This window comes from Paracoccus marinus, assembly GCF_007018965.1.
GTDB classification, from domain to species: Bacteria; Pseudomonadota; Alphaproteobacteria; order Rhodobacterales; family Rhodobacteraceae; genus Paracoccus; species Paracoccus marinus.
In genome coordinates, this window is sequence record NZ_VJYZ01000018.1 from 112002 (window position 1) to 225405 (window position 113404).

General features: G+C 69.8%; 103 protein-coding genes (2 of these 103 only partly in view). 66 read left to right on the top strand and 37 right to left on the bottom strand.

The annotated features are described in order from the left end of the window. The 5 genes from accC to tkt form a co-directional block, all read right to left on the bottom strand. On the bottom strand, positions 1-501 hold the 5' end (the start) of the coding sequence (accC, locus tag FNF32_RS09575; protein WP_131675174.1) for an acetyl-CoA carboxylase biotin carboxylase subunit. It extends 846 nt beyond the left edge of the window; only the first 501 of its 1347 coding nucleotides appear in the window; it begins with the start codon at positions 499-501; its stop codon lies beyond the left edge, outside the window. Position 502: 1 nt separating this feature from the next. Further along, a complete protein-coding gene (gene accB / locus FNF32_RS09580; protein ID WP_131675175.1) occupies positions 503-1033 on the bottom strand; it encodes an acetyl-CoA carboxylase biotin carboxyl carrier protein in 531 nt (176 codons plus the stop codon). A 72-nt stretch (positions 1034-1105) separates the two neighbouring features. Next, a complete protein-coding gene (locus FNF32_RS09585; RefSeq protein ID WP_131675176.1) occupies positions 1106-2083 on the bottom strand; it encodes a lysophospholipid acyltransferase family protein in 978 nt (325 codons plus the stop codon). Continuing rightward, complete coding sequence (locus FNF32_RS09590; protein WP_131675177.1) at positions 2083-3063, bottom strand: DMT family transporter; 981 nt, start codon at positions 3061-3063, stop codon at positions 2083-2085. The genes FNF32_RS09585 and FNF32_RS09590 overlap by 1 nt, the downstream gene beginning before the upstream one ends. Before the next feature lie 88 nt (positions 3064-3151). Next, complete coding sequence (tkt, locus tag FNF32_RS09595) at positions 3152-5173, bottom strand: transketolase (RefSeq protein ID WP_131675178.1); 2022 nt, start codon at positions 5171-5173, stop codon at positions 3152-3154. Between the two features lie 135 nt (positions 5174-5308). On the opposite strand from tkt, the gene FNF32_RS09600 reads away from it, so the two are divergent. Further along, positions 5309-7324, top strand: coding sequence for a tetratricopeptide repeat protein (locus tag FNF32_RS09600; RefSeq protein WP_131675179.1), 2016 nt, complete (start codon positions 5309-5311; stop codon positions 7322-7324). Here FNF32_RS09600 and FNF32_RS09605 read toward each other — a convergent pair. From FNF32_RS09605 to FNF32_RS09615, 3 genes are read right to left on the bottom strand one after another with little or no spacing between them, the layout of a single operon-like run. Then, positions 7300-8295, bottom strand: a complete 996-nt coding sequence (locus FNF32_RS09605) for a tyrosine recombinase (RefSeq protein ID WP_131675180.1) — start codon at positions 8293-8295, stop codon at positions 7300-7302. The genes FNF32_RS09600 and FNF32_RS09605 overlap by 25 nt on opposite strands. Then, the gene (locus FNF32_RS09610) at positions 8292-9980 is read right to left on the bottom strand and encodes a hypothetical protein (protein WP_143796616.1); all 1689 of its coding nucleotides are present in this window, start codon (positions 9978-9980) and stop codon (positions 8292-8294) included. The genes FNF32_RS09605 and FNF32_RS09610 overlap by 4 nt, the downstream gene beginning before the upstream one ends. Then, complete coding sequence (locus tag FNF32_RS09615; RefSeq protein ID WP_185961915.1) at positions 9967-10209, bottom strand: hypothetical protein; 243 nt, start codon at positions 10207-10209, stop codon at positions 9967-9969. The genes FNF32_RS09610 and FNF32_RS09615 overlap by 14 nt, the downstream gene beginning before the upstream one ends. A 219-nt stretch (positions 10210-10428) precedes the next feature. Between FNF32_RS09615 and FNF32_RS09620 the strand changes: the two genes are divergently transcribed. Together FNF32_RS09620 and aroB are read left to right on the top strand one after the other, a co-directional pair. Next, positions 10429-10965 carry a shikimate kinase gene (locus tag FNF32_RS09620; protein WP_131673240.1) on the top strand — a complete coding sequence of 179 codons (537 nt, stop codon included), beginning with the start codon at positions 10429-10431 and terminating at the stop codon, positions 10963-10965. Then, a complete protein-coding gene (gene aroB / locus FNF32_RS09625) occupies positions 10962-12068 on the top strand; it encodes a 3-dehydroquinate synthase (protein ID WP_131673239.1) in 1107 nt (368 codons plus the stop codon). The genes FNF32_RS09620 and aroB overlap by 4 nt, the downstream gene beginning before the upstream one ends. A 23-nt stretch (positions 12069-12091) precedes the next feature. Here the strand turns inward: aroB and FNF32_RS09630 are convergent, their stop codons facing one another. From FNF32_RS09630 to hisA, 3 genes are all read right to left on the bottom strand, one after another. Then, positions 12092-13738 carry a CTP synthase gene (locus FNF32_RS09630; protein ID WP_131673238.1) on the bottom strand — a complete coding sequence of 549 codons (1647 nt, stop codon included), beginning with the start codon at positions 13736-13738 and terminating at the stop codon, positions 12092-12094. A gap of 151 nt (positions 13739-13889) precedes the next feature. Further along, the gene (gene secG / locus FNF32_RS09635; protein WP_131673237.1) at positions 13890-14477 is read right to left on the bottom strand and encodes a preprotein translocase subunit SecG; all 588 of its coding nucleotides are present in this window, start codon (positions 14475-14477) and stop codon (positions 13890-13892) included. Between the two features lie 146 nt (positions 14478-14623). Then, the gene (gene hisA / locus FNF32_RS09640; protein WP_131673236.1) at positions 14624-15340 is read right to left on the bottom strand and encodes a 1-(5-phosphoribosyl)-5-[(5-phosphoribosylamino)methylideneamino]imidazole-4-carboxamide isomerase; all 717 of its coding nucleotides are present in this window, start codon (positions 15338-15340) and stop codon (positions 14624-14626) included. Between the two features lie 225 nt (positions 15341-15565). On the opposite strand from hisA, the gene FNF32_RS09645 reads away from it, so the two are divergent. Further along, positions 15566-15952 (top strand): DUF2147 domain-containing protein, encoded by a 387-nt coding sequence (locus FNF32_RS09645; protein WP_131673235.1) that lies wholly within the window; start codon positions 15566-15568, stop codon positions 15950-15952. Positions 15953-16010: 58 nt separating this feature from the next. On the opposite strand, the gene edd is transcribed toward FNF32_RS09645, so the two are convergent. Continuing rightward, positions 16011-17813 (bottom strand): phosphogluconate dehydratase, encoded by a 1803-nt coding sequence (gene edd / locus FNF32_RS09650; RefSeq protein ID WP_131673234.1) that lies wholly within the window; start codon positions 17811-17813, stop codon positions 16011-16013. 167 nt (positions 17814-17980) lie between these two features. Here edd and FNF32_RS09655 point away from each other — a divergent pair, with 167 nt between their 5' ends. The 4 genes from FNF32_RS09655 to FNF32_RS09670 all read left to right on the top strand — a co-directional run bounded on the left by FNF32_RS09655 (position 17981) and on the right by FNF32_RS09670 (position 21463). Next, positions 17981-19219 (top strand): hypothetical protein, encoded by a 1239-nt coding sequence (locus tag FNF32_RS09655; protein WP_131673233.1) that lies wholly within the window; start codon positions 17981-17983, stop codon positions 19217-19219. Between the two features lie 79 nt (positions 19220-19298). Continuing rightward, positions 19299-20591, top strand: a complete 1293-nt coding sequence (locus FNF32_RS09660) for an adenylosuccinate synthase (RefSeq protein ID WP_131673232.1) — start codon at positions 19299-19301, stop codon at positions 20589-20591. A gap of 9 nt (positions 20592-20600) precedes the next feature. Then, the gene (locus FNF32_RS09665) at positions 20601-20807 is read left to right on the top strand and encodes a DUF2842 domain-containing protein (RefSeq protein WP_131673231.1); all 207 of its coding nucleotides are present in this window, start codon (positions 20601-20603) and stop codon (positions 20805-20807) included. Further along, a complete protein-coding gene (locus tag FNF32_RS09670) occupies positions 20804-21463 on the top strand; it encodes a thiamine diphosphokinase (protein ID WP_246087766.1) in 660 nt (219 codons plus the stop codon). Before FNF32_RS09665 ends, FNF32_RS09670 begins: the two co-directional genes overlap by 4 nt. Before the next feature lie 53 nt (positions 21464-21516). On the opposite strand, the gene FNF32_RS09675 is transcribed toward FNF32_RS09670, so the two are convergent. From FNF32_RS09675 to FNF32_RS09690, 4 genes are all read right to left on the bottom strand, one after another. Next, a complete protein-coding gene (locus FNF32_RS09675; RefSeq protein WP_131673229.1) occupies positions 21517-22536 on the bottom strand; it encodes an ABC transporter permease in 1020 nt (339 codons plus the stop codon). Then, positions 22529-23536, bottom strand: a complete 1008-nt coding sequence (locus FNF32_RS09680; RefSeq protein WP_131673228.1) for an ABC transporter permease — start codon at positions 23534-23536, stop codon at positions 22529-22531. The genes FNF32_RS09675 and FNF32_RS09680 overlap by 8 nt, the downstream gene beginning before the upstream one ends. 104 nt (positions 23537-23640) lie before the next feature. After that, the gene (locus FNF32_RS09685; RefSeq protein ID WP_131673227.1) at positions 23641-25341 is read right to left on the bottom strand and encodes a peptide ABC transporter substrate-binding protein; all 1701 of its coding nucleotides are present in this window, start codon (positions 25339-25341) and stop codon (positions 23641-23643) included. 83 nt (positions 25342-25424) lie between these two features. Beyond that, entirely contained in the window at positions 25425-27128 is a 1704-nt protein-coding gene (locus FNF32_RS09690) for a peptide ABC transporter substrate-binding protein (RefSeq protein WP_131673226.1), read from the bottom strand. Positions 27129-27391: 263 nt separating this feature from the next. On the opposite strand from FNF32_RS09690, the gene FNF32_RS09695 reads away from it, so the two are divergent. The 4 genes from FNF32_RS09695 to FNF32_RS09710 all read left to right on the top strand — a co-directional run bounded on the left by FNF32_RS09695 (position 27392) and on the right by FNF32_RS09710 (position 32099). Continuing rightward, positions 27392-29233, top strand: a complete 1842-nt coding sequence (locus FNF32_RS09695; RefSeq protein WP_143796617.1) for an ABC transporter ATP-binding protein — start codon at positions 27392-27394, stop codon at positions 29231-29233. 19 nt (positions 29234-29252) lie between these two features. Then, positions 29253-30596, top strand: coding sequence for an NAD(P)/FAD-dependent oxidoreductase (locus FNF32_RS09700; RefSeq protein WP_131673224.1), 1344 nt, complete (start codon positions 29253-29255; stop codon positions 30594-30596). 52 nt (positions 30597-30648) lie between these two features. Next, entirely contained in the window at positions 30649-31815 is a 1167-nt protein-coding gene (locus tag FNF32_RS09705; protein WP_131673223.1) for a M20 aminoacylase family protein, read from the top strand. 77 nt (positions 31816-31892) lie between these two features. Continuing rightward, a complete protein-coding gene (locus tag FNF32_RS09710) occupies positions 31893-32099 on the top strand; it encodes a hypervirulence associated TUDOR domain-containing protein (protein WP_131673222.1) in 207 nt (68 codons plus the stop codon). Positions 32100-32130: 31 nt separating this feature from the next. On the opposite strand, the gene FNF32_RS09715 is transcribed toward FNF32_RS09710, so the two are convergent. The 5 genes from FNF32_RS09715 to FNF32_RS09735 form a co-directional block, all read right to left on the bottom strand. After that, the gene (locus FNF32_RS09715) at positions 32131-32964 is read right to left on the bottom strand and encodes a cyanophycinase (protein ID WP_131673221.1); all 834 of its coding nucleotides are present in this window, start codon (positions 32962-32964) and stop codon (positions 32131-32133) included. Positions 32965-33055: 91 nt separating this feature from the next. Then, complete coding sequence (gene lpdA / locus FNF32_RS09720) at positions 33056-34447, bottom strand: dihydrolipoyl dehydrogenase (RefSeq protein ID WP_131673220.1); 1392 nt, start codon at positions 34445-34447, stop codon at positions 33056-33058. Positions 34448-34511: 64 nt separating this feature from the next. Then, the gene (locus FNF32_RS09725; RefSeq protein ID WP_143796618.1) at positions 34512-36341 is read right to left on the bottom strand and encodes a DUF924 family protein; all 1830 of its coding nucleotides are present in this window, start codon (positions 36339-36341) and stop codon (positions 34512-34514) included. Then, complete coding sequence (queA, locus tag FNF32_RS09730; RefSeq protein ID WP_131673245.1) at positions 36335-37396, bottom strand: tRNA preQ1(34) S-adenosylmethionine ribosyltransferase-isomerase QueA; 1062 nt, start codon at positions 37394-37396, stop codon at positions 36335-36337. Before queA ends, FNF32_RS09725 begins: the two co-directional genes overlap by 7 nt. Positions 37397-37427: 31 nt before the next feature. Next, positions 37428-38129: an HAD-IA family hydrolase gene (locus FNF32_RS09735; RefSeq protein ID WP_131673219.1), complete on the bottom strand. Its 702-nt coding sequence runs from the start codon at positions 38127-38129 to the stop codon at positions 37428-37430. Between the two features lie 105 nt (positions 38130-38234). Here FNF32_RS09735 and glmU point away from each other — a divergent pair, with 105 nt between their 5' ends. From glmU to FNF32_RS09750, 3 genes are all read left to right on the top strand, one after another. Then, the gene (glmU, locus tag FNF32_RS09740; protein WP_131673218.1) at positions 38235-39605 is read left to right on the top strand and encodes a bifunctional UDP-N-acetylglucosamine diphosphorylase/glucosamine-1-phosphate N-acetyltransferase GlmU; all 1371 of its coding nucleotides are present in this window, start codon (positions 38235-38237) and stop codon (positions 39603-39605) included. Between the two features lies 1 nt (position 39606). Then, positions 39607-41424, top strand: a complete 1818-nt coding sequence (gene glmS / locus FNF32_RS09745) for a glutamine--fructose-6-phosphate transaminase (isomerizing) (protein WP_131673217.1) — start codon at positions 39607-39609, stop codon at positions 41422-41424. 106 nt (positions 41425-41530) lie between these two features. Beyond that, positions 41531-42136 (top strand): phosphatase PAP2 family protein, encoded by a 606-nt coding sequence (locus FNF32_RS09750; RefSeq protein ID WP_131673216.1) that lies wholly within the window; start codon positions 41531-41533, stop codon positions 42134-42136. Positions 42137-42205: 69 nt separating this feature from the next. On the opposite strand, the gene FNF32_RS09755 is transcribed toward FNF32_RS09750, so the two are convergent. After that, on the bottom strand, positions 42206-42670 hold the full coding sequence (locus FNF32_RS09755) for a hypothetical protein (RefSeq protein WP_131673215.1): 465 nt from the start codon (positions 42668-42670) through the stop codon (positions 42206-42208). A 132-nt stretch (positions 42671-42802) separates the two neighbouring features. Between FNF32_RS09755 and moaA the strand changes: the two genes are divergently transcribed. Then, positions 42803-43864 (top strand): GTP 3',8-cyclase MoaA, encoded by a 1062-nt coding sequence (moaA, locus tag FNF32_RS09760; protein WP_143796619.1) that lies wholly within the window; start codon positions 42803-42805, stop codon positions 43862-43864. Between the two features lie 7 nt (positions 43865-43871). Here the strand turns inward: moaA and FNF32_RS09765 are convergent, their stop codons facing one another. Further along, positions 43872-44222, bottom strand: a complete 351-nt coding sequence (locus FNF32_RS09765) for a GFA family protein (RefSeq protein ID WP_131673213.1) — start codon at positions 44220-44222, stop codon at positions 43872-43874. A 135-nt stretch (positions 44223-44357) separates the two neighbouring features. Between FNF32_RS09765 and uvrA the strand changes: the two genes are divergently transcribed. The 27 genes from uvrA to aroA all read left to right on the top strand — a co-directional run bounded on the left by uvrA (position 44358) and on the right by aroA (position 71499). Next, positions 44358-47252, top strand: a complete 2895-nt coding sequence (gene uvrA, locus FNF32_RS09770; protein WP_131673212.1) for an excinuclease ABC subunit UvrA — start codon at positions 44358-44360, stop codon at positions 47250-47252. Positions 47253-47643: 391 nt separating this feature from the next. Continuing rightward, positions 47644-48009: an NADH-quinone oxidoreductase subunit A gene (locus tag FNF32_RS09775; protein WP_131673211.1), complete on the top strand. Its 366-nt coding sequence runs from the start codon at positions 47644-47646 to the stop codon at positions 48007-48009. Between the two features lie 104 nt (positions 48010-48113). Further along, the gene (locus FNF32_RS09780; RefSeq protein ID WP_131673244.1) at positions 48114-48644 is read left to right on the top strand and encodes a NuoB/complex I 20 kDa subunit family protein; all 531 of its coding nucleotides are present in this window, start codon (positions 48114-48116) and stop codon (positions 48642-48644) included. 3 nt (positions 48645-48647) lie between these two features. Next, positions 48648-49295, top strand: a complete 648-nt coding sequence (locus FNF32_RS09785; protein WP_131673210.1) for an NADH-quinone oxidoreductase subunit C — start codon at positions 48648-48650, stop codon at positions 49293-49295. After that, a complete protein-coding gene (locus tag FNF32_RS09790) occupies positions 49295-50533 on the top strand; it encodes an NADH-quinone oxidoreductase subunit D (protein WP_131673209.1) in 1239 nt (412 codons plus the stop codon). Before FNF32_RS09785 ends, FNF32_RS09790 begins: the two co-directional genes overlap by 1 nt. Positions 50534-50570: 37 nt before the next feature. After that, on the top strand, positions 50571-51443 hold the full coding sequence (nuoE, locus tag FNF32_RS09795) for an NADH-quinone oxidoreductase subunit NuoE (protein WP_131673208.1): 873 nt from the start codon (positions 50571-50573) through the stop codon (positions 51441-51443). Then, positions 51440-52228: a hypothetical protein gene (locus tag FNF32_RS09800; protein WP_221930695.1), complete on the top strand. Its 789-nt coding sequence runs from the start codon at positions 51440-51442 to the stop codon at positions 52226-52228. The genes nuoE and FNF32_RS09800 overlap by 4 nt, the downstream gene beginning before the upstream one ends. Positions 52229-52260: 32 nt before the next feature. After that, positions 52261-52455 carry a DUF5337 domain-containing protein gene (locus FNF32_RS09805; protein ID WP_131673243.1) on the top strand — a complete coding sequence of 65 codons (195 nt, stop codon included), beginning with the start codon at positions 52261-52263 and terminating at the stop codon, positions 52453-52455. A gap of 13 nt (positions 52456-52468) precedes the next feature. Continuing rightward, entirely contained in the window at positions 52469-53764 is a 1296-nt protein-coding gene (gene nuoF / locus FNF32_RS09810; RefSeq protein ID WP_131673206.1) for an NADH-quinone oxidoreductase subunit NuoF, read from the top strand. Positions 53765-53888: 124 nt separating this feature from the next. Further along, positions 53889-54311 carry a DUF5333 domain-containing protein gene (locus FNF32_RS09815; RefSeq protein WP_131673205.1) on the top strand — a complete coding sequence of 141 codons (423 nt, stop codon included), beginning with the start codon at positions 53889-53891 and terminating at the stop codon, positions 54309-54311. Between the two features lie 8 nt (positions 54312-54319). Continuing rightward, the gene (locus FNF32_RS09820; RefSeq protein ID WP_131673204.1) at positions 54320-54568 is read left to right on the top strand and encodes a hypothetical protein; all 249 of its coding nucleotides are present in this window, start codon (positions 54320-54322) and stop codon (positions 54566-54568) included. A gap of 29 nt (positions 54569-54597) precedes the next feature. After that, positions 54598-56631, top strand: coding sequence for an NADH-quinone oxidoreductase subunit NuoG (gene nuoG / locus FNF32_RS09825; protein WP_131673203.1), 2034 nt, complete (start codon positions 54598-54600; stop codon positions 56629-56631). Between the two features lie 4 nt (positions 56632-56635). Beyond that, entirely contained in the window at positions 56636-57442 is an 807-nt protein-coding gene (locus FNF32_RS09830; RefSeq protein ID WP_131673202.1) for a hypothetical protein, read from the top strand. 18 nt (positions 57443-57460) lie between these two features. Continuing rightward, on the top strand, positions 57461-58525 hold the full coding sequence (nuoH, locus tag FNF32_RS09835) for an NADH-quinone oxidoreductase subunit NuoH (RefSeq protein WP_131673201.1): 1065 nt from the start codon (positions 57461-57463) through the stop codon (positions 58523-58525). 3 nt (positions 58526-58528) lie between these two features. Then, positions 58529-58726: a hypothetical protein gene (locus FNF32_RS09840; RefSeq protein ID WP_131673200.1), complete on the top strand. Its 198-nt coding sequence runs from the start codon at positions 58529-58531 to the stop codon at positions 58724-58726. 1 nt (position 58727) lies between these two features. Then, positions 58728-59219: an NADH-quinone oxidoreductase subunit NuoI gene (nuoI, locus tag FNF32_RS09845; protein ID WP_131673199.1), complete on the top strand. Its 492-nt coding sequence runs from the start codon at positions 58728-58730 to the stop codon at positions 59217-59219. Positions 59220-59285: 66 nt separating this feature from the next. Then, positions 59286-59693, top strand: a complete 408-nt coding sequence (locus tag FNF32_RS09850; protein WP_131673198.1) for a carboxymuconolactone decarboxylase family protein — start codon at positions 59286-59288, stop codon at positions 59691-59693. Then, a complete protein-coding gene (locus FNF32_RS09855) occupies positions 59690-60292 on the top strand; it encodes an NADH-quinone oxidoreductase subunit J (RefSeq protein WP_131673197.1) in 603 nt (200 codons plus the stop codon). The genes FNF32_RS09850 and FNF32_RS09855 overlap by 4 nt, the downstream gene beginning before the upstream one ends. 137 nt (positions 60293-60429) lie before the next feature. Continuing rightward, on the top strand, positions 60430-60735 hold the full coding sequence (gene nuoK / locus FNF32_RS09860; RefSeq protein ID WP_131673196.1) for an NADH-quinone oxidoreductase subunit NuoK: 306 nt from the start codon (positions 60430-60432) through the stop codon (positions 60733-60735). Between the two features lie 10 nt (positions 60736-60745). Beyond that, on the top strand, positions 60746-63025 hold the full coding sequence (gene nuoL / locus FNF32_RS09865; protein ID WP_131673195.1) for an NADH-quinone oxidoreductase subunit L: 2280 nt from the start codon (positions 60746-60748) through the stop codon (positions 63023-63025). 1 nt (position 63026) lies between these two features. Then, positions 63027-64574, top strand: coding sequence for an NADH-quinone oxidoreductase subunit M (locus tag FNF32_RS09870; protein ID WP_131673194.1), 1548 nt, complete (start codon positions 63027-63029; stop codon positions 64572-64574). A 12-nt stretch (positions 64575-64586) separates the two neighbouring features. After that, entirely contained in the window at positions 64587-66098 is a 1512-nt protein-coding gene (gene nuoN, locus FNF32_RS09875; RefSeq protein WP_131673193.1) for an NADH-quinone oxidoreductase subunit NuoN, read from the top strand. Beyond that, entirely contained in the window at positions 66091-66873 is a 783-nt protein-coding gene (locus tag FNF32_RS09880; protein WP_131673192.1) for a biotin--[acetyl-CoA-carboxylase] ligase, read from the top strand. Before nuoN ends, FNF32_RS09880 begins: the two co-directional genes overlap by 8 nt. A 1-nt stretch (position 66874) precedes the next feature. After that, positions 66875-67654, top strand: coding sequence for a type III pantothenate kinase (locus FNF32_RS09885; protein ID WP_131673191.1), 780 nt, complete (start codon positions 66875-66877; stop codon positions 67652-67654). Then, positions 67647-69320 carry a ribonuclease J gene (locus tag FNF32_RS09890; protein ID WP_131673190.1) on the top strand — a complete coding sequence of 558 codons (1674 nt, stop codon included), beginning with the start codon at positions 67647-67649 and terminating at the stop codon, positions 69318-69320. Before FNF32_RS09885 ends, FNF32_RS09890 begins: the two co-directional genes overlap by 8 nt. A gap of 60 nt (positions 69321-69380) precedes the next feature. Next, positions 69381-70076, top strand: a complete 696-nt coding sequence (gene trmB, locus FNF32_RS09895) for a tRNA (guanine(46)-N(7))-methyltransferase TrmB (RefSeq protein WP_131673189.1) — start codon at positions 69381-69383, stop codon at positions 70074-70076. A gap of 91 nt (positions 70077-70167) precedes the next feature. After that, entirely contained in the window at positions 70168-71499 is a 1332-nt protein-coding gene (gene aroA, locus FNF32_RS09900) for a 3-phosphoshikimate 1-carboxyvinyltransferase (protein ID WP_131673188.1), read from the top strand. Between the two features lie 25 nt (positions 71500-71524). On the opposite strand, the gene FNF32_RS09905 is transcribed toward aroA, so the two are convergent. Beyond that, positions 71525-73807, bottom strand: a complete 2283-nt coding sequence (locus FNF32_RS09905) for an NADP-dependent malic enzyme (RefSeq protein WP_131673187.1) — start codon at positions 73805-73807, stop codon at positions 71525-71527. Between the two features lie 122 nt (positions 73808-73929). Here FNF32_RS09905 and FNF32_RS09910 point away from each other — a divergent pair, with 122 nt between their 5' ends. The 3 genes from FNF32_RS09910 (at position 73930) to FNF32_RS09920 (ending at position 76280) form a co-directional block, all read left to right on the top strand. Beyond that, positions 73930-74331: a cytidine deaminase gene (locus FNF32_RS09910; protein WP_131673186.1), complete on the top strand. Its 402-nt coding sequence runs from the start codon at positions 73930-73932 to the stop codon at positions 74329-74331. 77 nt (positions 74332-74408) lie between these two features. Next, on the top strand, positions 74409-75047 hold the full coding sequence (gene upp, locus FNF32_RS09915) for a uracil phosphoribosyltransferase (RefSeq protein WP_131673185.1): 639 nt from the start codon (positions 74409-74411) through the stop codon (positions 75045-75047). Positions 75048-75146: 99 nt separating this feature from the next. Beyond that, positions 75147-76280 (top strand): SPOR domain-containing protein, encoded by a 1134-nt coding sequence (locus FNF32_RS09920; protein WP_185961916.1) that lies wholly within the window; start codon positions 75147-75149, stop codon positions 76278-76280. A gap of 145 nt (positions 76281-76425) precedes the next feature. On the opposite strand, the gene FNF32_RS09925 is transcribed toward FNF32_RS09920, so the two are convergent. The 3 genes from FNF32_RS09925 to FNF32_RS09935 all read right to left on the bottom strand — a co-directional run bounded on the left by FNF32_RS09925 (position 76426) and on the right by FNF32_RS09935 (position 79691). Beyond that, a complete protein-coding gene (locus FNF32_RS09925) occupies positions 76426-77463 on the bottom strand; it encodes a hypothetical protein (RefSeq protein ID WP_131673183.1) in 1038 nt (345 codons plus the stop codon). Positions 77464-77685: 222 nt separating this feature from the next. Further along, a complete protein-coding gene (gene rpoH / locus FNF32_RS09930) occupies positions 77686-78591 on the bottom strand; it encodes an RNA polymerase sigma factor RpoH (RefSeq protein WP_131673182.1) in 906 nt (301 codons plus the stop codon). Between the two features lie 65 nt (positions 78592-78656). Then, entirely contained in the window at positions 78657-79691 is a 1035-nt protein-coding gene (locus FNF32_RS09935) for an RluA family pseudouridine synthase (protein ID WP_131673181.1), read from the bottom strand. Here FNF32_RS09935 and FNF32_RS09940 point away from each other — a divergent pair. Then, positions 79690-79995 (top strand): DUF6476 family protein, encoded by a 306-nt coding sequence (locus FNF32_RS09940; protein WP_131673180.1) that lies wholly within the window; start codon positions 79690-79692, stop codon positions 79993-79995. The two genes, FNF32_RS09935 and FNF32_RS09940, sit on opposite strands and share 2 nt — an antisense overlap. 4 nt (positions 79996-79999) lie before the next feature. Here FNF32_RS09940 and FNF32_RS09945 read toward each other — a convergent pair whose 3' ends face one another. After that, the gene (locus FNF32_RS09945) at positions 80000-80263 is read right to left on the bottom strand and encodes an accessory factor UbiK family protein (protein ID WP_131673179.1); all 264 of its coding nucleotides are present in this window, start codon (positions 80261-80263) and stop codon (positions 80000-80002) included. A gap of 213 nt (positions 80264-80476) precedes the next feature. Here FNF32_RS09945 and lgt point away from each other — a divergent pair, with 213 nt between their 5' ends. The 3 genes from lgt to pgeF are packed head-to-tail and all read left to right on the top strand — an operon-like array spanning position 80477 to position 83164. Then, positions 80477-81361 carry a prolipoprotein diacylglyceryl transferase gene (lgt, locus tag FNF32_RS09950; protein WP_131673178.1) on the top strand — a complete coding sequence of 295 codons (885 nt, stop codon included), beginning with the start codon at positions 80477-80479 and terminating at the stop codon, positions 81359-81361. Continuing rightward, the gene (locus FNF32_RS09955) at positions 81358-82416 is read left to right on the top strand and encodes a class I SAM-dependent methyltransferase (RefSeq protein WP_131673177.1); all 1059 of its coding nucleotides are present in this window, start codon (positions 81358-81360) and stop codon (positions 82414-82416) included. The genes lgt and FNF32_RS09955 overlap by 4 nt, the downstream gene beginning before the upstream one ends. Then, complete coding sequence (pgeF, locus tag FNF32_RS09960; RefSeq protein WP_131673176.1) at positions 82400-83164, top strand: peptidoglycan editing factor PgeF; 765 nt, start codon at positions 82400-82402, stop codon at positions 83162-83164. Before FNF32_RS09955 ends, pgeF begins: the two co-directional genes overlap by 17 nt. Positions 83165-83182: 18 nt before the next feature. On the opposite strand, the gene FNF32_RS09965 is transcribed toward pgeF, so the two are convergent. Further along, entirely contained in the window at positions 83183-83683 is a 501-nt protein-coding gene (locus FNF32_RS09965) for an Lrp/AsnC family transcriptional regulator (protein ID WP_131673175.1), read from the bottom strand. A 154-nt stretch (positions 83684-83837) separates the two neighbouring features. On the opposite strand from FNF32_RS09965, the gene trxB reads away from it, so the two are divergent. The 4 genes from trxB (at position 83838) to FNF32_RS09985 (ending at position 88627) form a co-directional block, all read left to right on the top strand. Next, on the top strand, positions 83838-84839 hold the full coding sequence (gene trxB / locus FNF32_RS09970) for a thioredoxin-disulfide reductase (RefSeq protein ID WP_131673174.1): 1002 nt from the start codon (positions 83838-83840) through the stop codon (positions 84837-84839). A gap of 176 nt (positions 84840-85015) precedes the next feature. After that, a complete protein-coding gene (locus FNF32_RS09975; protein ID WP_131673173.1) occupies positions 85016-86725 on the top strand; it encodes a bifunctional sulfate adenylyltransferase/adenylylsulfate kinase in 1710 nt (569 codons plus the stop codon). Between the two features lie 163 nt (positions 86726-86888). Next, positions 86889-87677 carry a hypothetical protein gene (locus FNF32_RS09980; protein WP_246087767.1) on the top strand — a complete coding sequence of 263 codons (789 nt, stop codon included), beginning with the start codon at positions 86889-86891 and terminating at the stop codon, positions 87675-87677. After that, entirely contained in the window at positions 87644-88627 is a 984-nt protein-coding gene (locus FNF32_RS09985; protein ID WP_131673172.1) for a glycosyltransferase family 8 protein, read from the top strand. The genes FNF32_RS09980 and FNF32_RS09985 overlap by 34 nt, the downstream gene beginning before the upstream one ends. On the opposite strand, the gene FNF32_RS09990 is transcribed toward FNF32_RS09985, so the two are convergent. Together FNF32_RS09990 and FNF32_RS09995 are read right to left on the bottom strand one after the other, a co-directional pair. Beyond that, positions 88614-88841: a DUF1150 family protein gene (locus FNF32_RS09990; protein ID WP_131673171.1), complete on the bottom strand. Its 228-nt coding sequence runs from the start codon at positions 88839-88841 to the stop codon at positions 88614-88616. The two genes, FNF32_RS09985 and FNF32_RS09990, sit on opposite strands and share 14 nt — an antisense overlap. A 13-nt stretch (positions 88842-88854) precedes the next feature. Next, complete coding sequence (locus tag FNF32_RS09995) at positions 88855-89277, bottom strand: Hsp20 family protein (protein ID WP_131673170.1); 423 nt, start codon at positions 89275-89277, stop codon at positions 88855-88857. Between the two features lie 190 nt (positions 89278-89467). Here FNF32_RS09995 and FNF32_RS10000 point away from each other — a divergent pair, with 190 nt between their 5' ends. The 4 genes from FNF32_RS10000 to FNF32_RS10015 all read left to right on the top strand — a co-directional run bounded on the left by FNF32_RS10000 (position 89468) and on the right by FNF32_RS10015 (position 92985). Continuing rightward, positions 89468-89686, top strand: coding sequence for a YdcH family protein (locus FNF32_RS10000; RefSeq protein WP_131673169.1), 219 nt, complete (start codon positions 89468-89470; stop codon positions 89684-89686). Between the two features lie 91 nt (positions 89687-89777). Further along, positions 89778-90263 (top strand): 5-(carboxyamino)imidazole ribonucleotide mutase, encoded by a 486-nt coding sequence (gene purE, locus FNF32_RS10005; protein ID WP_131673168.1) that lies wholly within the window; start codon positions 89778-89780, stop codon positions 90261-90263. Beyond that, a complete protein-coding gene (locus FNF32_RS10010; protein WP_131673167.1) occupies positions 90256-91320 on the top strand; it encodes a 5-(carboxyamino)imidazole ribonucleotide synthase in 1065 nt (354 codons plus the stop codon). Before purE ends, FNF32_RS10010 begins: the two co-directional genes overlap by 8 nt. Before the next feature lie 66 nt (positions 91321-91386). Further along, entirely contained in the window at positions 91387-92985 is a 1599-nt protein-coding gene (locus tag FNF32_RS10015; RefSeq protein ID WP_131673166.1) for a calcium-binding protein, read from the top strand. Positions 92986-93017: 32 nt separating this feature from the next. Here FNF32_RS10015 and FNF32_RS10020 read toward each other — a convergent pair whose 3' ends face one another. Genes FNF32_RS10020 through FNF32_RS10030 form a run of 3 tightly spaced genes read right to left on the bottom strand, consistent with a single transcriptional unit; the run spans position 93018 to position 96519 of the window. Continuing rightward, on the bottom strand, positions 93018-94196 hold the full coding sequence (locus FNF32_RS10020) for a dipeptidase (protein WP_131673165.1): 1179 nt from the start codon (positions 94194-94196) through the stop codon (positions 93018-93020). Beyond that, complete coding sequence (locus FNF32_RS10025) at positions 94193-94702, bottom strand: GNAT family N-acetyltransferase (RefSeq protein WP_131673164.1); 510 nt, start codon at positions 94700-94702, stop codon at positions 94193-94195. Before FNF32_RS10025 ends, FNF32_RS10020 begins: the two co-directional genes overlap by 4 nt. Then, entirely contained in the window at positions 94699-96519 is a 1821-nt protein-coding gene (locus tag FNF32_RS10030; protein WP_131673163.1) for a M3 family oligoendopeptidase, read from the bottom strand. The genes FNF32_RS10025 and FNF32_RS10030 overlap by 4 nt, the downstream gene beginning before the upstream one ends. 224 nt (positions 96520-96743) lie before the next feature. Between FNF32_RS10030 and FNF32_RS10035 the strand changes: the two genes are divergently transcribed. Then, a complete protein-coding gene (locus FNF32_RS10035) occupies positions 96744-98045 on the top strand; it encodes an O-acetylhomoserine aminocarboxypropyltransferase/cysteine synthase family protein (RefSeq protein WP_131673162.1) in 1302 nt (433 codons plus the stop codon). 83 nt (positions 98046-98128) lie between these two features. On the opposite strand, the gene FNF32_RS10040 is transcribed toward FNF32_RS10035, so the two are convergent. Further along, on the bottom strand, positions 98129-99163 hold the full coding sequence (locus FNF32_RS10040) for an SIMPL domain-containing protein (protein WP_131673161.1): 1035 nt from the start codon (positions 99161-99163) through the stop codon (positions 98129-98131). A gap of 194 nt (positions 99164-99357) precedes the next feature. Here FNF32_RS10040 and FNF32_RS10045 point away from each other — a divergent pair, with 194 nt between their 5' ends. Further along, positions 99358-102975, top strand: a complete 3618-nt coding sequence (locus FNF32_RS10045) for a hypothetical protein (protein WP_143796620.1) — start codon at positions 99358-99360, stop codon at positions 102973-102975. 30 nt (positions 102976-103005) lie between these two features. On the opposite strand, the gene FNF32_RS10050 is transcribed toward FNF32_RS10045, so the two are convergent. Continuing rightward, the gene (locus tag FNF32_RS10050) at positions 103006-103671 is read right to left on the bottom strand and encodes a lysozyme family protein (RefSeq protein ID WP_131674723.1); all 666 of its coding nucleotides are present in this window, start codon (positions 103669-103671) and stop codon (positions 103006-103008) included. A gap of 178 nt (positions 103672-103849) precedes the next feature. Here FNF32_RS10050 and gatB point away from each other — a divergent pair, with 178 nt between their 5' ends. The 6 genes from gatB to FNF32_RS10080 all read left to right on the top strand — a co-directional run bounded on the left by gatB (position 103850) and on the right by FNF32_RS10080 (position 110640). Then, positions 103850-105364: an Asp-tRNA(Asn)/Glu-tRNA(Gln) amidotransferase subunit GatB gene (gatB, locus tag FNF32_RS10055; RefSeq protein WP_131674722.1), complete on the top strand. Its 1515-nt coding sequence runs from the start codon at positions 103850-103852 to the stop codon at positions 105362-105364. Positions 105365-105457: 93 nt separating this feature from the next. Continuing rightward, complete coding sequence (locus tag FNF32_RS15815; RefSeq protein WP_185961918.1) at positions 105458-106171, top strand: hypothetical protein; 714 nt, start codon at positions 105458-105460, stop codon at positions 106169-106171. Positions 106172-106286: 115 nt separating this feature from the next. After that, positions 106287-106583: an FtsB family cell division protein gene (locus FNF32_RS10065; RefSeq protein ID WP_131674721.1), complete on the top strand. Its 297-nt coding sequence runs from the start codon at positions 106287-106289 to the stop codon at positions 106581-106583. Between the two features lie 69 nt (positions 106584-106652). Then, positions 106653-107705, top strand: a complete 1053-nt coding sequence (gene pdhA, locus FNF32_RS10070; RefSeq protein WP_185961919.1) for a pyruvate dehydrogenase (acetyl-transferring) E1 component subunit alpha — start codon at positions 106653-106655, stop codon at positions 107703-107705. A gap of 13 nt (positions 107706-107718) precedes the next feature. After that, positions 107719-109170, top strand: a complete 1452-nt coding sequence (locus FNF32_RS10075) for a pyruvate dehydrogenase complex E1 component subunit beta (protein WP_131674720.1) — start codon at positions 107719-107721, stop codon at positions 109168-109170. 12 nt (positions 109171-109182) lie between these two features. Next, positions 109183-110640: a pyruvate dehydrogenase complex dihydrolipoamide acetyltransferase gene (locus tag FNF32_RS10080; RefSeq protein ID WP_131674719.1), complete on the top strand. Its 1458-nt coding sequence runs from the start codon at positions 109183-109185 to the stop codon at positions 110638-110640. A gap of 71 nt (positions 110641-110711) precedes the next feature. Here FNF32_RS10080 and FNF32_RS10085 read toward each other — a convergent pair whose 3' ends face one another. Beyond that, positions 110712-113404: the 3' portion of an efflux RND transporter permease subunit gene (locus tag FNF32_RS10085; protein WP_131674718.1), read on the bottom strand. 361 nt of this gene lie beyond the right edge of the window; only the last 2693 of its 3054 coding nucleotides appear in the window; its start codon lies beyond the right edge, outside the window — the gene reads right to left on this strand; the stop codon is at positions 110712-110714.

Genomic DNA, 113404 nt, shown 5'->3' on the forward strand with positions numbered 1-113404 from the left:
CCCGCGCCCGCCGCCGCCGGCGGTGGCCTTGATGATGACCGGATACCCGATCTCGGCCGCGACACGGCGGGCGGTTTCGACGTCGTTCACGCCGCCCTCGGACCCCGGCACGACCGGGATTCCCAGCTGCGCGGCGGTTTCCTTGGCGGTGATCTTGTCGCCCATGATGCGGATATGTTCCGCGCGCGGGCCGATGAAGGTCAGGCCGTGATCCTCGACCATCTGCACGAAGGTCGCGTTTTCGGACAGGAAGCCGTAGCCCGGATGGATCGCCTGCGCGCCCGTGATCTCGCAGGCCGAGATGATCGCGGGCATGGACAGGTAGGACGAGGCCGAGGGCGGCGGGCCGATGCAGACGGATTCGTCGGCCATGCGGACGTGCATAGCGTCGGTGTCGGCGGTGGAATGGACCGCGACCGAGGCGATCCCCATCTCGCGGCAGGCCCGGATGACGCGAAGCGCGATTTCGCCGCGGTTGGCGATCAGGATCTTGTCGAACATCTTATTCGATGACCATCAGCGGCGTGCCGAACTCGACCGGGGTGCCGTCCTCGACGAGGATGCGGCGCACCGTGCCCGCGCGGGGGGCGGGGATGTGGTTCATCGTCTTCATCGCCTCGACGATCAGCAGCGTGTCGCCTTCGGCGACCTGCTGGCCTTGGGTTACGAAGGGCGCGGCGCCGGGTTCGGCGGCAAGATAGACCGTGCCGACCATGGGCGAGGTCACGGCGCCTGCCAGCGCGGCCGGATCGCCGTTGCCGGCGGATGCGCCGCCCGCGGCGGAGGGACCGGCGGGCGCGGCCGCGCCGGGGATCGCTGTGGGCGCGGGGGCATAGGCGGGGGCGTAGCCGGGCGCCTGAGCCTGCATGACGACCTGCTGCGGGCCCTGTTTCGACAGCTGCACGGTCAGCCGGTCGCTCTCGCCGTATTCCCGCTCGACCGACAGCTCGGTCAGGTCGTTGCGGTTCAAGAGCTCGGCGAGGGCCTGGATGAAGGCCACGTCACCTTCGTGGTTCTGGTCTCTGTCGGTCATGCGGTCTCTGCCCTGTGCCGTACTGATATGTCGTTCTGACGTGCCGTTCTGACGTTGCGGCGATCGCGGCGGTTATAGACGGTTGTCGGGTTCAATGGAAACCGTTTCGGGGCCCGGCGCCGGCAGCGCCGGGTCGTCGCCGCGCATCCGCTTCTGCCGCCGGGGCTTCCAGCGCCGGTGAATCCAGAACCACTGGTCCATGTGCGCGCGTACGACCCGCTCGAGATCGTCGTTGAGCGCCTGCATCATCGCCTCGGGTCCGGCGGGGGCGACCGGCTCGCCCACCTGCACGGCGAAGCGCAGCCCGTCAGGCTGGCGGATCGCGGCGATCGGGATCAGCGCGGCATCGTAGCGCAGAGCGAGTTCGGCGGGCGTCAGCACCGTCTCGCTGGGCAGGCCGAAGAAGCTGAGCGTGCGCCCGTGCCGGTCGAACTGGTCGAACCCCAGGCACAGGATCCCGCCGCCGCGCAGAAACCGGATCATAGCCGACAGCCCCGCGCGCCCGCGCGGAAACAGCGGCTCGGCGATCGACTTCATCGCCGGGATGTAGTGGCGGTTGAAGGCGCGGTTGTTCATCGGCCGGTAAAGCCCGCCGACCGTCCAGCCCCGCGCGGAAAGCGCGGCGCGCGCGGCATCGTAGTTGCCGAAATGCGCGCAGGCGAGGATCACCGGCCGCCCCGCCGCGACCGCCTGTTCCAGCGCCGGCAGGCCGGGTCCGGTCAGCGGGTCGGCCGCGGCCACGCGGGCGGCGAAGTTGGTGCCGGAATAGATCTCCATGATCGAGCGGCCGGCGTTGTCGGGAACGGCATAGGTCAGGCGCCGCACCTCGGCCGGGTCCAGATCGGGGCGGGCGAGGGCGAGGTTCTCGCGGATGCGCGCGCGCCATCCGGCCAGGGGCGCGGCGAGATGGGCGAAGGCCCAGCCCATCGCGGGGATGCGGCGGCGATAGGGCAGCAGCCGCAGCACCCGGATCAGGCCGATGAAGGCGGCGCTGGTCAGGCGGTCGGACCACGGGACCGGCCGTTCGGGGGCGGCCGCGGCACGGGCCATCAGACGGCCGCCCCGTCGGTGCGCGCCGCCTCGATCCGGGCCAGCGTCGCCTCTGTCTCGCGGTGGGCGGCGCGGGCGGCCTGCGCCTCGCGCGCCCAGACGTACAGCCCGGCCGCGACGATGATGGCGGCGCCGACGAAGGTCCACAGGTCGGGCACCACGCCGAAGAACAGCCACCCCCACAGCCCCGCCCAGATCAGCCCGGTATAGCCGAACGGCGCGACCGCCGCCGCCTCGGCCAGCGAGAAGGCGCGGATCAGAAGCGCCTGCGCGGCGGTGCCGAACACGCCCATCGCCGCGAAGGCCCACAGGTCCCCCTGCTGGATCGGCTGCCACACGAAGGGCGCGACCAGCGACGCGCCGATGGTCGCGACGCCGGTGGACCACAGGATCGAGGTGGCGGTGCTGTCGCCCCGCACCATCCGGGTCATGACCGCGCCCGCCGCATAGCTGAACGCCCCGATCAGCGGCAGGACGGCGGCCGGGTGCAGGACGCCCGCGCCGGGGCGGATGATGATGAGCGCGCCCGCAAGCGCCACCGCGATCCCCATGATCCGGCGCAGGCCGATCCGTTCGCCCAGGAACAAGGCCGCGCCCAGGGTGATGAGGACCGGGTTGATGTCCATGATCGCCGTCGCCTCGGCCAGCCCGATGAACTGGATGGCGGTAAAGAAGCACGCGATCGACCCCAGCTGCGTCAGCCCCCGCCCGACCTGCAGAGCGGGCGAGCGCGACCGGATCACGCGCCCGAGCCGGGGCGCGAAGATCACGAGGACGATGGCGAGGTTCAGCGCCATCCGCGCCCAGATGATCTGCGCGGGGTGGTAGCTGCCGGTCAGGTGCTTGCCGGTCGCGTCCATCAGCGTGAACAGGAACACCGAGGCGAGCAGCAGAAGGATGCCGGTGGTCTGCGTCTGGCGCGGAGTGCGCGCGGCGGCCGCGTTGTCCGACGCGGCGGTGGAGCGGGACGGCGCGCGCATCAGCGGCCCCCGGCGCGCGAAGCGGCCTTGCCGGACGCTCCGCGGGGTATTTTTGGGGACAGAAGATGGATGCGCGCGCCCGGGGGGGTCACAGCAGGGCCTTGACCTTTGCCACCGTATCCTCGGGCGTGATGCCGAATTCCTGATACAGCCGCTCGGCCGGGGCCGAGGCGCCGAAGCCGGTCATGCCGACGAAGTCGCAGCGTTTCCAGTCGCCGCGCTCGCCCATCAGGAGCCAGTCCCACGGCTGGCGCACCGCCGCCTCGACCGCGACGCGGACCGGGCCTTCGGGCAGGATGTCGGCGCGGTAGGCTTCGTCCTGGTCGCGGAACAGTTCCATGCAGGGGACCGAGACGACGCGGGTGGGGACGCCGTCGGCCTCGAGCTGCTCGGCGGCCCTGACCGCGATTTCCACTTCGGAGCCGGAGGCCATGAGGATCGCGCGGGGGGCGGCCGATGCCTCGCGCAGGGTGTAGGCGCCGCGGGCGGTCAGGTTCTCGTCCGTGTGCGTGGTCCGCACGGTCGGCAGGTTCTGGCGCGACAGGGCCAGCACTGAGGGCGTGCCGTCCGTCGTCAGCGCAAGCTCCCACGCCTCGGCCGTTTCCACCACGTCGGCGGGGCGGAAGGTCCAGGTGTTGGGCGTCGCGCGCAGCATCGCCAGATGCTCGACCGGCTGGTGGGTCGGGCCATCCTCGCCCAGGCCGATCGAGTCGTGGGTCATGACATAGACGACCGGCGCCCCCATAAGCGCCGACAGCCGCATCGCGCCGCGCGCATAGTCGGTAAAGGCCATGAAGGTCCCGCCGTAGGGGCGGAACCCGCCGTGCAGCACCAGCCCGTTCATCGCCGCCGCCATGCCGTGTTCGCGGATGCCGTAGTGGATGTAGCGGCCCAGCCGGTTCTCGGACGAGAACACGCCCAGGTCCTTCGTCCGGGTGTTGTTCGATCCGGTGAGGTCGGCCGAGCCGCCCAGCGTTTCCGGCAGGATCGGGTTCACGACCTCAAGCACCATCTCGGACGCCTTGCGGGTCGCGACCTTGGGCTTGTCCTCGCTCGCCTTGCGCTTGAGGTCGGCTATGGCGGGGGCGAGCCTGTCCGACGCCTCGCCCGAGACGCGGGCGGCAAAGGCGTTGCGCTTGCCTTCGTCGAGGCTGTCGACGCGGGCGGCCCATGCCTGCCGGTCGGCCGCGCCGCGCCGGCCGAGTTCGCGCCAGCGCGCGACCAGTTCGTCCGGCAGCTCGAAATCGCCGTGGTCCCAGGCGTAGGCGAGGCGGGTCGCCGCGATCTCCTCGATACCCAGGGGCGAGCCGTGGACGCCCGAGGTGCCGCCCTTCGCGGCCGAGCCGAAGCCGATGATGGTCTTGCACGACACCAGGACCGGGCGGCCGTCGTCCTGCTTGGCCTCTGCCAGCGCGCGCTCGATGTCGGCCGGGTCGTGGCCGTCGCAGGACAGCGTGCGCCAGCCCGACGCCTCGAACCGCTTCAGCTGGTCGGTCGAATCCGACAGCGACACCGCGCCGTCGATGGTGATGTCGTTGTTGTCCCACAGCACGATCAGGCGGCCGAGCTTCAGGTGCCCGGCCAGCGCGATGGCTTCCTGGCTGATCCCTTCCATCAGGCAGCCGTCGCCGGCGATGACCCAGGTGCGGTGGTCGCAAAGCTCCGCCCCGAACTCGGCCCGCATCTTTTCCTCGGCGATGGCAAAGCCGACCGAGGCGGCAAGGCCCTGGCCCAGCGGCCCGGTCGTCGTCTCGACCCCCTCGGCATGGCCGTATTCGGGATGGCCCGCCGTCGCCGCGCCCCACTGGCGGAAGTTCCTGATCTGGTCCAGCGTCATCTGCTCGAACCCGGTCAGGTGTAGCAGCGAATAAAGCAGCATCGACCCGTGGCCCGCCGACAGGATGAAGCGGTCGCGGTCGAACCAGTTGGGGGCGGCGGCGTCGAACTTCAGATGCCGTCCCCACAGCACCGTCGCCACGTCAGCCATGCCCATCGGCATGCCCGGATGGCCCGAGTTCGCGGCCTGCACGGCATCCATCGACAGCACGCGGATGGCGCTGGCGAGGCTCCAGTGGTCGGGGTCGGCCAGGCGGTGCGAGGTCAGATCCATGGCGGGCGGTCCTTCATGCGCGGGGGTCGGCCCCTGATAGGCAGGGGGCGGTCGGGTTGCAAGCGGCGGCGGGGCGGTTGTGCGCGGGCGGCGGGGGCGCTAGGCAAGGGCGCACGCGCGAACGGGACGGCAGCAATGACCGACGATCCGGCCATCATCGGCTTCCGGCAGGACCGTGTGGGCGCGCGGATCACCGGGATCATCAGCCTGATGCGGCTGGCGCACGCCTTCGGGGCCAGCACGCGGTTCAAGTGGCTGGCCCAACCGGGCGGCCCGTGGCCCGAACTGGACGACCCGACCGCGTTCTTCACCCCCGCTTTCGTGGACCGCCATATCGACGTGGTGGACCGCGAGCCGCCGCTGCGCGGGCGCCGCAATCTGCATGCCGAGTCCGCGCATCTCAACCGCGCGAACTTTGCCCGCGCGCTGGAGAAGGGCGACCGGTTCCACAGCGACGCCGCCTTCTCGGTCGCGAGCTTTCAGGGCGAGGGCGCGGCCCAGGTCGAAGCCGAGGTGCGGGCGGTCGCGCCGCTCATCGAGCTTGCCGCGCCACTGGCCGAGGCACTGGCGCGAATGGACGAGGCCGTCGCCCGGATTGGCGGAGAAGGCCAGACGCGGGCGGCGGCGATCCACGTGCGGCGCGGCGATATCCTCGACAGCTTTCCGTGGTCCTACAGCGCGTGGCCCGGCAAGTTCGTCCCCGACGAGTTCCTGCGCGCCTTTGCCGACATGCAGGACGGGCCGGTGATCGCGTTTTCGGACACGCCGGCGGCGATCGCGCATATGGCCGAAGGGCTGGTTGACGGGCGGGCGCGGATCGTTCCCGTGGACCAGTTGCTGGCCGAGCATGCGCCGTGGGTGGCACCCGACAGCGCGGTGCGCGACGTGCTGGAGCTGATGCTGATGGCGCGCTGCGGATCGGTCGGCGCGCCGTCGCAAAGCGCGTTCTCGCGGGCCGCGCATATCGTCGGCGGGGTCGCGATCGTGCCGCTGGCGGCGGGGCTGCCCGCGCCCGTGGCCCATGCCGCGCACGAGGCGCTGCTGGACCGCCTGATCGCGGCCCCCGACAGCTTCTTCGCGCCGGGCGACATGGCGCAGTGCGTGGCCTATGCCGCGCCGCACGCGCAGTCCGTGGGCCGGATCGGCGAGTTGATCGAGGCGTTCCGGGCGCGGCCGGACGTGATGGCCCGGTTCCCCTTTGTCCCGCGCCACCTGGCGGTGGCGGCCGAAGGCGCCGGGCTGACGGACGCCGCATACGACCTGGCGCAGCTGGCGCTGGGGCAGAAGCTGCTGCGGGCCCGGGACCGGGTCTATTGCGACAGCATCGTCCTGCTGGCCGAGGCGCGCCGGTGGGCGGCGGGGGATGCCGCGCAGGAAGAGGCACGGATCCACGCCCGGTTCGTCGATCAGGCGTTCGCCGGCAAGGGCGACGAGGGGCGCGCGGCGCGCACCGTGGCGTCGCTGGTCCTGTCGCGGGCAGGCGTCGCATCGCGGCATCTGCTGTTTCCGCCTGCACTGGCCGCAGTTATTGCCGACGCGCCGGGCGCCGTGGCCGGTCAGCTGCCGCACTGGGCGTTCTTGTGCGACTGGGAGGAGCTGGTCCAGCTGGACAGCACCCGCGCCACCCTGCGGCGCTGGCCGGCGCTGGACCTCAAGCTGGGCCCGGCCCGCGAGCCGCTGACGTTTCTTGAAGAGGCGCTGGCCGAAGGGCTGGACCTGCCGCAGCCCGACGACGACGTGGCCATGCTGCTTGGCCACGCGGCAAGCATCCTGACGCTGCACGGGCGGCTCAAGCGGTCCTTCGCGGTGCTGGACTGGCTGGACGCGGTGCGCCCCGGGCAGGCGATCACGGCCAAGCGCCTGGCCGACGCCTGCTTTCAGGCGGGCAACACCAAGCGGGCGTGGCAGCATCTCGACCGGGCCATCGCGCTCGATCCCGGCAACGCGCTTTTGCACCTGTCCGCCGCCGTGCGGGCCGAGGCGCAGGGCTTTGCCAACCGCCGGCTCAACCACCTTACCGCCGCGAACGAGCGCTGGCCCGAACTGTCGCGCCCCGCTCGCGCGCTGAAGCGGACGCGGAACGAGGGCGCGCGGGCGCAGAAGGCAGCTGCGCAGGCCGGGTCCGCTCAGCCGCCGTCGGCAAGCGGGTGACGCTTCAGCACGAGGTCGCGTTTGCGCGCGTCCAGGACGTGGGTGTAGATCTCGGTTGTGCCGAGGTCGGCGTGGCCCAGCAAGGTCTGGATCGACCGCAGGTCGGCGCCGCCCTCCAGCAGGTGGGTGGCAAAGGCGTGGCGGATGACGTGCGGGGTCACGCGGTACGCGGGCAGCCCCGCCGCCGCGGCGATCCGGGCCAGAAGCGCGTGGAACGCCTGCCGGGTCATGTGGCCCGCAGCACCCGCCGCCGGAAACAGCCAGCGCCCCCCGTTCCCGCGCACGAGCCGGCCAAGCGGCGTATCGGCCCCAGCGCCGTCGCGGTGGGACAGCCAGTCCCGCAAGCCCGCCTGCGCCGGCCGGGTCAGCGGCACCATCCGTTCCTTGCCGCCCTTGCCCCGGATCATCAGCAGCCGGGGATCGCCCCGGCAGGCATCGACGGGCAGGCCGACCAGCTCGCTTACCCGCATGCCGGTCGCGTACAGCAGTTCCATCGCGCAGACGGTGCGGGCGCGGTCGGCCGCAGACACGTCGATCGTAGGGGCCGCGTCCAGAAGCGCGGTCATCTCGGCCTGCGACAGCGTCCGGGGCAGGCGCTGCGCGCGGCCCGGCCCCGCGATGCGGATCGCCGGGTCGTCGCCGCGCCAGCCTTCGTCCAGGGCAAAGCGGCAAAGCTGGCGGATCGAGGACAGGCGGCGGGCGCGGGTGGCGCGCGACAGCCCCTCGGCGTCGCACCGCGACAGGTAGCGTTCGATACCGTCGCGGGTGACGGTGTCCAGCGTCAGGTCGTGCGCGGCCATCCACTCGGCAAAGTCGCGCAGGTCGCGGCCATAGGCGAGGATCGTGTTGCGGGCCGCGTCCGCATCCGCCGCCTGCGCGTCGAGGAACGCGGCGATGCGGCGCAGGTCGGCCGCAAGCGGCGCGGACCTTGGCGCAGTCGGGGATGCAGGCGCGGACGCCCGCGCCGTCATTGCCCCGCCCGCGTGAGTTGCGGCAGGATCATCAGCTCGACCGCCGCCTGCCGGGCGGTGTCGCCGTAGCCGAGCGCGACCAGCTGCGTCAGCCCCCGCGCCGCGCGGTTCAGATCGCCGTCGAGCCCCGCGTCCACATCGGCCATCGCCGCCAGCGCGGCCAGCCCCGACCCGGGCTGAGGCGCGGTCGGCGCGGCGGCAGCGTCGTCCCGAGCGGCGGCCTCGCCGTCCACCGCCGCGGCCAGCGCCGCCGCCCGCCCCTGCGGGTCGTTCGTCGCCGGACCGGCCGATGCGCCCCCGGCCGCGAAATCCGCGATCCAGGCCAGCAGGCTGGGCGTGCCCTCGGGCGGCTCGACCGGGAGGCCCGCCAGCAGGCGCAGCGTCACGACCGCCTCGGCCGCGTCGCCGGGCCCCGGCGCGTCGGGCAGGTTCGCGGCGACCATCCCCGCCAGGCGCGGCGCCAGCCCGGCCTCGCCGAAGCGCGCAAGTGCGGGCGGCAGGACGCGGTCGAGCGACGCCATGTCGCCGCCGTTCATCGCCCCCAGCAGCGCCTGCAGCGCCGCCGCGCGGTCCCAGACCCCGCCCGACGCGGCCGGGCGCTGTTCGGTATAGATCGCGGCCAGCTGCGCGGGGGGCAGCACGCCCGCCCGGCCCAGCCTTTCGGCCGCCTCCAGCCGCGCCTTCCAGCCGCCGTTCTGGCCGAGGTCGGACCACGCGTAGATCAGCGGCAGCGACCCGGTGGCAAGGGGCTGGCCCACCGCCTCGTGCAGGTGAAAGGCAAGCGGGGTCACGGCCTGCGGCTCGGGCAGGGTGTCGGCCACCTCGGCGTAGCTGTCGTCGAGAAACCGCGCGAGCAGGGCCGCGGTCGCGGGATCGACGACGCCCAGCGGCTCGGCCCCTTCCAGCGTCAGCGCGGCGGCGCCCCAGTCGCCGTTCAGCGCAAGGCAGTAGATCCGCACCGCCATGTCGCGGGCAAGGCCCGGGCGGCGGCCAAAGGCGGAGCAGGCGCGCAGATCCTCGCCCGTCAGCATGTCCAGGTCGAAGCTGCGCGCGAAGCGGTCGGCGTCGTCGCCGCCCGCCGACTGCAGCAGCGCGCGCGCGAACGGCAGGTTGCCCATCCGGATCAGGCGGTCGACGCGGGCGATCAGCAACTGGCCCTGCGCCATCTCGCCCCGCGCGGGGACGGTCAGCTGGGCGGTCAGGATGCGGTCGAACAGTGCCTGCGTCGCGGGCAGCCGCGGGTCGCCGGCAGCAAGGGCCTGCGCGACGTCGGTGGCGGCGGCGCCGTCCCACAACCCGGCGGGCAGCCCGGCCGATCGGGCCGAGCGCAGGCCGGCCGCGTCGGCATCGGCCTGGTCCAGCCGGGTCACGGTGACGGGCGCGGGGCGCGCGTCGGCGGCGACCGGCGCGGTCGGGACGGGGGTGCCGTCCGCGTCCGTGGCGGGCGCGCGGCCCGCCGGACGCGCGGGCGGCGGGCGGCGGCGGGCCGCGTCGGGCGGCACACCGTCGGCGGGTCGCCACCCCGACGACGGCGCGGGCGCGGGCGCCTTGCCCGACACCCAGTCGTTTGCGGACAAGGGCGCTTCGGCATGCGCGGGCATGGCGGCCGTGCAGGCGAAAAGAGCGATCAGCGCGACGCGGGCGAACGGCAGCGCGCGCATCCGCGCCCGGTCAGTCGAGGTCATCGGACCCGCCTGCGGGTGCCGCCGCGTCGGCATTTCCGGTCGCGTCGGCCGCCGCGTCGTCTGCGGCCGGTGCCGGCATCGGGGCGTTCGGGGTGACGGTGGTGCCGGGTGCGGGGGCCTGCAACTGCAATTCGACCGGCACCCGCATCTCGGACGGGTCGGCGGCCATGTCGCCCAGATAGGCGTAGCCCGTCAGACCCAGCAGCGCCAGAATCAGAAGAATAATCACCAGCCGCAAAAGCCGCATCTCGATCGCCTCATCCTTGCTCGTCCGTCCAGTCTGTCTGGCGCCCGGATCTGTCTGGCCGTGCCCGCCGGTTCGGCGCGATTATAGATGGCAATTCCCGAAAGATCACGCCATTCACGAAAACCGGCACAAGACGGAACATCACGGCGGACGAGGTCGGCGCGCGGGCGCGCCCGGCCGGGTCCGGGCAAGCGGGGCGCCATGAGGCAAAGCATCGTCCTGATCGGCATGATGGGCGCGGGCAAGACCGCCGTCGGGACCGAACTTGCGCGCCAGCTGGGCGTCCGCTTCGTCGATTCGGACGCCGAGATTGAAACCGCCGCCGCCCTCACCGTGTCCGAGATCTTCGAGCGCTTCGGCGAAAGCTTCTTTCGCGACCGCGAGACGCAGGTGCTGGAACGCCTGCTGTCCGGCCCGGCGGGGATCCTCGCCACTGGCGGCGGCGCCTGGGTCCAGCCGCGCAACCGCGATCTGATCGGCCGCTCGGCGGTGTCGGTCTGGCTGGACTGCGACCTTGAAACGCTGTGGCGGCGGGTCCGGTCGCGCCCGACCCGGCCGCTTCTGAAAACGCCCGACCCGCGCGGCACGCTGAAGCGCCTGCTGGCGGAGCGCCGCCCGGCCTATGCGCTGGCGGACGTGACTGTCGCCGTGGGGCAGGACGACCTGCTCGGCGTGACCGTGGACAAGGTGCTGGCCGCGATCCGCGCCGCCCGCCCCGATGCGCTGGAGCCCGTATGACCGCCCCCACCTTCCAGACCGTTCCCGTGGACCTTGGCCCGCGATCCTACGAGGTCCGCATCGGCCCCGGCCTGATCGCGGATGCGGCCACGCATCTTGCGCCGCTGCTGGCGCGCCCGCGGGTGGCGATCCTGACCGACCAGACGGTCGCCGCGATTCACCTGCCGCCGCTGGTCGCGGCGCTGGAAGGGGCGGGGATCGCCGCGTCCTCGCTGGCGCTGCCCCCGGGCGAGGCGACGAAGTCGTGGGACCAGCTTGGCCGCGCGGTCGAATGGCTGATCGGCGAGCGGGTCGAGCGGGGCGACCTGGTGGTGGCGCTGGGCGGGGGGGTGATCGGCGATCTTGCCGGGTTCGCCGCCGCGATCCTGCGGCGCGGCGTGCGGTTCGCGCAGGTTCCGACGACGCTGCTGGCGCAGGTGGACAGCTCCGTGGGTGGCAAGACCGGGATCAATTCGCCGCAGGGCAAGAACCTGATCGGCGCGTTTCATCAGCCGAGCCTCGTTCTGGCCGACATCGACGCGCTGGCGACGCTGCCCGACCGCGACTTCCGCGCGGGCTATGGCGAGGTCGCGAAATACGGGCTGCTGGGCGACGCCGCCTTTTTCGGCTGGCTCGAACGGCACGGCCCCGCGCTGCGGCAGGACCGGGGCGCGCTGCAACGGGCCGTCGCGCATTCCGTCGCCATGAAGGCCGGGATCGTCGCCCGCGACGAGACCGAGCAGGGGGAACGCGCGCTTCTGAACCTTGGCCACACCTTCGGCCACGCGCTGGAATCCGTGACCGGCTATTCCGACCGGCTGCTGCACGGCGAGGGGGTGGCGATCGGCTGCACCCTCGCGTTCGAGATGTCGGCGCGGATGGGCCTGTGCCCGCAAGAGGACCCGTCGCGGGTCGCCGCGCATTTCGCGGCCATGGGGATGCCGTCGCGGCTGGCCGACCTGCCGGGCGATCTGCCGGGGGCAGAGGCGCTGATCGCGCTGATGGGGCAGGACAAGAAGGTGGTGGACGGAAAGCTGCGGATGATCCTCGCGCGCGGGATCGGGCGGGCGTTCGTCACCGACGATGTGGATTTCACCGCGCTGCGGGCGGTGCTGGGGGGCTGAACGCTCCGCCGCTCCGGGACGCCTCAGACCATCCGTTCCAGGTCCTTCGCCGCGCGCACGAAGTCGCGGAACAGCGGCGCGGGGGCGAAGGGCTTGGACTTCAGTTCCGGGTGCGACTGCACGCCGATGAACCAGGGGTGGTCCTTGACCTCGACCACCTCGGGCAGCCGGCCGTCGGGCGACATGCCCGAGAACCACAGCCCGCACGCCTCGAGCGGCTCGCGGTAGCGCGCGTCGATTTCATAGCGGTGGCGGTGACGGTCCTCCATCTCGGATGCGCCGTCATAGACCTCGCTGATCTTCGATCCGGGCGCGAGCGTCGCGGTGTAGGACCCCAGCCGCATGGTGCCGCCCTTGTCGTCGGTGATCTTGCGTTCGACCCGGCTGTTGCCCTGCACCCACTCCTTGAGGTGATAGACGACCGGGGTGAAGCGTTCCTCGCCCGCCTCGTGGTCGAACTCTTCGGAGCCTGCGTCGGTGATGCCGGCGAGGTTCCGCGCCGCCTCGATCACCGCCATCTGCATGCCCAGGCAGATGCCGAGATAGGGCACCTTGCGTTCGCGCGCGTATTTCGCGGCGGCGACCATCCCTTCGGTCCCGCGCTCGCCGAAACCACCGGGGACGAGGATCCCGTGGAAGCCGTCGAGCAGGTGGACGCCGTCGGGCTGTTCCAGCTTTTCGGCATCGATCCATTCGGGGCGGACCCGGACGCGGTTGGCCATGCCGCCGTGCGTCAGCGCCTCGGAGATGGATTTGTAGGCGTCCTCGAGCTGCGTGTACTTGCCGACGATGGCGACCCTGACCTCGCCCTCGGCGTTGGTCAGGCGGTCGTTCACGTCTTCCCAGCGGCGCAGGTCGGGGCGGGGGGCGGGGCTGATCTGGAACGCGTCCAGCACCGCGCGGTCAAGGCCGACGCGGTGATAGGCCAAGGGCGCCTCGTAGATCGACTTGAGATCATAGGCGGGGATGACCGAATCCGGGCGGACGTTGCAGAACAGCGCGATCTTGGCGCGCTCGCGGTCCGGGATCGGGTGTTCGGACCGGCAGACCAGCACGTCCGGCTGCAAGCCGATCGAGCGCAGTTCCTTGACGCTGTGCTGGGTGGGCTTGGTCTTCAGCTCGCCCGACGCGGCAAGATACGGCATCAGCGTCAGGTGCATCAGGATGCACTGGCCGCGCGGGCGGTCCTGGCTGAACTGGCGGATCGCCTCGAAGAAGGGAAGGCCCTCGATGTCGCCGACGGTGCCGCCGATCTCGCACAGCATGAAGTCGACCTCGTCCTCGCCGATGGCGAGGAAGTCCTTGATCTCGTTGGTGACGTGCGGGATCACCTGGATCGTCTTGCCCAGGTATTCGCCGCGCCGTTCGCGTTCCAGCACGTTGGAATAGATCCGGCCCGCGCTGATCGTGTCGGTGCGCCGCGCGCTGACGCCGGTGAAGCGTTCGTAGTGGCCAAGGTCGAGGTCGGTTTCCGCCCCGTCGTCGGTGACGAAGACCTCGCCATGCTCGAACGGGCTCATCGTGCCGGGATCGACGTTCAGATAGGGATCGAGCTTGCGAAGCCGCACGGTGAAGCCGCGCGCCTGCAACAGCGCGCCGAGCGCGGCCGAGGCGAGGCCCTTGCCCAGGGATGACACCACGCCGCCGGTAATGAAGATGTAACGCGCCATGCGGGCCCCCGTGATGTTGTCATTCAATGCAAACGCACGGTCCCGAAGACCGGCATCACGGGAGCCGAGCAATACCCGATTCTCCGCAATCCCGCAACGGACCGCGACAAATGTGGTGGGGGCGCCCGGAAGCGCCCTCAAGCTGTGGTGTTCAGTTCGTGGGCGGCGTGACGGGTGCCGCAGGGGTCTGGGTCGGGGCGGCGACGGGGGCGGGCGAGACGGGTGCAGGCGTGACGGGCGCAGGCGAGGCGGGCGCGGGTGTCGCGGGAACAGCCGTGGCGGGCGCAGCCGTCTCAGCGGCCGGCGCGGCCGGCGCGGCCGGGACGACCGGCTGGGTGGTCGCGGGCGTATCGGCAGCCGGGGCGCTGGACGCCGCGGGCGGCACGATCGGCTGGCCCACGCCGGGCGGGGGCGCGTATTCGGGCAGCGCCGGCAGGCCCTCGGGCGTGTTGTCGGTGGTGCCGGTCGTGGCGTCGGCCGGCGCGATCCGGTCGAGGACCGATCCCGTGCCCGAGTTCCGGGCCGCAATCACGGTGAGCGCGATGGATGTCACAAGAAAGCCCGCAGCCAGCAGCCAGGTCGCGCGGGTCAGCGCGTTCGCGGCCTGCCGGCCGGTCATCACGCCGCCGCCGGTGCCGCCGCCGAGGCCAAGGCCGCCGCCTTCGGAACGCTGCAGCAGGACGACGCCGATCAGCAGCACGGCGAGGATCAGATGCACGGTAAGGACGACGTTCTGCACGGGGTGGCCTTTCTCGTCTCGCGGGACGCGCCTTACTAGTCACGCGCGGGGATGTTGGCAAGCAAGGCCGACACGGTGGGCGCCCGTGCGCCGGGGCCGCAGGCCAGCGCCCGCAAACCCGCGCCCGCAAACCCGCGCGGGGCCCGTCAGGCCAGCGCCGCCAGCGCCTGACCCAGGTCCAGCGCGCCGTCATAAAGCGCGCGGCCCGAAATCGCCCCCGCGATCCCGCCCGCATCGCGCAGCGCGATCAGGTCGTCAAGCGACGACACCCCGCCCGAGGCGATGATCGGCACGCTGACCGCGCGCGCAAGCGCCTCGGTCGCGGCGACGTTCGGGCCCTGCATCGCCCCGTCGCGGTCGATGTCGGTATAGACGATCGCGGCCACGCCCGCGTCCTCGAACCGGCGGGCGAGGTCGGTCGCGGTGACCTCGGTCTGCTCGGCCCAGCCGCGCGTTGCGACCCGGCCGCCGCGGGCGTCGATGCCGACGGCGATGCGGCCTGGAAAGGCGGCCGCCGCCTCGGCCACCAGCGAAGGGTCCTCGACCGCCACGGTGCCAAGGATCACGCGCGTGACGCCCCGGTCCAGCCAGCCCTCGATCGTATCCATGTCGCGGATCCCGCCGCCAAGCTGCACCGGCACCTCGACCGCCTGCAGGATCGCCTGCACCGCGTCGCCGTTGACGGGGCGTCCGGCGAAGGCGCCGTTCAGGTCCACCAGGTGAAGCCATTCGGCCCCCGCGCCCGCGAACGCCGCCGCCTGCGCCGCCGGATCGGTGCCGAACACGGTCGCCGCATCCATGTCGCCGCGCAGCAAGCGGACGCAGGCCCCGTCCTTGAGGTCGATTGCGGGATAAAGGATCATCCTTCGGCTCCTTCCATGCGCCGGGACCGCCCGGCCGTTCGCGCCGCCAGCAGGGCGTATGTCACAGCGCGGGCGGCGGGGAAAGCCGCGCGCAGGGCGGGGGGCCGCCCGTGAACCCGCACGCGAACCCGCATGTGGCCCGAAACCCCGACCCTACGTCACGCTTGCGAGAATCGCCTTCGACGCGGCTGAATCGGCCCCAGCTTTCCAGGGAGGGGAAACTTCATGAAGACTTTTGCGCTCGCCACCGCCTTTGCGCTGATGGCCTCGGCCGCGATGGCCGCCGACCCGATCGAGGGGATGTGGCAGACCCAGGCCGACGAGGGGGCGCTGGCCATCGTCAGCATCGCGCCCTGCGGTGGCGCGTTCTGCGGCACCATCGTCAAGTCCTACAAGGACGGGGCGGAATACGCGTCCCCCAACGTCGGCAAGCAGATCGTGCGGAGCATGAAGGCGACCGGCGACGGCAACTACGAGGGCCAGGTGTGGCGGCCCGCCAACGACAAGGTCTACAACGGCAAGGCCTCGGTCGCGGGCACCACGATGAAGCTGTCGGGCTGCGTCGCGGGCGGGCTGATCTGCAAGGCGCAGACCTGGACCAAGCTGAAATAGGCTGCCGGCCCTCGGGCGAACAGGAACGCCCCGCCGGTCGCCCCGGCGGGGTTTTTCGTCAGCGGACCGCGATGCCCGCGCCTTCGTCCGCGGGCCCGACATGGGCGCGGAAGGCGGCGAACAGCTCGCGCCCCATGCCGTGCGCGCTGGCATCGGGGTCGTAGGTCGCTGGCGTGCGGTCGGCGAAGTCGGGTTCAAGGCATTCCAGCGTGCCCGCGACCGCGTCCACCCGCACAAGATCGCCGTCGCGCAGCCGCGCCAGCGGGCCGCCGGTCGCCGCCTCGGGCGTGACGTGGATGGCGGCGGGCACCTTGCCCGACGCGCCCGACATCCGCCCGTCGGTCACCAGCGCGACCCGCAGGCCGCGATCCAGCAGGACCGACAGCGTCGGCGTCAGGCTGTGCAGTTCGGGCATCCCGTTCGCGCGCGGCCCCTGGAAGCGGACGACGACCACCGTGTCTTGGGTGAACTCGCCCGCCTGGAACGCCGCCTTGACCCGGTTCTGGTCGTCGAAGACGCGGACCCGCGCCTCGACCACGTGCAGGTCGGGCTTGACCGCCGACACCTTGATGACGGCGCGGCCAAGGTTCCCGGTCAGCATATGCAGCCCGCCGGTCGCCGCGAACGGGTCGGCCGCCGGGCGCACGATCTTGTCGTTCAGGCTGGCGCGCGGGCCGTCCACCCACGCGATGCCCGCGTCGGTCAGCCGCGGCTCGGTCGCGTAGCGGCCAAGGCCCTGGCCCATGACGGTTGTCACGTCCTCGTGCAGCAGCCCCGCCGACAGAAGCTGCCCGACCAGATAGGCAAGCCCGCCCGCCGCGTGGAAGTGGTTCACGTCGGCCAGCCCGTTGGGATAGACCCGCGCCAGTAGCGGCGTCACCTGGCTGAGGTCGTGGAAATCCTGCAGGTCCAGCACGATCCCCGCCGCCCGCGCCATCGCGGGCAGGTGGATGATGTGGTTGGTGGACCCGCCGGTCGCCATTAGCCCGACCATCCCGTTGACGAAGGCGCGTTCGTCCAGGATCGCGCTGACGGGGGTGTAGTCGTTGCCCAGCCGGGTAATCTGCGCCGCGCGCGTCACGCCCGCGACCGTCAGCGCGTCGCGCATCGGCGTATTGGGGTTCACGAAGCTCGCGCCGGGCAGGTGCAGGCCCATGAACTCCATCAGCATCTGGTTGCTGTTGGCGGTGCCGTAGAAGGTGCAGGTGCCAGGCGAATGGTACGAGGCCATCTCGGCCTCCATCAGCTTGTCGCGGCCGACGCGGCCGGCGGCGAAATCCTCGCGCACGCGGGCCTTTTCGTCGTTGGGCAAGCCCGAGGGCATCGGCCCGCCCGGCAGGAACACCGCCGGGACATGGCCGAAGGTCGCGGCGGCGATGACGAGGCCGGGCACGATCTTGTCGCAGATCCCGAGCCATACGGCCGCGTCGAACGTGTCGTGCGACATCGCGACCCCCGCCGCCATCGCGATCACGTCGCGGGAAAACAGCGAAAGCTCCATCCCCGCGCGCCCTTGCGTGACACCGTCGCACATCGCGGGCACGCCGCCCGCCACCTGGGCCGTGGCGCCCGCGGCATGCGCGGTGCGGCGGATCAGCGCGGGATACGTCTCGTACGGCTGATGCGCCGACAGCATGTCGTTATAGGCGGTGACGATGCCGATGTTGGGGCGCGCGGTCATCGCCATGTCGGCCTTGTCGTCCATGGCGGCATAGGCGTGGGCCTGGTTGCCGCAGCTCAGATGGGCGCGGCGGGGACCGTCCTCGGCAGAGCGGGCGATGGTGTCGAGATAGACGGCGCGGCGGTCGGCCGAGCGTTCGCGGATGCGGTCGGTGACGCGGGCGATGGTGTCGTTGAGCATGGCGGTTCCCCTTCGTGGGCGCTGTGCAAGACATAGGTCGTTAGCGATAACGGCGCAATGCGGGGGGGTGGCGGGTTTCCCGCATCGAACGACCCCGCTACCGTTCCGGGCCGGGCGGAATCATGGTATCGTCAGGTCCAACCGGTCCGTTGATTCCAGGAGCTTCGATGCGCCCGCGTTTTCCTGCGGCGTTTATCGCCGCCGCGCTGTTCGCTGCCGCCGTCACCGCCGGTCCCGCCGCCGCCGAAATGCGGCAGTTCGGCGGGCTGATCTTTCCGGTGCCGCCGCAGTTCGACGATCCCGTAGGGACCGACCCGTCGCAGCGGGCGATGTGGTCGAACCTTCCCGACGACCGCTGCGAATACTGCCGCATCCTGATCGGCCCCGAGGCGAAAGCCAGCGGTTCGATCTCGCGCTGGCTGGACCAGAACCGCGAGGCGTTCGTGGATGAGGACGAGCGCGGCGATTTCAAGGTCGGCAAGCCCGCGACGAATACCCCCCTCGGCAAGCGCGACGCGGCGATGCTGGCTCAGTCCGACGGGTCCGACATGCAGGTTCTGGTCGCGATCGAGGCGGGCGGGCGGTTCCACCTTCTGGGTTTCGACGGCGACGGCGGCGACGAGGACGAGCTGGCGGAAACCGGCGCCGTCCTGACCGAGACGTTCCTGCCGTGGCTTGCGACCCTGCGGTTCAGGGCCGAAGGCGCGCCCAGCCTGCTGCCCGAACCCGTCGCGGGCGGGATGGAGGGGCTTTGGTGGGGATGGCGGTCGGACGTGACGCTGGGCACCGACATGATGATGAAAACCCAGAACAGCTATCGCACCGTGACCTTCTGGCCCGACGGCACCTTCTATGACGGAACCCCGCCGCTGGGTCTGGCCCCGCCCGACCGCGCGGCGCTGGATGCCGGGCGCGACACCGACTGGGGCAACTATGTCCGGCAGGGCGACGGCATGGTCCTGACCTATGCCGACGGCCGCACCGAAAAGGCTGCCCGCGAGGGGGACGGCTGGACGACCGGCGACTACACCCTGAACCGGGTCGAGCCGCTGCCGGACGGGACGCGCATCGACGGGCGTATCTCGTGGATCAGCTTCTCCGGCTTTGCGCCGGGCACCGGGATGACGGGCGGGGCGGGTGGCGGCGGCGAGACCGTGTTCCACCCCGACGGCCGCTACGAGGGGTCGAGCTTCGGCACCGCCTTCGGCAGCTTCGCCGAGGGCGGCGGCTTTTCGGTCGGGGGCGGCGACGACGCGGCCGGCGGACGCTACGAGGTCCGCGACGGGCTGCTGGTCTTTGCCCCGCAGAAGGGCAAGGCCGAACGCGCGGTGCTGGCCTTCAGCGCCGATGACAGCGTGATGCTGGGCACCGACTTCCTCGAAGGGTCGGTCAGCCCCCCGCGCTGACGCCCCGTTCCGAAGCGCCGCCTTTCCCCTTGGGCGCAACGACGCTATACCCGCCGCGAAACCGAGCAGGGAATGTGGAATGGCGAACGTGGTGGTGGTCGGCGCCCAGTGGGGCGACGAGGGCAAGGGCAAGATCGTCGACTGGCTGTCCGAGCGTGCCGACGTGATCGCGCGCTTCCAGGGCGGCCACAACGCCGGCCACACGCTGGTGATCGGCAACGAGGTCTACAAGCTGTCACTGCTGCCCTCGGGGATCGTGCGGCCGGGCAAGCTGGCCGTGATCGGCAACGGCGTCGTGCTGGACCCGTGGGCGCTGTTCCGCGAGATCGAGAAGCTGGCGGGGCAGGCGGTCGAGATTTCCACCGACAACCTGATGATCGCGGAAAACACGCCCCTGATCCTGCCGCTGCACCAGGACCTCGACCGCCTGCGTGAGGATGCGGCGGGGGCGTCCAAGATCGGCACCACCGGCCGGGGCATCGGCCCCGCCTACGAAGACAAGGTGGGCCGCCGCACGATCCGCGTGGCCGACCTCGCCGACGAGGAGACGCTGGACCAGCGGCTGGACCGCCTGCTCGCGCACCACGACCCGCTGCGTCAGGGACTGGGCGCGACCCCGGTCGATCGGGCGGAACTGAAACGCACGCTCTTGGATATCGCGCCGAAGCTGCTGCCCTACGCGCAGCCGGTGTGGAAGGTGATGGCCGACGCCCGCCGCGCCGGCAAGCGCATCCTGTTCGAGGGGGCGCAGGGCGCGCTGCTGGACATCGACTTCGGCACCTACCCTTACGTCACCTCGTCCACCACCATGTCGGGGATGGCCGCGTCGGGTACCGGCATGGGGCCGGGCGCGATCGACTACGTCCTGGGGATCGTCAAGGCCTACACCACCCGCGTCGGATCCGGGCCCTTCCCGACCGAGCTCGAGGACGCGGACGGCCAGCGGCTGGGCGAGCGCGGGCACGAGTTCGGCACCGTCACCGGACGCAAGCGCCGCTGCGGCTGGTTCGACGCGGCGCTGGTGCGCCAGACCTGCGCGATCTCGGGCGTGAAGGGCATCGCGCTGACCAAGCTGGACGTGCTGGACGGGTTCGAGACGCTCAAGATCTGCGTGGGCTACGACGTGGACGGGCGGCGCTACGACTATCTGCCCACCGCCGCCGCGCTGCAGGCCCGCGCGGTCCCGGTCTACGAGGAAATCGAGGGCTGGTCGGAATCGACCGAGGGCGCGCGGTCCTGGGCCGACCTGCCCGCCGCCGCCATCAAGTATGTCCGCCGGATCGAGGAGTTGATCCAGTGCCCCGTCGCGCTGCTGTCCACCAGCCCGGAACGCGACGACACGATCCTTGTCCACGATCCCTTCGCGGACTGAGGCGCGGGGATGGACCAAGGACCCCGCAAGGGCTGGGCGCTGTTTTTGCTGGTGGTGTGGCTGCCGGTCTATCTGGTCGCCGCGTGGTGGGTGCTGAACTGGGTCTATGACCGATGGGGGCGGTTGCCGATGTGGGTGGAACTGCCGCTCTACGTCGCGCTGGCGTTCCTGTGGGCGATTCCGTTCCGCAAGGTCTTTCACGGCACCGGCAAGTGACCCCCGTCATCCGCACCGCGGCCGGCGTCACGCTGATCGGCGGGGGCGACGTGGCGGCGGATGACGTGGCCGCGGCCCACGAGATCGCGCCGATGGTGATGGCGGCCGACAGCGGCGCCGACAGGGCGCTGGCGCTGGGGCTGATGCCCGACGCGGTCGTGGGCGACTTCGACAGCATCGGCGGTGCGGCGCGGGCGGCGATCCCGGCCGAGCGCCTGCACCGGGTCGCCGAACAGAACAGCACCGATTTCGACAAGTGCCTGCGCAACATCGACGCGGGCTTCGTGCTTGCGCTGGGCTTCGCCGGACCGCGTCTGGATCACGCGCTGGCGGTGATGTCCACGCTTTGCCGCAGGTCGGGCCCGCCCTGCCTGGTGATCGGGGCGGCGGACGTGGTGTTCGCCGCGCCGCCCCGGCTGGCGCTGGACCTGCCCGCCGGGACGCGGGTGTCGCTGATGCCCTTCGGCCCGGTCGCGGGAACGAGCGACGGGCTGCGCTGGCCCATCGACGGCGTGGCGCTGTCCCCGGTCGAACGGGTCGGCACCTCGAACGAGGCGACCGGGCCGGTGCGGCTGGCGCTTGACGGCCCGTGCCTCGTCATCCTGCCGAAGGCGCATCTGCGGGTGGCGCTCGCGGCGATCGCCCCGCCGCGATGAAGAAGGGCGCCGTGAGGGGCGCCCTTTTTCCGGTCCTCAGCGGCCCAAGGCTCTCAGCGGCCCCGGATCCGGGGGTCCATCGCGTCGCGCAGGCCGTCGCCGATGTAGTTCACGGTCAGCACCGTCAGCGAGATGAACACGCCCGGCAGGATGACCCGCCACGGATACATCTGCATCTGCTCGATCGCGTCGTAAAGCAGCCGGCCCCAGGTCGGGAAGTCGGGCGGAAAACCCAGGCCCAGGAACGACAGCGCCGATTCCGTGATGATCGCGGTGGCGATCCCCAGCGTCGCCGCCACCATGATGGGCGACAGCACGTTGGGCAGGATGTGGCGCGTCATCATCCGCAGGTTCGGCGTGCCGATGGATCGGGCGGCAAGGATGAACTCGCGTTCCTTCAGGCCCAGCACGTCGCCCCGCACGATCCGCGCGGCCTGCATCCAGCTGGTCGCGCCGATCGCCGACACGATCAGGACGAAGGTTCCCAGTCCCGGGCCCATCGCCTGGCCCAGCGGCTCGCGGAACAGCGTCACCATCAGCAGCAGAAGCGGCAGCAGGGGCAGCGCCAGGAACAGCTCGGTCATCCGCATCAGGGGCGCGTCGAGCCGGCGGAAGAAACCCGACAGGATCCCGATCACGGTGCCCAGCGTCACCGCGATCAGCATCGCGGTCAGCCCAACGGCGAGCGATACCTGCCCACCCTTCATCAGCCGCGCCAGCATGTCGCGGCCCAGCTGGTCGGTGCCCAGCGGATGCGCGGCGCTGAAGCCCTTGTTGCGCGCGCGGATGTCCACGAACGTCGCGTCGATGGTCCAGATGTAGGGTCCGACCGTCACGAACAACACGATCGCGGCGAACAGGACCAGCGCCACCATCGCTCCCCGGTGGCGCCGGAACTGGCGCCACACGTCGCGCCACTGGCTGCGGCTTGCGGGCGTGAGGTTGGGGGCGGCCGCGACCGCTGCGGGATCGCCCGCGGGCAGCAGGGCGCCGCCGGGACCGGCGGCCGCGGTGGCGGCGCTGTCGCGGATCAGCTCGGCGCTGCGAAGGGCGTCGTGAGGGTTCTCAGTCATAGCGGATCCGGGGGTCGAGGATGCCGTAGAGGATGTCGGCGATCAGGGTGAAGACGACGATCAGGATGGCGAAGATGAAGGTCAGGGTCAGCACCATCGGAATGTCGTTGGAATGGATGGCCGAGATCAGCAGCTGTCCGAGCCCGTTCACCTTGAACACCTGCTCGGTGATGATCGCGCCGCCGAACACCGCCGGAAGCCCCAGCGCGATCACGGTCACGACCGGGATGAGGCTGTTTCTCAGCACGTGTTTCAGGACCACGGTGCGTTCCGACAGCCCCTTAGCGCGGGCGGTGCGGACGTAATCCTGACCAAGGTTGTCCAGCATCGACGCGCGCATGAAGCGGCTGATCTGGGCCGCGTTGTAAAGCGCGAGCACGGTCACCGGCATCGCCATCTGCCGCACCTGCTGCCAGAAGCTGGCCCAGTCGGTGACCTTCAGCGTCGTGTCGTAGATCGACGGGAACCATTGCAGGTTCACGGCGAACACGATGATGAACACGACTCCGGTAAAGAAGGTGGGCATGGAAAAGCCCACCATCGAGATGAACGTGCCCAGCTGGTCGAACCACGAATACTGCTTGTAGGCCGAGATGATCCCGATCGGGATCGCGATCAGCACGCCCACCAGATAGCTGAACCCCACGACCTTGAGCGTCTGCGGGATCCGCTCGGCGATCACGTCGAACACCGGGCTGCGCGACTGGAAGCTGATGATCCGCTGCGCGCCCCGGCTGAAGTCGGTGCCGAGCAGCTGGTCGACCCAGTGCAGCGGCTCGATCCAGAAGAACTGCTTGAGCCACAGGACGTAGCGGATGTACCAGGCCTGGCCCAGCCCCAGCGCCTCGCGCATCTTTTCCTTGACCTCGGGCGGTACGGTCAGGGGCACGTCCCCCAAGGGGTCTCCGGGCGACAGTTCCAGCAGCAGGAAGATCACCAGCGAGATGAAAAGAAGCGTCGGGATCGCGAGCATGATCCGTCGCAGGGCGTATGTCAGCATCGGGTCCCTCACATGGGATGGGGCGTCGCGGCCGCGTGGCGGCGGGCCGGTAAGGCGGACCTTGCCCGTGGGGCCGGGTCCGCCCTTGTTTCACTGGACGCGTGTTACTGGGCGCGGGTCCAGTCGGCGACGTTCCAGAACTCGGTGTCCCACGGGTTCATGTCGAAGCCCTGAAGCGAGTTCGACACCGCCGACACGCGGCCGCGCCAGGTCAGCGGCAGCATCGCCATCGACTGTGTGGTGAGCATAGCGTTCATCTGCTTGGCAAGCTCGGCCCGGCGGGCGGGATCGGCGGTCTCGCCCATCTCGTCGATCAGGGCGTCGTAGGCCGGGTCGCAGAAGCGGCCGGTGTTCTCGCCCTGCCACTGGTTCGCGGGCGCCGGGATCTTGGAACAGGCGCGCTCGGCCATGAACGTGCCCGGATCGGTCCCTTCGTAGACGTCGGTGAACATCTCGACATCGGCGTAGAACTTGTTGATCGTGTCGGGCGATCCCGGGTCGGTCCCGAAATAGACCGAGGCGTCCACCGTCTTGAGCTCGGTGCCCACGCCGATTTCGGCCCACCACTGCTTGATCAGCGCCTGATAGTCCTGCCGCACCGGGTTGACCGAGGTCTGGAACAGCAGTTGCAGCTTGCGCCCGTCCTTTTCGCGGATGCCGTCGCCGCCGACCGTCCAGCCGGCTTCGTCCAGCAGCGCCTTGGCCCCCTCGATGTCCTGCGCCATGCAGTCCTGCGTGTTCGAGGCGAAGGCCTCGGGCGCGTTCACCACGTCGCAGGTCGCGCGGCCGGTCTCGCCATAGCCGATCTCGGTCAGCAGCTGGCGGTCGATCGCCTTGGACAGCGCCTGCCGGACCTTGATGTCGCCGAGGATCGGGTGCGGGTGGGCGACGGTCGAACGCTCGCCCTCGGGCAGTTGCGGCGAGGGGTCGGTGAGGTTGAGGAAGATATGCTCGACCTGCGCGCCGAACGCGGTCGGAAAGTCGCCGCGGCCGGCCGCGACCATCTGGCCCATCGTCTCGGGCGCGAGCTGCATGTTCCAGGCATAGTCGTATTCGCCGGTTTCAAGCACCGCGCGCGCCGCGCCGGCGGAATCGCCGCCGCCCTTCAGGTTGACGGTCGCGAAGGCGGGCTTGTCGGCCTCGCGGTATTCGGGGTTCGCCTCGAACGTGGCCACGTCGTTGGTGCGGAACTCGGTCACGCGATAGGGGCCGGTGCCGATCGGGGCGAAGTTCTGTTCGGTGCAGGTGGGCGCGCGTTCGCCGGTGCAGTCCTGGAACTGCGCCTTCTGGATGATCGGCGCCTGGCCGCCCACGAAGGCGGAATAGGGATAGGGACGCGCCTCGGTAAAGTTGATCTTCACGGTCAGCGGGTCCACCACCTCGACCGAGGCGATGCCAGTGAACTTGGCGGCCTGCGCGCAGCCGCCGCTTTCGTCCATGCAGTAGTCGGCGGTGAACTTGACGTCCTCGGCGGTCAGGGGCGTGCCGTCGGACCACTTGACGCCGTCCTTCAGCTTCCAGGTGATCGACTTGCTGTCCTGCGCCACGCCGCCGTTTTCCAGCGTCGGGATCTCGGCCGCGAGCTTGGCCACCAGGTCGCCCTTGGCATCGAAGTTCGCGAGCGGTTCCAGCACCAGCGAGGCGGCGGTGATGTCCTTGGTGCCGGTGGAAAGATACAGGTTCAGGGTGCTCGGGGCCTGCCAGAAGATCATGTTCATCTGGCCCTGGGCGCCGCGCTCGGCGTGGGCGGCGGGCGAAAGGGCGGCAACGGCGGCGCCGGCAAGCAGCAATGTTCTGGTGTTCATGTGGGCCTCGGTCGGAAATGGATGACGGGGTGGGGCCCGGCCGCGCGGGGGACGCGCGGCCGGGCGGTTCGCTCAGGCGCGGATCACTTCACGCGGAACCAGTCCGACGCGTTCCACAACTCGCTGTCCCAGGTGTTCAGGACGACGCCGCCAAGCGCGTTCGAATGCGCCGACAGGCGGCCACGGTCCACCAGCGGCACGACGGTCATGCTGTCCTTGGTCAGCATGTCGTTCAGCTTGCGGGCGATAGCACCGCGTTCGTCGATGCCCGAGGTGCGCGACAGTTCCGCCACCAGCTTGTCGTATTCCGGGTCGCAGTAGCGGTTGTTGTTCTCGCCCTGCCACTGGTTGTCGGGGCTGGGCGCCTTGTCGCAGGTGTACATCGCCAGATACGCCTCGGGGTCGGTTCCGGGGAAGTTGTTGGCGTACATCTGCACGTCGGCATAGAACTTTTCCAGCGTGTCGGGCGAACCCGCGTCGCCGCCGAAGAAGACCGACGCATCGACCGTCTTGAGCTCGGTTTCCACGCCGATTTCCGACCACCACTGCTTGATGAGCGACTGGAAGTCCTGCCGGATCGGGTTGACCGAGGTCTGATAGACAAGGCTCAGGCGCTGTCCGTCCTTCTCGCGCACGCCGTCGCCGCCCGGAACCCAGCCGGCCTCGTCCAGAAGCTTCTTGGCGCCCTCGATGTCCTGGGTCAGGCAGCCGGTGTTGTCGTTCGAGGCGTATTGCTCGGGCGCGGGGACCAGGTTGCAGGTGGGGCGGCCGGCCTGGCCGTAGCCCACCTCGACCAGCAGGTTGCGGTCGATCGCCATGCTGAGCGCGCGGCGCACGTTCACGTCCGACAGGAACGGGTTGGGGTGGGCCTTGGTGGACCGCTCGCCCTCGGGCAGGTCCGGCGAGGCGTCGGTCCAGTTCATCTCGATCCGCTCGACAAGGGTGCCGAACGCGTTCACGAACTTGCCCTTGCCGCCGCCTTCCATCTGCGCCTGAACCTCGGGCGCGATCTGGGTGTTCCAGGCATAGTCGTATTCGCCGGTCTCCATCACAACGCGGGCCGCCGCGGCCGCGTCACCGCCGCCCTTGAGCATGATGGTCGCGAAGGCGGGCTTGGCCGGGTCGCGGTATTCGGGGTTGGCTTCCAGCTGCACCACGTCGTTGGTGCGGAACTCGGTCACGCGGAACGGGCCGGTCCCGATCGGCTTGAAGTTCGCGTCGGTGCAGGTCGGCGCGGCGGCGCCCATGCAGGGGGTGAACTGCGCCTTCTGCACGATCGGCGATTCGGACCCGACGAACGCCGTGAAAGGGAAGGGCTTGGCTTCCTTGAAGGTCACCTTGACGGTGGTCGGATCGACCGCCTCGACCTTGTCGATGCCGTCGTACTTGGCCAGCTGCGCGCAGCCCCCATCGGGGTTCATGCAGTATTCGGCGGTGAACTTGACATCTTCCGAGGTGAAGGGCGTGCCGTCCGACCACTTCAGGTCGGGCTTCAGCTTCCAGGTGACGCTCTTGAAGTCCGCGGCGATGCCGCCGTTCTCGACCGTCGGCAGCTCGGTCACGAGGCGGGGGAACATGTTGCCCTTCTCGTCATAGCCGGCCAGCGGCTCGATCACGAGCGAGCTTGCCTCGACGTCCTTGGTTCCCGACGAAAGATAGGGGTTCATCGTCGAGACAGCCTGAAAGTACAGGATGTTCGCCTGGCCGTCGCTGCCGCGCTCGGCCATCGCGGCGGGGGCCATCGCCATCGTGGCGGCGGCGCCCAGCAGCAGGGTTCTTATCTTCATGGGACGCTCCTTGTTGGTGTTGCCCCGCACGGGGCTGCGGAAACGGCGGGCCTGATGCCTTTGCGGCGCTCTTCTAGCCTTTTGCATGCCTTTTCCGGGTCGTCTGTGCCCTTGCGGAATGTTCGAATAGTTAGGCACCGTCCTGAAAACGCAAGCCGGATTTGATGTTGCAAACCGGGGACGCCTGCATCAGCCTGCGATGCTGACGCCGCGCGCACCGCCGTGCCACGGCCGGACGGTCTGCCTGAAACGAGGGATCTTCGATGCTGGACGACGCCGCGCCGCTTGTTTCCGTCGAGGGCCTGAGGGTCGAGTTCGAGACGCAGGACGGCCCCGTCACCGGCGTCGAGGACGTCAGCTTTTCCATCAGGCCCGGCGAATGCGTCTGCGTCGTGGGCGAATCCGGGTCGGGCAAGTCGGTCAGCTCGCTGTCGCTGATGCGGCTCGTCGAGTTCGGGGGCGGTCGCATCGCAGAGGGGCGGATTCTGTTCGACGCCGGCAAAAACGGCCGCGTCGACCTGGCCCGGCAGCCCGCCGACGTGATGCGCGACGTGCGCGGCAACGAGATCGGGATGATCTTCCAGGAGCCGATGACGTCGCTCAACCCCGTGTTCACGGTGGGCGAGCAGCTGGCCGAGGGACTGGTCGTCCATCGCGGTCTCAGCCGCGCTCAGGCCCGCGCGCGGTCGCTTGAACTGCTGCGCGAGGTGCGGATCCCCGAACCCGAGCGGCGGCTGAACCAGTATCCGCACGAGCTGTCGGGGGGGATGCGCCAGCGGGTCGTCATTGCCATCGCGATGGCCTGCCGCCCGCGCCTTCTGATCTGCGACGAGCCGACGACCGCGCTCGACGTGACGATCCAGGCGGAAATCCTTGCGCTGATCGACCGCCTGAAGCGCGAGAACGGGATGGCGGTGATGTTCATCACCCACGACATGGCCGTGGTCGCGCAGATGGCCGACCGGGTCGTCGTCATGTACCGCGGCCGCAAGGTCGAGGAAGGCACCGCCACCGAGATCTTCGAGAACCCGCGCGAGGATTATACCCGGGCGCTGCTCGCCGCCGTGCCGCGCCTGGGCGAGATGACGGGCAAGCCCGCGCCCGAGCCGATGCGCCTGATGCGAAATGCCGACGGCAGCACCGCGACCCGGCCCATCGTCGTGGCCGACCCCAAACCGCTGCTCGAGGTCCGCAGCCTGTCCACCCGCTTCGGGGTCAAGGGCGGCATCCTGCGCCGCACCGTGGCCCAGGTTCACGCGGTCGAGGATGTGAGCTTCACCGTCATGGGCGGCGAGACGCTGTCGCTGGTGGGCGAATCGGGGTGCGGCAAGTCCACCACCGGCCGCTCGATCCTGCGGCTGGTCGAGCCGACGGCGGGCGAGGTGCGGCTGGGCGGCACCGACATCCGCGGCCTGTCGCCATCGGCGCTGCGCCGGGCGCGGGCCGACATGCAGATGATATTTCAGGACCCCTTCGCGTCGCTGGACCCGCAGATGCGGCTTTACGACCAGATCGAAGAACCGATGCTGAACTTCGGCATCGGCAGCCGGTCGGAACGGCAGGACCGGATCGCGGGCCTGTTCGACCGGGTCGAGCTGCCGCGCAGCTTCATGCGCCGCTATCCGCACGAGATGTCGGGCGGCCAGCGCCAGCGCATCGCCATCGCCCGCGCGCTGGCGCTGAACCCCAAGCTCATCATCGCCGACGAGGCGGTGTCGGCGCTCGACGTGTCGGTGCAGGCGCAGGTGCTGAACCTGCTGATGGAATTGCAGCAGGACCTCGGCATCTCGATGCTGTTCATCAGCCACGACATGGCGGTGGTGGAACGGGTCAGCCACCACGTCGCGGTGATGTACCTGGGCCGGATTGTCGAGATCGGGACCCGTCGGCAGGTGTTCGAGAACCCGCAGCACAGCTATACCCGCCAGCTGATGGCCGCCGTGCCCGTGGCCGATCCGCGCAAGAAGAAGATCAGCGAGGACCTGAAGTTCAAGCCGATCCCGTCGCCGATCTTCCCGGTCGGGCACGACGCGCCGCGCTCGACCTACCGCGAGGTGGCGCCGGGCCACCGGGTGCTGGTCGATCCGGTCACGCACGGAACCTGAGGCGGGACGGGGGCGGCCGATGCAAACGGGCGGACCCATCGCCGCAACCGACCCGGTCCGCTTTCCCGGGCCGATCCCCGACGCCACCGACGTGGTCATCATCGGCGGCGGCATCGCCGGGATCGCCACGGCGCTGTATCTCGCCCGCGCGGGCGTCGCCGTCACCGTCTGCGAAAAGGGGCGCGTCGCGGCCGAACAGTCGTCGCGCAACTGGGGCTGGGTGCGCCAGCAGGGCCGCGACCTGGACGAGCTGCCGATCATGATCGAGGCGCTGCGGCTTTGGGAAGGGCTGCAGCCGGAGCTGGGCGAGGCGGCGGGCCTGCGCCGCACCGGCGTCACCTACCTTGCCCGGACCGAGGCGCAGTTGCAGGCCTATGAGGGCTGGCTGGTCCACGCCCGCGCGCACGGGCTGGACACGCGGCTTCTGTCGCGGGCGGAACTGGACCGGACGCTGCCGAACGCTGCCGGGTGGCTCGGCGCGCTCACGACGCCATCCGACGCGCGGGCCGAGCCGTGGACGGCGGTGCCCGCGATGGCGCGCCTTGCGGCCGACGCGGGCGCGGTGATCGTCGAGGAATGCGCCGTCCGCACGATCGAAACCGAAGCCGGCCACGTCAGCGGCGTCGTGACCGAGAAGGGAACCATCCGCGCGGCCCGTGTGCTGCTGGCGGGCGGGGCGTGGTCGTCGCTGTTCGCAGGCAACGCCGGGCTGTCGATCCCGCAGCTGTCCTCGCGCGCGACCGTCGCCGCGACCGAAGCCATGCCCGATTTCTGGCCCGGCAACGCCGCCGATGATCGCTTCGCCTTCCGCAGGCGCGCCGACGGCGGATACACCCTCGCCCCCGGCACCGTCAGCGACTTCTGGATCGGCCCCGGCGCGTTCCGCCATGTCCGCAGCTTCGCCCACCAGTTCCTGCGCGACGTGACCCACACGCGGCTGCACCCCTTCGCGCCCGCGGGCTTTCCCGACGCCTGGCGCACCGCCCGGCGCTGGCGCGGGGACGAGCAATCCCCGTTCGAGCGAATGCGCGTCCTCGACCCCGCCCCGAACCTGCGGCTGGTCGAAAAGCTGCAACGCGACTTTGCCGAGACGTTTCCCGCCCTCGGCCGCCCCCGCATCAAGCGCGCATGGGCGGGCATGATCGACGCGACGCCCGACATCGTCCCGATCCTCGACGAGACGCCGATCCGGGGCTTCTTCGTGGCCACCGGCCTGTCGGGCCACGGTTTCGGCATCGGCCCGGGCATCGGCCGCGTCATGGCCGACCTGATCCGCGGGCGCGATCCCGGCCACGACCTGACCCGCTTTCGCTTCGGCCGCTTTTCGGACGGCTCGCCCGTGACGCTCGGCCCGACCTTGTGACTTGCGGCGGTGCCTGCGCCGCGCCAACCTGTCCCGAGAACAGGAGACAATCATGCCCGTCAAGAACCGCATGGCCGAGCTGCTGCCCGAGATCACCGCCTGGCGGCGCGACTTTCACGAGAACCCGGAACTGCTTTACGAAGTCCACCGCACCGCCGGCAAGGTCGCCGAGCTGCTGCGGAGCTTCGGCGTGGACGAGGTCGTCGAAGGCGTCGGCCGCACCGGCGTGGTGGGCGTCATCAAGGGGCGCAGCGACAGCAGCGGCCGCGTGATCGGCCTGCGCGCCGACATGGACGCGCTGCCGATCAACGAGATCACGGGCGTCGACTACGCATCCAAGACGCCCGGCGTCATGCACGCCTGCGGCCATGACGGCCACACCGCGATGCTGCTGGGCGCGGCCCGCTACCTCGCCGAGACGCGCAACTTCGACGGCACGGCGGTCGTGATCTTCCAGCCCGCCGAAGAAGGCGGCGCGGGCGGCCTCGCCATGGTCGAGGACGGGCTGGTGGACCGCTGGGGCATCCAGGAGTTCTACGGGATGCACAACATGCCCGGCATCCCGACCGGCAGCTTCGCGATCCGCGAGGGCGCGATGATGGCCGCCGCCGACCAGTTCGACATCGTCGTGACCGGCAAGGGCGGGCACGCCGCGAAGCCCCACGAATGCATCGACACGACGCTGGTGTCGGCGCAGATCATCGTCGCGCTGCAATCGATCGTGTCGCGCAACATCGACCCGTTGAAGAACGCGGTCGTGTCGGTCTGCGTGGTCCAGACGGATTCGACCGCGCACAACGTCATCCCGCAGACGGTGACGCTGAAGGGCACCGCCCGCAGCCTCGACGCAGGTGTCCGCGACCAGCTGGAGGCGGGGATCAGGCGGGTTTCGGAAAACATCGCCGCCGCCTTCGGTGCCACCGCCGACATCGACTACCGTCGCGGCTACCCGGTGACGGTGAACCACGCCGACGCGACGGAGCACGCGGCGAACGTCGCGCGCGAGGTCGCGGGCGACATCGACATGACCGTGCAGCCGATGATGGGCGGCGAGGATTTCAGCTACATGCTGGAACAGCGCCCCGGCGCCTACATCTTCGTCGGCAACGGCGACACGGCGATGGTCCATCACCCGGCCTACAACTTCGACGACGACGCGATCCCGGCGGGGTCGAGCTGGTACGCCGGCATGGTCGAAGCGCGGATGCCCGCTGCCTGATTTCGCCTGTCGCTCGCCAAGGGAACCCCGGCCTCTGCGCCGGGGTTCGTCGTTGGATTCCGGATGAGGAGGGCGCGATGGCCGGGGATTTCCACAAGGGACAGCGGGTCAGCTGGAACAGTTCGGGCGGGAAGGCGCACGGCAAGATCGTGCGCAAGATCACCTCGCGCATGAAGATCAAGGAACACGAGGTCGCGGCCACCGAGGACGATCCGCAATGGCTGGTCGAGACGGACGAGGGCGCGCAGGCCGCGCACAAGCCGGACGCGCTGAAGGCGGAGTGAGGACCGGGCCGGGCGGTCGCGGACCCGCCGCTCAGGGTTGTGCGATGGTCTGGCCGCGGCGCAGGCGTGTCTGCTCGATCGTCACCGCTTCGGCCGCGGGATCGGTCGCGCGCAGGATGGTGACGGTGCCGCTGCCGATCACCCGCGTCGTGCCGTCGCCAAAGCGGACGATCCCGGTATCCTCGTCGATGCCGATGCCGATGAGGTCGGGGTGCATCTCGACCGCGCGGGTAAGGCGCTGCAGCCGTCCGCGCTGGCTGAAGTGCTGGTCGATGATCGCGTCCCGCCACAGGCCCAGCCCGCGCGCGAGGACCGGATGCCGAGTCCCCTCGGACTCGCGCCGCGAGGTCTCGATCATGACGTCGGACATGATGCTCGCGCCCGCGCTGGTGCCGGCGATGATGCCCCTGCCGGCGGCGAAGCGGCGGCGCATATCCTCGATCAGCCCGGCCTCGCGGAGCGCGCCCGCCAGCCGCCGCTGAAGCCCGCCCGACATCCAGATGATGTCCGCGCGCGCGATCTGCGCGCGGGCGTGATCGACCCGCGACAGGTCCAGCCCTTCGACGTCGTGCGCGCCCGACCGGGCGAACAGCCTGCGGTTGTCGTCAACCGCGTCGCGGAGGTCCGCGGCGGGGGCGGCATGGGGGATGATCAGGATCTTCGGGGCGGGCCGACCGTAGAGCTGCAGGACGTCGGCATAGATCCCGCGCCGCGCGCCGCCGCCGATGGCGACAAGCGCGCCGTCGGCCGGGGCACCGGGGATGGCCCGCGCCGGCATCGCGGCGGCGGCCGCGGCAGCCAGCAGCAGGAGCATCCGCCGGCCGATCGAGGCCCGCGCTCCCCCGTCTCCACGCGTCGTCGTCATGCGATGCTCCCCCGGTGTCCGGCGTCCGTATGCATACCGCGTTTCGGAGTGCCGGCTGCGCGTCGGTGTTCGCGCCGGCCGGCGCTCCGCTTCAGAAATGGAGCGCGCGCTTGTAGGCGTCCAGCACCGCCTCGTGCATCGCCTCGGACAGGGTCGGATGGGCGAAGACCGTTTCCATCAGCTCGGCCTCCGTCGTTTCCAGAGTGCGGCCGATGACGTAGCCCTGGATCAGCTCGGTCACTTCGGCGCCGACCATGTGCGCGCCCAGAAGCTCGCCCGTCGCGGCGTCGAACACCGTCTTCACCATGCCCTCGGGCTCGCCCAGCGCGATCGCCTTGCCGTTGCCGATGAAAGGGAAGCGGCCGACGCGGACCTCGTGCCCGGCTTCCTTCGCCTTCGCCTCGGTCAGCCCGACGGATGCGACCTGCGGCTGGCAGTAGGTGCAGCCGGGGATCGAGTTCGGGCGGATCGGGTGCGGATGGCCGCCGGCGATCAGCTCGGCCACCATAACGCCCTCGTGGCTGGCCTTGTGGGCGAGCCACGGCGCGCCCGCGACATCGCCGATGGCGTAGACACCATCGACGCCGGTGCGGCAGTATTCGTCCACGACGACGTGGGTGCGATCGATCTTCAGCCCCGCCTCCTCGAACCCGCAATCCTCGACGTTGCCGACGATGCCCACGGCGGAGATGACGGTGTCGAACTCCTGCGTCTGGACCTTGCCGCCGACCTCGATATGGGCGGTGACCTTGTCCGTCGCGCGGTCGAGCTTCTTCACCGTGGCCTTTTCGAGGATCGTCATGCCCTGCTTGACGAACTGCTTCTTCGCGAAGGCCGAGATCTCCTCGTCCTCGACCGGCAGGACGCGGTCCATCACCTCGACCACGGTCGTGTCGGCGCCCATCGTGTTGTAGAAGCTCGCGAACTCGATCCCGATCGCGCCCGAGCCGATGACGAGCAGCTCCTTCGGCATGTGTTTCGGCACCATCGCCTCGCGGTAGGACCAGACGCGGTCGCCGTCGGCTTCCAGCCCCGGCAGGTTGCGGGCGCGGGCGCCGGTGGCGACGACGATCGCCCTGGCCGCGACGTCCTCGCTGCCCTTGTCGGACTTGACCGAGATCTTGCCCGCCTCGGCCAGCCTGGCCGCGCCCTGGATCACGGTGATCTTGTTCTTCTTGAGAAGATGGGCGACGCCGCCCGACAGCTGCTTGGCGACGCCCCGCGACCGTTTCACGACGGCGTCGAGGTCGAAGCCGATCCCGTCGGCCTTGAGCCCGAAGTCCTTCGCGCGCTCCATCAGGTGGAATATTTCGGACGATCTCAGCAGCGCCTTGGTGGGGATGCAGCCCCAGTTCAGGCAGATGCCGCCAAGCTCGGCGCGTTCGATCACGGCGACCTTCAGGCCCAGCTGCGCGCCGCGGATCGCGCAGACGTAGCCGCCTGGACCGGAGCCGATCACCACCATGTCGAAATCCTGCGGCATCGCGTTTCCCCCGTGGTTCGTTTCGTCGTGATCCGATAGCGTCAGTAACCCAAGGTTCGCAGCGTCACTCGGGAACGGCAAGCTTGACCTTGCCCGATACCAGCGCGCCGTAGCCGCCAGCGTCCAGCAGCTCCTGTTCCTCGGGCGTCGATTCGCGCCCCAGCGCGGTGTTGCGCCACGGAAAACGGCCGAACCGCGCAATGGTGTCGCGGTGCATCTGCGCGTGCAGCAGGTTCTCGCCCGGCATCCGTTCGGAAAACAGCGCCACGGCGCGGTCCTGCAGGGCAAGATCCTCGGCATGCTCGAACGGCATGTAATAGAACTGCCGCGCGGGTTCCGGGGTCTGCAGGTCGTGCCCCGCCTCGATGGCCGCGCCCGCGATGGACACGGCGAGCGGATCGGTCGCGAAGGACCGGCTGTCGCCCCGGAAAATGTTGCGCGGGAACTGGTCGGTCAGGATCAGCGAGGCCAGTGTCCCTTCGGGCGTCCCGGCCCATTCGCGGGTCAGTTGCCGCGCGTCCTGCCACGCCGACTGAAAGCGCGCGCGGACCTGTTCGTCCAGGCCGTCGGACTGCTCGTACCAGCCCTTGGGACCCACGTCCTCAAGCCAGAAGCGGTTGATGTCGTCGGGGGTCATGCGGAACTCTCCCTCAGGGTGGATGGTGGGTTCGCCGGCCTCGGACAGCGCGGTCTCGACGGCGAGGGTGGTTGCGGCGGGCGACAGCATCGCGAAGGCGCCGGTATCCGCGACCTGGGGCGAGGCGCGGCGCGTCATGCGCCAGGCGGCATAGCCGGACAGCGCCAGCAGCAGGACGCCCATGTAGGCCCAGAAGCCGTCGGGCCCCATCGCCGCCATCAGCCACGCGGTGACGATCGGGCCGAAGAACGATCCCGCCCCGTTGATGAGCAGCAGCCCCGCCGACCCCGCCGCCATGTCGGACGCGTCGAGGAAGTCGTTGGTATAGGCGATGAGCAGCGAATAGGTCGGGTTCGCGACCCCGCCCAGCAGCGCGGCGGCCAGCAGATAGCCCCAGATGCCGGTCTGGAACGCGAACACGGCGACGGTGATCGCCGCCCCGAACAGCGCCATCGTCATGATGAGGACGCGGCGGTCGGTGCGGTCCGATGCCCAGCCGATCGGATACTGGCAGATCAGCCCGCCAAGCCAGATCGCGGCGACAAAGGCCGACACGTCGCGGACGTTCATCCCGATCACCGATCCCCAGACCGGCGACATGCCCTGCAGGGCCGCGAACACGCCGCCCATCAGGAAGATGCCGACGCAGCCCAGGGGGGACGCGCGGAACAGCCTGCGGATGCTCATCGGCGCGATCGTCTCGAACCTTGGCGCGGGGGTGGTGGCCAGCAGCATCGGCGTGAACGCGACCGACACCAGGACCGACGGGATGACGAACAGCACCCAGCCGCCCGGATCGCCGAAGTTCATCAGGAACTGCGCGCTGACCAGCCCCAGCATCTGCACGATCATGTAGGTGGACATGGTCAGGCCGCGATTCTCGTTCGTGGCCCCGGCGTTGAGCCAGCTTTCCGCGACGATGTAGACGCCGCAGAAGCAGAACCCGATCAGGAACCGCAAGAGCGCCCAGGCAAGCCAGTGCGGCATCGCCGCATACAGGACCAGCACGGCCGAGATCATGGACGCGAGCGCCGCGAAAACGCGGACATGGCCCACGCGCTGGATCAGCCCCGGCACGGTCCGGCTGCCGACGACGAAGCCGCCGAAATAGCCCGCCATCACCAGCGCCATCAGGCCGGTCGGGATCCCCTCGATCCCGCCGCGCACGCCCAGCAGCGTGCCCTGCATGCCATTGCCGACCATCAGCAGCATGATGCCCAGAAGCAGCGGCCAGCTGGAGCGGACGACGGTCAGCATGCGGCGTCCGGGATCAGAAGCGAGGCGTCGCCGTAGCTGAAGAAGCGGTAGCCGCGTTCGACCGCGTGGGCATAGATGCGGTCCACCAGGTCCTTGCCCATCAGCGCCGACACCAGCATCAGCAGGGTCGATCGGGGCAGGTGGAAGTTGGTCATCAGCGCATCGGTCACGCGGAAGCTGTAGCCGGGATAGATGAAGATTTCCGTGACGGCGTCGTAGGGGTGGACGGTTCCGCCCGCATCCGCCGCGCTTTCGATCAGGCGCAGCGCGGTGGTGCCGACGGCGACGACCCGCCGCCCTTCGGCGCGGGCGGCGTTGATGGCGTCGGCGGCCGTCGCGTCCACGATGCCGCGTTCGCCGTGCATCCGGTGGGTGGTCACGTCATCGACCTTGACCGGCAGGAAGGTGCCCGCGCCGACATGCAGGGTAACGGTGGCGAAGCGCACGCCCATGTCGGCCAGGCGGTCAAGCAGCGGCTGGTCGAAATGCAGGCTCGCCGTCGGGGCGGCGACCGCGCCGGACGTGCGGGCCCAGACGGTCTGGTAGTCGGTGCGGTCCTGGTCGTCGGGCGCGCGCAGCGCGGCGATATAGGGCGGCAGCGGCATCGCGCCGACCCGCGCCAGCGCCTCGTCCAGCGCCGCGCCGTGAGTGTCGAAGCGCAGCGTCAGGTCGGTGTCGGACATCGCGTCCACGACCGCCGACAGCGTGTCGCCGAAGCGCACCGTCTCGCCCGCGCGCAGCTTGCGCAAGGGCTTTGCCAGGGCGCGCCAGTTGCCGCCGGGGGTGGGTTCCAGCAGCGTGATCTCCACCTTCGCGGTGGCCTCGCCCTGCGGCGTCGCGCGGGTCCGGCTGCCGGTCAGGCGGGCGGGAATGACGCGGGTGTCGTTCAGGACCAAGAGGTCGCCCGCCCGCAGGAACCGCGGCAGGTCGGCGACGGTCGCATCCGTCATCGCGTCGCCCTGCGCCACCAGCAGCCGCGCCGCCGTGCGCGGCCGGGCCGGGCGCGTGGCGATCAGCCCCTCGGGAAGGTCAAAGTCGAAATCGGACAGGCGCATGGGGCGGTTGTCGGCGCGGGCAGGGCCAAGGTCAAGCCTTGCGCCGGGCCGCGGCGTTGGCGCCCAGCCAGCGCTGGGCAAGGTCCGGCAGCCCGGCGAAGTCGTGCAGCAGGTAGTCCGGCCCCAGCCGGTCGATCTCCGGCCCCTCGGGCCCGAACCCCACCAGCGCGACCTTGACGCCGGCGGCGCGGGCGGTCTTGACGTCGGTTTCCGTGTCGCCGACCAGAAACGACCGCGCGACCTCGCCGCCCGCGCGCGTCACCGCCTCGCGGTAGGCGGTCGGGTCGGGCTTTCGGACCGGCAGCGTGTCGGCGCCCACCAGCGCCGCGAAGCGGTCGCGGATCCCCAGGACCGCCAGCAGCTTTTCGGCCAGCGCGCCGGGCTTGTTGGTGCAGATCGACAGGATCAGCCCCATGTCCTGCAACCGCGCCAGCGCGTCGTCCACGCCGTCGTAAAGCGTCGTGTGGCGGGCGATGTCGGCCTCGTAGAAATCCAGCAGGCGCGCGAAATCCACGTCCTCGGCGTCGCCGGGCAGGATCATGCCGGCGGGCATCCGCGCATAGCCCGCGCGCAGCATCGCCCGGCCGCCGTGGAACGCGATCCCCGCATCCGCGACCGGGTCCAGCAGCGCCCCCAACCCGCGAGAGGAAAAGCAGCCATTCGCCGCCGCCACGAGGTCCGCCGCCGTGTCCGCAAGCGTCCCGTCCAGGTCGAAGACCACCGTTCCCGTCATCGTCCGTAACCTTCCGTCAAAGCTTGTGAATGCCGCGACCCTTGCCGCCACGGTCGGTGGCTAGTTAGAACGCCGGCAATGAAACATGAACCGGGAAATCGCGGCATGACGGAACAGGCAGTGGCCTTGGTGGTGCTTGCGGCCGGGCAGGGCAGCCGGATGCTTTCGGACCTGCCCAAGGTTCTTCACCGGCTGGGCGGCGTGCCGCTGGTCGGCCACGCGCTGGCCGCGGGCCGGACACTGGACCCCGAGCGTGTGATCGTCGTCGCGGGCCACGGCGCCGAGGCGGTGACGCGCGCGGTCGGCAAGCTCGACCCCGACGCGCAGGTGGCGCTGCAGGAACAGCAGCTCGGCACCGGGCACGCGGTCGCGCAGGCGCTGCCGATGCTGGACGGGTTCGCGGGCAAGGTGGTCGTGCTTTACGGCGACACGCCCTTCATCGGCGCGGACACGCTGGCGGCGCTCGCGTCCCATACCGCCGACGTGGTCGTGCTGGGGTTCGAGGCGGCGGAACCCGGTCGCTACGGCCGCCTTGTCGTCCGCAACGGAGGGCTTGACCGGATCGTGGAGTTCAAGGACGCCGACGAGGCCACGCGGCGGATCGCGCTGTGCAATTCGGGCGTGATGGCGGCGGATGCGGCGCTTCTGCGCGATCTCGTGGGCCGATTGGGCAACGACAACGCGGCCGGCGAATACTACCTGACCGACGTGGTGGGCCTTGCCCGCGCCGAAGGGCGGACAGCCGCCGTCGTCACCTGCGACGAGGCCGAGACGCTGGGCATCAACACCCGCGCCGAACTCGCCGCCGCCGAGGCGCAGTTCCAGGCCCGCGCGCGCGAGGATGCGCTGGACAGCGGCGTCACCATGTCGGACCCGGCGACGGTCTGGTTCGCGCTGGACACCGTGATCGGCCGCGACGCCATCATCGGCCAGAACGTCGTCTTCGGCCCCGGCGTCACCATCGAAAGCGGGGCCGAGATCCTGCCCTTCTGCCACCTTGAAGGCTGCCACGTCTCGTCGGGTGCGACGGTGGGCCCGTTCGCGCGGCTGCGCCCGGGGGCCGAGCTTGGCGGCGACGTGCATGTGGGCAACTTCGTCGAGGTGAAGAACGCGGTCCTCGACGAGGGGGTGAAGGTCGGGCACCTGACCTATCTGGGCGACGCGCATGTGGGCGAGCGCACGAACATCGGCGCGGGCACCGTGACCTGCAACTACGACGGCGTCGGCAAGCACCGGACCGAGATCGGGGCCGACGCCTTCATCGGCTCCGACACGATGCTGGTGGCGCCGGTGCGGATCGGCGCGCGGGCGCTGACCGGATCGGGGTCGGTCATCACCCAGGACGTGCCGGACGACGCGCTGGCCCTTGGCCGGGCGCGGCAGGTGGTCAAGCCGGGGCTCGCCACCCGGATGATGCAGGCGCTGCGCGGGGCAAAGGCGAACGCGGCGGCGGGATCTGCGCGGGGGAACGGCTGAGATGTGCGGGATCGTGGGCATTCTGGGCGGCCACCAGGCCGGCCCGCAACTGGTCGAGGCGCTGCGGCGGCTGGAATACCGCGGCTATGACAGCGCGGGCATCGCCACCATCGACGACGACGGCGCGCTGGACCGCAGGCGCGAGGTCGGCAAGCTTGTCAACCTGTCGGACGCGCTGGTGCACGACCCGCTGGAAGGGCGCACCGGCATCGGCCACACCCGCTGGGCGACCCACGGCGCGGCGACGCAGACGAACGCCCACCCCCACCGCTACGGTGCCGTCGCGGTGGTCCATAACGGCATCATCGAAAACTTCCGCGAGCTTCGGGCCGAACTCGCCCGCGACGGCATCGTCCCGGAAACCCAGACCGACACCGAAACGGTTGCGCAGCTGACCGGCCACCTGATCGGCCAGGGGCTCACCCCGGTCGAGGCGGTGCGCGCCACGCTGTCGCGCCTGCACGGCGCGTTCGCGCTGGCCTTCCTGTTCGAGGGGCAGGGCGACCTGATGATCGGCGCCCGCAAGGGATCGCCGCTGGCGGTGGGGCACGGGTCGGGCGAGATGTTCCTTGGCTCGGACGCGATCGCGTTGGCGCCCTTCACCGACCGCGTGACCTATCTCGAGGACGGCGACCATGTCGTCCTGACCCGCGCGGGGGCAGAAATCTATGACGCCGAGGGGCGGCTGGCGAACCGGGCCGTCGCGCGGATCGACGTGGGATCGACCGCGATCGACAAGGCCGGGCATCGCCACTTCATGGCCAAGGAAATCGCCCAGCAGCCGGTGGTCCTTGGCGACGCGCTAGGCCACTACATCAAGGACGGGCGGATCGTCCTGCCGGAATCGCTCGACTTCTCGCAGGTGGACCGGCTGACGCTGGTGGGCTGCGGCACAGCCTTCCTTGCCGCGAGCGTCGCGAAATACTGGTTCGAGCGGCTCGCAGGACTGCCGTGCGAGGTCGATATCGCGTCCGAGTTCCGCTATCGCGAGCCGCCGCTGTCGCCGCAAAGCTGGGCGATGTTCGTCAGCCAGTCGGGCGAGACCGCCGACACGCTGGCCGCGCTGCACTATTGCCGCGACAAGGTCGCCCGGACCGTGGGGGTCGTGAACGTCGGCACCTCGGCCATCGCACGGGAATCCGACATCGCGCTGCCGATCCTCGCCGGGATCGAGGTGGGCGTGGCGTCCACCAAGGCCTTTACCTGCCAGCTTGCGGTGCTGGCGGTGCTGGCGTTGAAGGCGGCGCATGATCGCGGCCGTCTGGACGACGCGGGCCTTGCGGCGCATGTCGCGGATCTGCTGGCGGTGCCGGGCCTCGTCAGCCAGGCGGTGGCGGCGGGCGACGACTGCCGCCGTATCGCCGCGTGGCTGGCCGAGGCGCAGGACGTGCTGTTCCTGGGGCGCGGCGGGCTTTATCCGATCGCGCTTGAGGGGGCGCTGAAGCTTAAGGAAATCAGCTACATCCACGCCGAAGGTTATGCGTCGGGCGAACTCAAGCACGGCCCCATCGCGCTGATCGACCGCAACGTGCCGGTGATCGTGCTGGCGCCCTCGGACCCGCTGTTCGAAAAGACCGTCTCGAACATGCAGGAGGTGATGGCCCGCCACGGGCAGGTCCTGCTGGTGTCGGACGCAGGCGGGATCGAGGCGGCGGGCGAGGGTGTTCACGCCACGCTGACCATGCCCGCGGGCGGCGGCGTCTTCGCGCCCATCGTCTATGCGGTGCCGATGCAGTACCTCGCCTACTACACGGCGGTGGCCAAGGGCACCGACGTGGACCAGCCGCGCAACCTCGCGAAATCGGTCACGGTCGAATAGCCCCCGTGGTGGCCCCCGGTGACGGCCCCCCGTGACGGTCGCGTGAAACTGCGGCGGCAGGGGTCGCGCGCGGGCAACTTTCGGCGGCCGGCGTGGTTGATCGGGCATGGATGACACCGACAATACGGCAAGCGCCGAAAGCATCATCGACGACCTGCACGAGGCGGACGTGGACCTCGCCGTCGATGCGGGCCAGCTGCGCCACACCACCTTCATGGCGGTCGCGGGCCCCCTGAGCGAGATCGCGGACCAGCCGCCCGCCTTCACCCTGGCGACGGCGGCGATGATCGGCGGCATCGTGACCGGCCGGCCGCGCCTTGCCCGGACGGGTGCGCGGGTGCTGGCCTCGTTGGCGGTGGCGACGTGGATCAAGGCCACGATCAAGTCCAAGGTGGTGCGGACCCGCCCCTACAAGCTGCTGGACGAAGGCCACTACGAGACCGGGCTGAATGGTCCGGACGAGGGGCCGTACAACTCGTTCCCCTCGGGCCACACGGCGAACGCGGTGGCGGCGGCGCGGGCGATCGGGCGCGCGGCGCCGGGCGCGCGGGCACCGCTTTACCTTGGCGCGGCCGCGCTGGGGGCGGTGCAGGTGCCGCGCGGCAGCCACTTCGCCGCCGACGTGGTCGCGGGCGCGGTGGTCGGGCTGGTGTCCGAGGCGCTGGTCGATGCCGCGTTCAAGGCGTTCGTGCCGGGCCGCGACCATCGGTGAACGTGGCCGCCGGACCGGCTTGAAAAAGGGGCGCAGGGGCGCCCCTTTCCGTGTGAATGGTCAGGCCGATCAGGCGCGCCAGACCTCGATCGTCGGCAGGTCGGTCAGGCTTGCGCCCAGCGCCTGCAGCGCCGGCAGCGAGACCTGGCTGCCGCCCGAGGCGGGGCCGCCCAGCGGGATCAGGTCCACGTTGGCGGACTTGCCGGTCGCGGGATCGACGATGCGCCCCTTGCCTGGCGCGGTGACCAGCGGGGTCTTGATCCAAAGCCCGCCCTGGCTGGCGTCCCCCAGCGACGCAACCGTGGTGCCCAGGCGCCCGGCCGCCGCATCGCTGCCCGGCGTCACGCCCGCGCCGGTCCCCGGCGGGGTGGCGATCACGACCGCGCCCTCGCCGTCGGCGGTGGGCGCGGCGACGACCTTGGTGCCGTCGGGCGCGGTGGCCTTGGTCACGACGGGCTTGTTCAGGAACCCGGTCTCGCCGCAGGCGGCAAGCGCGAGAAGGGGCAGGATGATCGTCAGGCGGGAAAGCTTCATGGCGAGGCCCTTTTCTGTGGTGTCCCCCTTGGGTGACACGCGCGCGGGCTTGCGTCCATCCGCAACCCGCGCGGGCGGCTTTGCCGGGGTCGCTTCTTGTGCCGATTGGGCCACGGTCCTATCTTCGATCCCATGAACGCGCCATCGCCCCCGCCTGCGCCGTCCCGTCCCGCGCCCGCGTCGTCCGATGCCTCGCAGGTCGCGCCCCTGATCGACCCGTTCGCGCGCGCCATCACCTATTTGCGCGTGTCCGTCACCGACCGCTGCGATTTCCGCTGCACCTATTGCATGGCCGAGCACATGCAGTTCCTGCCCAAGGCCGACCTTCTGACGCTGGAGGAGCTTGAAAGGCTGAGCGGCGCGTTCGTCGATCTTGGCGTCCGCAAGCTGCGGATCACGGGCGGCGAGCCGCTGGTGCGGCGCAACATCATGTCGTTCCTGCGCGCCATGTCGAGACGGCTTGGAAGCGGCCTGGACGAGCTGACGCTGACCACCAACGGCAGCCAGCTTGCGCGGTTCGCGGACGAGCTGGCGGATTGCGGGGTGCGGCGGATCAACGTGTCGCTGGATACGCTTGACCCCGACAAGTTCGCGGCGATCACCCGCTGGGGTCGCCTGCCGCAGGTGCTTGACGGGATCCGCGCCGCGTCTGCCGCGGGCATCCGCGTCAAGATCAACACCGTGGCGCTGAAGGGCTTCAACGAGGACGAGCTGTTCCCGCTGCTCGACTGGTGCGCGGGGCAGGGGCACGACCTGACCTTCATCGAGGTCATGCCGATGGGCGACATCGACGGCGGCGATCGGCTGGACCAGTACTGGCCGCTGAGCGACCTGCGCGCGCGGCTGGAATCCCGCCTGACCCTGACCCCGCTGGCCGAACGGACCGGCGGCCCCGCCCGCTACGTCCGGGTCGAGGAGACGGGCCAGAAGATCGGCTTCATCACCCCGCTGACGCACAACTTCTGCGAAAGCTGCAACCGTGTCCGCCTGACCTGCACGGGCGAGCTGTTCATGTGCCTGGGGCAGGAAGACCGCGCCGACCTGCGCGCGGCCCTGCGGTCGGGCGGAGACGACGCGGTGCTGCGCAACGCGATCCGCGAGGCGATCGCGCGGAAGCCCAAGGGCCACGACTTCGACTATTCGCGCGGGGTCGGCGGCAAGATGTCGCGGAACATGAGCCACACGGGCGGCTAGGCCGCCGTCAGACCGCCGCGCCGTCGTAGTGATACGAATCCAGCGCCCGCGGATCGACCCCGTCGAGGCAGTTCACGTTCACGGCCACCACCGCCTCGCCGTCCTTTTCCCCCAGCGCATAGGCCTCGATCCCGCAGGTCGGGCAGAAGCGGTGCGAGATGGCGTGCTTGTTGAACCGGTATTCGGTCGTCCGCCCGTCCGCGGTCAGCTTGAAGTCCGACGCCGGAACCATCGTCAGGACCGAACCGAGCCGCTGGCAGCGCGAGCAGTTGCAGGTGACGGTCTGGTCCAGGTCCGCCTCGACCTGAAAGGCGATGGCGCCGCACTGGCAGCTGCCGGTATAGGGACGCTTGGTCATGGTGCTCCTCCACTCTGACCGCGCCAGCCTGCCACGTTTCGGCCAGCCTGAGAAGTTCCTTGTTCGTTCCCATTTCAAGGTTGCCTTTCGGACGCGGCTGCCTATCTCATGCGCTTGTCCAGCGAAGGTCGACCCATGGAACAGAAGTTCATCGAGATCCGCGGTGCGCGGGAACACAACCTCAAGGGTGTCGACATGGACATCCCGCGCGATTCGCTGGTCGTGATCACGGGGCTGTCGGGGTCGGGCAAGTCGTCGCTCGCCTTCGATACCGTCTATGCGGAGGGGCAGCGGCGCTACGTCGAAAGCCTGTCGGCCTATGCGCGCCAGTTCCTCGACATGATGGGCAAGCCCGATGTGGACCACATCAGCGGCCTGTCCCCCGCGATCTCGATCGAGCAGAAGACGACCTCGAAGAACCCGCGTTCGACCGTGGGGACGGCGACCGAGATCTACGACTACCTGCGGCTTCTGTTCGCACGGTCGGGCACCCCGTTCTCGCCCGCGACCGGACTGCCGATCGAGGCGCAGCAGGTCCAGGACATGGTGGACCGGGTGATGGCGATGCCCGAGGGCGTCCGCGCCTATCTGCTTGCCCCCATCGTCCGCGACCGCAAGGGCGCCTATGAGAAAGAGCTGCTGGACCTTCGCAAGCGCGGCTTCCAGCGGGTCAAGATCGACGGCGCGTTCCACGAGCTCGACACGCCGCCCGCGCTCGACAAGAAGCTGCGCCACGACATCGACGTGGTGGTGGACCGGATCGCCGTGCGCGAGGGGCTGGAAACGCGGCTTGCCGACAGCTTCCGCACCGCCCTGAACCTCGCCGACGGCATCGCCATCATCGAGACCGCGCCGGCCGAAGGCGAGGGCGATCCCGAGCGCATCACCTTCAGCGAAAAGTTCGCCTGCCCGGTCAGCGGCTTCACCCTGCCGGAGATCGAGCCGCGGCTGTTTTCCTTCAACGCGCCGATGGGCGCCTGCCCAGCCTGCGACGGGCTGGGGGTCGAACTGTTCATCGACGACCGGCTGGTGGTCCCCGACGAAGGGCTGTCGCTGGCGCAGGGCGCGCTTGCGCCGTGGGCCAAGTCGAAATCGGCCTATATCACCCAGACGATCAACGCGCTCGCCACCCATTACGGCTTCGACCGTCGCACCCCGTGGCGCGACCTGCCGGAAAACGTGCGCGAGATGTTCCTGCGCGGCTCGGGCCCCGAGGAAATCCGCTTCCGCTTCGACGAATCCGGCCGCGTGTACGAGGTCACGCGCACCTTCGAGGGCGTGATCCCCAACATCGAACGCCGCATGCGCGAGACCGACAGCAACTGGGTCCGCGAGGAGTTCGAGCGTTACCAGAACAACCGCCGCTGCCACGTCTGTGACGGTTACCGCCTCAAGCCCGAGGCGCTGGCGGTCAAGATCGCGGGCTTTCACATCGGCCAGCTGACCGAGCTGTCGATCCGCGACGCGCTCGACTGGGTCAACGCAGCACCCGCGCATCTGTCCAAGCAGAAGATGGAGATCGCGACCCCGATCCTGAAAGAAATCCGCGAGCGGCTGGGCTTTCTCGTCAATGTCGGCCTCGACTACCTGACGCTCGCGCGGGCGGCGGGGACGCTGTCAGGCGGGGAAAGCCAGCGCATCCGGCTCGCCAGCCAGATCGGGTCGGGGCTGACCGGGGTGCTGTACGTGCTGGACGAGCCGTCGATCGGGCTGCACCAGCGCGACAACGACCGGCTGCTGGAAACGCTGAAGGGCCTGCGCGACGCGGGCAACAGCGTGTTGGTGGTCGAACACGACGAGGACGCGATCCGCCATGCCGACTACGTCTTCGACATGGGGCCGGGGGCGGGGGTCCACGGGGGCACGGTCGTGGCCAAGGGCACGCCCGCCGAGATCGAGGCGAACCCAGACAGCCTGACCGGGCAGTATCTGTCCGGTGCCAAGCGGATCGGCCTGCCGGACGAGCGCCGCGCGGGCAACGGCAAGGCCGTGACGATCGAGGGTGCGACGGGCAACAACCTCAAGGACGTGACGGTCGATTACCCGCTGGGACGCTTTGTCTGCGTGACCGGCGTGTCGGGCGGGGGCAAGTCCACGCTGACCATCGAGACGTTGTTCAAGACCGCGTCCATGCGCCTGAACGGGGCGCGGCAGACGCCGGCGCCCGCTCGCGCGGTGAAGGGGCTGGAACATCTCGACAAGGTGATCGACATCGACCAGCGCCCGATCGGCCGCACCCCACGGTCGAACCCGGCGACCTACACCGGCGCCTATACCCACATCCGCGACTGGTTCGCGCGGCTGCCCGAATCCAAGGCCCGCGGCTATGGCCCCGGCCGCTTCAGCTTCAACGTCAAGGGCGGCCGCTGCGAGGCGTGCCAGGGCGACGGCGTCATCAAGATCGAGATGCACTTCCTGCCCGACGTCTACGTCACCTGCGAGACCTGCCACGGCAAGCGCTACAACCGCGAGACGCTGGAGGTGGAGTTCAAGGGCCACACCATCGCCGACGTGCTGGACATGACGATTGAGGACGCGCAGGACTTCTTCAAGGCGGTCCCGTCGATCCGGTCCAAGATGGACGCGCTGCTGGAAGTGGGGCTGGGCTACGTCAAGGTCGGGCAGCAGGCGACGACGCTGTCGGGCGGCGAGGCGCAGCGGGTGAAGCTGGCCAAGGAGCTTTCGCGCGCCTCGACCGGCAAGACCCTGTATATCCTGGACGAGCCGACCACGGGGCTGCACTTCGACGACACGCGCAAGCTTCTGGAAGTGCTGCACAGCCTGGTCGATCAGGGCAATACGGTGGTGGTGATCGAACACAACCTCGACGTCATCAAGACCGCCGACTGGATCATCGACATCGGCCCCGAAGGCGGCGACGGCGGCGGCCGGATCGTGGCCGAGGGCACGCCCGAGGACGTGGCCGAGATCGAGGGCAGCCACACGGCGGTCTATCTTGCGCCGCTTCTGGGCGGGGTGGCGCAGCCCAAGCGCGCGCCCGCGCGCAAGCGCAAGGCGAAGGCGGCCTGAAGGGGTGGTGCGCGGGGGGGGGGCACGGCCCCGCGCGTCGGAATGCCCCGGCCTGGGGCGGGGCCGAGCAGAAGGAACGGGCCGCAGGGTTTTGCGCGAGGAAGCGGATCGCCGATCCGGCCGACATCGCGGCTGCCGCGCCGTTCCTCGAAAGCCCGGTGTCGAGCATCATGGCCGGCTTCGCGTTCTGGGCCGACGGGGGCTCAAGCCGCAGTCGCGTGACGCCCCGTCGATCAGCCCCTGCGCGGCCCGCACGGCGCGGCCGGGCAGGGGGACCCGCATGCGACATATGACTGGTCCGGCTTGGATTGACCCTATCGGGGCAGGGGTCTAAACGAGGCTCAGCCAAGCCACGCGGCGGATGCCCGCCGCGACGTCAGGGAGCCGCATCGTGGACTATCTTCTGTCCGAATATCTTCCGATCCTGGTCTTTCTCGGCATGGCATCCGCGCTTGCGATCATCCTGGTGGTGGCCGCGGCGGTGATTGCCGTGCGAAATCCCGACCCGGAAAAGGTCAGCGCCTACGAATGCGGCTTCAACGCCTTCGACGACGCGCGAATGAAGTTCGACGTGCGGTTCTACCTTGTCTCGATCCTGTTCATCATCTTCGACCTTGAGGTCGCGTTCCTGTTTCCGTGGGCGGTCAGCTTCGTCGGTCTCAGCGAAGTCGCGTTCTGGTCGATGATGGTGTTCCTGACGGTGCTGACGGTGGGCTTCGCCTATGAATGGCGGAAAGGGGCACTGGAATGGGCGTGATGGACAGGGCGAACCAGCCAGAGACGGGCGGCGCGGGCGTGAAGCCCGGCTCGATCGACAATCCCGCCTTTCACGGCGCGCATCCGACCGGCGTTCAGTCCGGCCTGATCCAGACCGGCGCGAACACCGCCGGGGCCGACCGCGACGTGGCCACGCGGGCGCTGAACCGCGAATTGAAGGACAAGGGCTTTCTGCTGACCACGACCGAAGACATCATCAACTGGGCGCGCAACGGCTCGCTGCACTGGATGACCTTCGGCCTGGCGTGCTGCGCGGTCGAGATGATCCAGACCTCGATGCCGCGCTATGACGTGGAACGCTTCGGCGCCGCGCCCCGCGCCTCGCCGCGCCAGTCGGACCTGATGATCGTCGCCGGCACGCTGACCAACAAGATGGCGCCCGCGCTGCGCAAGGTCTACGACCAGATGCCCGAGCCGCGCTACGTGATCTCGATGGGGTCGTGCGCGAACGGCGGCGGCTATTACCACTACAGCTATTCCGTCGTGCGCGGCTGCGACCGGATCGTGCCGGTGGACATCTACGTCCCGGGCTGCCCGCCCACGGCCGAGGCGCTGCTTTACGGCATCCTGCAATTGCAGCGCCGGATCCGCCGGACCGGCACGCTGGTGAGGTAATCCATGGCCGTCTATCCCGATCCCGCGGCGCTGGCCGAACTCGGCACCATGATCGCCCACCGCCGGCAGAACGACGTGCTGTCGTCGAGCGTCGAATATGACGAGCTGACGCTGACCGTGAACGCGTCGGGCATCCCCGGCCTGATCGAGTTCCTGCGGTCCGAGCCGACCTGCCGTTTCAGCACGCTGGTGGACATCACCGCGATCGACCACCCGAACCGCGCGGCGCGGTTCGACGTCGTCTGGCAGCTGCTGTCGATGTACACAAACCAGCGCATCCGCATCAAAGCCGCGGTGCGCGAGGACGACCTGGTCCCGTCCATCACCCGCATCTATCCCGCCGCCGACTGGTTCGAGCGCGAGGTGTTCGACATGTTCGGGGTCATGTTCTCGGGCCACCCGGACCTGCGCCGCATCCTGACCGACTACGGCTTCCAGGGCTTTCCGCTGCGCAAGGACTTTCCCACCACCGGCTATGTCGAGGTCCGGTGGAGCGATACCGAGAAGCGGGTGATCTACGAGCCGGTGAACCTGACGCAGGAATACCGGCAGTTCGACTTCCTGTCGCCGTGGGAGGGCGCGAAATACGTGCTGCCCGGCGACGAAAAGGCGCCTGCGACGACCGGCGTCACCGCGGAGGGCAAGAAGTGATGGACGGCGACATCCGCACCAACGTCTATGACGACGGCAGCGTGGACACGCTGACCGGCGAGCAGCGCATCCGCAACTTCAACATCAACTTCGGCCCTCAGCACCCGGCCGCGCACGGCGTGCTGCGGATGGTCATCGAGCTTGACGGCGAGATCGTCGAACGCTGCGACCCGCATGTCGGCCTGCTGCACCGCGGCACCGAAAAGCTCATGGAGTCGCGGACTTACCTGCAGAACCTGCCCTATCTCGACAGGCTCGACTACGTCTCGCCGATGAACCAGGAACACGCCTGGTGCCTGGCGATCGAGAAGCTGGCGGGGGTGGAAATCCCGCGCCGTGCGAGCCTGATCCGGGTCCTGTTCTCGGAAATCGGCCGGGTGCTCAATCACCTGCTGACGCTGACCACCGGCGCGCTCGACATCGGCGCGCTGACGCCGCCGCTGTGGGGGTTCGAGCAGCGCGAGCAGCTGATGGTGTTTTACGAACGCGCATCGGGCGCGCGCCTGCACGCGGCCTATTTCCGGCCCGGCGGCGTTCACCAGGACCTGCCGCCGAAGCTTCTGGACGACATCGACGACTGGGCGATCCAGTTCCCCAAAACGGTCCGCGACCTCGACATGCTGATGACCGAGAACCGGATCTTCAAGCAGCGCACCGTCGATATCGGCGTGGTCAAGGAACAGGACGTGCTGGACTGGGGCTTTTCCGGCGTGATGGCGCGCGGGTCGGGCCTCGCCTGGGACCTGCGCCGGTCGCAGCCCTACGAATGCTATGATGAGTTCGAGTTCGACGTGCCGGTCGGCACCAACGGCGACTGCTATGACCGCTACCTGTGCCGGATGGAAGAGATGCGGCAATCCACCCGCATCATCCGCGACTGCATCGCCCGGCTGAAGGCCGAGCCTGCGGGCGAGGTGCTGGCGCGGGGCAAGCTGACGCCGCCCAAGCGCGCCGACATGAAGCGCGACATGGAAGCGCTGATCCACCACTTCAAGCTTTATACCGAGGGCTTCAAGGTCCCGGCGGGCGAGGTCTATGCCGCGGTCGAGGCGCCCAAGGGCGAGTTCGGCGTCTACATGGTCAGCGACGGCACCAACAAGCCCTACCGCGCCAAGCTGCGCGCGCCCGGCTTCCTGCACCTGCAAGCGATGGACTGGATGGCCAAGGGCCACCTGCTGGCCGACGTGACCGCGCTGATCGCGACCATGGACATCGTGTTCGGCGAGGTGGACCGGTGACCGCCGCCCTGACATTCGCTACCGGAGTTTCCGCCTGATGCTGCGCCGCCTGTCCCCCGTCCAGCCCGCCTCGTTCGAGTTCCTGCCGCAGAACCTCGCATGGGCGCGCGCGCAGATGACGAAGTTCCCCGAGGGTCGCCAGCAGTCGGCGGTGATCCCGCTCCTGTGGCGCGCGCAGGAACAGGAAGGCTGGCTGTCGCGCCCGGCGATCGAATACGTCGCCGACATGCTCGGCATGGCCCATATCCGGGTGCTGGAAGTCGCGACGTTCTACTTCATGTTCCAGCTGCAACCCGTTGGCCGGATTGCCAACATCCAGATCTGCGGCACCACGACCTGCATGATCTGCGGCGCGGGCGAACTGATCGAGATCTGCCGCGCGCGGATCGCACCGACGCCGCACACCGTGTCGGCCGACGGCAACTTCAGCTGGGAAGAGGTCGAGTGCCTGGGGGCGTGTTCCAACGCGCCGATGGCCCAGATCGGCAAGGATTATTACGAGGACCTGACGGCGGCGAAGCTGTCCGAGTTGCTGGACGCGCTGGCCGCGGGGCAGCTGCCGGTGCCGGGGCCGCAGAACGGCCGCTTCTCGTCCGAGCCGCTGGGCGGCGCGGTCGCGCTGGCCGGCACGAAGGGCGGCGAGGGGGACAACGCCTCGGTCGCGCTGGCGTTGAAGCTGCGCGACACGGTGAAGCGCATCGACGGGTCCGAGGTGCCGATCCTGACCCCTTGGCAGCGGCGCCCGGCCGAGGCCGAGGGGCACGGCGACGCCGATCCGCAACCCGCGGCCGGGCGTCCCGCGGACGAGACCGGGGCGACGGTGCAGGAAGCGCCTGCCACGTCGGCCGCCCGTCCGGTATCCAAGCGCGAACCGGCGGGTCAGCCCGCCGACGCCAAGGACACGGAGTGAACACGGCCATGCAACAGGACGTCTGCAAGCGGAACTGCTGGATCGCGGGCACGGTCGTCGGCCTGATCGTGCTGATCGTCACCGGCTCGGGCATCGGGCTTGCGGGTGCGGTCATCATGGGCGTGATCGCGGCGCTTCTTTCGGGCGGGTTGTTGCAGTGGCTGCTGTGCAGCGGCCATTCCGGCGACAGCGCGGGCGACCACAACCGCAACGAGGCGATCGAGGGCCGCGACATCGGCATGGACCGCCACGCCGACGCGGGCCCCGAGGGGACGGTCATAACCGGATCGGGTTCCGACGAGCGCACGGTCGCCCCGGTGGGCACGCTTGCGCCGCCCGCCGGGATCGTCGCGGGCGCGCTGCAGACCATGTCCGACGGCGCGGTGCTGGCGCGGACCGGCAGCGGTCAGGCGCCGACCTTCGGCAAGCCCGCAAGTGCGACAGCGGCCGCCTCGCCGCATGCCCCCCAGCCAAACGCCACGCCTGCGCCGATCGCCGGCGGCAGCCCGCTTGAGGACACACGTTCGGTCATGGCCGTGCCATCGCAGTCGGAACACCACGACATGCCGGGCGAGGCCGTGCCCGCGGCCGAACCGGACGGGGCGCAGGACGACCTGCCGCCGAACGGCGCGACGGGCCGCAAGGGCAAGGCGCCCAAGCGTGACAAGGCGACGGTGGCTTCGGGCGACGACGCTGTCGCAGGGCCGTCCAAGCGCAAGCGCGGCGGCAAGATCCGGGTGACCGGCGGCGATGACGTCGGCCCTGCCGGCGGGGACGCCGTTTGAACGCCGGCCCGCCACGGGACGACAGCGGCCAGATGCGGCTGGTGGGTGCGGTGATCGCGCTCACGATGCTCGTGTGGCTCGCGGTGAACTGGGCCGGGCGGCAATACGGCTGGCCCGTGCACTATGCCTTCCTCGCCGATCTGGCGGCGATGGGGGCGCTGGTCTGGTCGCTGCTGGTGACCTGGCGGATCTGGCGGCGCCGCGACGGCGGGACCCGCAAACGATAGGACGACGACGGACATGCTGAGCGATCAGGACCGGATCTTCACCAACCTTTACGGCATGGCCGACCGTTCCCTGCGCGGGGCGCAGGCGCGCGGCCACTGGGACGGCACCGCCGACCTGATCGGGCGCGGCCGCGACGGGATCATCGACGAGATGAAGAAGTCGGGCCTGCGCGGGCGCGGCGGCGCGGGCTTTCCAACCGGCATGAAATGGTCCTTCATGCCCAAGGAAAGCGACGGCCGCCCGTCCTACCTCGTCATCAACGCCGACGAATCCGAACCCGCGACCTGCAAGGACCGCGAGATCATGCGCCACGATCCGCACACGCTGATCGAAGGGGCGCTGATCGCCAGCTTCGCGATGGGGGCGCACGCGGCCTATATCTACCTGCGCGGCGAATACATCCGCGAACGCGAGGCGCTGCAGGCCGCGATCGACGAATGCTACGACGCGGGCCTTCTGGGCGCGAACGCGGCCAAGTCGGGATGGGACTTCGACCTGTACCTGCATCACGGCGCGGGCGCCTATATCTGCGGCGAGGAAACCGCGCTGCTGGAAAGCCTTGAAGGCAAGAAGGGCATGCCGCGCATGAAGCCGCCGTTCCCGGCCGGCGCGGGGCTTTACGGTTGCCCGACGACCGTCAACAACGTCGAATCCATCGCGGTCGTCCCCACGATCCTGCGGCGCGGGGCCGAGTGGTTCGCAAGCTTCGGCCGCCCCAACAACGCGGGCGTCAAGCTGTTCGGCCTGACCGGCCACGTGAACACCCCCTGCGTCGTCGAAGAGGCGATGTCGATCCCGATGCGCGAGCTGATCGACAAGCACGGCGGCGGCATCCGGGGCGGGTGGAAGAACCTCAAGGCAATCATCCCCGGCGGCGCGTCCTGCCCGATCATCCCGGCGCATATGTGCGAGGACGCGATCATGGACTTCGACGGGATGCGCGAGCTGAAGTCGAGCTTCGGCACCGCCTGCATGATCGTCATGGACCAGTCGGTGGACGTGGTGAAGGCGGTGTGGCGGCTGTCCGCGTTCTTCAAGCACGAAAGCTGCGGCCAGTGCACGCCCTGCCGCGAGGGCACCGGCTGGATGATGCGCGTCATGGACCGCCTGGTCCGCGGCGAGGCGGAGGTCGAGGAAATCGACATGCTGCTGGACGTGACCAAACAGGTCGAGGGGCACACGATCTGCGCGCTCGGCGACGCCGCCGCATGGCCGATCCAGGGCCTGATCCGCCACTATCGCGAGGAAATCGAGGACCGGATCAAGGCCAAGCGCACCGGCCGGATGGGGGCGATGGCCGCGGAATGATCCGCAACGGCGAATATCGGGCAACGGGCCGCGACCCTGCCGATCACGGGCAGGTGACGGTCCCGTGCAGCGCATCGGCGCGCCGCAGGTCCTATCTTGGTGTCATCTTGAAGGAGATGACGCGATGAAAGCCTTTGTTCGCACCCGCCTTGCGACCGCCGCCGCGCTGCTCTGCGCCGCCACGCTGGCCACCCCCGCGCTCGCGCTGGAACCCCTGTCCAGCGAACGCTACGTCAACGACCGTCTGATCGCCGCGCGGATCGCCGACCAGATCCGGCGCAACTGCCCGACGATCGAGGGGCGGATCGTGTTCGCGTTCCAGCAGGCGCGGGCGCTTCAGCGCTATGCGCTCGACAAGGGCTACAGCAAGGACCAGATCGACGCGTTCCTGGACAGCAAGCCCGACCGCAAGCGCATCTATGCCGTGGCCGAGGACTACATGGCGTCCAAGGGCGTGCGCGAGGGCGACGAGGCCAGCTACTGCAAGCTGGGCCAGGCCGAGATCGCGGCCAACAGCGTCACCGGCTCGCTTCTGGTGGCGAAATGAAGCGCGCGGTGCGCTGGCTGGGTTTCGCGATCGTGGCGGCTGCGGCGGCCACGATGCTGATGGCCGACATGGTCCTTGCGCGCCCCGCCACGCTGGCGCAGACCGCCATGCAACAGTCCGCGGGGCAGACCACGCACCAGACGGCGGGGCAGACCGCGCCGCGGACCACAATGCAACAGCCCGCGTCGGCGTTCGCGATCCCCGGTGAAACGGGCGCGACGACCGGGTATAAGGACATGAGCCGCGGGTCCCGCTGACCCGAGGCACGAGCGCAAGGCACGGCAGGATGAGCAATCTTCGCACCATCAAGATCGACGGCAAGCTGATCGAGGTCGATCCGAACCTGACCCTGATCCAGGCCTGCGAACAGGCCGGGATCGAGGTGCCGCGCTTCTGCTATCACGAGCGGCTGTCGATCGCGGGCAACTGCCGCATGTGCCTGGTCGAGATCGTGGGCGGCCCGCCCAAGCCCGCCGCCAGCTGCGCCATGCAGGTCAAGGACCTGCGCCCCGGCCCCGACGGCGCGCCGTCCGAGGTCCGCACCAACTCGCCCATGGTCAAGAAGGCCCGCGAAGGGGTGATGGAGTTCCTGCTCATCAACCACCCGCTCGACTGCCCGATCTGCGACCAGGGCGGCGAATGCGACCTGCAGGACCAGGCGATGGCCTATGGCGTCGATTTCAGCCGCTACCGCGAGCCCAAGCGCGCGAGCGAGGAACTGAACCTCGGCCCGCTGGTCGAGACCCACATGACCCGCTGCATCAGCTGCACCCGCTGTGTCCGCTTCACCAGCGAGGTCGCGGGCATCACCCAGATGGGGCAGACCGGGCGCGGCGAGGACAGCGAGATCACGAGCTACCTCAACAACACGCTCGCCTCGAACCTGCAGGGCAACATCATCGACCTGTGCCCGGTGGGCGCGCTGGTCAGCAAGCCCTATGCCTTCACCGCACGGCCCTGGGAGCTGCGGAAAACCGAGACGATCGACGTGATGGACGCGCTCGGCTCGAACATCCGCGTGGACACGAAGGGGCGCGAGGTCATGCGGATCCTGCCCCGCAACCACGACGGCGTGAACGAGGAATGGATCAGCGACAAGACGCGCTTCGTCTGGGACGGGCTGCGCCGCCAGCGGCTGGACAAGCCCTATATCCGGGAAAACGGCCGCCTGCAGCCGGCGACCTGGCCCGAGGCGCTGGATGCAGCGGCGAACGCCATGCGCGGGCGCAAGGTTGCGGGGCTGGTGGGCGATCTCGCGCCGGTCGAGGCGGTGTTCGCCCTGAAAAACCTTATCGAGGCGATCGGCGGCACAGTCGAGTGCCGGACCGACGGCTCGAAACTGCCGGCCGGCAACCGCGCGGGCTATGTGGGCACCGCGTCGATCGCCGATATCGACGACGCGCAGATGATCCAGCTCATCGGCACCAACCCCCGGGTGGAAGCGCCGGTCCTGAACGCCCGCATCCGCAAGGCCTGGACGCACGGCGCCCAGGTCGGGCTGGTGGGCGAGGCGGCGGACCTCACCTATGACTACGCCCATGTCGGGACCGACCGGGCGGCGCTGGAACGCCTGTCGGGGCTGACCATCACCGACGAGACGCGCGACAAGCCGACGATGGTGATCGTGGGGCAGGGCGCGCTGCGCGAGGCGGACGGCGCGGCGGTGCTGGGCCACGCGATGCAGCTGGCGCAGAACTCGAACTCGGGCCTTCTCATCCTGCACACGGCGGCGAGCCGGGTGGGCGCGATGGACGTGGGCGCCGTGACCGAAGGCGGGCTAGCCGCCGCGATCGAGGGCGCCGATGTGATCTGGTCGCTGGGCGCCGACGAGGTCGAGATCGCCCCGCGCGATGCGGGCGGCCCGTTCGTGATCTACCAGGGCAGCCACGGCGACCGTGGCGCGCACCGCGCCGACGTGATCCTGCCGGGCGCCTGCTACACCGAGGAAAACGGCCTGTTCGTCAACACCGAAGGGCGGCCGCAGCTGGCGCTGCGCGCGAACTTCGCGCCCGGCGAAGCCAAGGAGAACTGGGCGATCATCCGGGCGATGTCGCCGCTGCTGGGCAAGACGCAGGCGTGGAACAGCCTGGCCGAACTGCGCCGCGCGCTGATCGACGCGGTGCCGCACCTGGCGCGCATCGACGAGGTGCCGGAAAACGCGCCGGCCGCCGTCGAGGCGGGGCAGCTTGGCCGCGCCGACTTCCGTCCGGCGCTGAACGACTTTTACCTGTCGAACCCGATCGCGCGCAGCTCGGCCCTGATGGGCCAGCTGTCGGCCATGGCGGCCGAGCGCTCGGCGCCGGCCATCGCGGCGGAGTAGCATCATGACCCGGCACGCAGCCCGCCCGGTCGCAGCTTTCCTGGCCTTTGCGGCGCTGGCCGCGACGCTGGCGGGATGCGACAGGTCGTCCGATCCCCGCCCCTCGGCCAAGCCCGACGAACTGGGCGTGGCCGTGGTCCAGAACGGCAAGGGCGGCAAGCAGCTGACCCGCGGCCGGGTGTCCACCAAGTCGGGCGACATCCTGATCCTGGAAGCGGACGGCACCGTCAGCGAGGTCGCGCTGGACAGCCCGAGCGGCCGCGACGCCTTCGACGTGTCGCAGGAAGAGCTTGAGGCGCTGTCGGTGAACCTTGGGCTGGACCTGTCGGCGGCCCCGGTCGTGGCGGGCTTCGCCACGGGCGGCCATCGCGGCGGCGATGCCTCGCCCGGTCCGGTCAAGGGCCCGACGGCACAGGAAAAGGCGCTCGAGGCGTTCGCGGCGCGGACCCAGCCCGCTTTCCCCAAGCTGCCCGACGGCTTCAAGGCAAACCCCGAGAACTTCATCGCCGTCAACGTCAAGACGCTCGGCTCTGACAAGCGCGGCTCGCTGGTCGAAGTCTCGGCCGACCTGCAACCGGGGGTGGACGCCGACGTGGCCATGGCCTATGCGACGTGCGCGCTGGCGGGCTGGGCGCAGGGCGAGGGCCGCGATTTCGCGCGCCACGTCCGCACCCTGCAGGACAAGCGCGGCGGCAAGCTGATGGTCGGGTCGGTCTTCACCACCTCGAGCGAGAAGCCGATGGGCCTGCGGGTCATGGAAACCAACGCAACCTTGCGCGAGTGCAAGGATCGCGGCATTCCCGTCGCGTGAACGAAGGTATGGACGTGAATGGCTGAGTTCCTGGCATCCCCGTTCGGGGCAACCCTGATCCTTCTGGCGCAGGGCCTTGCGATCATCGCCTTCGTGATGATTTCGCTGCTGTTCCTGGTCTATGGCGACCGCAAGATCTGGGCCGCGGTGCAGATGCGGCGCGGGCCGAACGTCGTGGGCCCGTGGGGCCTGCTGCAGTCAGTGGCCGACGCGCTGAAATACGTCCTCAAGGAAATTATCGTCCCGGCGGGCGCGGACAAGTTCGTGTTCTTCCTGGCCCCGTTCATGTCGATGACGCTGGCGATGTTCGCGTTCGTCGTGATCCCGTTCTCGGACGGCTGGGTTATGGCCAACATCAACGTGGGCGTGCTGTTCATCTTCGCCGTCTCCAGCCTCGAGGTGTACGGCGTCATCATGGGCGGCTGGGCCTCGAACTCCAAATACCCGTTCCTCGCCTCGCTGCGGTCGGCCGCGCAGATGATCTCGTACGAGGTGTCGCTGGGTCTCATCATCGTGGGCGTCATCATCTCGGCCGGCACGATGAACCTGTCGGGGATCGTCGAAAGCCAGCGCGGCGCCTACGGGCTGTTCAACTGGTACTGGTTCGCGCATCTGCCGATGCTGGCGCTGTTCTTCATCAGCTGCCTTGCGGAAACGAACCGCCCGCCCTTCGACCTGGCCGAGGCGGAATCGGAACTGGTCGCGGGCCACATGGTCGAATATTCGTCCACGCCCTATCTGCTCTACATGGCGGGCGAATACATCGCGATCTGGCTGATGTGCGCGCTGATCTCGGTCCTGTTCTTCGGCGGCTGGCTGTCGCCCATTCCCGGTCTGCCCGACGGCGCGCTGTGGATGTTCCTGAAGATGGCGTTCTGGTTCTTCATGTTCGCGATGGTGAAGGCGATCGTGCCGCGCTATCGCTACGACCAGCTGATGCGGATCGGCTGGAAGGTGTTCCTGCCCCTGTCGCTCGTCTGGGTGGTGCTGATCGCGTTTCTCGCGCGCTACCAGGTCCTGGGCGGCGCATGGGCCCGCTGGGACCACCTGACGCAGATCGGCGCAACCGTAGTCGGAGGATAAGCCATGACCAACAACGAAATCGCACTCGCGCTCAGCCGCGCCACCGAGATCGAAAAGGCCGAGCTGGCCCAGCACCTGCTGGACGCGCTGGCGCCGCACGGGCTGACCCAGGACGAGGTCGCCAAGCACGTCATCGTCGGCGCGCTGGACAACTTCGGCCCCGCGCAGGACGCGCCCGAGCGTGACGGGGGTCCGCTGTAAGATGGCCGTCGATCTGGTCCGCGCGACCAAGTATTTTCTGCTGTGGGACTTCATCAAGGGCTTCGCGCTCGGGATGCGCTACTTCGTGTCGCCCAAGGCCACGCTGAACTATCCGCATGAAAAGGGGCCGCTGTCGCCTCGGTTCCGCGGCGAGCACGCGCTGCGCCGCTATCCCAACGGGGAGGAACGCTGCATTGCGTGCAAGCTGTGCGAGGCGATCTGCCCCGCGCAAGCGATCACGATCGACGCCGAGCCTCGCGAGGACGGGTCGCGCCGCACCACGCGCTACGACATCGACATGACCAAGTGCATCTATTGCGGCTTCTGCCAGGAAGCCTGCCCGGTCGATGCGATCGTCGAGGGTCCCAACTTCGAGTTCGCGACCGAGACCCGCGAGGAGCTGTTCTACGACAAGCAGAAACTGCTCGACAACGGCGCCCGGTGGGAGGCCGAGATCGCCCGCAACCTGCAGATCGACGCGCCCTATCGCTGAGCCCCTGCCGCCAAGCCCCTGACGCCAAGCCCCGACCGTTCTAACCCGCCTGACGAGTCCCGCCCGATGAGCGACGCTTTCACCAAGATGTTCTCGCAGATGCTCGCCTCGGGGCAGGAAATGGCGCGCGCGTTCAACCCCGGGCTGGAAAACCTCGACACCCGCGCGATCGAGAAGATGTTCCCCACCATGTCCGCCGACATGATGGAGATGTGGTTCGGCCGCACCTTCAACCGCGAGGGGCTGGACGCCAAGACCCGGCTTCTGCTGACCATCGGCGCGCTGACGGTGCAGGGCGCGGTGGCCGAACCGCAGCTGCGCCTTGCCGTGCGCCACGCGCGCGAGGCTGGCGCCACCCCGCGCGAGATCGCCGAGACGATCTGGCAGATGAGCATGTTCGGCGGGATGCCCGCCATGCAGAAGGCGCTGGACGTGGCCCAGTCCGTCTTTGCCGAAGAGGACGACCGGAAATGATGACCTTCGCCTTCTACCTGTTCGCGCTGTCCGTGGTGGTCGGCGGGTTCATGGTCGTGATCTCGCGCAACCCGGTCCACTCGGTCCTGTGGCTGATCCTGACCTTCCTCGCCTCGGCCGGGCTCTTCATCCTGCTGGGGGCCGAGTTCGTGGCCCTGCTGCTGGTGATCGTCTACGTGGGCGCGGTGGCGGTGCTGTTCCTGTTCGTCGTCATGATGCTCGACGTGGACTTCGCGCAGCTGAAGGGCGAGCTGGCGCAGTATCTGCCGCTGGGCGCGCTGATCGCGCTGGTGATGCTGGCGATGCTGGTCGTGGGCTTCGGCGCCTGGGATTCGGCGGCGACGGCTGACGCTGCCCGCGCGGTCCCGATCGTGGAAAACACGCTCAACACCAACGCGATCGGCGCGGTGCTGTATGACCGCTACCTGCTGGCGTTCCAGCTGGCGGGGTTGATCCTGCTGGTGGCGATGATCGGGGCGATCCTGCTGACGCTGCGCCACCGCCGCGACGTGAAGCGCCAGGACGTGCTGCAGCAGATGTGGCGCGACCCGGCAAAGGCGATGCGGATGACGAACCCGAAGCCAGGGCAGGGGCTGTGAGGCAGCGAGTTTGACTTCCGCCGCCCGGCCGGTGGGGCCGCGTTCGCGGGGCTGTTCCATGCGAACAGCGTAAGATAGGACGGCGCGGCATCCACGCCCGACAGACAACACCGGCAATCGACCGGAGGGACAGACAGATGATCGGACTGACACATTACCTTGTCGTGGGGGCGATCCTGTTCGTCACCGGCGTGTTCGGCATCTTCGTCAACCGAAAGAACGTCATCGTCATCCTGATGTCGATCGAGCTGATCCTGCTGTCGGCCAACATCAACTTCGTCGCCTTCTCGTCGCTGCACGGCGATCTCGCGGGGCAGGTCTTCACGATGTTCGTGCTGACCGTCGCGGCGGCCGAGGCGGCGATCGGGCTTGCCATCCTCGTGGTGTTCTTCCGCAACCGCGGCACCATCGAGGTCGAAGACGTCAACGTGATGAAAGGCTGAGGGCCCGGGCATGGAAAAGTTCATCCTCTTCGCGCCCCTGGTCGCCTCGATCATCGCGGGCTTCGGCTGGCGCGTGATTTCGGAAAAGGGCGCGCAGGTCCTGACCACGATCGTGCTGTTCGCGGCTTGCGCGATGTCCTGGGCGGTGTTCCTGGGCTTTGACGGCACCGTCCGCCACATCCACGTCATGGACTGGATCGTGACCGAAGGCTTCAACGGCGCGTGGGGCATCCGCATCGACCGGCTGACCGCGATCATGCTGATCGTGGTGACGACCGTGTCCGCGCTCGTCCACCTGTATTCGCTGGGCTACATGGCCCACGACGACAACTGGACCGAGGACGAACCCTACCGCGCCCGGTTCTTCGCCTATCTGTCGTTCTTCACCTTCGCCATGCTGATGCTGGTGACGGCCGACAACCTTCTCCAGATGTTCTTCGGCTGGGAAGGGGTGGGCCTCGCGTCCTACCTGCTGATCGGCTTCTACTACAAGAAACCCAGCGCCAACGCCGCCGCGATGAAGGCGTTCGTCGTGAACCGCGTCGGCGATTTCGGCTTTCTGCTCGGCATCTTCGCGCTTTACTGGCTGACCGGCACGATCCAGTTCGACGAGATCTTCGCCGGAGTGCCGCAGATCGCGCAGACGCAGCTGCATTTCCTCTGGCGCGACTGGAACGCGGCCGAGGTGACGGCGGTGCTGCTGTTCATCGGCGCGATGGGCAAGTCGGCGCAGCTTGGCCTGCACACCTGGCTGCCCGACGCGATGGAGGGTCCGACGCCGGTGTCGGCCCTGATCCACGCCGCGACCATGGTGACGGCGGGCGTGTTCCTCGTCTGCCGGATGTCGCCGCTTTATGAATTCGCGCCGGACGCCAAGGCATTCATCGTGCTGGTCGGCGCCTCGACCGCGTTCTTCGCGGCCACGGTGGGCCTGGTCCAGAACGACATCAAGCGCGTGATCGCCTATTCGACCTGTTCGCAGCTGGGCTACATGTTCGTGGCCGCGGGCGTCGGCGTCTATTCGGTCGCGATGTTCCACCTGCTGACCCACGCCTTCTTCAAGGCGATGCTGTTCCTTGGTGCGGGTTCGGTCATCCACGCGATGCACCATGAACAGGACATGCGGAACTACGGCGGTCTGCGGAAGAAGATCCCGCTGACGTTCTATGCGATGCTGATCGGGACGCTGGCGATCACGGGCGTCGGCATTCCGCTGACCACCATCGGCTTCGCGGGCTTCCTGTCCAAGGACGCGATCATCGAAAGCGCGTTCGGGGGCGGGGCGACCTATGCCTTCTGGCTGCTGGTCATCTCAGCCATGTTCACCAGCTTCTACAGCTGGCGGCTGATGTTCCTGACCTTCTTCGGCGCGCCGCGCCCGCAGCAGGTCTGGGACCCGCAGATCAAGGCCGAGGAGGAGATTCAGACTTCCGCCGCCGCCGATCATCATGATGGGCACGCGCACGGGCATGGCCATGACGATCACGCCCACGGCCATCACGGCGGCCTGCACGCCTATGAACACGCCCACGAAAGCCCCGCCGTCATGCTGGTGCCGCTGGGCGTCCTCGCGGTTGGCGCGATCTTCGCGGGAATGGTCTGGTATGCGCCGTTCTTCGGCGACCACCACCGCGTGACCGAGTTCTTCCACATCGCGCAGGCCGAAGGCCACGGCGAGGCGGGCGCGCCCGCCGACCACGGCGCCGAGGCGGCGCAGCCCGCCGACCACGCGACCGCCCCGGCCGAAACCGCCGAGCCCGCCGCGGCCCACGCGCCGGAAGGCGAGGGGACCCCGGTCGATGGCGAGGACACGGGCATCCGCACCGATGTCGCGGCCCCGGTCGGCGGCGCGATCTACATGCACCCCGACAACCACGTCCTGGACGAGGCGCACCATTCGCCCGTGTGGGTCAAGGCCGCGCCGTTCTTCGCGATGCTCGCGGGTCTCGCGTTGGCGTGGATCATGTATATCCGCAACCCGTCCGCGCCCGCGCGGCTGGCTCAGACGCAAAAGCCGCTCTACCGCTTCCTTCTCAATAAGTGGTACTTCGACGAACTGTACGACGCCGTGTTCGTGCGGACCGCGCGTTGGCTTGGCCGCGCGCTGTGGCACGGTGGCGACGGGCGGACCATCGACGGCGCGATCAACGGCGTTGCGATGGGCCTGATCCCGCGCGTCACCCGCTTCGCCGGGCGGGTGCAGTCGGGATATCTGTTCCACTACGCCTTCGGCATGGTGATCGGCCTCGTCGGCCTTCTGATCTGGGTGATGACGCGGGGCACGCTCTGAAATGACCAACCTTCTGTCCTTCATCACCTTCCTGCCGATCGTGGCGGCGCTGATCCTGGCGCTGCTTCTGCGCGGCGACGACGAGGCCGCGGCCCGCAACGCCCGCTGGGTGGCGCTGGTCGCGACCACGGCGACGTTCATCCTGTCGTGCTTCGTCCTGGCCGGGTTCGATCCCCAGAACACCGGGTTCCAGTTCGTCGAGGACCAGCCCTGGATCATGGGCCTGCGCTACAAGATGGGCGTGGACGGCATCTCGATCCTGTTCCTGATGCTGACGACGTTCCTGATGCCGCTGGTGGTCCTGTCCACCTGGAAGGTCACCGACCGCGTCAAGGACTACATGATCGCCTTTCTGGTGCTGGAAGGGCTGATGATCGGCGTTTTCACCGCGCTCGACCTGTTCCTGTTCTACCTGTTCTTCGAGGCCGGGCTGATCCCGATGTTCCTCATCATCGGGATCTGGGGTGGGGCGAACCGGATCTACGCGACGTTCAAGTTCTTCCTTTACACCTTCCTCGGCTCGGTCCTGATGCTGGTCGCGATGGTCACGATGGTCTCGCTTGCCGGCACCACCGACATCCCGACGCTGATGGGCTTCGATTTCCCCAGCGATCCGATCCCGGTCTTCGGCACCTACCTGCTGGGCGGCACGCAAACGCTGCTGTTCCTCGCGTTCCTTGCAAGCTTCGCGGTCAAGATGCCGATGTGGCCGGTCCACACCTGGCTGCCCGACGCGCACGTTCAGGCGCCGACGGCGGCGTCGGTGCTGCTGGCGGCGGTGCTTCTGAAGATGGGCGGTTACGGGTTCCTGCGCTTCAGCCTGCCGATGTTCCCGGAAGCGTCCGCCATCGCCCAGCCCGCGATCCTGTGGCTGTCGGCCATCGCCATCGTCTACACGAGCCTTGTCGCGCTGGTGCAGACCGACATGAAGAAGCTGATCGCGTACTCGTCGGTCGCGCACATGGGCTACGTGACCATGGGCATCTTCGCCGCCAACCAGGCGGGCGTGGACGGCGCGATCTTCCAGATGATCAGCCACGGCTTCGTGTCGGGCGCGCTGTTCCTGCTGGTCGGGGTGATCTACGACCAGCTTCACACGCGCGAGATCGACGCCTATGGCGGGCTTGCGAACCGGATGCCGATCTATGCGCTGATCTTCCTTTTCTTCACCATGGCGAACGTGGGCCTGCCGGGCACCAGCGGCTTCGTGGGCGAGTTCATGACGCTGCTCGGCACCTTCCGGGTCAACACCTGGGTGGCGCTGGTCGCGACCTCGGGCGTGATCCTGTCGGCTGCCTATGCGCTGTGGCTTTACCGCCGGGTGGCGCTTGGCGATCTCATCAAGGGCAGCCTCATGTCCATGCGCGAGATGTCGCCGCGCGAGCGCTGGATCTTCGTCCCGCTGATCGCCATGACGCTGCTTCTGGGCGTCTACCCGCGCGCCGTCACCGACATCACCCGGCCCGCCGTCGCGGCGCTGCTTCAAGACTATCACGCCAGCCTGCCTGCGCCCGCGCCCGTCGCGGTCGTGGCCACGGCCGGCCACTAAGGGGGCGCGGCCATGACCTCGCTTGATTTCTGGACCGTCCTGCCCGAAGCGGCGCTGGCGCTGTTCACGCTGGTGGCGCTGCTTCTGGGGTCGTTCACCGGCAAGGACGCGCAGGGCCGCACGATCCTGTGGCTGACCGTCGTCGCGCTGCTGGTCGCCGCCCTCGCCATCGGCCGGGGCTGGGGGGCCGCGCCCGACGGGCCCGAGGGCGGGCAGGCGTTCTTCGGCATGTTCATCGACGACGGCTTTGCCCGCTTCGCCAAGATCGTGATCCTGATCTCCGCCGCTGCCGTCCTGGGGATGAGCGTCGATTACCTGTCGCGCCACGGCATGATGCGGTTCGAGCTGCCGTTGCTGGTCGTCCTCGCCGTCATCGGCATGATGGTGATGGTGTCGGCCGGCGATCTCCTGACGCTCTACATGGGGCTGGAGCTGCAGTCGCTGGCGCTTTACGTCGTGGCCGCCCTGCGCCGCGACAGCGTCCGTTCGTCCGAGGCGGGGCTCAAGTACTTCGTGCTCGGCTCGCTCAGCTCCGGGATGCTGCTTTACGGCGCGTCGCTGGTCTATGGCTTTGCAGGCACGACCAACCTTGCGGCGATCGCGAACGTGGTGGTCAGCGGCCAGCTTCCGATCGGGCTGCTGTTCGGGATGGTGTTCCTGCTGGTCGGCCTTGCGTTCAAGGTCAGCGCGGTGCCGTTCCACATGTGGACGCCCGACGTCTACGAGGGCTCGCCCACGCCGGTGACCGCGTTCTTCGCGACCGCGCCCAAGGTGGCCGCGATGGCGCTGCTGGCGCGGCTGATGTTCGGCGGCTTCGGCAACGCCATCGGCGACTGGACGCAGATCGTCGCGCTGCTCGCCGTGCTGTCGATGTTCCTGGGCTCGATCGCCGGGATCGGCCAGCGCGACATCAAGCGGCTGATGGCCTATTCCTCGATCTCGCACATGGGCTTCGCGCTGGTGGGCCTGGCCGCGGGCACGGCGGTCGGGGTTCAGGCGATGCTGCTTTACATGGCGATCTATGCCGTGATGGGGGTCGGCAGCTTCGCCTTTATCCTGTCGATGGAACGCAACGGCCGTCCCGTGACCGGGCTCGACGACCTGAACCTGCTGGCGCGCACCGAGCCGTTGAAGGCGGCGGCCATGCTGATCCTGCTGTTCAGCCTGGCGGGTGTGCCGCCGTTCCTGGGCTTCTTCGCCAAGTTCGCGGTGCTGTCGGCGGCGGTCGATGCGGGGCTTGGCTGGCTGGCCGTTCTGGGCGTGATCGCGTCGGTGATCGGCGCGTTCTATTACCTGCGGATCGTCTACTACATGTATTTCGGGGCCGAGCGTGACGGCGTGCTGACCACCCGCATGGGCGGGTTCCAGTGGCTGGCGCTGGTCGGATCGGCCGCGATCATGACGCTGGGCGCGGTCAGCATGCTGGGCGTGGACGACGCGGCGGGCCGCGCGGCGGCGACGCTGGTCGCGGAAAAGCCTGCCGTGGCGGACCCGGTCGCGGTGGCGACGGCCCACGTTGACTGACACCCGCCCTGCGGCCTGGCCCGATGGCGTGGCGCGCCACGTCCTCGACCGCACCGACAGCACCAACGCCCACGCGATGCGGCTGGCGCCGCAGCTCAGCGGGCCCGCGTGGATCATGGCGCGGGAACAGACCGCCGGCCGGGGCAGGCGCGGGCGGCCCTGGGTCATGCCCCCCGGCAACTTCGCGGCGACGCTGGTGATGCGGCCGTCGGGGCAGGCGCAGGACGCCGCGCGGCTGGGCTTCGTCGCCGGGCTCGCCGTCCATGACGCGCTGGCGGCGGCCTGCGGGCCTGCGGCGCGGCTCGCGATCAAGTGGCCCAACGACGTGCTGCTGAACGGCGGCAAGGTGTCGGGCATCCTGCTGGAGGGGCTTGGCGCGGGCGGCACGGCCGGCGTCGACCTGCTGGCCGTGGGGATCGGCGTCAACCTGGCCGCGGCACCGGCCGCGGCCGAGGTCGAGGCCGACGCGCTGCCGCCCGTCTCGGTCGCGTCCGAAACCGGGCACGCGGTTTCGCCCGACGACTTTCTGGACCTGCTCGCCCCGGCCTTCGCCCACTGGCAGGCGCGGCTGGCTCGGGACGGCTTTTCCCCCGTTCGCGCCGCCTGGATGGCGCGGGCCGCGAAGCTGGGCCAGACGATCACCGCCCGCACCGGCCACCATACCCGCAGCGGGCGCTTCGACGGCATCGACGAGGCGGGCGCGCTGATCCTGACGACGGCGCAGGGGCGCGAAGTCGTGCCCGCCGCTGACATCTACTTCGCGGAAGGCGCCTGACATGCTTCTGTGCATCGACACCGGCAACACCAACACCGTGTTCTCGATCTGGGACGGGAACAGCTTCCTCGGCCACTGGCGCATCTCGACCGACCACCTGCGGACGGCCGACGAATACTTCGTCTGGCTGTCCTCGATGATCGCGCTGCGCAAGCTGGACGTGTCGATCGACGCCTGCATCATCAGCTCGACCGTGCCGCGCGTGGTGTTCAACCTGCGCGTCCTCTGCAACCGCTACTTCGACCTGCGGCCGCTGGTGGTGGGCAAGCCCGACTGCCTGCTCCCGGTCCAGCCCCGCGTGGACGAAGGGACGACGGTGGGCCCTGACCGGCTGGTGAACACCTGGGCCGCGTTCGACCGCTACGGCCCCGACCTGACGGTGGTCGATTTCGGCACCGCCACCACCTTTGACGTGGTGGACATCGACGGGGCCTATGTCGGCGGGGTGATCGCGCCCGGCGTGAACCTGTCGCTCGAGGCGCTGCACATGGGGGCTGCGTCCCTGCCGCACGTGGACGTGACCCAGCCGCAGCAGGTGATCGGCACGAATACGGTTGCCTGCATCCAGTCGGGCGTGTTCTGGGGCTATGTCGGCCTTGTCCGCGAAATCTGCGCGCGGATCCAGGGCGAACGCGGCCGCAAGATGACGGTTATTGCAACCGGGGGACTGGCCCCGTTGTTCGACCAGGCTGACGGTCTGTTCCACAGCTGGGACGAAGATCTGACGATGCACGGGCTTCGGCTCATCCACGATTACAACAAGGAGATGGGCAATGGCTGAGCGCCTGATCTATCTGCCGCTGGGCGGCGCGGGCGAAATCGGGATGAACGCCTATGTCTACGGCTACGGCGAGCCGGGGCGCGAACGCCTGATCCTCGTCGATCTGGGCGTGACCTTCGGCGACATGGACAGCGCGCCGGGGATCGACCTCATCATGGCCGACATGGGCTGGCTGGAAGACAACCGCGACCGGCTCGAGGCGATCTTCATCACCCACGGGCACGAGGATCACGTGGGCGCGCTGGGGCTGCTTTACGGCCGCCTGAAGGTGCCGGTCTATGCCCGCCGCTTCACCGGCACGCTGGCGCGGATGAAGATGGAAGAGGCGGGCCAGCCCACCGACAAGCTTCGCATCGTCGCCCCCCGGCCCGAAATCGTGCATGCCGGTCCCTTCGACGTGCAGTTCGTGCCGCTGAGCCACTCGATCCCCGAAAGCTCGGCGCTCATCATCGACACGCCGGCGGGGCGCGTCGTGCATACCGGCGACTTCAAGCTGGACGGAACCCCGGTCGTAGGCGAGCCCTTCGACCCGATGCTGTTCCACGAGATCGCGAACGAACGCCCGGTCAAGGTGCTGGCCTGCGATTCCACCAACGTGTTCAGCCCCAACCCCGGCCGGTCCGAGGCGATGCTGGCCAACCCGCTGCTCGACTTCGTCGTGGCGCAGAAGCAGATGGTCGTGGCGACCACCTTCGCGTCGAACGTGGCGCGGTTGAAGACGCTGGCGGATGCGGGCATCGCCGCCGGGCGGCAGATCTGCCTCCTGGGCCGCGCGATGCGCAAGATGGTGACGGCGGCGATCGAAACCGGCGTCCTGACCAGTTTCCCCGACGTGATCGGCCCCGAACAGGCGGCGGAGCTTCCGCGCAACAAGGTCATGCTGATCGTCACCGGCAGCCAGGGCGAGCGCCGCGCCGCATCCATGCAGCTGTCGATGGGCCGGTACCTTGGGCTCGAGCTGAAGGAAGGCGACAGCTTCCTGTTCTCGAGCCGGACGATCCCGGGGAACGAGCGCCCCGTGATCCGCATCATGAACAACCTCAGCCGCCGCGGCGTGGACGTGTTCGATGCCGATGACGGGTTCTACCACGTCTCGGGCCACGCGAACCGGCCCGACCTGCAGGCCGTCCACGACCTGCTGAAGCCCGAAATCCTGATCCCCATGCACGGCGAGCACATGCACCTGCGCGAGCACGCAGCCCTCGGTCAGGCCAAGGGGATCGCGACCGCCATCGCCACCAACGGCACGATGCTGGACCTGACGGGTGCCACGCCGCGCGTGGTGGACGACGTGGCGACCGGCCGGCTGTATCTGGACGGCACGGTGCTGATCGGGGCGATGGACGGGATCGTCCGCGACCGCATCCGCATGGCGCTGAACGGCCACGCGACCGTGTCGATCATCATCGACGAGAACGACGAGCCGCTGCCCGACGCCTGGGTGGAAACCATGGGTCTGGCGCAGCAGGGCCGCGCGGGCGTGCCGCTGGCGCGTCACCTGGAATCCGAGCTGGCCGAGTTCCTGGACCGGGTCGATGCCCGCACAGTCATGGACGACAAGAAGCTGGACGAGGCGATACGCAAGATCACCCGCAACGTCGCCATGGAAGAGATCGGCAAGAAGCCCGAGGTCAAGGTCATCATCAGCCGCCTCGCCGCGGACTGACGCCGAGAGCGGGGCGGGCAGGCACTTGACCTCCGCCCCGCCGCGCGGCATCGCCCGCCCATGACCGAGTTCGACCCGACCCCGCCCCGCCGCAACTTCTACGGCCGCCGCCACGGCAAGACCCTGCGGCAAAGCCAGAAGGGCTACCTGTCCGAGGACCTGGGCGACCTGCGCCCGCGCGGGATCACGGTCCACGAGAATCCGGACCGCACGCCGGTCGACCCGCGCGCGATCTTCGGCGACGACCGGCCGCTGTGGCTGGAGGTCGGGTTCGGCGGCGGCGAGCACATGGTCGCGATGGCCGCGCGCTATCCCGGTATCGGCATCATCGGCTGCGAGCCGTTCATCAACGGCGTGGCGATGCTGCTGGGCAAGATCCGCGCGGCGGGGGTGACGAACGTGTCCGTCCATCCAGGCGACGCGCGAGACCTGATGGACGTGTTCCCCGACGCCTCGATCGCGCGGGCGTTCCTGAACTATCCCGACCCCTGGCCCAAGGCGCGCCATCACCGCCGCCGCTTCGTCACGCCCGAGCATCTGGTGCCGCTGCACCGCGTGCTGGCACCGGGGGCGGAGTTCCGGGTCGCGACCGACATCCCCGACTACATGCGCCAGACGCTTGAAGAGGTGCCGAAGGCGGGCTTCACGCTGGTCGCTGAAGGACCCGAGGCGTGGGACGACTGGCATTCGACGCGCTACGAGCAGAAGGCGCTGCGCGAGGGCCGCGCGCCCCACTACGCGACGTTCCGGCGGTAGGCGCGGCGCCTCCGGCGGGGATATTTCGGGACAGAAGATGGCAGGGCCGCGCCGCCCGCGCTAGTGTCGCGCCCGAACACGAGGAGCCGCCATGCCGCACGACGCAGAACCCACGCCGTTGACCGCCCGCCGCGCCGGACCGCTGAGGGGGGAGGCGCGGGTGCCCGGCGACAAGTCAGTGAGCCACCGGGCGCTGATACTCGGCGCGCTGTCGGTGGGCGAGACGCGGATCACGGGGCTTCTGGAAGGGCAGGACGTGTTGGACACCGCGCGCGCGATGCAGGCGTTCGGGGCCGAGGTCGAGCGGCTGGGCGAGGGTGCGTGGTCGGTTCACGGGGTGGGCGTCGGCGGGTTCGCCGAGCCTGCGGGCGTGATCGACTGCGGCAATTCCGGGACCGGTGTGCGGCTCATCATGGGGGCGATGGCGACGACGCCGATCGTTGCGACGTTCACCGGCGACGCCAGCCTGTCACGGCGGCCGATGGGGCGGATCACCGATCCCCTGCGGCTGTTCGGGGCCGAGGTGACGGCGCGCGGGGGCGGGCTGCTGCCGGTCACGATCCTGGGCGCGGCGGATCCCGTGCCGGTGCGCTATGCGACGCCCGTCGCCAGTGCGCAGATCAAGTCGGCGGTGCTGCTGGCCGGGCTGAACGCGCCCGCGCAGACCGTGGTGATCGAGGCGGAGCCCACGCGCGACCATACCGAACGAATGCTTGCGGGCTTCGGCGCCACCATCCGCACCGAGATCACGGACGAGGGCCGCGTCATCACCCTGACCGGCCAGCCCGAATTGCGGGCGCACGCGGTGGCGGTGCCGCGCGACCCGAGCTCGGCCGCGTTCCCGGTGGCGGCGGCGCTGCTGGTGCCGGGGTCCGAGACTCGGGTGCCGGGCGTCAGCCGCAATCCGACGCGGGACGGGTTCTACGTCACGCTCACCGAAATGGGCGCGGACCTGACCTGGGAAAACGAGCGCGAGGAGGGCGGCGAGCCGGTCGCGGACCTGGTCGTGCGCCATTCGGCCCTGCGCGGGGTCGAGGTCCCGCCCGAGCGCGCCGCGAGCATGATCGACGAGTTCCCGATCCTGTCGGTGGTGGCGGCGCTGGCTCAGGGCACCACGGTCATGCACGGCGTGGCCGAGCTGCGGGTCAAGGAAAGCGACCGCATCGACGCGATGGCCCGCGGCCTGAAGGCGAACGGGGTCAAGGTCGAGGAGACGCGGGACAGCCTGACCGTTCACGGCACGGGCGAGGTTCGGGGCGGGGCGACCTGCCTGACCCATCTCGACCACCGGATCGCAATGAGCTTTCTCGTCCTCGGCATGGCGGCGCGCGATCCGGTCACGGTGGACGACGCGGGCCCGATTGCGACGAGCTTTCCGGACTTCCTGCCGCTGATGCGGGCGCTCGGGGCCGATATCGGCTGAGTGCCCGCCCCCGATTTGCCGTCGGTCAGCCGTAATGGTCGACCGGGGTGCCCGCGAGGGCCGAGATGTTCAGCAGCCCGCGCGTCGTGATCGAGGGCGTCACGATATGGGCGCGGTTGCCCATCCCCATCAGGATCGGCCCGACCTCCAGCCCCTCGGCGCGAGTTTTCAGGATGTTGCGCACCCCCGAGGCCGCATCCGAGCCCGCGAAGATCAGCACATTCGCCGCGTCATTGCCCAGCCGCGAGCCGGGGAAGATCCGTTCCCGCACCGACGGGTCGAGTGCTGCGTCGACGTGCATCTCCCCCTCGTAGATGAAATCGACCTGCGCCGCGTCCAGCAGCGCCAGCGCGGCCCGCATCTTGCGCCCCGAATAGGTGTCGAGGTTGCCGAACTGCGAATGCGAGCAAAGCGCGATCTTCGGCGTTAGGCCGAAGCGGCGGACGTGGCGGGCGGCGCCCACCGCGGACGCGGCAACCTGTTCGGGGGTCGGGTCGTGGTTCACCTGCGTGTCGGCGATGAAGATCGGCTCGTCCTGCAGGATCATCATCGACAGCGCCCCGATCGGGTCCAGCCCGTCGCGCCCCAGCACCTGCCGGATGAAGTCCAGATGCCACGAGAACTGCCCGACCGCGCCGCAGATCAGGCTGTCGGCCTCGTTCCGGTGAACCATGATCGCGCCGATCGCGGTGGTGTTCGTCCGCATGATCGACCGCGCGACGTCGGGGGTGACGCCGCGCCGGGCCATCAGCCGGTGATAGGTTTCCCAGTAGTCGCGGTAGCGCGAGTCGCTTTCCGGGTTCACGATCTCGAAGTCGGTTTCCGGCCGGATCGGCAGGGCCGCGCGTTCGCAGCGCGTCGCGATCACGTCGGGGCGTCCGATGAGGATCGGCACCTCGGTCGTTTCTTCCAGCATGGCGTTGGCGGCGCGCAGGACCCGCTCGTCCTCGCCATCGGCAAAGACGATGCGGCGGGTGGCGGTCGCCGCCGCCTCGAACACAGGGCGCATGATGAGGGCCGAGCGGAAGACCGAGCTGTCCAGATTGCGCTTGTACGCGTCGAGGTCGGCCACGGGCCGCGCGGCCACGCCCGACTGCATCGCGGCGCGGGCGACGGCGGTGGCGACGACGCCGATCAGGCGCGGGTCGAAGGGCTTGGGGATCAGGTAGTCCGCGCCGAAGCTCAGCCGCTCGCTGCTGTAGGCGGCGGCGGCTTCGGCGCTGGTGGTGGCGCGGGCCAGCGCCGCGATGCCTTCGACGCAGGCGATCTGCATCTCGTCGTTGATGCGCGTCGCGCCCACGTCCAGCGCGCCGCGGAAGATGAAGGGGAAGCACAGGACGTTGTTGACCTGGTTGGGATAGTCGCTGCGGCCGGTGGCGATGATCGCGTCCGGGCGGGCGGCGCGCACCTCCTCGGGCATGATCTCGGGCCGGGGGTTGGCGAGAGCGAAGACGATCGGCGGCGATGCCATCCGCGCGACCATGCCGGGCGCCAGCACGCCGGGGCCGGAAAGGCCCAGAAACAGGTCCGCGCCGTCGATCACGTCGTCGAGCGTGCGCAGGTCGGTCATCTGCGCGAACGCCGCCTTTTCGGCGTTCATGTCGATTTCGCGGCCCGCGTGGACAAGGCCGTGGATGTCGCACAGCCACACGTTCTCGCGCCGGACGCCCAGCTTCAGCAGCATGTTGAGGCAGGCGATCCCCGCCGCGCCGCCGCCGGTCGAGACGACCTTGATGTCCTCGAACCGCTTTCCCGCGACCAGCAGCGCGTTGGTCGCGGCCGCGCCGACCACGATGGCGGTGCCGTGCTGGTCGTCGTGGAAGACGGGGATGTTCATCGACTCGCGGCACAGTTTTTCCACGACGAAGCAGTCGGGCGCCTTGATGTCTTCCAGGTTGATCGCGCCGAAGGTCGGCTCGAGCGCGCGGACGATGGCGGCGAGCCGCTCGGGGTCGGATTCGTTCACCTCGATGTCGAAGCAGTCGATGTTGGCGAACTTCTTGAACAGGACCGCCTTGCCCTCCATCACCGGTTTCGAGGCGAGGGGGCCTATGTTGCCCAAGCCCAGCACCGCCGTTCCGTTGCTGACCACGGCGACGAGGTTCCCGCGCGAGGTGTAGCGGGCGGCGGTCGCGGCGTCGGCCTTGATCTCAAGACAGGCCTCGGCCACGCCGGGGGAATAGGCGCGGCTCAGGTCGCGGCCGTTCGCGAGCGGCTTCGTTGCGCGGATTTCCAGCTTTCCCGGGCGCGGAAATTCGTGGTAATCCAGCGCCGCCTGCCGTGCCGTGTCCTGCCGCCGTTCGTCCATTCCTGCCCTCGTTTATGCTTTGGTCGAAGGCTAGACCCGTTCGCCGGCACGTCCAACCCCGTAGCGCGCAGTCCGGTCCCGGTCGCGCGCCGCTTTCCCTGCCTGAAAGGAGCTTTCCCCCCGTGACGCTGATCGACGAGGCCCGCAAGGTGCGGGAACTGGCCTACGCCCCCTATTCCCGCTTCAAGGTCGGCGCCGCCGTCCGGGGCCGCAACGGCGTCGTCTACGTCGGCTGCAACGTCGAGAACGTGGCCTATCCCGAGGGCACCTGCGCCGAGGCCGGCGCCATCGCCGCGATGGTGGCGGGGGGCGAGACCGAGTTGGTCGAGGTCTGCGTCATCGCCGAAAGCGGCAAGCCGATCCCGCCCTGCGGCGGCTGCCGCCAGAAGCTGGCCGAGTTCGGCGACGCCAACGTGCCCGTGCTGCTGGCGACGACCGGCGGGCAGACCCTTGCGACCACCATCGGCGACCTGCTGCCGGGCCGGTTCGACGCGACCCACATGGCGGATGTCGCGCCCCAGTGACGGGGTGTGGCGGCCGCTTGGCTGATCGCGCCCGATCGGGCATCAAGGGCGCATCGCCCGCCTGCAAGGACCCTCGCATGACCGACGCCCCGCATCTTACCGTGATCGATCATCCGCTGGTCCAGCACAAGCTGACGATCATGCGCGACAAGCGCACCTCGACGTCGGGGTTCCGCAAGCTTCTGCGGGAAATCAGCCTGCTTCTGGCCTATGAGGTCACGCGCGAGCTGGACCTGACCACGACCGAGATCGAGACGCCGCTGTGCCCGATGCAGGCCCCGGTGCTCGAGGGCAAGAAGCTTGCGCTGATCTCGATCCTGCGGGCCGGGAACGGGCTTCTGGACGGTATCCTGGAACTGATCCCGGCGGCGCGGGTGGGCTTTATCGGGTTGTACCGCGACCCGGTGACGCTGCAGCCGGTGCAGTATTACAGCAAGGTCCCGGCCGATCTGGACCTGAGGATGGTGATCGTGGTGGACCCGATGCTGGCCACGGGAAACAGCTCGGCCGCGGCGATCGACCTGCTGAAGAAAGCGGGGGCACGGAACCTGCGCTTCCTGTGCCTGCTGGCCGCGCCCGAGGGCGTGGCGCGGATGCGCGAGGCGCACCCGGACGTCCCGATCTTCACCGCCGCGCTGGACGAGCGGCTGGACGAGCAAGGCTACATCCTGCCGGGCCTTGGCGACGCGGGCGACCGCATGTTCGGCACGAAATAGTGGCGGCCTTAACCCGGAATTAGCTGCTCACCCCGTAGCGTCGGGAAAAGGGTTGGCGAATCGGGTGGCATCATGCGGGTGAACGGACTGGGCGCGTTGATGGCGGCGATCGCCGGCACGTGGGCGCTGCTGCTGTCCTGTCAGGCGGGGCATGCGGACGGGGCGGCTGCAGGGCCCGTCGCAGGTGCGACGGTGGCCGGGGGGCGCCCGGCCGAGCCGCCGCCGGCCGATTTCACGGGCGGGCAGTTTATCGACAGCGCGGGCTGCGTCTTCGTGCGCGGCGACGGGGTCTGGGACGCGCGGCAGGCCCGCGACGGCTCGCCGATCTGCGGCTATCCCCCGACCTTCTCGGCCCGCCGAACGGGCCCGGACCGGCTGACGCCGCTGTTCCCCGACACGGTCGAGGACGAAGGCACCCGCATCCGCCGCGAACTGACGGAGACGGTAATGGCCGGGCTTCAAACCGGCGAACTGGCAGGCGCACAGAGCAGTGGCGAGCGCGACGGGCCGTCGACAGGGCCGACGGGATCTACGATGGCGACGGGAGCGCATGATCCGTCCCCGCTTCCCGTCGCGGCAGCGCCAGGGGAACTGCCCGACCCAACGAGCACCCTTGCCGCAAGCATCGCGGCGGCGCCCCGGTTGCGGGCCGGCATCGCCCGCGCAGGTGCGGGCGACCACTCGGCCGAATTGTGCGAACTGCTGGGCGCGAATGCCGGAACGACCGGCACTCTGGGTGCGCCGGACACGCTGGGCATGTGCGGGGGGATGGACGATGTGCTGGCCGGTCGTCGCCGGGTAGCAGCGGTGGAACCAGCTGACGTTGCGCCGCAGACAATCCACTCCGGTGTCAAGGCAGCCGCTGCGGAACGAGCCTCGGACAAGGCCGCGGATCGTCGCTCGGGTCGCGTTGCGCCGACGACCCGCGCGGTAAAGCAGACGAAGTCGCGTCCCGACCTCAAGGCTAACCCCGGCGCGGGCGCGTTCTCGACGGCGATGATCCCGGCGGGGGCGCGGTTCGTGCAGGTGGGCATGTTCGGGGACCCGGACAACGCCCGGCGGGCGGCGAAGCGCCTGTCGTCGATGGGGCTGCCGGTGTCGCAGGGGCAGACGGCGGTGCGGGGGCGGCAGTTGCAGACGATCATGGCGGGGCCGTTCGACAGCAGGCAGGGGATCGTCCGCGCGCTGGACCGGGTGCGCCGGGGCGGGTTTCCCGACGCCTATCCGCGCTGATCGTTTGGTAACCCGTCCGAACCAGCCCCTGGCAGCACCGTGCGCGGGCCTGCGCTCGGGCGGTTTGCGATCGGACCGGCCGCGCTCGACCGGATTGCGACCAGACGGACTGCGGTCAGCCGGACTGCGACCAGACGGGCGGCGCTCAGGCAGGCGGCGGATCGGGGTCGCAGATGCGCTGCAACTGCACCCATTCGCCGTCGCTAAGGACCGGCGCATCGGGCGCGCCCATGCGGAACGGATCGGCCTCGATCAGCCCCAGAACGGATTCGCCGCTCGGGTCGATCGAGCGGGCGTAGGGCGTGCTTGGAATGCCGGATTTCTGGAACGCGGCCAGCAGCGCGTCGTCGGGCGCGCGCGCGGGCGGGTGCGACAGCAGCTGCTCGGCATAGCCCGCAAGCGACGCGTCGGGCAGTGCGCCCGACGTCAGCAGCGTCACCGCCGCACCAAAACCCGCGAACTGAAGCGCGCCGGCCATCGGGTCCTGACCCTCGGCCGCCACCTGCGCGGCGACCACGTGGCCGATCGCGACCTCGGGGGCGGCCTGGCCCGCAACCAGCTCGTTGCCAAGGACGATCAGCTTGCCCGGCAGCGCGCGGGCGCCGCGCAGCGTCGTGGGCAGTACCAGAACCCGGCTGTCGGGGCCGAGCGTGCGCTGCGCGACCCGGTCCAGCACCGCCGAACCCGCCGCCCGCGCGCAAGGCGCGCCGGTCGAGACCTGCAACTGCGCGAGGATCTGGCGACCGACCGCGTCGCGCTGCGCGGGCGGCGCGATCAGCGCCGCGTGGCGGATCACCGCGTCGGGCAGCCAGACGATGCCCGCCGTCAGCAGCGCCAGCGCCGCCAGCGCGACCAGCCCGCCGCGCACGCGGCCGGGCCGGGGGCGGCTCGCGCGGATCGCGAGATGAACCTTTTCGATCGCCGAGATCATCAGCTCGTCGTCGATTTCCAGGATCTCGTCGTTGTCGGGCGGGCCGGGGGCGAAGATCGCGGGACGCTGCCCGGGGTTCAGCCGCGTGACCGCAGGCAGCGACCAGTGTGAGAGCGGCCGCTCGGACCGCGGATCGCTCAGCACCAGCGTCGCGTCGCCGACCGACACGACCACGTCCTGCAGCCGCGCACCCGGGCCCTCGCGCCAGACGCCGGGCGATTCAAGCCGCTGGAACGCGCTGAGCACCGTCACGATGCGCCGTCCGGCTGCGGCGACGGCGTCTTAGGCAACGCAGCGACGGCACCGAAACCCGTGCGACCAAAGCCCGCGCACCGATCGTTCCGCCGGTCGCGTCCGCCCTGCCGCTGTCCTGCCATGCCGCCCCTCGTGCCGCCCCGTGTGCGCCCGTGTGACCCCTACGCGCCGCGCCGTCAGGATACGGCGACGGCGCACGCGCCCGCAATGGCCGCGACCTCAGCCTTCATGCGAGATCGTCATGCCGCGGTCGCGGGCCAGATCGCGCATCCGGTCCTGCAGCTTCTCGAAGGCGCGGACCTCGATCTGGCGGATGCGCTCGCGCGAGACCTCGTAGCGGCCCGACAGCTCTTCCAGCGTCAGGGGATCGTCGCGCAGGCGCCGTTCCATCAGGATGTCGCGCTCGCGATCGGTCAGCACGTCCATTGCCGCCGTCAGCATAGAGCGGCGGGTTTCCAGCTCGTCCGCCTCGGCAAAATCCGACGCCTGGTCCGCGCTTTCATCCTCCAGCCAGTCCTGCCACTGCGCGGTGGAATCGCCGTCCGCCGACCCCACCGTCGCGTTCAGCGAAGCGTCGCTGCCGGCGAGGCGGCGGTTCATCTCGATCACTTCCTGCTCGGTCACGCTCAGGTCGTGGGCGATCTGTTTCACGTTCTCGGGACGCAGGTCGCCTTCCTCCAGCGCGCCCAGCTTGGCCTTGGCCTTGCGAAGATTGAAGAACAGCTTCTTCTGGGCCGAGGTCGTGCCCATCTTCACGAGGCTCCACGACCGCAGGATGTATTCCTGGATCGAGGCGCGGATCCACCACATCGCATAGGTCGCAAGCCGGAAGCCGCGTTCCGGGTCGAAGCGTTTCACCGCCTGCATCAGGCCCACGTTCGCTTCCGAAATCACCTCGGCCTGCGGCAGGCCGTAGCCGCGATAGCCCATTGCGATCTTGGCCGCGAGCCGCAGGTGCGAGGTGACCAGACGATGCGCGGCCTCGCTGTCCTGGTGATCGACCCAGGCCTTGGCGAGCATGTATTCCTCTTCCGGTTCCAGCAGGGGGAACTTGCGGATCTCCTGCAGGTAGCGGTTCATCCCCTGTTCGGGGCTTGGCGCGGGAAGGCCGGTGTAGTTTGCCATGACGGTCCTTGGCGGGTGCGTGCGGATGGGTGCCGGGGGAGGGGGCGGGGCCTGATCGAACGCCCTCAGCCGCCGGGGGTTCCTGCATGCAGAGTTTGCAGCAAAGCCGCCATGTCTTGCGGCATGGGGCTGTCGAAGTCCAACCAATTGCCCGTGACCGGGTGGGCGAAGCCAAGCTGCGCCGCGTGGAGCGCCTGCCGGGGAAACGCCTGCACGGCCGCCGCGGCCTCGGGGCCGAGCGCCTTGGTGGACGCCTTGCGCGCGCCGCCATAGGTCGGATCGCCCATCAGCCCCAGCCCGCAATGGCCCAGATGCACGCGGATCTGGTGGGTGCGGCCGGTTTCCAGCCGGCATTCCACCAGCATCGCCGAAGGCGGCGTACCGAAGCGTTCCAGCATCCGCGCGCGGGTGACCGCGTGGCGGCCACGGTCAAAGCTGACCGCCTGGCGCTGGCGGTCGGTCGGGTGGCGGCCGAGCCTGGTCGTGATCCGCAGGACGCCGCCCGGCTCGAACGCGACGCCGGGCAGGCCGCGCAGGCGGGCGTCGGCCGGATCGATCGTGCCGTGCGCCAGCGCGAGATAGCGGCGGGCGGCGCTGTGATCCTCGAACTGCCGCGCCAGTCCCTGGTGCGCGCGGTCGGATTTGGCCGCGACCAGCAGGCCCGAGGTGTCCTTGTCGATCCGGTGAACGATTCCCGGCCGCGCCTCGCCGCCGATCCCCGACAGGCTGCCCGCGCAATGGGCAAGAAGCGCGTTCACCAGCGTTCCCGACGGGCTGCCCGGCGCGGGGTGGACGACCATGCCGGCGGGCTTGTCGATGACGATCAGCTCGTCGTCCTCGTAAACGACCGCCAGCGGGATCGCCTCGGGCAGGGTCTCGACCGGGGCGGGGTCGCCCAGGGCGATGCGGTAGGTTTCGCCCGCCGTGGGTCGGGCCTTGCCGTCGCGCACAGGCCCCGCGGGGCCATGGACCGCGCCTTGGGCGATCAGCCGGGCCAGGCGTGACCGCGACAGCGCCGCGTCGTCTGGCGCAGCCAGCGTCAGCGCCTTATCAACGCGGTCGGGCGGGTCGTCCGGGATGGTGAGGAACAGGTCGGGCATGGCTCAGGACGATACGCGCGACGGCGATGCGGCGAAAGTGCCGGAACTGCGCTGGTTACGGGTGCTGGTGACGGTGCTTGCGGGGGCGATGGTGCTGGGCGTGACGTCGATCGCGGCGATCCTGTGGCTGCGCCTGTCCGAACCGCCGCTGCCGGTGCTGCCCGCCGGCATCGCGCTGCCCGCTGGGACGTCGCCCGCCGCCGTCACCTTCGCCCGCGATTGGACGGTGGTGGTGACGGACGCGGGCGAGATCCTGCTGTTCGCCCGCGACGGGTCGCTGAAACGCCGCGTGCCCGCCGACTGAACCCTTAGCCCGGCGGGGTCGCGCCGTGGTCGGGCCGCTTCAGATCGTCGATCATCGCCCGCAGCTCGGCGTTTTCCGTCCGCGCCTTCACGGCCATCTCGCGCACCGCCTCGAACTCCTCGCGGGTGACGAAGTCGCGGTCGGCGAGCCACCGGTCGATCACGCCCTTGAACGCCGTCTCGGCCTCGTCGCGGGCGCCTTGCGCCACGCCGACCGCGTTCGTCATCAGGCGCGAAAGATCGTCGAACAGGCGGTTCTGCTGGGTCATGGCTGGTCCTTACGCCGGCGGATGCGGATGTCAGCGCCTATATGGCCCCGGCCGCCCCTCGCTTCAATGCACCAAAGGGTGCACCCGCGCCGGCTGTCCGGCGGCGGCAGGCGTTGACTTGGGGCCCCCCGGCGTCCAAGCGTGCCCCCGACCGATCCCGGCCGCACATCCGACCGCAGCCCGGATCACCCCCGACCGGACCGAACAGCCCGCATGATCCCGTTTCCCGACATTTCGCCTGAAATCTTTTCCATCACCGTGGCGGGGCGAGAGTTCGCGCTGCGCTGGTATGCGCTGGCCTATCTGGTCGGTTTGCTGGCCGGCTGGCGGATCATGGTGGCGCTGATGCGCAGGCCGGCGCTCTGGGGGGACCGCGCGCCGATGGCGGCCGAGCAGGTCGAGGAACTGATGACCTGGATCGTCGTCGGGGTGGTTCTTGGCGGGCGGCTGGGGTTCGTCCTGTTCTACGAGGCGGACTACTACCTCGCCCACCCGGCCGAGATCGTGCGCGTCTGGCAGGGCGGCATGTCGTTTCACGGCGGGTTCCTGGGCGTGGTGCTGGCCGCCTGGGTGTTCGCGCGCAGGAACGCGATCCCGCCGCTCAGGCTTGCCGATGCGCTTGCGGTCGCCACCCCGGTCGGGCTGGGGCTGGGGCGGGTCGCGAACTTCATCAACGCCGAACTGTGGGGCCGCCCGACCGACCTGCCCTGGGGCGTGGTGTTTCCGGGCGAGGCCGCGCAGGCCTGCGCCACGGCGACGATGGCCTGCGCCCGCCATCCGAGCCAGCTTTACGAGGCCGCGCTGGAAGGCGTGCTGCTGCTGATCGCGCTTGTGTGGCTGGTGCGGCGCGGCGGACTTGGCCGTCCCGGTCTGGCGCTGGGTGTGTTCCTTGCGGGATACGGTCTGGCGCGCTTCGTGGTCGAGTTCTTCCGCCAGGCCGACGCGCGCTTCATCACCCCCGACAATCCGCTGGGGCACGTGCTGGGCGGTCCGGTCTGGGGCGTGACGATGGGGCAGCTTCTGTCGCTGCCTATGGTGGTCGTCGGCGCGGGCTTCATCCTGTGGGCCTTGCGGCGGACCGGGATGCGCGCGCCGTGACGCCGCTTGGCCGCCTGATCGCCGCGCGGATCGCCCGCGACGGCCCGATGCGGCTCGACGACTACATGCAGACCTGCCTGCTGCATCCCGAACACGGCTATTACAGCACCCGCGATCCCTTCGGGGCGGCGGGCGATTTCACCACCGCGCCCGAGATCAGCCAGATGTTCGGCGAGCTTGCGGGCCTTGCGCTGGCGCAGGCGTGGCTGGACCAGGGCGCGCCCGCGCCGTTCACGCTGGCCGAGATCGGGCCGGGACGGGGCACGCTGATGGCCGACATCCGCCGCGCGACGCGGGCCGTTCCGGGCTTTGCCGACGCCGCGCGCCTGTCGCTGGTCGAGGCGTCGCCGCATCTGCGGCAGGTGCAGGCACAGGCGCTGGGGCCGGTTGCGCATCTGGACAGCGTGACGGACCTGCCCGACGCGCCGCTGTTCCTGATCGCAAACGAGTTTCTGGACGCGCTGCCGATCCGCCAGTTCGTGCGGGTCGAGCGCGGCTGGGCCGAACGCATGGTGACGGTGCGGGACGGTGCGCTGGGCTTCGCGCTGGCCGCCCCCGTGGACCTGCCGCGTGAAGGGGCCTTGGGCGAGGTGTTCGAGGACCGGCCCGGCGCGGCCGCCGTCGTGGCCGAGGTCGCGCGGCGGATCGTGGCGCGGGGCGGGGTCGCGATCCTTGTCGACTACGGCACCTGGGATGGGCGCGGCGACAGCCTGCAGGCGCTGCGCCGGCACGGGTTCGAGGATCCGCTGGCCAACCCGGGCGAGGCCGACCTGACCTCGCACGTCGATTTCGCGCCGCTCGCGGCCGCGTCGATGGACGCGGGCGCCGCCGTTTCGGCCCCCGTGCCGCAGGGCCAATGGCTGCGCGCCCTGGGGATCGAGGCACGGGCCGCGCGCCTTGCGCAGGCGGGGGACGCGGGCGCGGCGGACGCGCTTCACCGCTTGACCGACCCCGCCGCGATGGGGCACCTGTTCAAGGCAATGGCGATCTGGCCGCGACACGCACCCGCCCCGCCGGGTTTCGCCGGATTGGAGGATCATGCAGCCCACGCTTGAAATCCTGACCCATCCCGCGCTCGCGCCGGTGCGGCACGGCTTCTTCACCCGCAAGGGTGGGGCGTCGTCGGGGCTGTTTTCGGGGCTGAACTGCGGGCGCGGATCGTCGGACCAGCAGGACGCCGTGGCGGTTAACCGCAGCCGCGTGGCCGACGCGATGGGCGTCGCGGCGGGCAGGCTTGCGACCGTGCATCAGGTCCATTCCGACGTGGTAGTGACGCTAGACGGCGACCTGGACGTGGCGGCGCTTGCCGAAACCCGCGCCGACGCGCTGGTCACGGCCCGGCCGGGCATTGCGATCGCGGTCCTGTCCGCCGACTGCCAGCCGGTGCTGTTCGCCGACCCCGAGGCGGGCGTCATCGGCGCCGCGCATGCGGGCTGGAAGGGGACGCTGGGCGGCATCCTGGACGCCACCGTCGCCGCGATGCGCGCGCTCGGCGCGACCCGCATCCGCGCGGTGGTGGGCCCGTCGATCAGCCAGCGCGCCTATGAGGTGGGCGAGGACTTCATGGACCGCTTCCTGGTCGAGGATCCCGAAAGCAGCCGCTTTTTCTCGGGCGGGCCGAACGGGCGGCCGATGTTCGACCTGCCCGCGCTCGGCGTCGCGCGGTTGCGCGACCTGGGGGTCGAGGCGGAATGGTCGGGCCACTGCACCTATTCCGACCCCGAGCGGTTCTTCAGCTATCGCCGCAGCACCCATCTGCACGAAGCCGATTACGGCAGGCTGATCTCGGCAATCTCGCTGTAGGGCACGGCGGCCCGCCCGTCAGTGCCCCGCCCGCGCCCGCGCCTCGACCACATCGAAGGGCACGCCCGGCTCGTCCTTTGCGTCGCGGATCACCAGCGAGGTCTTGACCGACGCGACGTTCGGCGCCGCCGTCAGCTGATCGGTCAGGAAGCGCTGGAAGCTCGACAGGTCGGACGACACGCATTTCAGGATGAAATCGACCTCACCATTCAGCATGTGGCATTCGCGAACCAGGGTCCAGTCGCGGGCGCGCTGCTCGAACGCCGAAAGGTCGCGCTCGGACTGGCTGACCAGGCGAACCATGGCGAAGACATGGACCTCGAACCCCATGGCGCGGGCGTCGATGTCGGCGTGGTAGCCACGGATGAACCCCTGCTCCTCGAGCGTGCGGACGCGGCGCAGGCAGGGCGGCGCGGATATGCCCACGCGGCGCGCCAGCTCGACGTTGGTCATCCGCCCGTCCGCCTGCAACTCGGCCAGGATACGGCGGTCGATCTCGTCCAGCTTCGCACCCGCCATGTCGTCCTCGGCCCGTTGATCGTTCCGGCCAGTTAGTCACGGGGCGGCGATCGCGCAATAATCTTTCTCATCACGGCTGCGATGTTGCGCGGCGGCGTCAGGGCGCATAGCTGTGCCGGATCACGCATTCCTGCAACTCACAGGGCCCGTTCCGATGACCGACACCGCCGCACCACGCCATGTCCGCCTTCTTATCGTCGGTTCGGGGCCCGCGGGTTACACGGCCGCGGTCTATGCCGCGCGCGCGATGCTGCAGCCGGTGCTGATCCAGGGGATCCAGCCGGGCGGGCAGCTGACGATCACCACCGACGTGGAAAACTGGCCGGGCGATACCGCCGTCGAAGGCCCGGCCTTGATGCAGCGGATGGAGGATCATGCCCGCGCGATGGGGGCCGAGATCGTCACCGACCTCGTGACCCGGCTCGACCTGCAGCAGCGGCCCTTTGCCGTCGACTGCGACAGCGGCTCGCGGCTGACCGCCGACGCGGTGATCCTTGCGACGGGCGCGCAGGCGCGCTGGCTGGGCCTGCCGTCGGAATCGAAGTTCCAGGGCTTCGGCGTCAGCGCCTGCGCGACCTGCGACGGGTTCTTCTACCGCGGCAAGCCGGTCGTGGTCGTCGGCGGCGGCAACACGGCGGTGGAAGAGGCGCTGTTTCTTACCAATTTCGCGACCAAGGTGACGCTGGTCCATCGCCGCGACAGCCTGCGGGCCGAGCGGATCATGCAGGACCGCCTGTTCCGCAACCCGCGCGTCGAGGTGATCTGGAACCATGAGGTTGACGAGGTGCTGGGGACCGAGGCGCCGCTGGGCGTGACCGGCGTGCGGCTGAAATCCACCGCCGACGGCAGCACGCAGGTGGTTCACGCCGACGGGCTGTTCGTCGCCATCGGCCACACGCCCGCGTCGGAACTGGTCGCGGGCCAGCTGCCGCTGCGCGACGGCGGCTATGTCGAGGTGGCGCCGGGCACCACCCGCACCGCGATCCCGGGCGTGTTCGCGGCGGGCGACCTGACCGACGACACCTACCGTCAGGCCGTCACCAGTGCGGGCATGGGCTGCATGGCGGCGCTGGACGCCGAGCACTGGCTTGCATCGCAGGGCGAGGCCGAGGCCGGCCCGGACGCGCCGGCGATGGCCGAGATCGTCGCGGGCTGATCCGCCCGGGGCGTTCGCGCCCGACCGGGGCCGCGCGACGCAATCCTCCGCGCCACAGCGCGCCGACGAAGTTCCGCCGCGTTCGCTCGGCGGTTGCACGCATGGCGTGAGCCGCGTAAGGGGCGGGTGGCGCGCGTTCACCGCCGGCCCTTCCCAGCAACAACTGAAGTTTCGCCATGACGCAGTCCAATCTGACCCCGATCCCGGAACTCTACGTCAACGCCGATTCGGCGCAGAAGCTGAAGGCCGCGGCGGGCGAGATGCCGTCGTGGGACCTGACGCCGCGCCAGCTGTGCGATCTTGAACTGCTGATGAACGGCGGCTTCTACCCGCTGAAGGGCTTTCTGACCGAAGCCGACTATGACGGCGTCGTGAACGACATGCACACGACCTCGGGCGATCTGTGGCCGATGCCGATCACGCTCGACGTGTCAGAGGCGTTCGCGGGCCAGGTCGAACCCGGCACCGACATCGCGCTGCGCGACCAGGAAGGCGTGATCCTTGCCATCCTGTCGGTCACCGACAAGTGGACGCCCAACAAGTCGGTCGAGGCGGAAAAGGTCTTTGGCGCCGACGACGTGGCGCACCCGTCGGTGAACTACCTGCACAACGTGGCAGGTCCGGTCTATCTGGGTGGTCCGATCACCGGCATCCAGGCGCCGACGCATTACGATTTCAAGGCGCGGCGCGACACGCCGAACGAACTGCGCGCGTTCTTCCGCAAGATGGGCTGGCGCCGCATCGTCGCCTTCCAGACTCGCAACCCGCTGCACCGCGCGCACCAGGAACTGACCTTCCGCGCCGCGCGCGAGGCTCAGGCAAACCTGCTGATCCACCCGGTCGTCGGCATGACCAAGCCCGGCGACGTGGACCATTTCACCCGCGTCCGCTGCTACGAGGCGGTGCTGGACAAGTATCCGGCCGCGACCACCCATCTGTCGCTGCTGAACCTGGCGATGCGCATGGCGGGCCCGCGCGAGGCGGTGTGGCACGGCATCATCCGCCGCAACCACGGTCTGACCCACATGATCGTCGGCCGCGACCACGCCGGGCCCGGCAAGAACAGCCAGGGCAAGGATTTCTACGGCCCCTACGACGCGCAGGAGCTTTTCCGCCAGAACCAGGCCGAGATCGGCGTCGAGATGGTGGACTTCAAGCAGATGGTCTACGTTCAGGAACGGGCCCAGTACGAGCCGCGCGACGAGGTCGAGGCGGGCGCCACGATCCTTGACATCTCGGGGACCGAACTGCGCCGCCGCCTGCGCGAAGGGCTCGACATTCCGGAATGGTTCAGCTTCCCCGAAGTCGTGAAGCAGCTGCGCCGCACCTCGCCCCCGCGCGACAGGCAGGGCTTCACGGTGTTCTTCACCGGGCTTTCCGGGTCGGGCAAGTCTACCGTCGGAAACGCGCTGATGGTCAAGCTGATGGAGATGGGCGGCCGTCCGGTGACGCTTCTCGACGGCGACGTGGTCCGCAAGCACCTGTCGTCCGAGCTGGGGTTCAGCAAGGAACACCGCGACATCAACATCAAGCGGATCGGCTATGTCGCGTCCGAGATCACCAAGAACGGCGGCATCGCCATCTGCGCGCCGATCGCGCCCTACACCGCGACTCGCCGCGCCGTCCGCGAGATGGTCGAGGCGTTCGGCGCCTTCGTCGAGGTTCACGTCGCGACCCCCATCGAGGAATGCGAGCGCCGCGACCGCAAGGGCCTCTACAAGCAGGCGCGCGAGGGCAAGATCAAGGAGTTCACGGGCATCTCGGACCCCTATGAGGAGCCGCTGAACCCCGAGCTGCGCGTGGACACGTCCGACATCGACGTGGACAACGCCGCGCACCAGGTCTTGCTGAAGCTGGAACAGATGGGGCTGATCGGGCTTTCCTGAGCCTTTCGCGCCGGGCCTGCGCCGCGGGCTGCCCGCGCCCGTCGGCGGTTGACAATGCAGGCGTCCCCCGGACACACCGGGGGACGCTTTCGTCTTTCAGGGCCGCGCCATGTCGAACCCCATGACACCCCGACAGGCCGACCCGGACGCCCAACGGGATGCCGTGGGCAGACAGGCCCCGGTCCTCATCCTGTGCATGAAATGGGGCACGCTTTACGGCGCGCGCGACGTCAACAACCTTGCGCGCGGGGTGCGCCGCCACCTGTCCCGGCCCCATCGGTTCATCTGCTTCACCGACGATCCCTCGGGCCTGCACCCCGGCGTCGAGGCGCGGCCGCTGCCCGACCTGGGCCTGCCCCCCGGCAGCGGCGACAGCCGCTGGCAGAAGCTCGCCCTGTTCCGCCGCGATCTCGGCGGGTTGGCGGGGACGGCGCTGTTTCTGGACCTCGATCTCGTCGTTACCGGGCCGCTCGACCCGTTTTTCGCGCATCCGGGCGACGTCTGCATCATCCGCGACGACGACCTGTTCCGCCCCAAGCGGCTGCGGCGAGTCCGGCGCAGGCGCGACCGGTTCCTGCACATGGTGGGCAACACCTCGGTGTTCCGGTTCGTCGTCGGCAGCCATCCCGAGGTGCTGGAAACCTATCTCGCCGATCCGGCGGCAGCCGCCGCGCGCTACGAACACGAGCAGCAGATGGTCAGCGACATCCTGGACCAGCGGGGCGCGCTGTCCTACTGGCCGCCCGGCTGGTGCGCCAGCTTCAAGAACCACTGCGTCGGGCGCGGCATCCGCAGCTACCTGCGCGATCCGCGCTGTCCCGATGACGCGCGGATCGTCCTGTTCGCCGGAAGCCCCAAGATGGCCGACGTGCTGGCGGGGCGCGGGGGGCGCTGGTATCGCCGGATCGGCGACGTGACATGGCTCAGGCGCGCGTGGGACGGGCAGGGATGACGCTGCATGTCGTCACCGGCGCGGATGACAACTACGCGCCCGGCGTGCTGGTCCTGATCGCTTCGGCCGCGTGGCACAATCCGGGCGCGCGGTTCACCGTGCTGGACATGGGGATTTCGGCCGCGAACCGCGACCGGATCGACGGGCTGGGGCGCGCGCTTGGGGTCGCGCTCACGCGGATCGCGATCGACGAGGCGCGGCTGGCCGCGCTGCCGGTCCTGCGCGCGCATCTGACCCGAAGCACCTTTCTGCGGCTTCTGATCCCCGGGCTGATGCCGGACGCGGACCGGGTGATCTACATGGATTGCGACATGGCCGTGACCGGCTCGCTCGCGCCGCTGGGGGGAATGGACCTTGGCGACCACCCCATTGCGGCGGTGCCCGATCCCAGCCCCGACGCGCGCGAGCTTGCCGCGACGGGCGTGCCGCGCGGGCGCTACGTGAACGCGGGGCTTCTGGTCATGAACCTGCCCGTCTGGCGGCGCGAGGACGTGGCCGGGCAGTGCATCGCGCTGCTGTCGGACCCCGCGCGCCCGGTGCGGGCCGAGGATCAGTCGGCCGTCAACATCGCCTGCGCCGGCCGCATCCTGCCCTTGCCCCCCGAGTTCAACGTGTTCACCGACCCCGCCGCCTGGACGCCCGCGACGCTGCCCGCGCGGCTGGTCGTCGCCCATTACGTCGTCAACCAGAAGCCCTGGCGCGCGCATGCGAAGATGGGCGGGATCTGGCATGTGCACGCGGACCGGATCGCCGCGTTCATGCCGCCGTTGCCGCCGGTGTCCCTGAAAAGCCGCCTGTCGGCCCTGAACCGCAATCGCCGCATCGCGCTTGGCCTGCTGACGGGGCGAAAGAAATACCGCGACCGGCTGGCGGTCGCGGCACTGATGGAAGGGCGTTTCGTGCGCCCCTACCTTGCGGCGGAGCGCCCGCCGAAGGTCAGTGGACGCTGACGGGTTGCAGTTCGTTCTGCCGCGCCAGCACGAAGGCGAGGTTGCGGTCGCGCACCAGCGCCAGCCGCTCGCCATCGACGCCGTGGACGGCATACAGCGCGTCGGCGTCGGGCACCTGGCTGCGCACATCCTCGGGCAGGTCGGTCAGGTCCACGCGGCGGACATAGACGACGTTGCCTTCGGCGGCTTCGGGAAATTCATGCTTCATGTTCATTGTCGATCCCCTTTCACGTGCGGCTGATCGGTATGGTCTTGACGATGGTGTTCGGCTTGAGCCGGCGCAGGTCGATGTGAAGCAGCCCGTTTTCCAACGCCGCAGCCTCGACCTCGATCCCTTCGGCCAGCACGAAGCTGCGCTGGAACGCGCGTGAGGCGATGCCGCGATGCAGGAACACGCGCTCGTCCGCAGTGTCGCCCTGGCGGCCGCGGATCACCAGCTGGCGGTCCTCGACGGTGATCGACAGGTCGGCCTCGGCAAAGCCCGCCACGGCCAGCGTGATGCGGAACCCGTCGGGGGCGAGATGTTCGATGTTGTAGGGCGGATAGCCCTCGGCGCCCTTCGCGGCGCGTTCGGCCAGCCGTTCGAGCTGGTCGAACCCCAGCAGGTAGGGGTGCGTCCCCAGCCCCGTGCCCGGCCCCGTTTTCGACATGTGCAAGTCCTTCGCGCAGCGACTTCATCCGTGCCGGGCCCCTGATGCGGCGACCCGACGGGGGAAATATGGGTGCGCGGCCGCGTCGTCGCAAGAACCGCAAGATTTTGTTCACGATTTCATGCGAGTCCGGCTAGGATGAGGTCTCTCCCGGCCGGATCGACGGCCGGGCACCAAGGCGGACTGCCCCATGAACGCGCACTACGAGATGTCGCATGACGAGATCGCCCGCACCCGCCTGTCGGGGCTGCGGCGCCAGCACCGCGAACTGGACGAGGCGATCGGGCAGCTTGGGACCGGGGGCGTCGTCTGCACGATGACGCTGGCGCGGATGAAAAAGCGCAAGCTGGCGCTCAAGGACCAGATCGCCCGGCTCGAGGACGAGCTGACGCCCGACATCATCGCCTGACCGCCCTTTCGTTGGGGCGTGACCTGTCGGCCGGATTGCGCGCGCCGGAACCCGCGCTAATATGCCGCCTTCACCGCCGGAAGGGGCAAGGATGACGGTTCGCGTCGGCATCATCATGGGCAGCCAGTCCGACTGGGCCACCATGCGCGAGGCCGCGCAGATCCTGGACGAGCTGGGGGTCGCCTGCGAATCCCGGATCGTCAGCGCCCATCGCACCCCCGATCGCCTGTGGCGCTACGGGGTCGAGGCGGCGGATCGCGGGCTGCGGGTCATCATCGCGGGTGCGGGCGGGGCCGCGCACCTGCCCGGCATGATGGCGTCCAAGACACGGCTGCCGGTGATCGGCGTGCCGGTCCAGACCAAGGCGCTGGCTGGTGTCGATTCGCTTTATTCGATCGTTCAGATGCCCAAAGGCTATCCCGTCGCCACGATGGCGATCGGCGCGGCGGGGGCGGCCAATGCCGGGCTGATGGCGGCCGCGATCCTCGCGCTGGGGGACGAGGCGCTGGCGGCCCGGCTTGACGCCTGGCGCGCCGCGCTCTCCGCATCGATCCCCGAGGAGCCTTCGGATGACTGAGGCGCTGGCACCCGGCGCGACCATCGGCATTCTGGGCGGCGGGCAGCTGGGCCGGATGCTGTCGGTGGCGGCAAGCCGGCTCGGCTATCGCTGCCACGTCTACGAACCCGGCGCCGCGCCCGCGGGCGACGTGGCCGCACGGGTGACGACCGCCCCGTACGAGGACGAGGCCGCGATCCGCGCCTTTGCCCGCGCGGTCGATGTGGTCACCTACGAGTTCGAGAACGTGCCGGCCGCCGCGCTCGACCTGATCGAATCCATCGTCCCGATCCGCCCCGGCCGCCGCGCGCTGGCCGTGAGCCAGGACCGGATCGACGAAAAGGACTTCCTCTCCGGCCTGGGCCTTGCGACCGCGCCTTATGCGCGGATCGACAGCGCGGCCGACCTTGACGCCGCGATGGCGGGGCATGACCGCGCGATCCTGAAGACGCGGCGTCTGGGCTATGACGGCAAGGGGCAGCTGCGGCTGGCCACCGGCGACGACATGGCCGCCGCCTGGGCGCGGGTGAACGCGCCATCTGTGCTGGAGGGCTTCGTCGATTTCAGCGCCGAGATCAGCGTCATCGTCGCGCGCGGGACCGACGGCGCGGTCGCCGCCTTCGACCCCGGCCTGAACCTGCACGAGGGCGGGATCCTGCGCCGCACCACCGTTCCCTGCGGACTGCCCGCGCGGCTGGTGCAGGACGCGGTGCTCATCGCGTCGCGGATCGTGTCCGCGCTCGACTATGTGGGCGTGATGGGGGTCGAGCTGTTCGTGACGCCAGCCGGGCTGGTCGTGAACGAGATCGCGCCACGGGTCCACAACTCGGGCCACTGGACGCAGGCCGGCTGCGCGGTGGACCAGTTCGAACAGCATGTCCGCGCGGTCGCGGGCCTGCCGCTGGGCGACGGGCGGCGTCATGCGGACGTGGTGATGGAAAACCTGATCGGCGCCGACACCGACCGGCTGCCCGACCTGCTGCGCGCGCCGGACACGCAGGTTCACCTGTACGGCAAGTCCGAGGTGAAGCCCGGCCGCAAGATGGGCCACGTCAACCGGATCGTGCGGACCGGCTGATCCGTTGACGGCCCCCGGACGCGCTGGCAGGCTGGCGCCGACATTTCAGCACCACGGGGATTTGCCATGCAGGGTATGCTGCTGCTCAGCCTGTTGCCGCTCGCCTTTGCTCTTTCGGGCCTTGGGGGCGGCGGCTCCGACGAGGATGGGGACGATCAGGCGGCGATCCCGGGCACCGACGGCGCGGACGCGTTGCAGGGAACGCCCGCGCCCGACCTGATCGACGCGGGCGCGGGTGCCGACGCGATATTGGGCTTTGGCGGCGCGGATACGGTGCTGGGCGGCGACGGCGACGACGACATCTCGGGCAGCAGCGGCACCCGCGACGATCACATCGACGCGGGCGCGGGCGACGACACGGTGCGCTACGTGGGCGATCATTCGACCGTTCTCGGCGGCGCGGGAAACGACGTGCTGCGCGATCTGGGCGAGACCGGCGACGGGCTGATGGTCCGGGGCGGCGACGGCGACGACACCATCGCGGGCTGCGGAACGCTTGACGGCGGCGCGGGCGATGACGTCCTGGTCTACGACCACGGCGGGGTGGCGACGATGACCGGCGGCGACGGCGCGGATATCTTTGGCGTGACGGGCGGGGCGACGGCGCTGTCGCGCGACGACGCGCCCGTCATCACAGACTTCGACCCGGCCCACGACCGTATCCTGCTAAACGGCGTGGACGAGGCCGATCTGCACGACGGGCTCGTCCGCAGCACGGTCGTCACCCATGCCGACGGCTCGACCGAGACGCTGCTGGGCGATCCCGATGCGCCGCTGATGCGGCTGCAGGGCACCCACGCGCTGACCGCAGACAGCTTCCCGCAGGGCTTCCTGCGGGACGGAGCAACCCGCACCGGCACCGAAGGCGATGACCATGTCGACGTCTATCCGTTCCACCCCTGGGCCGGGGACGATCCGCTGGGGGCCACGCTGACCGACCGCGTGGATGCGGGCGCCGGCGACGACGTCATCGACGCCGCGCGCACGTCCGGTCCGCTGGGCCGCCTGAGGCTGGATGGCGGCGATGGCGACGACAGCATCTTCGGCGGCTCGGGCGCGGACAGGATCGACGGCGGCGACGGAAGCGACCAGCTTCTGGACGGCCCCGACGGGCGGCCGTTCACCGGCGCGCCGTTCCGCTTTGCCTCGGACGACGACCTGCTGCGGGGCGGGGCGGGCGGCGACACCATCGTGGCCGGGAACGGCGCCGACACGCTTCTGGGCGGCGACGGCGACGACGTGCTGGACGACGGCTATCTTACGCTGGACCTGGGCCCGGACCCGAACCGCATCCTCGTCGACGATGCGGCGACACTGGACGGCGGCGCGGGTGACGACACGCTGACGTTGAGCGGCGGGGACGTGGCGATGCTGGGTGAAGGCTCGGACGAGGCCTTTGTCCAACTGGACGAAACCCTGCCCGGCGATGCGGGCGGGGTGGTGACCGTGACCGATTTCACCCCGGGCGAGGACCGGCTGGGGATCCACGTCGCGGGCCCGCTGGGCAGCGCGCCGCCCTTGCTGCGGACCTGGGCCGCGGATGACGGGTCGGGGCTTTACGTCGGCATCGAAGGGCGCGACGAAGCGGTCGCCTTCCTGCGCGGCGTGTCGGCGGTGGCCGGGGGCGACCTGTCGGCGGCGGTCGTGCCGCCCGACGCGATGTAAGGGACGCCCGGCGGCGTCCCCCGCGCCCCCGCTCAGCCCGCCGGCAGCGTTTCCGACAGGTAGCGCATCATGTTGCCGCCCATGACCTTGGCGATCTGCGCCTCGGTCAGGCCCTCGTCCATGAGCGCCTGCGTCAACGCGGGAAGGTCGGCCGCGTCGATGCGCGTCTTGACCGCGCCGTCGAAGTCCGACCCCAGCGCCACGGCGTCCTCGCCCAGCACGTCGATGCCGCCCTTGATCGAGCGGGCGATCCCGGTCGGCGTGTCGTCGCAGGTCGCCTCTTCCCAGAAGCCGATGCCGACGATGCCGCCCTTGGCCACGATCTGCTGCATCAGGTCGTCGGGCAGGTTGCGGTGATTGTCGCAGACGCTGCGGATGCCGGTATGGCTCAGCATCGGCCGCGTGCCGGGCATCGCCAGCACATCGCTGACCATCTGCGGCGAGGCGTGGGCCAGATCGATGATGATGTCCTGATCGACCATGCGCTGCACCAGCTCGCGCCCGAACGCGGTAAGCCCCTGGTTGCTTTCGCCGTGCAGCGAGCCGCCGGTTTCGTTGTCGAAGAAATGCGTCAGGCCGATCAGGCGGAAGCCCGCCCCCTCCATCACGCCCAGATTGGCGATCTGGCCTTCCAGCGGGTGCGCCCCTTCCATGCCAAGGACGGCACCGACGACGCGGGCGCCCGCGGCGCGGTCGGCCAGCAGCTTGTCGAGGTCCGCGCGGCTGTGGATCACGCGCACGAGGTCGGGGTTCGCCTCGGCCATCCGGGTCAGCCGGTGGGCCTGGTCCAGCGCGCGTTCCTTGAGGCTGAACCACGACTGCACCGGGCGCAGCTGCGCGATCACCAGCGGCGTGATGTTGTCCGAGGTGTCGGCGCTGTTGCTGTCGTAATTCTGCCCGGACGGGCTTTTCGTGACGGTGGTAAAGACCTGGACGGCCACGTTTCCCCGGTCGAGGCGCGGCAGGTCCACGTGACCCTCGGACCGCTCGCGGACGAGGTTGCGGTCCCAGAGCAGCGGGTCGGCGTGCAGGTCGCCGATGACGAGGCGCCGGTGCAGCGCGCGGGCCTGTTCCGACACCGGCCAGTCCTTGCTGCGGTCCACGGGGTTCTGCGCGCCCGCGATGTAGCGCGGCGCGAACACGAGGACCGCGATCACGGCAAGCACGGCCAGCAGCAGCAGCCAGCGGAAGATCCGTCCTAGTCGCCTCATAGGGAAAGCCTCATGATGTGCTGGGGGCCGCGCGTGCCGCCAAGGAAATCCTCGCCCTCGTCCCGGAAGCCGGATGCGAGATACAGCGCCCGCGCGCCGGGGTTGAGGTGGTTGACCGTCAGCACGACCTCGCGGGCGCGGGGAAAGCGCGCGCGCACGTAGCCGCGCAGCTGCGCGAGCGCCAGCCGTCCAATCCCGCTGCCCTGCGCCGCCGCATCCACCAGCACGCCGCGCAGGCCGATGCTGTCGGCCCGGGCGAAATCGTGGCGCTGATGGAACAGCGGGTCGAGCTTGAAGCAGCCGACCACCCGGTTGCCGCGCCTGATCTCGTGAAACGAGATGCCGGGCGTGTCGTCCAGGATCATCTCGGCGCCGTCGCCTGCGTATTGCCCCGGCAACTGGCGCAGCGCGGCCAAGCGGTCGAGCCGCGCGGGCGGGCAGGGCGCAAGCGTGATTGCACCCTGGCCGGGCGGGGCGGCGGCAGCCGGGACGGGGGCGTCCCTCATTGCTCCATCGCTTCCAGCTCGTCGATGAAGCCTTCGATCATGGACAGGCCCTTGTTCCAGAACGCCGGATCGGCCGCGTTCAGGCCGAAGGGCCGCAGCAGCTCGGAATGGTGCTTGGACCCACCCGCGCGCAGCATGTCGAAATACTTGTCCTGGAAGCCCTGCGGCTGATCCTCGTAGGCCGCGTAGAGCGCGTTCACCAGCCCGTCGCCAAAGGCGTAGGCATAGACGTAGAACGGCGAGTGGACGAAGTGCGGGACGTAGGTCCAGAACGTCTCGTAGCCCGGCATGAACTCGAACACGTCGCCCAGGCTCTCGATCTGCACTTCCATCCAGATCGCGTTGATGTCGTCGGGCGTCAGCTCGCCTTCGGCGCGGGCGGCGTGCAGGCGGCATTCAAAGTCGTAAAAGGCGATCTGGCGGATGACCGTGTTGATCATGTCCTCGACCTTGCCCGCCAGCAGCGCCTTGCGCTGGACCGGGTCGGAGGTGTTGGCCAGGAGCGCCCGGAAGGTCAGCATCTCGCCAAAGACGCTTGCGGTTTCGGCCAGCGTCAGGGGCGTGGACGACAGCAGTTCGCCCTGTTCCGCGGCCAGCCGCTGGTGGACGCCGTGGCCCAGTTCATGCGCCAGCGTCATCACGTCGCGCGGTTTGCCGAGATAGTTCAGCATGACGTAGGGATGCACGGTCGTCACGGTCGGATGCGCGAAAGCCCCCGGCGCCTTGCCCGGCTTCACGCCCGCGTCGATCCAGCCATGATCGAAGAACGGCAGCGCCAGGTCGGCGAGCTTCGGGTCGAAACCCGCGTAGGCGTCCAGCACCGTGCTGCGCGCCTCGTCCCAGCCGATGGTGCGCGGGGCTTCCGTGGGCAGCGGCGCGTTGCGGTCCCAGACCTGGAGCTTGTCGAGACCCAGCCAGCGCGCCTTCAGGCGGTAGTAGCGGTGCGACAGGCGCGGATAGGCCGCGACGACGGCATCGCGCAGCGCCTGCACGACCTCGGGCTCGACGTGGTTCGACAGGTGGCGCGCGGTCTGGGGCGTGGGCATCCGGCGCCACTTGTCCTCGACCGCCTTTTCCTTGGCGAGCGTGTTGTGGATGCGCGCGAACAGCTTGACGTTGTCGCCAAAGACCCGCGCCAGCGCCCGCGCGCCCGCCTCGCGCCGGGTGCGGTCGTGGTCCGTCAGCAGGTTCAGCGTGGCTTCCAGCCCCATCGTCTCGCCGTCCACGTCGAACGTCAGCGCCGCCGTCGTCTCGTCGAAAAGCCGGTTCCACGCCGCGGCGCCCACGACCGAGTTGTCGTGCAGGAACCGTTCCAGCTCGTCCGACAGCTGGTGGGGGCGCAGGGCGCGCATGCGGTCGAACACCGGCTTGTAGCGGGCGGGGCCGTCGAGCGCGGTGAACACGCGCTGATAGACATCTTCGGGGATGCGGTTGAACTCGAGGCTGAAGAACACCAGCGGGGTCGAGAAGTCGGTGAGCTTCGCCTGCAGGTCGCCAAGCGCCTTGGCCCGGCGCGCGTCCATCGTGTCCTGATAATAGCGCAGGCCCACATAGGACATGAGCCGGCCGGAGATCAGGTCGATCCGCTCGTAGCGTTCGATGCATTCCAGCATTCCGGCGGGCGACAGGTCCGCCAGCCTGCCTTCGTAATCGGCGGCGAAGCGGGCGCAGGCGGCTTCCACCTCGGCCAGGTCGCGGGTGAGTTCCGGCGCGTCAGGGGCGGGATAAAGGTCCGACAAGTCCCAGTCCGGCAGCTTGCCCAGGGTCGCGTCGGTGGCACCAGGCTTCTCGGCATCGCGGACGGGGGTGCGGGTCATCGGCTGCTCCTGCGCGTTGGGATCATGCGGGCAACACTTGGACCTTTGGAGGACCGGGTTCAAGCGCGGCGGAGCCGGGCGGACGGATGGTCGTTCAGGCCGGTGGCCCGGCGGCGGGATATCTTTCCTGCCGCGCGGACATTCGCGCGACGCTCCGTCGCGGGCGATTGCGCGGCATTTTCGGCCCGCCTAGCCTTCGCGCCGTGCCATCACAGGGGAACGCCATGACCGACACGACCGCCGCCGCCCGCCCGCAGGGCTTCGACACGCTCGCCGTCCACGCGGGCGCCAAGGCCGATCCGGCCACGGGCGCGCGGCAGGTGCCGATCTATCAGACCACCGCCTATCAGTTCCGCGACGCCGACCACGCCGCCCGGCTCTTCAACCTGCAAGAGGTCGGCTACATCTATTCGCGGCTGACGAACCCGACTGTCAGCGCGCTGCAGGACCGCATCGCCGCGCTGGAAGGGGGCGCGGGCGCGGTCTGCTGTTCGTCGGGGCACGCGGCGCAGATCCTCGCGCTCTTGCCGCTGATGGGGCCGGGGCTGAACATCGTCGCCTCGACCCGGCTTTACGGCGGCACGGTCACGCAGTTCGGGCAGACGATCCGCCGCTTCGGCTGGTCGGCGACGTTCGTGGACCTCGACGACGAGGCCGCCGTCCGCGCCGCCATCGACGAGAACACGCGGGCAATCTTCGTCGAGTCGATCTCGAACCCCGGGGGCTACGTCACCGACATTCCGGCGATCGCACGTATCGCGGACGAGGCGGGGATCCCGCTCATCGTCGATAACACGCTGGCGAGCCCGTACCTGTGCCGCCCGATTGAACATGGCGCGACCCTGGTCGTCCACAGCCTGACGAAATACCTGACCGGGAATGGCACCGTCACCGGCGGCGTCGTGGTGGACAGCGGCAGGTTCGACTGGTCGGCGTCGGACAGGTTCCCCTCGCTCTCGCAGCCCGAGGCCGCCTATCACGGGCTGAACTTCCACCAGACCTTCGGCGCGGCCGCCTTTACCTTCCACGGCATCGCCATCGGGCTGCGCGATCTCGGCATGACGCTGAACCCGCAGGCCGCGCATTACACGCTGATGGGGGTCGAGACGCTGGCGCTGCGGATGCCGCGCCATGTCGCGAACGCGGTCGCCGCGGCGGAGTACCTGGCCGGGCACGACGGCGTCGCGGCGGTCAGCTATGCCGGCCTGCCGGACAGCCCGTGGCACGACCGGGCGGCGCGGCTTTATCCCAAGGGGGCGGGGGCGCTGTTCACGGTGCAGCTGAAGGGCGGCTACGACGCCTGCGTGCGCTTCATCGGGGCGCTGAAGCTTTTCAGCCACGTCGCGAACCTGGGCGACGCGCGGTCGCTGGCGATCCATTCGGCGTCCACCACCCACCGCCAGCTAACCGGGGACCAGCAGGTCGCGGCGGGGGCGGGGCCGGACGTGGTGCGGCTGTCGATCGGGATCGAGGATCCCGCCGACATCATCGCCGATCTCGAACAGGCGCTGGCGGCGGCTGGCTGAACGGTCCGGCTGAAAGGTCCTGTGCCGGAAAGCAAAGGGGCGCCCGCGGGGGCGCCCCTTCGTCGTGGCGGACTGGTTGTCGATCAGTTGGTTGCAGGCGCGGCCGCGCCGGGTGCGGGCTGGCCGGCAGGCGGCACCGGCGCGGCGTCTGCGGGCGGTGCGGTCACCGGGGCCGGTTCCGACACACCTGCCGAGGCATCCCCCGGCGCACCCGCCGCCGCGCCCGCCGCTGCTCCGGTCGGAACCGGCGGCTCCATCGGCGGTTTTGGCTCGCGCGGGCCGCCCTTGCGGTCGCGCCCGCCCTTCTGCCAGTCGCACTTGCCGGGACCCGCCGCGCCGTCCCCCATAAGCTCGAACGTGGCGCCGACCATGGCGGTAAAGCTCAACTCGCCCGCCTCGACCGGGGTCGCGCCCGCCGCCGCGCTGTCCTGCGCGGCCATCCGGTACATCGGCGCGGGCGGGCTGATCGGGCCCGAGTTGTTCAGGCTGACCAGCCCGCCCAGTTCCAGCCCCGACGCCTCCGCCAGCACCTCGGCGGTGTGGCGCGCGTTCTCGACCGCCTTTTTCAGCGCCTCGTCCTGGGTCGCCTGCGCGTCCTCGCGCCCGAAGCTGATCCCCTGCACCTCGTTCGCGCCCGCCGTCACCAGCCGGTCCAGCACCCCGCCGAGCGAGGCGAGGTCGCGCACGGTGATCGTCACCATGTTTTGCGCCTGGTAGCCGGTGATGACCGGCGGCTGCCCCTCGCGCGAATAATCCTGCAGCGGCGACAGGTTCAGCCCCGAGGTCTGGATGTCGCGCGGCTCGATCCCCTGCGCCTTCAGCGCGTCGATGACGGCGGTCTGGCGGGTGGCGTTGTCGGTCATCGCCTGCTGCGCGGTCGGGGCCTGCACCGTCACGCCGACGCTGACGGTCGCGATGTCGGGCTGGACGTTGGCCTTGCCCTCGCCCTGGGTGGTCAGCGTCGCGGGGTGGCGCGGCCCGCAACCGGGGGCCGCCTGTGCCGCCGGCGCAAGCGCGAGGGGCGCGAGGACGGCCAGCGCGACGGCGGGCAGAAGGCCCCGGCGGGCAGGGGTGCGGACGGGTGCATTGCGATGCGTGGTGGCGGTTCTGATCGGCATGGATGATCCCTGAGGCGGATTGACTGGATGGCCGATGATGGCACGCGGCGGGAACGCACGAAAAAACGTTCCGGTGCGCTCACGATATGGTGTTTCGCTTTCCACGAGGCCCGTTCTGAGGTAGGTGTGGGACGAGCAGCAAACGGATCGCACCGCGCACCAACGACGGGCGGCCACAACGAAAAGCACCGGCCATGACCACGCAAGCAGCGCCTCAGTTCGCCTTGTCTTTCAGCAATGACGCCGTGCATCTGCTGGAACGCACCGCCCCGCCCGAAAGCGCGGCCCCGTGGCGCGAAAGGGGGCGCGCGCTTTTCGACGCCCAGGACTTCCGCCTGCAGATCGGCGCGCTGCGCGACACCGCCCGTCAGTCTGACGGCAAGGCGGTGCCGGTGGCGCTGGTGATCCCCGACGACCAGATCCTGTACACCTCGGTCGCGGCCGGGGACGCGCGCGGCGCGGCCGCCGTGGGGCAGGCGCTGGACGGGCTGACCCCCTACCGGGTCGAGGAGCTGGCCTGGGACTGGCGTGCCGACGGGCCCGAGGGGCTGCGGGTCGCCGCCGTCGCGCGGCAGACGCTGCGCGAGGCCGAGGATTTCGCCCGCCGCTACGGCTTCGCGCCGGGCGGCTTCGTGGCCGATCCGCCCGAAGGCGTCTATCCGGGCGCGCCCCGCTTTTCGATGAGCGACGATCTGGCGGCGGACGCGGGCACGAGCGACGAGGACACGCTTCCCGGCGACGAGCTGGCGTCCCTCGACGAGGAGAAGGATAGCGCGGCGGAGGATGTCGCGGCCGAGGGTGCGACGGACGAGGGCGGGGTGGCTGACGTCGAGGCGGCTGAGGATGAAGCCGCCGCGGATGACACCCCTGACGATGAAGCGGGCCTGGACGAGAAGCCGACCAGCCGTTCGGTCGAGGCGACTATCGGCGACGATTTGGCGGAAGGCGACGAGGAGCCGGTGGAGTCATCGGTCGTGCCGACGACGCAAGCCGACGCTTCGGCTGCCAAGCCTGCGACGGCCGATGCTGCGGCCGCCGAAGCCATCCCGGAAGAGACTGCGACGCCGGCGGACGATGACGAGCCTGTAGAGAAGCGGGCTTTGTCCGCTCCCGTGAGCGAGGAAACTTCGGCGACGTCGCCCGTCCACCCAGAAACCGCCGCGCCCCGGCTGGTCGCGCCTGCCGCGGCCCCGCCCGCGACCGGCGGCGCGCATGTCACGGCGCGCCACCCCGACGGGACCGATGCGCTTCCCGCGGCCGAACCGGCGCGCGCGCGCCAACCGGCCGATGCCGATGCCGCGCTTGCCGGACAGGCCGCAGCCGCTGCCGCCGCGATCGCGGCGCCCGCGACCGCGTTTACCCCGCAGCCGCTGCCCGAGCGTGCGCAGGCGGTACTTGAGCGTGCCGCCCAAGCCCGGGCGCTGCGCGCCGAGGCGGTGCCCGTAGCTGCGCCCCGCAAGCCGGGCCAGCGCGGCGGCGTCGGCGGACTGGTCCTGATGCTGGGCGCGCTGATCGTCGCGCTGGCGCTGATCTGGGGCCTGTCCAGCGGCCGCCAGCCGGCCGAGATCGCCGCCCCCGCGGTCCAGCCCGATGCGCCCGTCGATGTCGCTGCTGATGTCGCTGCCGACGTCGCTGCCATTACCGCCGCCGAGCAGGCGGTTGAACCGGACCTCGCGCCCGGGATCGAGCCTGCTGTCGAGGCGACGGCCCCGTCTGCGACTGAAGCCGTCCCGGCGGTCGAGCCCGCCGCGACCGCCCCGGCAATCGCTGCCGCGCCCGAGTCCGTCGTGGCAACTCCGCCCGTCGTTGCGCCGCCTGTCATTGCCCCGACCGCCGTTGCTCCGACCACGGTGGTCCCGCCTGCCGCTTCTCCGATCGCCCTTCCGACGACCGCGCCGACCATCGCCGATGCGGCGCCGGAACCCGCGTTGCCCGAAGCGCAGGCCCAGGCTGCCCCCGACGCGGCCGTGACCGACACCGCGACGGCGACGACTGAAACGCCCACCCCGGCGGGCGGCGCAGCGACGGCGCCCGCCACCGCGAGGCCCCCGGCAACCGCGCCGGTGACCGCGACGGCACCGGCGGTCACACCCGAACCCGCCCCTGCGGACACCGGCGCCGTGGACCGCGCCGGGATCGAGGCCGCGCTGGCCGAGGCGAACGGGTCCTCCGCGACCTCGACCCAGCCTTCCGTTCCCGCCACCGCGCGCAGCACCGCGACCCGGCCCGCGCCGGCGCGGCCCGAGCCGTCGTCCGCCGATCAGCCGCCCAGCGGCGCCGCGCCCAGCGGTTCGGCCTTGCGCAGCTCGCCCCGGCCCGAGGCGCGTCCGGCGCGCCGCGCGCCGTCGGCGTCCGCTGCGCCCGCAACGGAACGGGCGACCCCGCAGGCGGCCCGCGCGTCATCCAGCGCGGCCCCGCGCCCCAAGGCCGCCGCAGCCGAACCCGCGACCAGGGCCGCTGCCACCGACGCCGCCAGCAAGCCCGCCGCCCCGCGCACCTCGACGGCACCGCCCGCGCGCCGCAGCGCGCCGCAGGCGGAAACCCGGCCCGACACCGTCGCCGACCGCCCTGCCTCGCGCCCGACCCGCAAGCCCGCGACCTCGGCCATGATCCTGCCGCGCGTTCAGCCCCTGCAGGTCGCGTCCGCCGCGTCCGTCCTGCAGGCAAGCTGGCCGTCGCAGGACCGCGTCGCAGCCTCGGTCCGCGCCCGGGTTGCCGACGCGCGCCCGTCGCGCCGCCCCGCGGGGGCTACCCGCACCGACGCGGCCGAGAAGTCGGCGATCGAGTCGGCGGTCGAACAGGCGGCGGCCGATGCCTCTGCCGCGCCCGCGCGCAAGGGCGCGCCCGCCGCGAAACCTTCCGCCGCAAGGAAATCGGCGGCGAAGGCAACCGAGAGCGACGTGACCAAGGACGCCGCCAAGCCGCAGGCCCGGTCGGCCATCGACGAGGCCGTCGCCGAAGCGGCAAAGCCCGCGACCCGCACCGCCTCGGCGGCGGGGCGCCCGGCGCATCGGCCGTCGAAGGCGGGTTCCGCCAGCGACAGGGCGACCGACAGCGCCGTGGACAATGCCGTCGACAGCGCCGTCGCCGCCGCCGTGGCGGGGGCGGGCGCCAGCACGGTGCCCCTGAAGATGGCGGCGCTCAGCTCTCCGTCGCCGCTGGCCCGCCCCAAGGGGCTTGCGAGTTCCAGGACGCAAACCGCCCCCGCCGACACGTCCAGCGAGGACAGCGAGGCCGAGGCGGTCGCGTTGGCCGCCGCGCGCGGCCCGGCGACGGCACCGGCCGCCCCGCCCGCCGCCGCGCTTCCGCCCGCGACGCCCGATCCCGCCGCCGTGGCCAAGCAGCACGCGATGGACGAGCAGCTGCAGGCGCAGGCCGAGGCGCGGGCGCGGGCCGAAGCGGCCGCCGACGCGCAGCGCGAGCAATCCGAGCGCACCGCCGCCGAAGCCCGCGCCCGCGCGCAGGCCGCCGCCGAGGAGCGCGCGGCCATCGCCTCGACCGGCACGTACAAGCCGCCGGAAGCCGATGCCGAGCCCGAGGTCGCAACCGCGACCGCCAAGTCGCCGCAGTCGAACGCCGTCACCAAGAACGCGACGGTGGGCGGGCTCGACCTCGCCAAGACGCAGGTGATCGGGGTGATCGGCGCGGGCAAGGCCAGCCGCGGCCTGATCCGCCTTCGCAGCGGCAAGGTCGTGACCGTGCGGCTGGGCGACCGGATCGACGGCGGAGCGATCAACTCGATCGGCAAGGGCCGCATCAGCTACGTCAAGGCGGGCCGCCAGTACGACCTGCCGATCCTCGGCGGAAGCTGAGGACCGGCGCCCGCCGCCCGCAGACCCGGCTCAGCGGCAGTAGTCCTGCCGCCGGGTCCAGGTCGCAAGCTCGCCCCGTTCCTTGCCCGAGCGCAGGGTCAGAAGATCGCGCGCGGCACCGCGCCAGCTGCGCCCTTCGCCCCCGGCCGGGGCGCTGATCGCGCCGTCCCGGGCGACGTTGCGCGCCATGATCCGCACGCCGCATTGCAGGTTCGCGCGAACGTCCGACAGCGACGTGGCGCAGCCGTTGCTGCGCGCCGCCCGTGCCGTGACGCCAAGCAGCCCCACCGCCTCGCCACGCCGCGACAGCGGGTTCCAGCCGCTTTCCTGACCCGCGACCTTGGACATGAACCCGGCCCAGAACGCCGCGCGGTCCTGCGGCGTCTGGCGCTGGTAGCCCGGGCAGTATTCCAGCACGTCGGCGGGCATCGACGACATCAGCGTGACGCCCTCGGTTTCCAGCGCGTCGAGCATGGCGGCGGTCCATTCCTCGGACTGGGCCTGCCCTTCCCACGCCATCGGCGGGGGCTTGCCGCCGGGCAGGGCCGCGCGCAGGCGGCCGACCGCGCCGGGCTTGTCCTGGGGCACCATCGTCGGTGCCGTGACCGCGTCCCGCACCGCGGGCGATCCGCAGGCGGCGAGCGCCGCCACCGCAACAACCACCGTCGCCGCCGCCCTTGCCGCCGTCTTGCGCATCGTCCTGTCCGTCCATGATTTTTCGCCCGTTCCGCATAGCAACGGGCCGGCGCGGTTCACAAGCAACGATCCCGCGACCGAGGCCGCCGCCTGACCGCCGCCTGACCGCCGCCGCCGGACCGGCTTGCCGAACCCGGCACCGGGCCGTAGAAAACCCCGATTGATGCCGGAGGCCCAGATGCTCGACCACCTCACCTATACCGCGCCCGAACCCAAGGTCATCGCCGGGGCCAAGGGCGACTGGGAACTGGTGATCGGGCTCGAGGTGCATGCGCAGGTCGCGTCGAACGCCAAACTGTTTTCGGGCGCCTCGACCACCTTCGGGGCCGAGCCGAACTCGAACGTCAGCTTCGTCGATGCGGCGATGCCGGGGATGCTGCCGGTCATCAACGAATTCTGCGTGGCGCAGGCGGTCCGCACCGGCCTTGGCCTGAAGGCCGCGATCAACCTGTTCAGCGCCTTCGACCGCAAGAACTACTTCTACCCGGACCTGCCGCAGGGCTACCAGATCAGCCAGCTCTACCACCCCATCGTGGGCGAGGGAGAGATCATCGTCGACATGGCCCCGGGCGTCGCCCGGCGGGTCAGGATCGAGCGGATTCACCTGGAACAGGACGCGGGGAAGTCGATCCACGACATGGACCCGGCGCTGTCCTTCGTGGACCTGAACCGCACCGGCGTCGCGCTGATGGAGATCGTCAGCCGCCCCGACATCCGCGGTCCCGAGGAAGCGGCGGCTTACGTCGCCAAGCTGCGCCAGATCATGCGCTATCTCGGCACCTGCGACGGCAACATGCAGAACGGCAACCTGCGCGCCGACGTGAACGTCTCGGTCTGCAAGCCCGGCGACTACGAACGCTTCATGGAGACAGGCGACTTCGGCGTCCTTGGCACGCGCTGCGAGATCAAGAACATGAACTCGCTGCGTTTCATCCAGGCCGCGATCGACTTCGAGGCGCGGCGCCAGATCGCCATTCTGGAGGACGGCGGCAAGATCGTGCAGGAAACCCGCCTCTACGACCCCGACCGGGGCGAAACCCGGTCGATGCGGTCCAAGGAGGAAGCGCACGACTACCGCTATTTCCCCGACCCCGACCTGCTGCCGCTGGAGATCGAGCAGGCGTGGGTGGACGACATCGCCGCCTCGATGCCCGAACTTCCCGACGAGAAGAAGGCACGGTTCGTGCAGGCGCTGGGGCTGTCCGAATACGACGCAGGCGTGCTGACGGCGGACGTGGAAAGCGCCGACTTCTTCGAGGCGGTGTCGGCGGGCCGCGACGGCAAGCAGGCCGCGAACTGGGTCATCAACGAGCTGTTCGGGCGGCTGAACAAGCAGGGCGTGGCGATCGGCGACAGCCCGGTCAGCGCGGGCCAGCTTGGCGGCGTCCTCGACCTGATCGGATCGGGCGAGATTTCCGGCAAGATGGCCAAGGACCTGTTCGAGATCGTGTGGACCGAGGGCGGCGATCCGGCCGAGATCGCGGCGGCGCGCGGGATGAAGCAGGTGACGGATGCCGGCGCGATCGAGGCGGCGGTGGACGAGATCATCGCCGCAAACCCCGCGCAGGTGGAAAAGGCCCGCGCGAACCCCAAGCTCGCGGGCTGGTTTACCGGGCAGGTGCTGAAGGCCACGGCCGGCAAGGCGAACCCGGCCGCGGTCAACGAACTGGTGGCCAAGAAGCTGGGGCTTTGACCCCGCGCGGGCCGTCGCGCGCCCGCGTGCAACGATGGGCCGGGCTCGCGCGTTCGGTCGGAACGTCATCGCAATCGTGACATGAGGGGCAGCATGCAGACCTTTGAATACACCGTCATCCCCGCTCCGGTCCGCGGTGAAAAGGCGAAGGGCGCCCGGACGGGCGTCGAGCGGTTTTCCTATGCGCTGCTGACCGAGATGAACCGGATGGCGGCGAACGGCTGGGAATATGTCCGGGCCGAGACGCTGCCCTGCGAGGAACGCAGCGGGCTGACCAGCCGCACGACGGTCTATCACAACGTGCTGGTGTTCCGCCGCGCGCTTCACAGCGAACAGCCCCGGAACACCCTGCCGGCCGGCCGCCACGAACCGACCCACGCGGTGATGCCGGGAGCTCCGGCCCTGCAGGCGGCGCACGCCGCGCCGGTCCAGCATCCGGCACCCGCGAGCGTCCCGCCGCTGCCCGCGACCCCGATCCCGGCCGGGCGCGCTGAGGCTGCAGCGCCCGCGCGCCAGCCCGATCCGCCGCCAAGCTGGCCGGACGGCCCTTCGGGCGATGCGACCCCAACCGGGCAGCCGGTGCCCGACCGCATCCCCGCCCAAACCCCGGACCGCACCCACGTGCCCGAGCGGGTTTCGGATGACACGTCGGACCTGGACGCCTATCCGCTCGTCATCGACGACGAGCCGGCAGTCTCCGCGCCGTTCCGTCCCGCGTTCGGCGAAGCGATGCCGCGCCGTGACGATGCCGACCTGCCGGCGGACCCCGCGGCCCCGCCGACCCGCCTCGGCCCCGCGCAGCGCTGATCGCCTGACCGCTGCCCGTCCCGTGGCGCGGGCACGCGCCTGACCGCCCGCGGGGGATTCCCCCGCCGCCCGCCGCGTGGCAGAGTGGCGACACGCCAACCGACCGGACCACGTCATGACCCAATCCCGAGTTTCGATCAGCGCGCTGGTGTTCTTTGCGCTGATGGTGCTGGTCGGCCTGTACTTCGCCATCGCCGCCGTGCAGGGCCCGTCCGGCATCCTGCGGCGGGTCCAACTGGACGCCGAGACGACGGAACTGGTGGCCGAGCGCGACCGCCTTCGTGCCGAGGTGGACCGGATGAAGAACCTGACGCGCCGCTTGTCGGACGAATATCTCGACATCGACCTGCTCGACGAACGCGCCCGCGACGTGCTTGGCTACGCCCGCGCCGACGAGATTGTGATCCGCTGACTTGCGAGCCATACTCCGGTGGGCTAGGTTTGGTTTAACGCTGAACTATCGCCAGCCGGAGGAGCCCGCATGGCAAGGAAGCCCGCAGCCGAAGCCTCGCTCAAAGAGCCGGCCAAAGACTCGGCCGAGAGCGCGCCGCCCGTCGCGACCAACATCCCGCGCGACGATCTGCTGAAGCTTTACCGCGACATGCTGCTGATCCGCCGGTTCGAGGAAAAGGCGGGCCAGCTGTACGGCATGGGCTTGATCGGCGGGTTCTGCCACCTCTACATCGGCCAGGAAGCGGTCGTCGTGGGGCTGGAAGCCGCCGCCAAGGAAGGCGACAAGCGCATCACCAGCTACCGCGACCACGGCCACATGCTGGCCGCCGGGATGGAGGCGCGCGGCGTCATGGCCGAGCTGACCGGCCGCATCGGCGGCTATTCCAAGGGCAAGGGCGGCAGCATGCACATGTTCAGCCGCGAAAAGCACTTCTACGGCGGCCACGGCATCGTCGGCGCGCAGGTGCCGCTGGGCGCGGGGCTGGCCTTCGCCGACAAGTACCTGGGCAACGACAACGTCACCTTCACCTACTTCGGCGACGGCGCCGCGAACCAGGGCCAGGTGTACGAGACCTACAACATGGCCGAGCTGTGGTCGCTGCCGGTTGTGTTCGTGATCGAGAACAATCAGTACGCGATGGGCACCTCGGTCAAGCGCTCGACCAAGTCCACGACCTTCTTCGGCCGGGGCGAGGCGTTCGGCATTCCGGGCGAGCAGGTGGACGGGATGGACGTGCTGGCGGTCAAGGCGGCGGGCGAAAAGGCCGTCGCGCACTGCCGCGCGGGGAACGGGCCCTACATCCTCGAAATGATGACCTACCGCTATCGCGGCCACTCGATGTCGGATCCGGCCAAGTACCGGACCCGCGAGGAAGTGCAGAAGATGCGCGAGGAAAAGGACGCGATCGAACATGTCCGCCAGATCCTCGTGTCGGGCGGCCACGCCTCGGACGACGACCTCAAGGCCATCGACAAGGACATCAAGGACATCGTGAACGATTCGGCCGATTTCGCGCGCGAAAGCCCCGAGCCGCCGGCCGAGGAACTGTGGACCGACATCTACGCCGAAGCGAACGCCTGAGGGGACGACGAACATGGCAATCCAGATCCTGATGCCGGCGCTGTCCCCCACGATGGAGGAAGGGACGCTCGCCAAGTGGCTGGTCAAGGAAGGCGACGCGGTGAAATCCGGCGACATCCTGGCCGAGATCGAGACCGACAAGGCCACGATGGAATTCGAGGCGGTCGACGAAGGCACCATCGGCAAGCTGCTGGTGGCCGAGGGGACGCAGGGCGTGAAGGTGAACACGCCCATCGCCACGCTGGCGGGCGAGGGGGACGAGGCAGGCGACGCCGCGCCCGAGGCCGCTGCGAGAACTAACGACGCACAGCCCGACGCCGCGCCACGGGCGGACGAGCCGCCGGCCGAAAAGGGCAAGGGCGAAAACAGCCGCGACGAAACGGGCGAGGCGCCCGACAAGGCCCCGGCCGCGCCGAAATCGGCGGTCGAGACCGTCAGCACGCCCGAACCCGACGCGAGCCCCGACTGGCCCGAAGGCACCCCGGTCAAGCAGATGACCGTGCGCGAGGCGCTGCGCGAAGCCATGGCAGAGGAAATGGAACGCGACGAGGCCGTGTTCCTGATGGGCGAGGAAGTCGGCGAATACCAGGGCGCCTACAAGATCAGCCAGGGCCTGCTGGACAAGTTCGGGCCCCGCCGCGTCGTGGACACCCCGATCACCGAGCATGGCTTCGCCGGCATCGGCGTCGGCGCGGCGTTCGGCGGGCTGAAGCCGATCGTCGAGTTCATGACCTTCAACTTCGCGATGCAGGCGATCGACCACATCATCAACTCGGCCGCCAAGACGCTTTACATGTCGGGCGGGCAGATGGGGTGCCAGATCGTGTTCCGCGGCCCGAACGGCGCCGCCGCCCGCGTGGCAGCCCAGCACAGCCAGGATTACGCCGCGTGGTACGCCGCGATCCCGGGCCTCAAGGTCGTCCAGCCCTACACGGCGGCCGACGCCAAGGGGCTGCTGAAAACCGCGATCCGCGACCCGAACCCGGTGATCTTCCTGGAAAACGAGATCCTCTATGGCCGCACGTTCGACGTGCCGGTGCTGGACGATTTCACTGTGCCGTTCGGCAAGGCAAGGATCGCACGCGCGGGCAAGGACGTGACCATCGTCAGCTTTGGGATCGGCATGGCCCACGCGCTGGAAGCCGCCGAGACTCTGGCGCAGGACGGGATCGAGGCCGAGGTGATCGACCTTCGCACCGTCCGGCCGCTGGATTACGCGACGATCTTGACCTCGGTGCAAAAGACCAACCGCTGCGTCACGGTCGAGGAAGGCTTCCCGGTCGGCTCCATCGGCAACCACCTGAGCGCCTGGCTGATGGAGAACGCGTTCGACTGGCTGGACGCGCCGGTCATCAACTGCGCGGGCAAGGACGTGCCGATGCCTTATGCGGCGAACTTGGAAAAGCTGGCGCTGATCACTGCGGCCGACGTGGTCGAGGCGGTCCGCAAAGTGACCTACCGGTAAGGGGCGCGCGACATGGCAACCGAGATCCTGATGCCCGCCCTGTCCCCGACGATGGAGGAAGGGACGCTTGCCAAGTGGCTCGTCAAGGAGGGCGACGCGGTCAAGTCCGGCGACATCCTGGCCGAGATCGAGACCGACAAGGCCACGATGGAGTTCGAGGCGGTCGACGACGGCACCATCGGCAAGATCATGATCGCCGAGGGAACGCAGGGGGTGAAGGTCAACACGCCGATCGCGCTGCTGCTGGAGGAGGGCGAGGACGCCTCTGCCGCGCCCGAGGCGTCCGAGACGAAAGAGCCTGTTGAGAACGCGCCCGAGCCGACGGGTGGTGAGGCGGACTCCGGCACGGCGCAATCCGGTGAGGCGCCGCAGAAGGCCAGGGGTTACGGCGGCGCGAGCGATGCGCCGGCGTCGGCCGACGGGCAGGCGGATGCGGGCGAGGCCGCGCCCGCGAAAGCGGCCGCCCCGGCCGACAAGGCCGCGCCTGCCAAGGGCAAGGGAGGGCGCGTCTTTGCCTCTCCGCTCGCGCGCAGGCTTGCGGCCGAGCGCGGGATCGACCTTGCGGGCGTGACCGGCAGCGGGCCGAAGGGCCGGATCGTCAAGGCCGACATCGAGGGCGCCAAGGGCGGCGCGGCCCAGCCCGCCGCGGCGAAGGGCGCGAGTGCCACGGCCCCGGCGGCAGAGGCGCAGCCAGTCGCGGCAGCGTCGGCGGCCGCTGCACCGGCCGCTGCGGCACCCAAGGGCATGTCCGCCGAGACCGTCCGCAAGATGCTGGACGGGCGCGAGATCGAGGAGGTGCAGCTTGACGGCATGCGCCGCACCATCGCCGCGCGGCTGGCCGAGGCCAAGCAGACCATCCCGCACTTCTACCTGCGCCGGTCGGCCAAGCTGGACGCGCTGATGGCGTTCCGCGCCGACCTGAACAAGCAGCTGGCCGCGCGCGAGGTGAAGCTGTCGGTCAACGACTTCATCATCAAGGCCTGCGCGGTCGGGTTGCAGCAAGTGCCCGACGCGAACGCGGTCTGGGCCGGCGACCGCATCTACAAGGTCAAGCCGTCTGACGTGGCGGTTGCCGTGGCGGTCGAAGGCGGGCTGTTCACGCCGGTCCTCAAGGACGCCCATCTCAAGACCCTGTCGGCGCTTTCGGCCGAGATGAAGGATCTGGCGAACCGCGCGAAGTCCAAGAAGCTTGCGCCGCACGAATACCAGGGCGGCAGCTTCGCGATCTCGAACCTCGGCATGTTCGGGATCGAGAACTTCGACGCCGTCATCAACCCGCCCCACGGCGCGATCCTTGCGGTCGGCGCGGGCATCCCGACGCCGGTGGTCGAGGACGGGCAGGTCGTGATCCGCAACGTGATGTCGATGACGCTGTCGGTCGATCACCGCGTCATCGACGGCGCGCTGGGGGCGCAGCTTCTGGCCGCGATCGTGGAAAACCTCGAGCATCCGATCTCGATGCTTGCCTGATCCGAACTGACCCCGGACCAAATCCCCAGCCCGCCCCGCGTGACGCGAGGGCGGGCTTTTTGTTGCCCGTGTTACTCGGCGGGCGCCTTGCGTTCCGCGTTCAAGCCCACCACCCGGCGCAGGAACCGCCCGGAACGCAGCTGCATGCCGTCCACCAGCGAGAACAGCGACGGCACGAACAGAAGCGACAGCATCGTGGACAGAAGCAACCCGCCGATGACGGCGACCGCCATGGGTGACCGGAACTCGCTTCCGTCACCCTTGGATAGCGCCGACGGCAGCATGCCCGCCGCCATTGCGATCGTGGTCATGATGATGGGGCGCGCGCGTTTGTGGACCGCGTCAAGGATCGCCTCGCGTTTCGGGACGTTGTCGGCCATCGCCTGCAAGGCGAACTCGACCAGCATGATCGCGTTCTTGGTGACGATCCCCATCAGCATCAGGAAGCCGATCACCACCGGCATCCCGATCGCGAAGTCAAAGATGTAAAGCGCAAGGATCGCGCCCCCGATCGCCAGCGGCAGCGACAGAAGGATCGAGATGGGCGTGATGAAGCTGGCAAACAGCAGCACCAGGACGACGTAAACAAGCAGCACCCCCGCCGCCATCGCTAGGGCGAAGGCCCCGAACACCTCGGCCATGATCTCGGCGTCGCCCGAGCTTTCGAACGCGGTGCCCGGCGGCAGCTTCATGGTGTCCTGCAGCGCCTTGACCTGCGCGTCCACCGGACCCAGGACCGCGCCATCGGCAAGGTTCGCCGTGACCGAGGTGCGATAGCGTCGGTCGTAGCGTTCGATCTGGGTCGGGCCGGCCGACAGGGTGACGTCGGCCACGACCGCCAGCGGTACCTGTCCCGCCGCGGACGGCACCCGCAGGCTCTGGATCTGTTGCAGGTCGTCGCGGGCGGCGGCGTTCAGCCGCACCACGATCGGGATCTGCTCGTCGCCCGCGTTGAACTTGGCAAGGTTCGCCTCGGCGTCGCCCAGCGTCGCCACCAGAAGCGTCTGGGCAAGGCTGCTGGCCGAGACGCCGAGCTGCGCCGCGATCTCGTCGCGGGGCGTGATCTGGATTTCCGGCCGCCGCATGGCCGACGACGACCGCACCCCTTCGAGCGTGTCGAGCTTGCGCATCTCGGTCACGAGCATCTCGGCCGCCTGCGCCGCGCCGTCCTCGGTGTCGGCCAGCACGCTGACGCTCAGGTCGTTGCCGCCCGCCTCGTTCTGGAAGTTCAGCCGCACGTCGGGCAGGTCGGCCAGGTCGCGCTTCAGCTGTTCCTCGATCGCGAACTGGGTGCGCTCGCGTTCCTCGCTGGGACCGTAGTTGACGCGCAGCTGGGCTTTCGACACGGCGTCCTCGACCCCCTGCACGAAGACCGAGCGCACTTCGGGCACGGCCGAGATGCGGTCGATCAGGGTCCGGGACACGGATTCCGTCTGCTCGACGGTCGATCCGGGCGGCAGTTCCAGCTCGATCTGGCTTCGGCCCTGGTCGGCGGGCGCGATGAACTCGGTCGGCAGCAGCGTCGCGGAAAAGATCGAGCCCGCGAACACGCCCAGGCCGAGGATCAGGGTCAGGAACCGGTGGCGCATGGTCCAGCGCAGCGTGCCCATCAGCCCGCGCAGGAAGAAGCCGTCGCGTTCCTCTTCGGTATGGCCGCTGCGGATCAGGTAGGCGGCCATCATCGGCGTGATGATCCGCGCGGTCAGCAGCGAGAACAGCACCGCCACCGCGACCGTCAGCCCGAACTGGCGGAAATATTCGCCCGCCACCCCGCTCATCACCCCCACCGGGGCGAATACCGCCACGATCGAGAAGCTGATCGCGATCACGGTCGTGCCGATCTCGCTCGCCGCCTCGATCGCGGCTTCGTAGGGCGGGGTGCCCATGTGGATGTGGCGTACGATGTTCTCGATCTCGACGATCGCGTCGTCCACCAGGATGCCGGTCACCAGCGTGATCCCCAGCAGGCTGATCCCGTTGAGCGAGAAGCCGAGCAGGTCCATCACGAAGAACGTGGGCACGACGGACAGGGGCAGGGCGGCGGCGGCGACCAGCGTCGCGCGCCAGTTGCGCAGGAACAGCAGCACCACGATCACCGCAAGGGCCGCGCCCTCGTAAAGCGTGTGCATCGCGGATTCGTAGCTTTGCCGGGTGTAGGTCGTGGAATCGTCGATCAGGGTGATCTGCGCGTTGGGGTAGCGCTTGCCGATCCCTTCAAGCGCGGCCTTGGTCCCGTCGCCCGCCAGCAGGTCGGATGCCCCGACCGCGCGAAAGACCGCGAAGGCGACGACCGGCCGGCCGTTCAGCAGCGCGAAGTTGCGCTGTTCGCTCGCGCCGTCGGTCACGCTGCCCAGCTGGTCCAGACGCACGGTCCGCCCGTCGCCGATCTCGATCGCGGTGGCGGCAAGCTGGTTCACGGTGTCGGCGGCGCCGAGCGCGCGGATCGAATATTCCCGCCCCGACACGTCGCCCCGGCCACCGCCCATGTCGATGTTGCGTGCCCGCAGCTGCTGCGAGACGTCGGCCGCCGTCAGGCCAAGGGCGAGCAGGCGGCTGGGATCAAGGTCCACGCTGATCTCGCGGTCGGCGCCGCCGATGCGGCTGACCTCGCCCACGCCCGGGACGCTGGACAGCTCGCGCCCGATCACGTCGTCCACGAAGTCCGAAAGCTCGCTCACCGAACTCGTCTGGTCGCTGACCGCATAGGTCAGGATCGGCATGCTGGTCACGTCGATACGGCGCACGATGGGTTCCAGGATCGAGC

Coding starts and splice junctions, on each gene's coding strand:
- accB (WP_131675175.1), bottom strand. CDS start 1,033: ATGACCGACAGAGACCAGAACCACGAAGGTGACGTGGCCTTCATCCAG.
- FNF32_RS09585 (WP_131675176.1), bottom strand. CDS start 2,083: ATGGCCCGTGCCGCGGCCGCCCCCGAACGGCCGGTCCCGTGGTCCGAC.
- FNF32_RS09590 (WP_131675177.1), bottom strand. CDS start 3,063: ATGCGCGCGCCGTCCCGCTCCACCGCCGCGTCGGACAACGCGGCCGCC.
- tkt (WP_131675178.1), bottom strand. CDS start 5,173: ATGGATCTGACCTCGCACCGCCTGGCCGACCCCGACCACTGGAGCCTC.
- FNF32_RS09600 (WP_131675179.1), top strand. CDS start 5,309: ATGACCGACGATCCGGCCATCATCGGCTTCCGGCAGGACCGTGTGGGC.
- FNF32_RS09605 (WP_131675180.1), bottom strand. CDS start 8,295: ATGACGGCGCGGGCGTCCGCGCCTGCATCCCCGACTGCGCCAAGGTCC.
- FNF32_RS09610 (WP_143796616.1), bottom strand. CDS start 9,980: ATGACCTCGACTGACCGGGCGCGGATGCGCGCGCTGCCGTTCGCCCGC.
- FNF32_RS09620 (WP_131673240.1), top strand. CDS start 10,429: ATGAGGCAAAGCATCGTCCTGATCGGCATGATGGGCGCGGGCAAGACC.
- aroB (WP_131673239.1), top strand. CDS start 10,962: ATGACCGCCCCCACCTTCCAGACCGTTCCCGTGGACCTTGGCCCGCGA.
- FNF32_RS09630 (WP_131673238.1), bottom strand. CDS start 13,738: ATGGCGCGTTACATCTTCATTACCGGCGGCGTGGTGTCATCCCTGGGC.
- hisA (WP_131673236.1), bottom strand. CDS start 15,340: ATGATCCTTTATCCCGCAATCGACCTCAAGGACGGGGCCTGCGTCCGC.
- FNF32_RS09645 (WP_131673235.1), top strand. CDS start 15,566: ATGAAGACTTTTGCGCTCGCCACCGCCTTTGCGCTGATGGCCTCGGCC.
- edd (WP_131673234.1), bottom strand. CDS start 17,813: ATGCTCAACGACACCATCGCCCGCGTCACCGACCGCATCCGCGAACGC.
- FNF32_RS09655 (WP_131673233.1), top strand. CDS start 17,981: ATGCGCCCGCGTTTTCCTGCGGCGTTTATCGCCGCCGCGCTGTTCGCT.
- FNF32_RS09660 (WP_131673232.1), top strand. CDS start 19,299: ATGGCGAACGTGGTGGTGGTCGGCGCCCAGTGGGGCGACGAGGGCAAG.
- FNF32_RS09665 (WP_131673231.1), top strand. CDS start 20,601: ATGGACCAAGGACCCCGCAAGGGCTGGGCGCTGTTTTTGCTGGTGGTG.
- FNF32_RS09675 (WP_131673229.1), bottom strand. CDS start 22,536: ATGACTGAGAACCCTCACGACGCCCTTCGCAGCGCCGAGCTGATCCGC.
- FNF32_RS09680 (WP_131673228.1), bottom strand. CDS start 23,536: ATGCTGACATACGCCCTGCGACGGATCATGCTCGCGATCCCGACGCTT.
- FNF32_RS09685 (WP_131673227.1), bottom strand. CDS start 25,341: ATGAACACCAGAACATTGCTGCTTGCCGGCGCCGCCGTTGCCGCCCTT.
- FNF32_RS09690 (WP_131673226.1), bottom strand. CDS start 27,128: ATGAAGATAAGAACCCTGCTGCTGGGCGCCGCCGCCACGATGGCGATG.
- FNF32_RS09695 (WP_143796617.1), top strand. CDS start 27,392: ATGCTGGACGACGCCGCGCCGCTTGTTTCCGTCGAGGGCCTGAGGGTC.
- FNF32_RS09700 (WP_131673224.1), top strand. CDS start 29,253: ATGCAAACGGGCGGACCCATCGCCGCAACCGACCCGGTCCGCTTTCCC.
- FNF32_RS09705 (WP_131673223.1), top strand. CDS start 30,649: ATGCCCGTCAAGAACCGCATGGCCGAGCTGCTGCCCGAGATCACCGCC.
- FNF32_RS09710 (WP_131673222.1), top strand. CDS start 31,893: ATGGCCGGGGATTTCCACAAGGGACAGCGGGTCAGCTGGAACAGTTCG.
- FNF32_RS09715 (WP_131673221.1), bottom strand. CDS start 32,964: ATGACGACGACGCGTGGAGACGGGGGAGCGCGGGCCTCGATCGGCCGG.
- lpdA (WP_131673220.1), bottom strand. CDS start 34,447: ATGCCGCAGGATTTCGACATGGTGGTGATCGGCTCCGGTCCAGGCGGC.
- FNF32_RS09725 (WP_143796618.1), bottom strand. CDS start 36,341: ATGCTGACCGTCGTCCGCTCCAGCTGGCCGCTGCTTCTGGGCATCATG.
- queA (WP_131673245.1), bottom strand. CDS start 37,396: ATGCGCCTGTCCGATTTCGACTTTGACCTTCCCGAGGGGCTGATCGCC.
- FNF32_RS09735 (WP_131673219.1), bottom strand. CDS start 38,129: ATGACGGGAACGGTGGTCTTCGACCTGGACGGGACGCTTGCGGACACG.
- glmU (WP_131673218.1), top strand. CDS start 38,235: ATGACGGAACAGGCAGTGGCCTTGGTGGTGCTTGCGGCCGGGCAGGGC.
- glmS (WP_131673217.1), top strand. CDS start 39,607: ATGTGCGGGATCGTGGGCATTCTGGGCGGCCACCAGGCCGGCCCGCAA.
- FNF32_RS09750 (WP_131673216.1), top strand. CDS start 41,531: ATGGATGACACCGACAATACGGCAAGCGCCGAAAGCATCATCGACGAC.
- FNF32_RS09755 (WP_131673215.1), bottom strand. CDS start 42,670: ATGAAGCTTTCCCGCCTGACGATCATCCTGCCCCTTCTCGCGCTTGCC.
- moaA (WP_143796619.1), top strand. CDS start 42,803: ATGAACGCGCCATCGCCCCCGCCTGCGCCGTCCCGTCCCGCGCCCGCG.
- FNF32_RS09765 (WP_131673213.1), bottom strand. CDS start 44,222: ATGACCAAGCGTCCCTATACCGGCAGCTGCCAGTGCGGCGCCATCGCC.
- uvrA (WP_131673212.1), top strand. CDS start 44,358: ATGGAACAGAAGTTCATCGAGATCCGCGGTGCGCGGGAACACAACCTC.
- FNF32_RS09785 (WP_131673210.1), top strand. CDS start 48,648: ATGGCCGTCTATCCCGATCCCGCGGCGCTGGCCGAACTCGGCACCATG.
- FNF32_RS09790 (WP_131673209.1), top strand. CDS start 49,295: ATGGACGGCGACATCCGCACCAACGTCTATGACGACGGCAGCGTGGAC.
- nuoE (WP_131673208.1), top strand. CDS start 50,571: ATGCTGCGCCGCCTGTCCCCCGTCCAGCCCGCCTCGTTCGAGTTCCTG.
- FNF32_RS09805 (WP_131673243.1), top strand. CDS start 52,261: ATGCGGCTGGTGGGTGCGGTGATCGCGCTCACGATGCTCGTGTGGCTC.
- nuoF (WP_131673206.1), top strand. CDS start 52,469: ATGCTGAGCGATCAGGACCGGATCTTCACCAACCTTTACGGCATGGCC.
- FNF32_RS09815 (WP_131673205.1), top strand. CDS start 53,889: ATGAAAGCCTTTGTTCGCACCCGCCTTGCGACCGCCGCCGCGCTGCTC.
- nuoG (WP_131673203.1), top strand. CDS start 54,598: ATGAGCAATCTTCGCACCATCAAGATCGACGGCAAGCTGATCGAGGTC.
- FNF32_RS09830 (WP_131673202.1), top strand. CDS start 56,636: ATGACCCGGCACGCAGCCCGCCCGGTCGCAGCTTTCCTGGCCTTTGCG.
- nuoH (WP_131673201.1), top strand. CDS start 57,461: ATGGCTGAGTTCCTGGCATCCCCGTTCGGGGCAACCCTGATCCTTCTG.
- FNF32_RS09840 (WP_131673200.1), top strand. CDS start 58,529: ATGACCAACAACGAAATCGCACTCGCGCTCAGCCGCGCCACCGAGATC.
- nuoI (WP_131673199.1), top strand. CDS start 58,728: ATGGCCGTCGATCTGGTCCGCGCGACCAAGTATTTTCTGCTGTGGGAC.
- FNF32_RS09850 (WP_131673198.1), top strand. CDS start 59,286: ATGAGCGACGCTTTCACCAAGATGTTCTCGCAGATGCTCGCCTCGGGG.
- FNF32_RS09855 (WP_131673197.1), top strand. CDS start 59,690: ATGATGACCTTCGCCTTCTACCTGTTCGCGCTGTCCGTGGTGGTCGGC.
- nuoK (WP_131673196.1), top strand. CDS start 60,430: ATGATCGGACTGACACATTACCTTGTCGTGGGGGCGATCCTGTTCGTC.
- nuoL (WP_131673195.1), top strand. CDS start 60,746: ATGGAAAAGTTCATCCTCTTCGCGCCCCTGGTCGCCTCGATCATCGCG.
- FNF32_RS09870 (WP_131673194.1), top strand. CDS start 63,027: ATGACCAACCTTCTGTCCTTCATCACCTTCCTGCCGATCGTGGCGGCG.
- nuoN (WP_131673193.1), top strand. CDS start 64,587: ATGACCTCGCTTGATTTCTGGACCGTCCTGCCCGAAGCGGCGCTGGCG.
- FNF32_RS09885 (WP_131673191.1), top strand. CDS start 66,875: ATGCTTCTGTGCATCGACACCGGCAACACCAACACCGTGTTCTCGATC.
- FNF32_RS09890 (WP_131673190.1), top strand. CDS start 67,647: ATGGCTGAGCGCCTGATCTATCTGCCGCTGGGCGGCGCGGGCGAAATC.
- trmB (WP_131673189.1), top strand. CDS start 69,381: ATGACCGAGTTCGACCCGACCCCGCCCCGCCGCAACTTCTACGGCCGC.
- aroA (WP_131673188.1), top strand. CDS start 70,168: ATGCCGCACGACGCAGAACCCACGCCGTTGACCGCCCGCCGCGCCGGA.
- FNF32_RS09905 (WP_131673187.1), bottom strand. CDS start 73,807: ATGGACGAACGGCGGCAGGACACGGCACGGCAGGCGGCGCTGGATTAC.
- upp (WP_131673185.1), top strand. CDS start 74,409: ATGACCGACGCCCCGCATCTTACCGTGATCGATCATCCGCTGGTCCAG.
- FNF32_RS09920 (WP_185961916.1), top strand. CDS start 75,147: ATGGCGGCGATCGCCGGCACGTGGGCGCTGCTGCTGTCCTGTCAGGCG.
- rpoH (WP_131673182.1), bottom strand. CDS start 78,591: ATGGCAAACTACACCGGCCTTCCCGCGCCAAGCCCCGAACAGGGGATG.
- FNF32_RS09940 (WP_131673180.1), top strand. CDS start 79,690: ATGGCTCAGGACGATACGCGCGACGGCGATGCGGCGAAAGTGCCGGAA.
- FNF32_RS09935 (WP_131673181.1), bottom strand. CDS start 79,691: ATGCCCGACCTGTTCCTCACCATCCCGGACGACCCGCCCGACCGCGTT.
- FNF32_RS09945 (WP_131673179.1), bottom strand. CDS start 80,263: ATGACCCAGCAGAACCGCCTGTTCGACGATCTTTCGCGCCTGATGACG.
- lgt (WP_131673178.1), top strand. CDS start 80,477: ATGATCCCGTTTCCCGACATTTCGCCTGAAATCTTTTCCATCACCGTG.
- pgeF (WP_131673176.1), top strand. CDS start 82,400: ATGCAGCCCACGCTTGAAATCCTGACCCATCCCGCGCTCGCGCCGGTG.
- FNF32_RS09965 (WP_131673175.1), bottom strand. CDS start 83,683: ATGGCGGGTGCGAAGCTGGACGAGATCGACCGCCGTATCCTGGCCGAG.
- trxB (WP_131673174.1), top strand. CDS start 83,838: ATGACCGACACCGCCGCACCACGCCATGTCCGCCTTCTTATCGTCGGT.
- FNF32_RS09975 (WP_131673173.1), top strand. CDS start 85,016: ATGACGCAGTCCAATCTGACCCCGATCCCGGAACTCTACGTCAACGCC.
- FNF32_RS09985 (WP_131673172.1), top strand. CDS start 87,644: ATGGCTCAGGCGCGCGTGGGACGGGCAGGGATGACGCTGCATGTCGTC.
- FNF32_RS09990 (WP_131673171.1), bottom strand. CDS start 88,841: ATGAACATGAAGCATGAATTTCCCGAAGCCGCCGAAGGCAACGTCGTC.
- FNF32_RS09995 (WP_131673170.1), bottom strand. CDS start 89,277: ATGTCGAAAACGGGGCCGGGCACGGGGCTGGGGACGCACCCCTACCTG.
- FNF32_RS10000 (WP_131673169.1), top strand. CDS start 89,468: ATGAACGCGCACTACGAGATGTCGCATGACGAGATCGCCCGCACCCGC.
- purE (WP_131673168.1), top strand. CDS start 89,778: ATGACGGTTCGCGTCGGCATCATCATGGGCAGCCAGTCCGACTGGGCC.
- FNF32_RS10010 (WP_131673167.1), top strand. CDS start 90,256: ATGACTGAGGCGCTGGCACCCGGCGCGACCATCGGCATTCTGGGCGGC.
- FNF32_RS10015 (WP_131673166.1), top strand. CDS start 91,387: ATGCAGGGTATGCTGCTGCTCAGCCTGTTGCCGCTCGCCTTTGCTCTT.
- FNF32_RS10020 (WP_131673165.1), bottom strand. CDS start 94,196: ATGAGGCGACTAGGACGGATCTTCCGCTGGCTGCTGCTGCTGGCCGTG.
- FNF32_RS10025 (WP_131673164.1), bottom strand. CDS start 94,702: ATGAGGGACGCCCCCGTCCCGGCTGCCGCCGCCCCGCCCGGCCAGGGT.
- FNF32_RS10030 (WP_131673163.1), bottom strand. CDS start 96,519: ATGACCCGCACCCCCGTCCGCGATGCCGAGAAGCCTGGTGCCACCGAC.
- FNF32_RS10035 (WP_131673162.1), top strand. CDS start 96,744: ATGACCGACACGACCGCCGCCGCCCGCCCGCAGGGCTTCGACACGCTC.
- FNF32_RS10040 (WP_131673161.1), bottom strand. CDS start 99,163: ATGCCGATCAGAACCGCCACCACGCATCGCAATGCACCCGTCCGCACC.
- FNF32_RS10045 (WP_143796620.1), top strand. CDS start 99,358: ATGACCACGCAAGCAGCGCCTCAGTTCGCCTTGTCTTTCAGCAATGAC.
- FNF32_RS10050 (WP_131674723.1), bottom strand. CDS start 103,671: ATGCGCAAGACGGCGGCAAGGGCGGCGGCGACGGTGGTTGTTGCGGTG.
- gatB (WP_131674722.1), top strand. CDS start 103,850: ATGCTCGACCACCTCACCTATACCGCGCCCGAACCCAAGGTCATCGCC.
- FNF32_RS15815 (WP_185961918.1), top strand. CDS start 105,458: ATGCAGACCTTTGAATACACCGTCATCCCCGCTCCGGTCCGCGGTGAA.
- FNF32_RS10065 (WP_131674721.1), top strand. CDS start 106,287: ATGACCCAATCCCGAGTTTCGATCAGCGCGCTGGTGTTCTTTGCGCTG.
- pdhA (WP_185961919.1), top strand. CDS start 106,653: ATGGCAAGGAAGCCCGCAGCCGAAGCCTCGCTCAAAGAGCCGGCCAAA.
- FNF32_RS10075 (WP_131674720.1), top strand. CDS start 107,719: ATGGCAATCCAGATCCTGATGCCGGCGCTGTCCCCCACGATGGAGGAA.
- FNF32_RS10080 (WP_131674719.1), top strand. CDS start 109,183: ATGGCAACCGAGATCCTGATGCCCGCCCTGTCCCCGACGATGGAGGAA.